The organism is Streptomyces sp. NPDC050759 (assembly GCF_044456945.1).
Classification (GTDB): domain Bacteria; phylum Actinomycetota; class Actinomycetes; order Streptomycetales; family Streptomycetaceae; genus Streptomyces.
Genome location: NZ_JBITGI010000016.1, coordinates 57672 through 170072, shown reverse-complemented (window position 1 = coordinate 170072; position 112401 = coordinate 57672). Strand labels below are relative to the sequence as shown.

Annotated in this window: 103 protein-coding genes, 2 tRNA genes and 1 riboswitch (1 of these 106 cut by a window edge); of the genes, 61 read left to right on the top strand and 44 right to left on the bottom strand. The window is 70.8% G+C overall.

Translation table 11 applies throughout. The features are described from left to right. On the bottom strand, window positions 1–383 hold the 5' portion of the coding sequence (locus tag ACIBJB_RS36785; protein ID WP_398937352.1) for a GNAT family N-acetyltransferase. The gene continues 76 nt to the left of window position 1, outside the view; the window shows 383 of its 459 coding nt (coding positions 1–383); the start codon lies at window positions 381–383; the stop codon falls past the left edge of the window. 272 nt (window positions 384–655) lie between these two features. Between ACIBJB_RS36785 and ACIBJB_RS36780 the strand changes: the two genes are divergently transcribed. Further along, window positions 656–1423, top strand: coding sequence for a LuxR C-terminal-related transcriptional regulator (locus tag ACIBJB_RS36780; protein WP_398937350.1), 768 nt, complete (start codon window positions 656–658; stop codon window positions 1421–1423). On the opposite strand, the gene tamR is transcribed toward ACIBJB_RS36780, so the two are convergent. After that, complete coding sequence (tamR, locus tag ACIBJB_RS36775) at window positions 1382–1879, bottom strand: MarR family transcriptional regulator TamR (protein WP_069763971.1); 498 nt, start codon at window positions 1877–1879, stop codon at window positions 1382–1384. The genes ACIBJB_RS36780 and tamR overlap by 42 nt on opposite strands. 89 nt (window positions 1880–1968) lie before the next feature. Here tamR and ACIBJB_RS36770 point away from each other — a divergent pair, with 89 nt between their 5' ends. The 3 genes from ACIBJB_RS36770 to ACIBJB_RS36760 all read left to right on the top strand — a co-directional run bounded on the left by ACIBJB_RS36770 (window position 1969) and on the right by ACIBJB_RS36760 (window position 3364). Continuing rightward, complete coding sequence (locus ACIBJB_RS36770; protein WP_398937349.1) at window positions 1969–2763, top strand: trans-aconitate 2-methyltransferase; 795 nt, start codon at window positions 1969–1971, stop codon at window positions 2761–2763. Beyond that, window positions 2763–3125 carry a VOC family protein gene (locus ACIBJB_RS36765; RefSeq protein ID WP_398937347.1) on the top strand — a complete coding sequence of 121 codons (363 nt, stop codon included), beginning with the start codon at window positions 2763–2765 and terminating at the stop codon, window positions 3123–3125. The genes ACIBJB_RS36770 and ACIBJB_RS36765 overlap by 1 nt, the downstream gene beginning before the upstream one ends. Before the next feature lie 65 nt (window positions 3126–3190). After that, complete coding sequence (locus tag ACIBJB_RS36760; protein ID WP_398937345.1) at window positions 3191–3364, top strand: CsbD family protein; 174 nt, start codon at window positions 3191–3193, stop codon at window positions 3362–3364. Window positions 3365–3472: 108 nt separating this feature from the next. Here the strand turns inward: ACIBJB_RS36760 and ACIBJB_RS36755 are convergent, their stop codons facing one another. Together ACIBJB_RS36755 and ACIBJB_RS36750 are read right to left on the bottom strand one after the other, a co-directional pair. Beyond that, the gene (locus tag ACIBJB_RS36755) at window positions 3473–4153 is read right to left on the bottom strand and encodes a TetR family transcriptional regulator (protein ID WP_387527699.1); all 681 of its coding nucleotides are present in this window, start codon (window positions 4151–4153) and stop codon (window positions 3473–3475) included. Continuing rightward, window positions 4150–5160: an acyl-CoA desaturase gene (locus ACIBJB_RS36750; protein WP_398937343.1), complete on the bottom strand. Its 1011-nt coding sequence runs from the start codon at window positions 5158–5160 to the stop codon at window positions 4150–4152. Before ACIBJB_RS36750 ends, ACIBJB_RS36755 begins: the two co-directional genes overlap by 4 nt. A gap of 309 nt (window positions 5161–5469) precedes the next feature. On the opposite strand from ACIBJB_RS36750, the gene ppc reads away from it, so the two are divergent. Further along, window positions 5470–8211: a phosphoenolpyruvate carboxylase gene (ppc, locus tag ACIBJB_RS36745; RefSeq protein WP_398937341.1), complete on the top strand. Its 2742-nt coding sequence runs from the start codon at window positions 5470–5472 to the stop codon at window positions 8209–8211. 61 nt (window positions 8212–8272) lie between these two features. Here ppc and ACIBJB_RS36740 read toward each other — a convergent pair whose 3' ends face one another. From ACIBJB_RS36740 to ACIBJB_RS36710, 7 genes are all read right to left on the bottom strand, one after another. Then, entirely contained in the window at window positions 8273–8974 is a 702-nt protein-coding gene (locus tag ACIBJB_RS36740) for an LPXTG cell wall anchor domain-containing protein (RefSeq protein ID WP_398937339.1), read from the bottom strand. Window positions 8975–9112: 138 nt separating this feature from the next. Further along, the gene (locus ACIBJB_RS36735) at window positions 9113–9628 is read right to left on the bottom strand and encodes a hypothetical protein (protein ID WP_398937337.1); all 516 of its coding nucleotides are present in this window, start codon (window positions 9626–9628) and stop codon (window positions 9113–9115) included. Window positions 9629–9680: 52 nt separating this feature from the next. Further along, window positions 9681–10283: an aminoacyl-tRNA hydrolase gene (pth, locus tag ACIBJB_RS36730; RefSeq protein ID WP_398937335.1), complete on the bottom strand. Its 603-nt coding sequence runs from the start codon at window positions 10281–10283 to the stop codon at window positions 9681–9683. A 227-nt stretch (window positions 10284–10510) separates the two neighbouring features. Beyond that, window positions 10511–11095, bottom strand: coding sequence for a 50S ribosomal protein L25/general stress protein Ctc (locus ACIBJB_RS36725; protein ID WP_398937333.1), 585 nt, complete (start codon window positions 11093–11095; stop codon window positions 10511–10513). A 183-nt stretch (window positions 11096–11278) separates the two neighbouring features. Then, window positions 11279–12259, bottom strand: coding sequence for a ribose-phosphate diphosphokinase (locus ACIBJB_RS36720; RefSeq protein ID WP_057610401.1), 981 nt, complete (start codon window positions 12257–12259; stop codon window positions 11279–11281). A 75-nt stretch (window positions 12260–12334) separates the two neighbouring features. Further along, entirely contained in the window at window positions 12335–13783 is a 1449-nt protein-coding gene (gene glmU, locus ACIBJB_RS36715) for a bifunctional UDP-N-acetylglucosamine diphosphorylase/glucosamine-1-phosphate N-acetyltransferase GlmU (protein WP_398937331.1), read from the bottom strand. A gap of 126 nt (window positions 13784–13909) precedes the next feature. Continuing rightward, window positions 13910–13981 (bottom strand) — tRNA-Gln (locus tag ACIBJB_RS36710). 220 nt (window positions 13982–14201) lie between these two features. Between ACIBJB_RS36710 and ACIBJB_RS36705 the strand changes: the two genes are divergently transcribed. Next, the gene (locus ACIBJB_RS36705; protein WP_398937329.1) at window positions 14202–15509 is read left to right on the top strand and encodes a sensor histidine kinase; all 1308 of its coding nucleotides are present in this window, start codon (window positions 14202–14204) and stop codon (window positions 15507–15509) included. A 73-nt stretch (window positions 15510–15582) separates the two neighbouring features. On the opposite strand, the gene ACIBJB_RS36700 is transcribed toward ACIBJB_RS36705, so the two are convergent. Both ACIBJB_RS36700 and ACIBJB_RS36695 read right to left on the bottom strand, forming a co-directional pair. After that, complete coding sequence (locus ACIBJB_RS36700) at window positions 15583–16077, bottom strand: SUKH-3 domain-containing protein (protein ID WP_398937328.1); 495 nt, start codon at window positions 16075–16077, stop codon at window positions 15583–15585. Between the two features lie 93 nt (window positions 16078–16170). Next, complete coding sequence (locus ACIBJB_RS36695) at window positions 16171–16743, bottom strand: YwqJ-related putative deaminase (RefSeq protein WP_392762208.1); 573 nt, start codon at window positions 16741–16743, stop codon at window positions 16171–16173. A 324-nt stretch (window positions 16744–17067) separates the two neighbouring features. Here ACIBJB_RS36695 and ACIBJB_RS36690 point away from each other — a divergent pair, with 324 nt between their 5' ends. From ACIBJB_RS36690 to ACIBJB_RS36680, 3 genes are all read left to right on the top strand, one after another. Further along, a complete protein-coding gene (locus ACIBJB_RS36690; protein WP_398937326.1) occupies window positions 17068–18063 on the top strand; it encodes an SMI1/KNR4 family protein in 996 nt (331 codons plus the stop codon). Window positions 18064–18072: 9 nt separating this feature from the next. Further along, window positions 18073–21174, top strand: a complete 3102-nt coding sequence (locus tag ACIBJB_RS36685; protein ID WP_398937324.1) for an SUKH-4 family immunity protein — start codon at window positions 18073–18075, stop codon at window positions 21172–21174. Window positions 21175–21400: 226 nt separating this feature from the next. Continuing rightward, the gene (locus ACIBJB_RS36680; RefSeq protein ID WP_398937322.1) at window positions 21401–22288 is read left to right on the top strand and encodes a cellulose-binding protein; all 888 of its coding nucleotides are present in this window, start codon (window positions 21401–21403) and stop codon (window positions 22286–22288) included. Window positions 22289–22690: 402 nt separating this feature from the next. Here ACIBJB_RS36680 and ACIBJB_RS36675 read toward each other — a convergent pair whose 3' ends face one another. Both ACIBJB_RS36675 and ACIBJB_RS36670 read right to left on the bottom strand, forming a co-directional pair. Beyond that, complete coding sequence (locus ACIBJB_RS36675) at window positions 22691–24298, bottom strand: cation acetate symporter (protein ID WP_398937320.1); 1608 nt, start codon at window positions 24296–24298, stop codon at window positions 22691–22693. Next, complete coding sequence (locus ACIBJB_RS36670) at window positions 24295–24702, bottom strand: DUF485 domain-containing protein (protein ID WP_398937318.1); 408 nt, start codon at window positions 24700–24702, stop codon at window positions 24295–24297. The genes ACIBJB_RS36675 and ACIBJB_RS36670 overlap by 4 nt, the downstream gene beginning before the upstream one ends. 445 nt (window positions 24703–25147) lie before the next feature. On the opposite strand from ACIBJB_RS36670, the gene ACIBJB_RS36665 reads away from it, so the two are divergent. Beyond that, window positions 25148–25375, top strand: coding sequence for a hypothetical protein (locus ACIBJB_RS36665; protein WP_398937316.1), 228 nt, complete (start codon window positions 25148–25150; stop codon window positions 25373–25375). Here the strand turns inward: ACIBJB_RS36665 and ACIBJB_RS36660 are convergent. Together ACIBJB_RS36660 and ACIBJB_RS36655 are read right to left on the bottom strand one after the other, a co-directional pair. Continuing rightward, window positions 25347–25568: a DUF397 domain-containing protein gene (locus ACIBJB_RS36660; protein WP_398937314.1), complete on the bottom strand. Its 222-nt coding sequence runs from the start codon at window positions 25566–25568 to the stop codon at window positions 25347–25349. The two genes, ACIBJB_RS36665 and ACIBJB_RS36660, sit on opposite strands and share 29 nt — an antisense overlap. Further along, on the bottom strand, window positions 25540–26379 hold the full coding sequence (locus ACIBJB_RS36655; protein WP_398937312.1) for a Scr1 family TA system antitoxin-like transcriptional regulator: 840 nt from the start codon (window positions 26377–26379) through the stop codon (window positions 25540–25542). The genes ACIBJB_RS36660 and ACIBJB_RS36655 overlap by 29 nt, the downstream gene beginning before the upstream one ends. Window positions 26380–26491: 112 nt before the next feature. On the opposite strand from ACIBJB_RS36655, the gene ACIBJB_RS36650 reads away from it, so the two are divergent. Then, window positions 26492–26674: a hypothetical protein gene (locus ACIBJB_RS36650; RefSeq protein ID WP_398937310.1), complete on the top strand. Its 183-nt coding sequence runs from the start codon at window positions 26492–26494 to the stop codon at window positions 26672–26674. Window positions 26675–26676: 2 nt separating this feature from the next. Here the strand turns inward: ACIBJB_RS36650 and ACIBJB_RS36645 are convergent, their stop codons facing one another. After that, entirely contained in the window at window positions 26677–28185 is a 1509-nt protein-coding gene (locus ACIBJB_RS36645; protein ID WP_398937309.1) for an MFS transporter, read from the bottom strand. 414 nt (window positions 28186–28599) lie between these two features. Between ACIBJB_RS36645 and ACIBJB_RS36640 the strand changes: the two genes are divergently transcribed. From ACIBJB_RS36640 to mfd, 3 genes are all read left to right on the top strand, one after another. Beyond that, the gene (locus tag ACIBJB_RS36640; protein ID WP_391181245.1) at window positions 28600–29388 is read left to right on the top strand and encodes an ATP-binding cassette domain-containing protein; all 789 of its coding nucleotides are present in this window, start codon (window positions 28600–28602) and stop codon (window positions 29386–29388) included. Beyond that, window positions 29385–31964, top strand: a complete 2580-nt coding sequence (locus ACIBJB_RS36635) for an ABC transporter permease (RefSeq protein ID WP_398937306.1) — start codon at window positions 29385–29387, stop codon at window positions 31962–31964. Before ACIBJB_RS36640 ends, ACIBJB_RS36635 begins: the two co-directional genes overlap by 4 nt. Before the next feature lie 321 nt (window positions 31965–32285). Further along, complete coding sequence (gene mfd / locus ACIBJB_RS36630; protein ID WP_398937304.1) at window positions 32286–35816, top strand: transcription-repair coupling factor; 3531 nt, start codon at window positions 32286–32288, stop codon at window positions 35814–35816. A gap of 66 nt (window positions 35817–35882) precedes the next feature. Here the strand turns inward: mfd and ACIBJB_RS36625 are convergent, their stop codons facing one another. After that, window positions 35883–36485 carry a TetR/AcrR family transcriptional regulator gene (locus ACIBJB_RS36625; protein WP_398937302.1) on the bottom strand — a complete coding sequence of 201 codons (603 nt, stop codon included), beginning with the start codon at window positions 36483–36485 and terminating at the stop codon, window positions 35883–35885. Between the two features lie 117 nt (window positions 36486–36602). On the opposite strand from ACIBJB_RS36625, the gene ACIBJB_RS36620 reads away from it, so the two are divergent. From ACIBJB_RS36620 to ACIBJB_RS36605, 4 genes are all read left to right on the top strand, one after another. Beyond that, the gene (locus tag ACIBJB_RS36620; RefSeq protein WP_398937300.1) at window positions 36603–37517 is read left to right on the top strand and encodes a hypothetical protein; all 915 of its coding nucleotides are present in this window, start codon (window positions 36603–36605) and stop codon (window positions 37515–37517) included. Window positions 37518–37535: 18 nt separating this feature from the next. Next, window positions 37536–38135, top strand: coding sequence for a nucleotidyltransferase family protein (locus ACIBJB_RS36615; protein ID WP_398937298.1), 600 nt, complete (start codon window positions 37536–37538; stop codon window positions 38133–38135). Between the two features lie 126 nt (window positions 38136–38261). Next, window positions 38262–38984, top strand: a complete 723-nt coding sequence (locus ACIBJB_RS36610) for an HNH endonuclease family protein (protein WP_398937484.1) — start codon at window positions 38262–38264, stop codon at window positions 38982–38984. Between the two features lie 130 nt (window positions 38985–39114). Next, window positions 39115–39858, top strand: coding sequence for a GNAT family N-acetyltransferase (locus tag ACIBJB_RS36605; protein ID WP_398937296.1), 744 nt, complete (start codon window positions 39115–39117; stop codon window positions 39856–39858). Window positions 39859–39906: 48 nt separating this feature from the next. On the opposite strand, the gene ACIBJB_RS36600 is transcribed toward ACIBJB_RS36605, so the two are convergent. Continuing rightward, complete coding sequence (locus tag ACIBJB_RS36600; RefSeq protein WP_398937294.1) at window positions 39907–40701, bottom strand: hypothetical protein; 795 nt, start codon at window positions 40699–40701, stop codon at window positions 39907–39909. Window positions 40702–40808: 107 nt separating this feature from the next. Next, window positions 40809–41528, bottom strand: a complete 720-nt coding sequence (locus ACIBJB_RS36595; protein WP_398937292.1) for a hypothetical protein — start codon at window positions 41526–41528, stop codon at window positions 40809–40811. A gap of 211 nt (window positions 41529–41739) precedes the next feature. On the opposite strand from ACIBJB_RS36595, the gene ACIBJB_RS36590 reads away from it, so the two are divergent. The 15 genes from ACIBJB_RS36590 (at window position 41740) to ACIBJB_RS36520 (ending at window position 59730) form a co-directional block, all read left to right on the top strand. Continuing rightward, window positions 41740–43914, top strand: coding sequence for an N-6 DNA methylase (locus ACIBJB_RS36590; protein WP_398937290.1), 2175 nt, complete (start codon window positions 41740–41742; stop codon window positions 43912–43914). A gap of 94 nt (window positions 43915–44008) precedes the next feature. Next, window positions 44009–44638, top strand: coding sequence for a hypothetical protein (locus tag ACIBJB_RS36585; protein ID WP_398937288.1), 630 nt, complete (start codon window positions 44009–44011; stop codon window positions 44636–44638). Between the two features lie 38 nt (window positions 44639–44676). Further along, window positions 44677–46170: a protein kinase gene (locus ACIBJB_RS36580; protein WP_398937482.1), complete on the top strand. Its 1494-nt coding sequence runs from the start codon at window positions 44677–44679 to the stop codon at window positions 46168–46170. Between the two features lie 98 nt (window positions 46171–46268). Further along, on the top strand, window positions 46269–47105 hold the full coding sequence (locus ACIBJB_RS36575) for a glycoside hydrolase domain-containing protein (protein ID WP_398937286.1): 837 nt from the start codon (window positions 46269–46271) through the stop codon (window positions 47103–47105). A 155-nt stretch (window positions 47106–47260) separates the two neighbouring features. Continuing rightward, window positions 47261–47908 (top strand): SurA N-terminal domain-containing protein, encoded by a 648-nt coding sequence (locus ACIBJB_RS36570; protein WP_398937283.1) that lies wholly within the window; start codon window positions 47261–47263, stop codon window positions 47906–47908. A gap of 102 nt (window positions 47909–48010) precedes the next feature. Next, on the top strand, window positions 48011–49036 hold the full coding sequence (locus ACIBJB_RS36565; RefSeq protein ID WP_398937281.1) for a nucleoside triphosphate pyrophosphohydrolase: 1026 nt from the start codon (window positions 48011–48013) through the stop codon (window positions 49034–49036). After that, entirely contained in the window at window positions 49033–50412 is a 1380-nt protein-coding gene (locus tag ACIBJB_RS36560) for a cytochrome P450 (protein ID WP_398937279.1), read from the top strand. Before ACIBJB_RS36565 ends, ACIBJB_RS36560 begins: the two co-directional genes overlap by 4 nt. A 192-nt stretch (window positions 50413–50604) precedes the next feature. Continuing rightward, on the top strand, window positions 50605–51585 hold the full coding sequence (locus tag ACIBJB_RS36555) for a transglycosylase family protein (protein ID WP_398937277.1): 981 nt from the start codon (window positions 50605–50607) through the stop codon (window positions 51583–51585). A gap of 205 nt (window positions 51586–51790) precedes the next feature. Beyond that, a riboswitch (cyclic di-AMP (ydaO/yuaA leader) is annotated at window positions 51791–51958 on the top strand. 3 nt (window positions 51959–51961) lie between these two features. Further along, window positions 51962–52642, top strand: a complete 681-nt coding sequence (locus ACIBJB_RS36550; RefSeq protein ID WP_398937275.1) for a transglycosylase family protein — start codon at window positions 51962–51964, stop codon at window positions 52640–52642. Window positions 52643–52934: 292 nt separating this feature from the next. After that, window positions 52935–54221, top strand: a complete 1287-nt coding sequence (gene eno, locus ACIBJB_RS36545) for a phosphopyruvate hydratase (protein WP_062044024.1) — start codon at window positions 52935–52937, stop codon at window positions 54219–54221. A gap of 118 nt (window positions 54222–54339) precedes the next feature. Further along, window positions 54340–54816 carry a septum formation initiator family protein gene (locus ACIBJB_RS36540; RefSeq protein WP_398937273.1) on the top strand — a complete coding sequence of 159 codons (477 nt, stop codon included), beginning with the start codon at window positions 54340–54342 and terminating at the stop codon, window positions 54814–54816. A gap of 30 nt (window positions 54817–54846) precedes the next feature. Continuing rightward, the gene (locus ACIBJB_RS36535) at window positions 54847–55452 is read left to right on the top strand and encodes a DUF501 domain-containing protein (RefSeq protein ID WP_398937271.1); all 606 of its coding nucleotides are present in this window, start codon (window positions 54847–54849) and stop codon (window positions 55450–55452) included. Continuing rightward, the gene (locus ACIBJB_RS36530; protein WP_398937269.1) at window positions 55449–56390 is read left to right on the top strand and encodes an exopolyphosphatase; all 942 of its coding nucleotides are present in this window, start codon (window positions 55449–55451) and stop codon (window positions 56388–56390) included. The genes ACIBJB_RS36535 and ACIBJB_RS36530 overlap by 4 nt, the downstream gene beginning before the upstream one ends. Window positions 56391–56833: 443 nt before the next feature. Further along, entirely contained in the window at window positions 56834–58210 is a 1377-nt protein-coding gene (locus ACIBJB_RS36525; RefSeq protein WP_398937267.1) for an NAD(P)/FAD-dependent oxidoreductase, read from the top strand. 221 nt (window positions 58211–58431) lie between these two features. Beyond that, a complete protein-coding gene (locus tag ACIBJB_RS36520; RefSeq protein ID WP_398937479.1) occupies window positions 58432–59730 on the top strand; it encodes a class I SAM-dependent methyltransferase in 1299 nt (432 codons plus the stop codon). Window positions 59731–60214: 484 nt separating this feature from the next. Here the strand turns inward: ACIBJB_RS36520 and ACIBJB_RS36515 are convergent, their stop codons facing one another. Both ACIBJB_RS36515 and ACIBJB_RS36510 read right to left on the bottom strand, forming a co-directional pair. Further along, the gene (locus ACIBJB_RS36515; RefSeq protein WP_398937265.1) at window positions 60215–62743 is read right to left on the bottom strand and encodes an ABC transporter permease; all 2529 of its coding nucleotides are present in this window, start codon (window positions 62741–62743) and stop codon (window positions 60215–60217) included. After that, window positions 62743–63513, bottom strand: a complete 771-nt coding sequence (locus ACIBJB_RS36510; protein ID WP_398937263.1) for an ABC transporter ATP-binding protein — start codon at window positions 63511–63513, stop codon at window positions 62743–62745. The genes ACIBJB_RS36515 and ACIBJB_RS36510 overlap by 1 nt, the downstream gene beginning before the upstream one ends. Window positions 63514–63903: 390 nt before the next feature. On the opposite strand from ACIBJB_RS36510, the gene ACIBJB_RS36505 reads away from it, so the two are divergent. Further along, window positions 63904–63987 (top strand) — tRNA-Leu (locus ACIBJB_RS36505). Window positions 63988–64036: 49 nt separating this feature from the next. Here the strand turns inward: ACIBJB_RS36505 and ACIBJB_RS36500 are convergent. Together ACIBJB_RS36500 and ACIBJB_RS36495 are read right to left on the bottom strand one after the other, a co-directional pair. Next, window positions 64037–64297: a hypothetical protein gene (locus ACIBJB_RS36500; protein WP_328782245.1), complete on the bottom strand. Its 261-nt coding sequence runs from the start codon at window positions 64295–64297 to the stop codon at window positions 64037–64039. A gap of 490 nt (window positions 64298–64787) precedes the next feature. Then, a complete protein-coding gene (locus ACIBJB_RS36495) occupies window positions 64788–65180 on the bottom strand; it encodes a helix-turn-helix domain-containing protein (RefSeq protein ID WP_398937260.1) in 393 nt (130 codons plus the stop codon). A gap of 232 nt (window positions 65181–65412) precedes the next feature. On the opposite strand from ACIBJB_RS36495, the gene ACIBJB_RS36490 reads away from it, so the two are divergent. The 6 genes from ACIBJB_RS36490 (at window position 65413) to ACIBJB_RS36465 (ending at window position 71074) form a co-directional block, all read left to right on the top strand. After that, window positions 65413–65628, top strand: coding sequence for a hypothetical protein (locus ACIBJB_RS36490; protein WP_225886303.1), 216 nt, complete (start codon window positions 65413–65415; stop codon window positions 65626–65628). 52 nt (window positions 65629–65680) lie between these two features. Continuing rightward, window positions 65681–65899 carry a hypothetical protein gene (locus ACIBJB_RS36485; protein WP_007382551.1) on the top strand — a complete coding sequence of 73 codons (219 nt, stop codon included), beginning with the start codon at window positions 65681–65683 and terminating at the stop codon, window positions 65897–65899. Window positions 65900–66006: 107 nt separating this feature from the next. Then, a complete protein-coding gene (locus tag ACIBJB_RS36480; RefSeq protein WP_398937258.1) occupies window positions 66007–67941 on the top strand; it encodes a hypothetical protein in 1935 nt (644 codons plus the stop codon). A gap of 68 nt (window positions 67942–68009) precedes the next feature. Next, complete coding sequence (locus tag ACIBJB_RS36475; protein ID WP_398937256.1) at window positions 68010–68699, top strand: hypothetical protein; 690 nt, start codon at window positions 68010–68012, stop codon at window positions 68697–68699. 157 nt (window positions 68700–68856) lie between these two features. Then, entirely contained in the window at window positions 68857–70032 is a 1176-nt protein-coding gene (locus ACIBJB_RS36470; protein WP_398937254.1) for a 4-hydroxybenzoate 3-monooxygenase, read from the top strand. A gap of 148 nt (window positions 70033–70180) precedes the next feature. Next, a complete protein-coding gene (locus tag ACIBJB_RS36465) occupies window positions 70181–71074 on the top strand; it encodes a Bax inhibitor-1/YccA family protein (RefSeq protein WP_398937253.1) in 894 nt (297 codons plus the stop codon). 65 nt (window positions 71075–71139) lie between these two features. Here ACIBJB_RS36465 and ACIBJB_RS36460 read toward each other — a convergent pair whose 3' ends face one another. Then, on the bottom strand, window positions 71140–71370 hold the full coding sequence (locus tag ACIBJB_RS36460) for a DUF4287 domain-containing protein (RefSeq protein ID WP_007382546.1): 231 nt from the start codon (window positions 71368–71370) through the stop codon (window positions 71140–71142). A 104-nt stretch (window positions 71371–71474) separates the two neighbouring features. On the opposite strand from ACIBJB_RS36460, the gene ACIBJB_RS36455 reads away from it, so the two are divergent. Further along, window positions 71475–71786 carry a hypothetical protein gene (locus ACIBJB_RS36455; RefSeq protein WP_365657612.1) on the top strand — a complete coding sequence of 104 codons (312 nt, stop codon included), beginning with the start codon at window positions 71475–71477 and terminating at the stop codon, window positions 71784–71786. Between the two features lie 3 nt (window positions 71787–71789). On the opposite strand, the gene ACIBJB_RS36450 is transcribed toward ACIBJB_RS36455, so the two are convergent. The 3 genes from ACIBJB_RS36450 to ACIBJB_RS36440 form a co-directional block, all read right to left on the bottom strand. After that, window positions 71790–72584 carry a hypothetical protein gene (locus tag ACIBJB_RS36450; RefSeq protein ID WP_398937251.1) on the bottom strand — a complete coding sequence of 265 codons (795 nt, stop codon included), beginning with the start codon at window positions 72582–72584 and terminating at the stop codon, window positions 71790–71792. A 307-nt stretch (window positions 72585–72891) separates the two neighbouring features. Then, window positions 72892–74112 carry an acetyl-CoA C-acetyltransferase gene (locus ACIBJB_RS36445; RefSeq protein WP_398937249.1) on the bottom strand — a complete coding sequence of 407 codons (1221 nt, stop codon included), beginning with the start codon at window positions 74110–74112 and terminating at the stop codon, window positions 72892–72894. Window positions 74113–74405: 293 nt separating this feature from the next. Next, on the bottom strand, window positions 74406–75437 hold the full coding sequence (locus tag ACIBJB_RS36440) for an SGNH/GDSL hydrolase family protein (protein ID WP_398937247.1): 1032 nt from the start codon (window positions 75435–75437) through the stop codon (window positions 74406–74408). 162 nt (window positions 75438–75599) lie between these two features. Here ACIBJB_RS36440 and ACIBJB_RS36435 point away from each other — a divergent pair, with 162 nt between their 5' ends. Further along, a complete protein-coding gene (locus ACIBJB_RS36435; protein ID WP_398937477.1) occupies window positions 75600–76988 on the top strand; it encodes a cystathionine beta-synthase in 1389 nt (462 codons plus the stop codon). 326 nt (window positions 76989–77314) lie between these two features. Here the strand turns inward: ACIBJB_RS36435 and ACIBJB_RS36430 are convergent, their stop codons facing one another. After that, the gene (locus tag ACIBJB_RS36430) at window positions 77315–78142 is read right to left on the bottom strand and encodes a helix-turn-helix transcriptional regulator (RefSeq protein ID WP_398937245.1); all 828 of its coding nucleotides are present in this window, start codon (window positions 78140–78142) and stop codon (window positions 77315–77317) included. A gap of 150 nt (window positions 78143–78292) precedes the next feature. Between ACIBJB_RS36430 and ACIBJB_RS36425 the strand changes: the two genes are divergently transcribed. Next, entirely contained in the window at window positions 78293–79057 is a 765-nt protein-coding gene (locus ACIBJB_RS36425; RefSeq protein ID WP_398937242.1) for an SDR family oxidoreductase, read from the top strand. A gap of 8 nt (window positions 79058–79065) precedes the next feature. On the opposite strand, the gene ACIBJB_RS36420 is transcribed toward ACIBJB_RS36425, so the two are convergent. The 5 genes from ACIBJB_RS36420 to ACIBJB_RS36400 all read right to left on the bottom strand — a co-directional run bounded on the left by ACIBJB_RS36420 (window position 79066) and on the right by ACIBJB_RS36400 (window position 82858). After that, window positions 79066–79497 carry a hypothetical protein gene (locus ACIBJB_RS36420; RefSeq protein WP_391056423.1) on the bottom strand — a complete coding sequence of 144 codons (432 nt, stop codon included), beginning with the start codon at window positions 79495–79497 and terminating at the stop codon, window positions 79066–79068. Window positions 79498–79577: 80 nt separating this feature from the next. Further along, the gene (locus tag ACIBJB_RS36415; RefSeq protein ID WP_398937240.1) at window positions 79578–80507 is read right to left on the bottom strand and encodes an ABC transporter substrate-binding protein; all 930 of its coding nucleotides are present in this window, start codon (window positions 80505–80507) and stop codon (window positions 79578–79580) included. An 11-nt stretch (window positions 80508–80518) separates the two neighbouring features. Next, window positions 80519–81181, bottom strand: coding sequence for an ABC transporter permease (locus ACIBJB_RS36410; RefSeq protein ID WP_398937239.1), 663 nt, complete (start codon window positions 81179–81181; stop codon window positions 80519–80521). A 1-nt stretch (window position 81182) separates the two neighbouring features. Next, window positions 81183–81824, bottom strand: a complete 642-nt coding sequence (locus ACIBJB_RS36405; RefSeq protein ID WP_398937237.1) for an ABC transporter permease — start codon at window positions 81822–81824, stop codon at window positions 81183–81185. Next, the gene (locus ACIBJB_RS36400; protein ID WP_398937235.1) at window positions 81821–82858 is read right to left on the bottom strand and encodes an ABC transporter ATP-binding protein; all 1038 of its coding nucleotides are present in this window, start codon (window positions 82856–82858) and stop codon (window positions 81821–81823) included. The genes ACIBJB_RS36405 and ACIBJB_RS36400 overlap by 4 nt, the downstream gene beginning before the upstream one ends. A 140-nt stretch (window positions 82859–82998) precedes the next feature. Here ACIBJB_RS36400 and ACIBJB_RS36395 point away from each other — a divergent pair, with 140 nt between their 5' ends. From ACIBJB_RS36395 to ACIBJB_RS36385, 3 genes are all read left to right on the top strand, one after another. Beyond that, window positions 82999–84516 (top strand): aromatic amino acid ammonia-lyase, encoded by a 1518-nt coding sequence (locus ACIBJB_RS36395; protein ID WP_398937233.1) that lies wholly within the window; start codon window positions 82999–83001, stop codon window positions 84514–84516. Next, window positions 84513–85364: a MurR/RpiR family transcriptional regulator gene (locus tag ACIBJB_RS36390; protein ID WP_398937231.1), complete on the top strand. Its 852-nt coding sequence runs from the start codon at window positions 84513–84515 to the stop codon at window positions 85362–85364. The genes ACIBJB_RS36395 and ACIBJB_RS36390 overlap by 4 nt, the downstream gene beginning before the upstream one ends. A gap of 83 nt (window positions 85365–85447) precedes the next feature. Continuing rightward, a complete protein-coding gene (locus tag ACIBJB_RS36385; RefSeq protein ID WP_398937229.1) occupies window positions 85448–86041 on the top strand; it encodes a hypothetical protein in 594 nt (197 codons plus the stop codon). Between the two features lie 16 nt (window positions 86042–86057). Here ACIBJB_RS36385 and ACIBJB_RS36380 read toward each other — a convergent pair whose 3' ends face one another. The 5 genes from ACIBJB_RS36380 to ACIBJB_RS36360 all read right to left on the bottom strand — a co-directional run bounded on the left by ACIBJB_RS36380 (window position 86058) and on the right by ACIBJB_RS36360 (window position 89909). Beyond that, on the bottom strand, window positions 86058–86432 hold the full coding sequence (locus tag ACIBJB_RS36380) for a hypothetical protein (protein WP_398937227.1): 375 nt from the start codon (window positions 86430–86432) through the stop codon (window positions 86058–86060). A 20-nt stretch (window positions 86433–86452) separates the two neighbouring features. Next, complete coding sequence (locus tag ACIBJB_RS36375) at window positions 86453–86977, bottom strand: roadblock/LC7 domain-containing protein (RefSeq protein ID WP_398937225.1); 525 nt, start codon at window positions 86975–86977, stop codon at window positions 86453–86455. A gap of 34 nt (window positions 86978–87011) precedes the next feature. Further along, on the bottom strand, window positions 87012–87959 hold the full coding sequence (locus ACIBJB_RS36370; protein WP_398937223.1) for a hypothetical protein: 948 nt from the start codon (window positions 87957–87959) through the stop codon (window positions 87012–87014). Next, window positions 87956–88369 carry a hypothetical protein gene (locus ACIBJB_RS36365; RefSeq protein ID WP_398937221.1) on the bottom strand — a complete coding sequence of 138 codons (414 nt, stop codon included), beginning with the start codon at window positions 88367–88369 and terminating at the stop codon, window positions 87956–87958. Before ACIBJB_RS36365 ends, ACIBJB_RS36370 begins: the two co-directional genes overlap by 4 nt. A 169-nt stretch (window positions 88370–88538) precedes the next feature. Then, window positions 88539–89909, bottom strand: coding sequence for a diaminopimelate decarboxylase (locus ACIBJB_RS36360; RefSeq protein ID WP_398937218.1), 1371 nt, complete (start codon window positions 89907–89909; stop codon window positions 88539–88541). 168 nt (window positions 89910–90077) lie between these two features. On the opposite strand from ACIBJB_RS36360, the gene hutU reads away from it, so the two are divergent. The 4 genes from hutU to hutI all read left to right on the top strand — a co-directional run bounded on the left by hutU (window position 90078) and on the right by hutI (window position 95702). Beyond that, entirely contained in the window at window positions 90078–91742 is a 1665-nt protein-coding gene (hutU, locus tag ACIBJB_RS36355; RefSeq protein WP_398937216.1) for a urocanate hydratase, read from the top strand. A gap of 137 nt (window positions 91743–91879) precedes the next feature. Then, a complete protein-coding gene (locus ACIBJB_RS36350; protein ID WP_398937475.1) occupies window positions 91880–93082 on the top strand; it encodes an allantoate amidohydrolase in 1203 nt (400 codons plus the stop codon). Further along, window positions 93079–94416 carry a formimidoylglutamate deiminase gene (locus tag ACIBJB_RS36345; RefSeq protein WP_398937214.1) on the top strand — a complete coding sequence of 446 codons (1338 nt, stop codon included), beginning with the start codon at window positions 93079–93081 and terminating at the stop codon, window positions 94414–94416. The genes ACIBJB_RS36350 and ACIBJB_RS36345 overlap by 4 nt, the downstream gene beginning before the upstream one ends. Continuing rightward, window positions 94413–95702, top strand: a complete 1290-nt coding sequence (gene hutI / locus ACIBJB_RS36340; RefSeq protein WP_398937212.1) for an imidazolonepropionase — start codon at window positions 94413–94415, stop codon at window positions 95700–95702. Before ACIBJB_RS36345 ends, hutI begins: the two co-directional genes overlap by 4 nt. Window positions 95703–95729: 27 nt before the next feature. On the opposite strand, the gene ACIBJB_RS36335 is transcribed toward hutI, so the two are convergent. Then, entirely contained in the window at window positions 95730–97283 is a 1554-nt protein-coding gene (locus ACIBJB_RS36335; protein WP_398937210.1) for a ricin-type beta-trefoil lectin domain protein, read from the bottom strand. A gap of 178 nt (window positions 97284–97461) precedes the next feature. Further along, a complete protein-coding gene (locus tag ACIBJB_RS36330; protein WP_398937208.1) occupies window positions 97462–98364 on the bottom strand; it encodes an RNA polymerase sigma factor SigF in 903 nt (300 codons plus the stop codon). Window positions 98365–98612: 248 nt separating this feature from the next. Here ACIBJB_RS36330 and ACIBJB_RS36325 point away from each other — a divergent pair, with 248 nt between their 5' ends. The 5 genes from ACIBJB_RS36325 to ACIBJB_RS36305 all read left to right on the top strand — a co-directional run bounded on the left by ACIBJB_RS36325 (window position 98613) and on the right by ACIBJB_RS36305 (window position 103182). Continuing rightward, on the top strand, window positions 98613–98993 hold the full coding sequence (locus tag ACIBJB_RS36325) for an STAS domain-containing protein (protein ID WP_069764043.1): 381 nt from the start codon (window positions 98613–98615) through the stop codon (window positions 98991–98993). Window positions 98994–99218: 225 nt separating this feature from the next. Further along, window positions 99219–99713, top strand: coding sequence for an ATP-binding protein (locus ACIBJB_RS36320; RefSeq protein WP_398937206.1), 495 nt, complete (start codon window positions 99219–99221; stop codon window positions 99711–99713). A gap of 132 nt (window positions 99714–99845) precedes the next feature. Next, window positions 99846–100541: an LPXTG cell wall anchor domain-containing protein gene (locus tag ACIBJB_RS36315; protein WP_398937204.1), complete on the top strand. Its 696-nt coding sequence runs from the start codon at window positions 99846–99848 to the stop codon at window positions 100539–100541. 227 nt (window positions 100542–100768) lie between these two features. Next, entirely contained in the window at window positions 100769–101860 is a 1092-nt protein-coding gene (locus ACIBJB_RS36310; RefSeq protein WP_398937202.1) for a hypothetical protein, read from the top strand. A gap of 65 nt (window positions 101861–101925) precedes the next feature. Beyond that, a complete protein-coding gene (locus ACIBJB_RS36305; RefSeq protein WP_398937473.1) occupies window positions 101926–103182 on the top strand; it encodes a hypothetical protein in 1257 nt (418 codons plus the stop codon). 100 nt (window positions 103183–103282) lie between these two features. On the opposite strand, the gene ACIBJB_RS36300 is transcribed toward ACIBJB_RS36305, so the two are convergent. Then, window positions 103283–104827, bottom strand: coding sequence for a peptide MFS transporter (locus tag ACIBJB_RS36300; protein WP_398937200.1), 1545 nt, complete (start codon window positions 104825–104827; stop codon window positions 103283–103285). A 296-nt stretch (window positions 104828–105123) separates the two neighbouring features. Between ACIBJB_RS36300 and ACIBJB_RS36295 the strand changes: the two genes are divergently transcribed. Both ACIBJB_RS36295 and ACIBJB_RS36290 read left to right on the top strand, forming a co-directional pair. Beyond that, window positions 105124–105801, top strand: a complete 678-nt coding sequence (locus ACIBJB_RS36295) for a response regulator transcription factor (protein WP_057611579.1) — start codon at window positions 105124–105126, stop codon at window positions 105799–105801. Window positions 105802–105847: 46 nt separating this feature from the next. Next, the gene (locus ACIBJB_RS36290; RefSeq protein ID WP_398937198.1) at window positions 105848–107122 is read left to right on the top strand and encodes an ATP-binding protein; all 1275 of its coding nucleotides are present in this window, start codon (window positions 105848–105850) and stop codon (window positions 107120–107122) included. 57 nt (window positions 107123–107179) lie between these two features. On the opposite strand, the gene ACIBJB_RS36285 is transcribed toward ACIBJB_RS36290, so the two are convergent. Further along, window positions 107180–107698 carry a GtrA family protein gene (locus ACIBJB_RS36285; RefSeq protein ID WP_398937196.1) on the bottom strand — a complete coding sequence of 173 codons (519 nt, stop codon included), beginning with the start codon at window positions 107696–107698 and terminating at the stop codon, window positions 107180–107182. A gap of 165 nt (window positions 107699–107863) precedes the next feature. Between ACIBJB_RS36285 and ACIBJB_RS36280 the strand changes: the two genes are divergently transcribed. From ACIBJB_RS36280 to ACIBJB_RS36265, 4 genes are all read left to right on the top strand, one after another. Further along, entirely contained in the window at window positions 107864–109057 is a 1194-nt protein-coding gene (locus ACIBJB_RS36280; protein WP_398937194.1) for a 5-(carboxyamino)imidazole ribonucleotide synthase, read from the top strand. A 20-nt stretch (window positions 109058–109077) separates the two neighbouring features. Further along, window positions 109078–109575, top strand: coding sequence for a 5-(carboxyamino)imidazole ribonucleotide mutase (purE, locus tag ACIBJB_RS36275; RefSeq protein WP_057611575.1), 498 nt, complete (start codon window positions 109078–109080; stop codon window positions 109573–109575). Further along, the gene (locus tag ACIBJB_RS36270; protein ID WP_398937191.1) at window positions 109572–110759 is read left to right on the top strand and encodes a dipeptidase; all 1188 of its coding nucleotides are present in this window, start codon (window positions 109572–109574) and stop codon (window positions 110757–110759) included. The genes purE and ACIBJB_RS36270 overlap by 4 nt, the downstream gene beginning before the upstream one ends. Before the next feature lie 381 nt (window positions 110760–111140). Then, window positions 111141–112253: a dipeptidase gene (locus tag ACIBJB_RS36265; protein WP_398937189.1), complete on the top strand. Its 1113-nt coding sequence runs from the start codon at window positions 111141–111143 to the stop codon at window positions 112251–112253. The last annotated feature ends 148 nt before the right edge of the window (window positions 112254–112401 follow it).

The following is a 112401-nucleotide window of genomic DNA, read 5'->3' as shown; positions in this document are numbered from 1 at the left end:
TACCCCTGCTTCTTGTAGAACTCCGGTGCCTGGAAGTCCCAGGTCTCCAGGCGTACGGCGGTACAGCCCCGGCCGCGACGGGCCATGCGCTCCGCCCGTGCGAGCAACTGCGAACCCAGGCCCGCGCCGCGGTGCCGTTCGTCGACCCACAGGTGGACCACGTGCAGCCAGCTCGTCCAGGTGTGGCCGACCAGTCCGCCCGCGAGAGCACCGGAGTCGTCCAACGCCCAGACGTGGAGCGGAAGTTCCCGTTCACCTGGGGTTCCGCGCAGCGCGCGCAGGACCGGGGAGGCCGCCGTGTTGGTGTCCCGCAGCCGCTTGCGGAGCAGATCTTGCCGGGCTTTGTCGACTTCTGTCTCCAGACGAAACATGCGGCTCACCATAAACGCAGCGGACAGCCAGTTCTGCAAATAACCTTCCGCTCCTGCCCCCCGGCCGTACCCTGATGAACAGCACCGGTGGGGGCCGGTGCTGATCAGGGGGCGAGACAGTCGGGTACGGCGCCCGAAGTGGGGGTAGCAGTGCTTGCACGGCGACGGCCGTGCGGCCATCGTGCTTCGTGAGTCGTATCCGTGGCGGTGTCGTCTCCCGAGTCGTCCTCAGACGATGACGATGGGTATCCCCTGCTCTTCGAGAGCTTGGGGAAGGGGGTTTCGTGGTTCGTATCCGAGTCCTGGTCGTCGACGACCATCGCATCTTCGCCGAGTCGCTCGCCGCCGCGCTGGCGGCCGAGCCCGACGTGGAGGTCTCCGCGGCCGGCAGCGGTCCCGCCGCGCTGCGCAGTCTGGAGCGCGCGGCCGCCGAGGGCCGCCGTTTCGACGTGCTGCTCGTCGACGCGGATCTGGGCGGAAACGTCCAGGGCATCAGGCCCGCCGTGTCCGTACCGGACGGCAACGAAGAGGGGCTGGTCGACGGCATATCGCTGGTCGCCGGGGTCCGTACGGGGCAGCCGGCGGTCCGCATCGTCGTGCTCGCGGAGAAGGACGATCCGCGGCGGGCCGCGCTCGCCCTGCAGGCCGGCGCCTCTGGCTGGGTCGCCAAGGACTGCTCGCTGTCCCGGCTGCTCACCGTCATCCGGGGGGTGCTGCGGGAGGAGACCCATCTGCCGCCCGCCCTGCTCACCGGCGTGCTCAGGGAGCTCACCGCCGCCCGCAAGCACCGCACCGAGAGCGAGCGGCTGGTGGAGTCCCTCACCCCGCGCGAGCGGGAGGTGCTGCGCTGCATGGTGGCCGGGCTCGGCCGCAAGGCGGTCGCGGAGCGGCTGTTCCTCTCGCCGCACACCGTGCGCACGCACATGCAGAACGTCCTCGGCAAGCTGGGCGTCCACTCCACCCTGGCCGCCGTCGCCCTGGCCCGCCGCGCGGGCGTGGGACCGGTCGACCTAGCCGGGGATGTTGTCGAACGGGGCGGTCAGCTGGCGTAGCAGCCCGGCCAGTTCCCCGCGCTGGGCACGGGAGAGCTCGGCGAGGATCGCGCGTTCCTGCTCCAGCAGACCGGCGAGGGCCTGGTCCGCGCGGTCCTTGCCGTCGTCTGTGAGTCTGACCAGCACCCCTCGCCGGTCGCTCGGGTCGGGCAACCGCTCCACCAGGCCCTTCTTGGCCAGGCGGTCGATGCGGTTGGTCATCGTGCCCGAGGTGACCAGCGTCTGTGTCAGCAGCTGTCCGGGGGAGAGCTGATACGGCGTCCCCGCGCGCCTGAGCGCGGTCAGCACGTCGAACTCCCAGGGCTCCAGGCTGTGCTCGGCGAAGGCCAGCCGGCGTGCCCGGTCCAGGTGCCGGGCCAGTCTGCTCACCCGGCTGAGCACCTCGAGCGGTTCCACGTCGAGGTCAGGGCGCTCCCGGCGCCACGCAGCGACCAGCCGATCGACCTCGTCCTCCATGACGATCAGTGTAGTGGTTGTGTCGATGTGAAGTCTCTTGATGTGAAGCATCTTGACATCAAGATAGAGGGCGGGGAACAGTGGATCCCATGACGACTTGGGACCCCACCCAGTACCTCCGCCACGCGGACCACCGCGCCCGCCCCTTCACCGACCTCCTCGCCCGCGTCCCGGACCTGCCGGGAGACCCGCCCCTGATCGCCGACCTGGGCTGCGGCCCCGGCAACATGACGGCGGTGCTCGCCGCACGCTGGCCCACGGCCCGGATCACCGGCTACGACAACTCGGCCGAGATGCTCGACAAGGCGCAGGTCGAGTACGCGGGCCCCACGTCCGGCGGCGGGCACCTCGACTTCGCCCACGCGGACGTGCGCACCTGGGCGCCCTCGCAGCCGTACGACCTCATCGTCAGCAATGCGACGCTGCAGTGGGTGCCGGGGCACGTGGAGCGTTTCGCCGACTGGATCGGCGGTCTCGCACCCGGCGGCACCTTCGCCTTCCAGGTGCCCGGCAACTTCGACTCCCCGAGCCACCGGCTGATGCGCGACCTCGCCGGATCCATGGGCCTCGCAGAGACCCTGCGCCACGACGACGCCGTCCTTACGCCCCAGGCCTATCTGGCGGCGCTGGCCGACCTGGGCTGCGAGGTGGACGCGTGGGAGACGACGTACGTGCACCTGCTGCAGGGCCGGGACCCGGTCCTGGACTGGGTCAAGGGGACCGGTCTGCGGCCCGTCCTGACCGCCCTCGCCGACGACCCGCAGGCCAGGGAGGAGTTCCTGGCCGCCTACCGGGCGGCCCTGCGCGAGGCGTACCCGGCAGGACCGCACGGCACGCCGTTCCCGTTCCGCCGCATCTTCGCGGTGGCCCGGAAGGCGGGTTGATGATCGCGGCCGTCGACCATGTGCAGCTCGCCGCGCCGCCGGGCTCCGAGGATCTGCTGCGCGGCTACTACATCGACGTCCTCGGCATGACGGAGATCCCCAAGCCGCCGCTGCTCGCGGCGCGGGGCGGGTGCTGGTTCCGGGCGGGGGCGGTGGAGCTGCACCTGGGGATCGAGAACGACTTCGAACCGGCGACGAAGGCGCACCCCGGGCTGCGGGTCACGGACCTCTCCGCGTACGCCGCCCGGCTGGAGGCGCGGGGAGCGGCTGTCGTCCGGGACGGCGACCGGCCGGGATACCGGCGATTCTTCTCCTACGACCCCGTCGGCAACCGCCTGGAGTTCCTCGAACCGGGCGTTTGAGCGGCCCGGTGCGGAGCACCCGGTGGGGGACAGCGGGGGCCGAACCTCGCCGGGGAGTGAGTGACGTGGCTAAGGATCAGAAGGGCAAGGCCAAGAAGGAACAGGCCAAGGGCAAGGCCAAGGAGGCCATGGGCCGTGCGGTCGGCAACGAGCGCGTGGAGGCCGAGGGCCGCATGGGGCAGTCCAAGGGTGACGCGCGCCAGGCCAAGGAGAAGACGAAGGACACCTTCAAGCACTGACCCTGCGGAAAAGGACCGGCCCGTGCACCATTGCGGTGCACGGGCCGGTGACGCGTCGCGTTCGGGAGCGTGGTGCGCTGACCGCCGTGGGGCGGGGGCCGCGACGGCTCAGTACTTTCTGCGTCCTATCAGGCGCGGCTTGGCCTCCAGCCCGTCCAGGCCGTGCCACGCCAGGTTCACCAGGTGCGCCGCCACCTCGGCCTTCTTCGGGCGGCGCACGTCCAGCCACCACTGGCCGGTCAGGGCGACCATGCCGACCAGGGCCTGGGCGTACAGCGGGGCCAGCTTGGGATCGAAGCCGCGCCTCTTGAACTCGCGGCCCAGGATGTCCTCGACCTGCGTCGCGATGTCCGAGATCAGCGAGGCGAAGGAGCCCGTGGACTGGGGGATCGGCGAGTCACGGACCAGGATGCGGAAACCGTCCGTGTACTCCTCGATGTAGTCGAGGAGAGCGAAGGCCGCCTGCTCGCACAGTTCGCGAGGGTGGCCGGCGGTCAGGGAACTCGTCACCATGTCCAGCAGGCGCCGCATCTCACGGTCCACCACCACCGCGTACAGGCCTTCCTTGCCGCCGAAGTGCTCGTACACCACCGGCTTCGAGACGCCCGCCTTCGCCGCGATCTCCTCCACCGAGGTGGCCTCGAAGCCCTTCGAGGCGAAGAGCGTGCGACCGATCTCCAGCAGCTGGGCGCGGCGCTCGGCCCCCGTCATCCGGGTGCGCCGGGCACGCCGCGGCTTCGCTTCGTTGCTCGGGGTACTGCTGGAGTCGGTCGCCACGGCGTCCATCATGCCGCCTCGGCGGCCTCCTTCTTGCGTCGGGAGCCGTCCCCGTCCGTGTTCCGGCGGGAATCGATACGCGAGCGTGACGGCCAGCGCACGTCGTACGCCCAGCCGAGCATCTCGAACCAGCGGATGATCCGCGCCGAGGAGTCCAGCTGGCCCCGCATCACCCCGTGCCGCGCCGAGGTCGGGTCGGCGTGGTGCAGGTTGTGCCAGGACTCACCGCAGGACAGCACGGCCAGCCACCACACGTTGCCCGAGCGGTCCCGCGACTTGAAGGGCCGCTTGCCCACCGCGTGGCAGATCGAGTTGATCGACCAGGTCACGTGGTGGAGGAGGCACACACGCACCAGGGAGCCCCAGAAGAATCCGGTGAACGCGCCCCACCAGGACATCGTCACCAGTCCGCCGATCACGGCGGGCAGGGCCAGCGACAGCATCGTCCAGAAGATGAACTGGCGCGAGATCGCCCGGATCACCGGGTCCTTGACCAGATCCGGCGCGTACTTCTCCTGCGGGGTCTGCTCTTCGTCGAACATCCAGGCGATGTGGGCCCACCACAGGCCCTTCATCAACGCCGGGACCGTCTCCCCGAACCGCCACGGCGAGTGGGGGTCGCCCTCGGCGTCGGAGAACTTGTGGTGCTTGCGGTGGTCGGCCACCCACCGCACCAGCGGCCCCTCGACCGCCAGCGATCCCATGATCGCCAGCGCGATCCTCAGGGGCCGTCTGGCCTTGAAGGAGCCGTGGGTGAAGTAACGGTGGAAGCCGATCGTGATGCCGTGGCAGCCGAGGTAGTAGAAGAAGACCAGAAGGCCCAGATCGAGCCAGCTCACACCCCAGCCCCACGCCAGCGGCACGGCCGCGAGCAGGGCGAGGAACGGGACGGTGATGAAGAGGAGCAGCGTGATCTGTTCGAGCGAGCGCTTCTGCTCACCGCCCAGCGTCGCGGAGGGCGGTGTCGAGCCGTCGGGCGCCTTCGGGGCGTCTGCGATCACATCTGAGCGCGTGGTCATGGGCGTCCCCTGTGGGGTTTCGAGGATTTGGAGACAGGTGCCGGGCTGCGGGAATCCTTTCCGGGTTCCGTTACGACGGTCCCTACGGTTCCGTAACCTACGGCGTCGTAAGTATGGCAGTGCGGCGCCCGGCGGCAAGAGCCCGAAAGTCTGCGCGTCCGCATGGACACCTATCCTTGGAGTCGGTCGGACAGCGCGGTCCGCTCTGATTTCTTCCCGGATGTCCGGCCCCCATGCGGCGGCTGCCGCAGGACCGCACTTTCGGGTTCCCCTCCCGGACGAGCTTCAACACTGCAAGGAGCCGCACCTGTGAGCAGTGCCGACGACCTGACTACGAGCGCCACGTCGACCAGTAGTGAGCTGCGCGCCGACATCCGCCGGCTGGGCGACCTCCTGGGCGAGACCCTCGTCCGCCAGGAGGGCCCCGAGCTGCTGGAACTCGTCGAGAAGGTGCGCCGCCTCACCCGTGAGGACGGCGAGGCCGCCGCCGAGCTGCTGCGCGGCATCGAACTGGAGACCGCCGCCAAGCTGGTGCGCGCCTTCTCCACCTACTTCCACCTGGCCAACGTCACCGAGCAGGTCCACCGCGGCCGCGAACTGCGGGCCAGGCGCGCCGCCGAGGGCGGACTTCTCGCCCGTACGGCCGACCGCCTCAAGGACGCCGATCCCGAGCACCTGCGCCAGACCGTCGCCAACCTCAACGTCCGCCCGGTCTTCACCGCCCACCCGACCGAGGCCGCGCGCCGCTCGGTGCTGAACAAGCTCCGCCGGATCGCCGCGCTTCTGGAGACGCCGGTCATCGAGGCGGACCGCCGCCGCTACGACACCCGGCTGGCCGAGAACATCGACCTCGTCTGGCAGACCGACGAACTGCGGGTCGTCCGTCCTGAGCCCGCCGACGAGGCCCGCAACGCCATCTACTACCTCGACGAGCTGCACGCCGGTGCCGTCGGCGACGTCCTGGAGGACCTGACGGCCGAGCTGGAGCGCGTCGGCGTCAGGATCCCCGACGCCACCCGCCCCCTGACCTTCGGCACCTGGATCGGCGGCGACCGCGACGGCAACCCCAACGTCACCCCCCAGGTCACCTGGGACGTCCTGATCCTCCAGCACGAGCACGGCATCAACGACGCCCTGGAGCTCATCGACGAGCTGCGCGGCTTCCTGTCGAACTCCATCCGCTACACCGGCGCCACCGAGGAGCTCCTGGAGTCCCTGAAGGCCGACCTGGAGCGCCTGCCGGAGATCAGCCCCCGCTACAAGCGCCTCAACGCCGAGGAGCCGTACCGCCTCAAGGCCACCTGCATCCGGCAGAAGCTGGAGAACACCAAGACCCGGCTGGCCAAGGGCATCCCGCACGAGGACGGCCGCGACTACCTCGGCACCAGCGAGCTCCTGAGCGACCTGACCCTGATCCAGACCTCGCTCAGGGAACACCGGGGCGGCCTGTTCGCCGACGGCCGGATGGACCGCACCATCCGCACCCTGTCCGCCTTCGGCCTCCAGCTCGCCACCATGGACGTCCGCGAGCACGCCGACGCCCACCACCACGCCCTCGGCCAGCTCTTCGACCGGCTCGGCGAGGAGTCCTGGCGGTATGTGGACATGCCCCGCGAGTACCGCACCAAGCTGCTCGCGAAGGAACTGCGCTCCCGCAGGCCCCTCGCGCCCACCCCGGCACCGGTCGACGCGGCCGGCGAGAAGACCCTCGGTGTCTTCCAGACCGTGAAGCGGGCCCTGGAGGTCTTCGGACCCGAGGTCATAGAGTCGTACATCATCTCGATGTGCCAGGGCGCCGACGACGTCTTCGCCGCCGCCGTCCTCGCCCGTGAGGCCGGCCTGCTCGATCTGCACGCCGGCTGGGCGAAGATCGGCATCGTGCCGCTCCTGGAGACCACCGACGAGCTCAAGGCCGCCGACACCATCCTGGAGGACATGCTCTCCGACCCGTCGTACCGCAGGCTCGTGGCCCTGCGCGGGGACGTCCAGGAGGTCATGCTCGGCTACTCCGACTCCTCGAAGTTCGGCGGCATCACCACCAGCCAGTGGGAAATCCACCGGGCGCAGCGGCGGCTGCGCGACGTGGCGCACCGCCACGGGGTGCGGCTGAGGCTGTTCCACGGCCGCGGCGGCACCGTAGGCCGCGGTGGCGGCCCCTCCCACGACGCCATCCTCGCCCAGCCCTGGGGCACCCTGGAGGGCGAGATCAAGGTCACCGAGCAGGGCGAGGTCATCTCCGACAAGTACCTCGTGCCCTCGCTGGCCCGCGAGAACCTGGAGCTCACGGTCGCGGCCACGCTCCAGGCGTCCGCCCTGCACACCGCCCCCCGCCAGTCCGACGAGGCGCTGGCCCGCTGGGACGCCGCGATGGACGTCGTCTCCGACGCCGCGCACGCCGCGTACCGCAGACTCGTCGAGGACCCGGACCTGCCGACGTACTTCCTCGCGTCGACGCCGGTGGACCAGCTCGCCGACCTGCACCTCGGCTCACGGCCCTCCCGCCGCCCCGGCTCGGGCGTCTCCCTCGACGGACTGCGCGCCATCCCGTGGGTGTTCGGCTGGACCCAGTCCCGGCAGATCGTCCCCGGCTGGTTCGGTGTCGGCTCTGGCCTGAAGGCGCTGCGCGAGGCGGGCCTGGACACGGTGCTGGACGAGATGCACGAGCAGTGGCACTTCTTCCGGAACTTCATCTCCAACGTCGAGATGACGCTCGCGAAGACCGACCTGCGCATCGCCCGCCACTACGTCGAGACCCTCGTCCCCGCCGAGCTCCAGCACGTCTTCGCCGACATCGAGGCCGAGCACGAACTGACCGTCCGCGAGGTCCTGAAGATCACGGGTGAGACCGAACTCCTCGACGCCACCCCGGTCCTCAAGCAGACCTTCACCATCCGCGACGCCTACCTGGACCCGATCTCGTATCTCCAGGTGACGCTGCTCAAGCGCCAGCGCGACGCGGCGGCCGCGGGTGAGCCCGCCGACCCGCTGCTCGCCCGCGCGCTCCTCCTGACCGTCAACGGCGTCGCGGCGGGCCTGCGCAACACCGGCTGACCTACGGGCAGAAAGAAGCGGTGCCCCCGAGACTCGGGGGCACCGCTTCTTCGTCTGTACGTCAGGCCCGGCGCCGCCTGACGACGAGGTAGGCGCCGGCCGCCAGCAGCGCCGCCGAGACACCCGAGAGCAGGCCGACGGGAGCGCTGTTCCCGGTCTCCGCGAGGTCACCGGTGGAGCCCTGCGCGGAAGCGGAAGCCGACGCGGAGGAAGAGGCCGACGACGAGACCCCGGCCTCAGCGGATTCGCTGGGGTCGGTGCCGGGCCCGGCGCCGGGGGAGGCGGACTCGCCCGACCCCGGAGTGCCGGAGGCCGACGCGGTGGGCGTGGCCGTCGTACCGCCGCCGCCTTCCTCGTCCGCGCAGTCCGTCCAGAACACCTTGTGCTTGGCGGCGCCGTTCTCGCCCTCGAAGTTCCAGAACAGCTTGTAGTGCCCGTCGGGCAGCGACAGGTCATCCGTGCGGCCGTGACCGTCGGTGTCCAGCGTGATCTCGCCGGACTTCACGGTCTCGCCCTTGACGTCGGCCGTCGGGGCCCAGGCCTCGATGTGCCAGTCGACCTCCTGGACGGCGTCGAAGCCGAAGGCGTCGAGGTAGAAGGTGCAGACGTGCGGCTCGTTCTTACGGAGCTCTTCGCCCGTGGTGGCGTCGTGGATCTTCACGGTTCCGTTGTCACCGGGAGCGGTGGCGTGGGCGACCGGGGCGACCAGAAAGGCCGCCGAGGCGACGGCGCACACGGCGCCGACGCGGGTGAGGATACGCATGGGGCAGTAATCCATCTTCGAGAGTCAAACGGGAAGATGTGGAGGGGGCGGCTCAGCATCCAGCCCTGACTGACCTCTGGTCAATCACGAACAGACAACACTCGCGTTCTCCACAGAAGGGGAGAACGGCGAAAGCTGTCAGATGGTCACGAAAGCCGCCGTGAGCAGCACGATGCCCGACCCCGCCAGCACCCACGCGAGCCGCGTCCTGCGCAGCCCGCCCGCCACGACCACCGACGCGAGCAGCAGCGCCCCGCCCATCGGCACCCACGCGTACAGCACCCCGGCCGGCCCGGACCGTACGACATCGGCACTGCCGGGCTTCACCACCACCGTGTAGGTCCGGCCCTTCCGCACGGCCACCGTCTTCTCGATGACGACCCGGCCCCGCGCCTGCGACCCGTGCGACAACGGCGTGTAGGGGCCGCTGCACACATCCTGCGCACACCGCGCCACCTCGATCGTGCCGCGCTCCCGCCCCTTGGTCAGCATCACGTACTGCGCGCTGCCCCAGGACGCCCACACCCCCGCGATCAGGATCAGCACCGCGACCACCCCCATCGACGCGAGCCGTCCGAACCGCAGCGCGGCGACCGAGGCCTGTCGGGAGGCTCGACGGGAGGGGGCGGCTGTGGCAGGCATGGCCGGGATCATTGGCCATGGTCCTGCGCGTGGTCAACTCCGCCCCGGCCACCGGGCGGACAAGTCAGGAGTTGTACGTGCTTTGCGCCCGCTCCAGACCCTCGATCACCAGGGCCTCCACCGCGTCGGCCGCCCGGTCCACGAAGTAGTCGAGCTCCTTGCGCTCACTCGACGAGAAGTCCTTCAGCACGAAGTCCGCGACCTGCATACGGCCCGGAGGACGTCCGATCCCGAACCGCACCCGGTGATACTCCGACCCGAACGCCTTCGTCATCGACTTCAGCCCGTTGTGACCGTTGTCCCCGCCGCCCAGCTTCAGCCGCAGGGTGCCGAAGTCGATGTCCAGCTCGTCATGGATGGCCACGATGTTGGCGACCGGCACCTTGTAGAAGTCCTTGAGCGCGTTCACCGGACCGCCGGACAGGTTCATGAACGACATCGGCTTCGCCAGGACCACCCGCCGGCTGCCCGGCCCCGGCGGCCCGATCCGTCCCTCCACGACCTGGGCCTGCGCCTTCCCGGCCCGCTTGAACCGGCCCCCGACCCGCTCGGCCAGCAGATCGGCCACCATGAAGCCGACGTTGTGCCGATTGGCCGCGTACTCGGGCCCCGGATTGCCGAGGCCGACGATCAGCCAGGGGCCGTTGGCGGGGGTAGTCACGTCCATCTCTCCTCTGCACATGCCGCAGCCGCCGCCCCTTGGACAGGGGCGACGGCTGGAGCGTATATCGCTACCGCGACGCCGGGCGCCGGGGAACCGGCGACCCGACAACTACGGCCGAACCGCCGGTCAGGCCTGCGCGGCCAGGCCCTGCAGGACGACGGTGCCGCCGTCGACGGCCGCCTTGGCGCCGCCGGGGAAGCGGCGACCGGCAGCTACGGCCGAACCGCCGGTCAGGCCTCCGTGGCCTCGGACTCGCCCTCCGCCGGGGCCTCCTCGGCCTGGGCGGCCAGGACCTGGAGGACGACCGCGTCCTCGTCCGTCAGCAGCGTGGTGCCCTCGGGCAGCGGGATGTCCTTGGCGAGGATGGAGTCGCCGGCCTCCAGGCCCGCGATGGAGACGGTGACCGACTCCGGGATGTGCGTGGCCTCGGCCTCGACGTTCAGCGTGCTGAGCACGTGCTCGAGCAGGTAGGCGCCCGGCGCCAGCTCGCCCTCGGTGTGGACGTAGACCTCGACGTTGACCTTCTCGCCGCGCGTCACCAGGAGCAGGTCGACGTGCTCGAGGAAGCCCTTGATGGCGTCGCGCTGCACGGCCTTCGGGATCGCCAGCTGGCTCTTGCCCTCGATGTCCAGCGTGAGCAGGACGTTCGGGGTACGCAGGGCGAGCTGGAGCTCGTGGCCCGGCAGCGTGATGTGCACCGGCTCGGCACCGTGACCGTAGACCACGGCGGGAACCTTGCTGTCACGGCGGATACGGCGGGCGGCACCCTTGCCGAACTCGGTGCGGGTCTCGGCGGTGAGCTTGACGTCGGCCATGGTCACTCCTCGTAGAACAGTCGGGGAAGAAGGTCACCCGGCCAAACATCGGCCTGCTACGAAGAGCGCGTCGATAACGGACCGCCGGCACCTGAACGAACAGGTACGGCCTCCCTCGCCGAGCAACTTCAGCAGCTTACTCGGAGGGGGAGGCCGTCACCAAAACGATCTTCTGCAGAACCCTTACTGCTCGTCGAACAGGCTGGTCACGGAGCCGTCCTCGAACACCTCACGCACCGCGCTCGCGATCGTCGGCGCGATCGACAGAACGGTCATCTTGTCCAGGTCCCGGCCCAGCTCACCCGGCGTCGGCAGGGTGTTCGTGAACACGAACTCGCTCACCCGGGAGTTCTTCAGCCGGTCCGCGGCCGGCCCGGACAGCACACCGTGGGTGGCGGTGACGATGACGTCCTCCGCGCCATGCGCGAACAGGGCGTCCGCGGCCGCGCAGATCGTGCCACCCGTGTCGATCATGTCGTCGACCAGGACACACACCCGGCCCTTGACCTCGCCCACGACCTCGTGGACGGTCACCTGGTTCGCCACGTCCTTGTCACGCCGCTTGTGCACGATCGCCAGCGGCGCACCCAGCCGGTCGCACCAGCGGTCCGCGACCCGCACCCGGCCCGCGTCCGGGGACACGACCGTCAGCTTGTCCCGGTCGACCTTCCGGCCCACGTAGTCCGCCAGCAGCGGAAGGGCGAAGAGGTGGTCGACCGGCCCGTCGAAGAAGCCCTGGATCTGGTCCGTGTGCAGATCGACGGTGAGCAGGCGGTCCGCACCCGCCGTCTTCATCAGGTCCGCGATCAGCCGCGCCGAGATCGGTTCACGGCCGCGGTGCTTCTTGTCCTGCCGCGCGTAACCGTAGAACGGCACGATGACCGTGATGGAGCGGGCCGACGCACGCTTCAGCGCGTCGATCATGATCAGCTGCTCCATGATCCACTGGTTGATCGGAGCCGTGTGGCTCTGGATCACGAAGCAGTCCGCGCCGCGTGCCGACTCCTGGTAGCGGACATAGATCTCGCCGTTCGCGAAGTCGAAAGCCTTCGTCGGGACGACCCCGACACCCAGCTGCTCGGCAACCTCCTTGGCAAGCTCGGGGTGGGCGCGGCCGGAGAAGAACATCATCTTCTTCTCGCCGGTCGTCTTGATCCCGGTCACAGCTGTCTCCTCAGAGGTGTTTCAACTGGGTGTGCAGTTATCACGGTACGACGACTTCGGCGCACCTGTTTCCGGTCAGTCCTCGCTCGCGCCCTCCCGGGAAGCCGCCTCGGCGGCCTTCGCCGCCGCGCTCCCCGGACGCTTGCGGGCCACCCAGCCCTCGATATTCCGCTGCTGGCCACGGGCCACGGCCAGCGAACCGGGCGGCACATCCTTCGTGATCACCGACCCCGCGGCGGTGTACGCGCCGTCCCCGACCGTGACAGGCGCCACAAACATGTTGTCCGAACCCGTGCGGCAGTGCGACCCGACCGTCGTGTGGTGCTTGTCCTTGCCGTCGTAGTTCACGAACACGCTCGCGGCACCGATGTTCGAGTACTCGCCGATCGTCGCGTCACCGACATAGGAGAGATGCGGGACCTTCGTCCCCTCCCCGATGTTCGCGTTCTTCGTCTCGACGTACGTCCCGATCTTGCCCTTCGTGCCCAGCCGGGTGCCGGGGCGGAGATAGGCGAACGGTCCCACGCTCGCGTGGTCGCCGATGTGGGAGCCGTAGGCGACGGTGTTGTCGACGCGTGCCCCCGCTCCGACCTGCGTGTCCGTGAGGCGGCTGTTGGGGCCCACCTCGGCGCGCTCACCCACATGCGTCGAGCCGTGCAGCTGCGTGCCCGGATGGACGACGGAGTCCTGGCCGAAGGTGACGGTGACGTCGACCCAGGTGGTGGCCGGGTCGACGACGGTGACGCCGGAGAGCATGGCGCCGGTCAGCAGCCGGTCGTTGAGGATCCGCCGTGCCTCGGCGAGCTGCACACGGTTGTTGATCCCGGCGATCTCACGGTGATCGACGGCGACGGAGGCGCCGACGCGGTGCCCGGCCTCCCGGAGGATCCCGAGAACGTCGGTGAGGTACTCCTCGCCCTGGGAGTTGTCGGTCCGCACTTTGCCCAGCGCGTCGGCGAGGAGCTGCCCGTCGAAGGCGAAGACGCCCGAGTTGATCTCGCGGATGGCCCGCTGCGCCTCGGAGGCGTCCTTGTGCTCGACGATCCCGGTCACCGCACCGGACACCGTGTCCCGCACGATCCGCCCGTACCCGGTCGCGTCCGGCACCTCGGCGGTCAGCACGGTGACCGCGTTCCCGTCCGTGGAGTGCGTGGCGGCAAGGGCGTCGAGCGTCTCGCCGGTCAGCAGCGGAGTGTCCCCGCACACGACGACGACGGTCCCCTCGACACGGCCACCGAGCTCCTCCAGCGCCATCCGTACGGCGTGCCCGGTGCCGTTCTGCTGCGCCTGCACGGCCGTCCGTACGTCGGCGTCGGTGTCGGCGAGGTGCGCGGTGACCTGCTCCCGGCCGTGCCCCACGACCACGACGAGGTTCTCGGGGTCCAACTCGCGGGCGGCGGCGAGCACATGCCCGACGAGGCTGCGGCCACAGATCTCGTGCAGGACCTTGGGTGTGGCCGACTTCATACGGGTGCCCTCACCCGCTGCGAGAACGACGACGGCTGCCGGGCGAATGGCGCTCACGGGATGCCCTTCGGCTGTGGAGGGGGTGGGGTGACATCCGCAGGATACCGGGGCGTTTCCTGGGGGACATGAGAGTGGGCCCTGACAGTGCTGTCAGGGCCCGAAGAGGGTGCGAACAAGGTGCGGCTCCCCCGCCAGGACTCGAACCCGGACAGATGGCACCAAAAGCCACAGTGCTGCCAATTACACCACGGGGGAATAAGTTCGACTAAACCGGACATTCAGTCAGGTCGCCGAGTGGCGGCTCCTACTATGCCGTACCGGGCGCCTTCGACGCGACGGTACAGATCGGCGGCCCTGCGGACTCCGATGCCGACGAAATCGGGCGGTTTCGTGGTCGATCGGTCACTCAAGGTGGTGTAGGCCAGTCGTCGAAATGCACCGGAAAACCTCGCACTGCCGAACGTAGGCTGGAGGCATGACCACGACGGGGGAAGAGACCACCGCGGCTCAGACGGGGCCGTGGTGGTGGGCACGGTGGCGTAGTGCGGTACTGGACGCGGGCCTGGCGTCCGCGTCCGCGGTGGAGTGTGCGTTCGAGGGGATCCGGTTCGCGGAGGACGCCGGGATCCCGATGGCCGCGGGGATCGTGTTCGGTGTGCTGGCGGGGTCGGTGCTGGTCGTCCGGCGCAAGTGGCCGATCGCCGTCGTGCTCGTCTCGATCGCCATCACGCCCGCCCAGATGGGCTACCTCATGGGCATCGTCGGCCTGTACACGCTCGCCGCGTCCGAGCTGCCGCGCCGGATCATCGGCTCGCTGGCGGGGATGTCGCTGGTCGGGATGCTGATCGTGATGTTCGTACGGGTACGCCAGGACATGGCGCACGGCGAACTGGACCTGGGGGACTGGTTCGTCCCCTTCGCGTCGATCACCACGGCCATCGGGATGACCGCGCCGCCGCTGCTGCTCGGGCTGTACGTGGGCGCCCGGCGCCGGCTCATGGAGAGCCTGCGGGAGCGGGCCGACGACCTGGAGCGGGAGCTTCAGCTGCTCGCCGAGCGGGCCGAGGAGCGGGCCGAGTGGGCGCGGGGCGAGGAGCGGACCCGTATCGCCCGCGAGATGCATGACGTCGTGGCCCATCGGGTGAGCCTGATGGTGGTGCACGCGGCCGCGCTGCAGGCCGTCGCCCGTAAGGATCCCGAGAAGGCCGTCAAGAACGCCGCGCTGGTGGGGGACATGGGGCGGCAGGCGCTCACCGAGCTGCGGGAGATGCTCGGTGTGCTGCGCAGCGGGGACGGTTTCGGGCGGCAGGAGCGGGCCGCGGTGCCCCTCGTCGCGGTGGGGGTGGCGGCGGCCGTGGCGGCCTCGCGGGCCGTGGACGAGGCCGACGGGCCCTGTCTGGACGATCTGGAGACGCTGATCGGGCAGTCGGCCGCGGCGGGGATGGCCGTGGACCTGTCGGTGGAGGGTGACGTGCGGTCGTACGCCGCGCAGATCGAGCAGACGGCGTTCCGGGTGGTGCAGGAGGCGTTGACGAACGTCCACAAGCACGCGGCGGGCGCGAAGACGCACGTACGGCTGGCGCACCGGGCGTCGGAGATCGCGATGCAGGTGGAGAACGAACCGCCGCCGGAGGTGTCGTCGCTCGCGTCGGCGCGGCTGCCGTCGGGGGGCAACGGCCTGGTGGGGATGAAGGAGCGGGTCTCCGCGCTGGGCGGGGTGTTCGTGTCGGGGCCGACGGAGGCGGGGGGTTTCCGGGTGTCGGCGGTGATTCCGGCGGCGTGACCGACGTGGGGATGTGGGGGGATGGAGGGGGATGCGGGGACGTGCGGGCGTGGGGCCTCGAGGACCCCGGGGCTCAGTCCGCGGTGAGCCGGGTCGGTTCGATGCCGGAGACGAGGCCGGCGAGGGCCTGGTCGATGTCGGGGCCGAGATACCAGTCGCCGGTGTGGTCGAGGACGTAGACGCGGCCCTCGGTGTCGATGCAGAGGACGGCCTGGGAGTCGGTCTCGGCGCCGAGCGGGCAGACCTCGGTGTCGAGGGCGCGGCCGAGGTCGGCGAGGGTGCGGGCCATGTGGAGACCGTGCAGCGGGTCGAGGTGGAGGCGGGCGGGGGCGACCTGCCGGCCGGGGCCGGTGGGCGTCAGGTGCAGTCCGCCGAACTCGGCCCAGGCCTCGACCGCGGCCGGGAACACGGCGTGCCGGTGTCCGGCCGGTGAGATGTGGTCGCGCAGGGCGTCGGCCCAGATCTCGGCCTGCTTTATGTCCCAGCGTCCGGGCTGCCAGCCGGCGGCGCGCAGAACGGCGTCGACGGGGCCGGGGAAGCGGGTGGTGCCGGTGCGGTCGGGGTGCATCTGCCCTTCGCGTTCGTCGAGGTCATGGGTGGACGCCGGGGTGCGTGAGGCGCCGTCGTACGGGTTGTACGGGTCGTACCGGTGGGGGGGGTGTCAGCCGCCGTTCGCCGTCGGGTCGACGATGCGTACGCCGAAGTGGGCGCTCAGAGCGGTGCAGGCGCGGCAGGGGGCGGCGAAGCTGCCGTGCAGCGGGTCGCCGTCCTCGCGGATGCGGCGGGCGGTGAGTTTGGCCTGCTTGAGGGCGCGGCGGGCCTCGCCGTTGGTCATCGGTTTGCGGCCTGCGCGCTTGCTGCGGGCGGCGTCGGCGGCGGCGATGTGCCGCGATATGAGCATGGTCTCCGCGCAGCGGCCGGTGAAGCGGTCGCGCCGGTCGCTGCCGAGGGTGTCGAGGAAGTCCTGGACGAGCGGGTGCAGCGGCGGGGCCTGGTCGCCGCGGGCCGCGGTGGAGGTGAGGGTGGCGCCGCGGACCGAGAGGGCGGCGGCGACCGTGGGCAGTATGCCGTCGCGGCGGTGGCGGAGAGCGGGCGCGTGGGGTCTCTCGGCGCTGCTCCAGCCGATGCGGGGATCGCCGTCGAGGCCGGCGTGCGGTCTGCCGTTCGCGCCGGTCGTCGTGCCCGTGTGCGGTCCTGTGTGCGGTCCCGTCTGCGTCGTGTTCATGATCGTCATCCCCTCCAGAGCATCCCCCCGGAGGTCACAGACTGCCAAACGGCGGGGCTGGTGCGGAAGCTGGGGCGGTGCGACACGCCCGGTTCGGGCGGGCTGTCACGACGGGGTGACGGCTGGTCACGGAAGCGGAGGGGGGCTGACCGGTGCCCGGTGACCGGTGTCGTCGTACCGCATAGGCTGTCGGCACCGCGATCCAAGTGGTCGCCGCGATGCGCGCGGTTGACGCGTGGAGACGGACGAGACAGTCGATACGGCACGTGGCGACCCTGCTTTGCCCAAGGGGTCGCCGCGGGTCGTACCAGAGCGCCGCAGGGGGCTTTCGCCATGACGACAGGTCGGCTCGGGCAACAAGCCGCGCCGCCGAACGCGGCCTATGCCGGGCAGGTCGTGCACTTTCCGGATCCGGTCCGGGCCGCGCGTCATCCCAGAGGGGTACGGGTGGACGAGCGTGGCTACCCCGACTTCTCGCCCTACGCGCGTGCCGCCGCGGAGATCGCCGAGCCGCCGGAGGGCTTCGGGGTCGACGAACTGAGGCTGACGGACTACGTCTCGGCGAACGCGGCGCTCGCGGCGACCGGTCACGAGCTGTGGGACACGGTGCCGGCGGTGGCGACGCCGCACGGCTGGACGTGGCACCACGTGGTGGGTTCGCGGCGGCTCGAGCTGATCCCGGTCGAGGTGAAGGCCCTGCTACGGCATCACGGCGGGATCGCGACGACACGTGTCGACCAGAACAAGCGGGGGACGCGGCCGCTGCAGGAGACGCGTCCGGCGCACTTCGGGTTGCCGAAGTCGTCGGTGGCGGTGACCGAGTCGCAGGTGCAGGGGGTCGAGGAGGATCTCGGATACCGGCTGCCGGGCGCGTACCGGTCGTTCCTGAAGGCGGCGGGCGGATCGGCCCCGGTGGGCGCTGCCCTCGACGCGGAGTTGGGACTCCTGGTCGACCAGCCGTTCTTCACGGTGCGCGACGAGGCGGCGGTCAACGACCTCGTGTACGTCAACAAGTGCCTGCGCGACCATCTGACGAAGGACTACCTCGGTGTCGGCTTCGTCCAGGGCGGTCTGCTGGCCGTGAAGGTGAAGGGCGAGGGGATCGGATCGGTCTGGTTCTGCGCCTACGACGACGCGCGCGACGTCGACCCTTCGATGCCGCCGGCCGAGCGCGTGGAACGTCTGCTGCTGCCCTGCGGTGCGGACTTCGATGTGTTCCTGTCCCGACTGGCCGGTAATCCGCCGGAGTTGGAGACGGTGGCGAACCTGATGGTGGACGGCGGGTTCGCCCGTTCCGTTCCCGTGTCTTCTTCCGTGTCGGGGGAGTGAGCTTCAGCGATGGTGACGTTCGCGCAGGCGCAGGAGCGCGCGGAAGAGTGGATCAACGGGGATGTGCCGTCGTACCAGCATCGTGAGGTGCGGGTGCGGGAGTTCGGCCTCGGGTTCGTGGTGTGGGCCGAGGACCGCGCGGAGGGACCGCGTTCGGACGGCGGTGCGCAGCGGCTGGTGATCGCCCGGGACAGCGGAGAGGCCACGCTGTGGCCCTCGTTGCCGGTGGGCGAGGTGATCCGCCGGTACGAGGAGACGTACGGCCGGGAGGACGGGGTCGAGGACGCGGGGGGAGCGTCGGCGGCGTCCCGGCTCGATCTGAACCAGACGTCGTTTCTCCTGACGCCGCCGGAGTGGTTGCAGGACGCGGCGGACAAGCTGGGGATCGGCGGCGACGGCGCGGGGGTTTCCTCCGGGGCTCGGGACGGCGGGTCCGGTGGGGCGGCGTCGACTGCTGGCTCGGGTGCGGCGGCGTCGACTGCTGGTTCGGGTGCGGATTCGGGTGCCGCTCCGGGGGTGCCTGCCGGGGCGAGGCCATGGACCGGTACCGACACCAACGGGGGTGAGGACCTCTCCGTGGCGTTGCCGGAGACGGTGTTCTCGGCGCCGGTGAGTGGTGGCGGTGGGGGCGGCGGTAGCGATGCGGACGAGGGGGCTTCGTCGGCCTTGGAGGGGTCGGAGGTCGCGGAGGTCTCGGAGGGGGCGGACGTCCAGGAGGTCTCGGAGGTCTCCGAGGTCACGGACTCCAGGACTGCGCGGATTTCGGGGGGTGGGCGGTCGTCGTCCGGGGTGACTCCGCCGTCTGCGCCGGGTGCGAGTTCGTACGGTTATCCGCAGGGGGCTGGTGCTTCGGGTGCGGCTGCTCCTCCGTCTGCGCCGGGGGCGTCTTCGTACGGTTATCCGCAGGGTGCTGGTGCTTCGGGTGCGGCTGCTGCGGGTGGCCCGGGGGCTGGTGTCACCCCTCCGCCTCCGTCTGCGCCTGGTGTGTCTTCGTACGGCTATCCGCACGGTGCTGGTGCTTCGGGTGTTTCGGGTGCGGCTGCTCCTCCGTCTGCGCCGGGTGCGTCCTCGTACGGGTATCCGCAGGCGCCCGGTGGTGGTGCCGGGGCGCCTCAGCCGCCGGGTGTGCCCGGTGCTCCCGGTGCTCCGGGACCTGCGCCGAGTGCCGGGGACATCGCCGATGTCGCCACCAGCAAGTTGGCGCCTCCCTCGCGCGGGGCGCAGGCCGGGGGACCGACCCCGCCGCCTCCGCCGGGTCCCCCCGGGGTGCCCGGTGCGCAGCCGGGGAGCGCGACTCCGCCGCCCGCTCCTGGTGCGCCGGAGGGCGGGTACGTGCCCACCCAGTTCGTGTCGGCGCCGGGTGTTGAGGGGCCTTCGGGGTCGGGAGCACCGCAGCCTCCGGGCGCACCGTCCGCTCCTGGTGGTGCGCCGACTCCGCCTCCACCTGGGGCTCCGGGTGTGCCGAATTGGCCCGGCGGCCCGGGGTTCCCGGGTGCTCCGGGCGTGCCGCAGGCTCCTGGTGGTCAGGGTTCGTCTCCGTTCCCGGGTGTGCCGGGTGGGTCTGGTGCTCCGCAGCCGCCGGGTGCGCCGCACGCTTCTGGGGCACCGGGTACGCCACAGGGTTCTGGCGGCCAGGGTTCGTCTCCGTTCGCGGGTGTGCAAGGTGGTGCTCCGCAGCCGTCCGGCGCCTCGGGCGCCCCGCAGGCTTCTGGTGCTCCGGGTGCTCCGGGTGCTCCCGGCGCGCCGCAGCCTCCTGGTGCCCCCGGTGTTCCACGGACCGCGCCCGGGGTCGTGCATCACGCGGAAACCGTGTTGTCCTCGCCCCCGGCGGGCGGCCCCGGCGTGCCTCCGCCGCCGCAAGCCCCCCGCTCTCCTGGCGCCCCTGGAACCCCCGGCGCCCCTGGGACGGCTCCGGGCGCTCCGCAGCCGACGCCGCCCGGCACGATGCCGCCCCCGCCTCCGGGTGCCGTACCGTCCCAGGGTCCGGTTCCTCCGCCCGGGCAGCCGGCGCCGGGGCAGTCTCTGTCCGGGCAGCCGATGCCGGGACAGCCCGCCCCGGGTCAGTCCTCGCATGGGCAGCCGGGGCAGCCCGGGGGGCCCGGCCGGCCCCCGGCCTACGGCTACCCCCAGCAGGTGCAGCCCACCGTCGGGCCCGGGTATCAGGCCGTCCTTCGGTACCGGGCGCAGGACGGGTCGGAGCAGCAGTTGATCCGGCGGTCGGCGCCGGGGACGCCGCACCCCGAGTGGCAGATCTTCCACGAGCTGCGCGGCATGAACGTGCCCCCGGACCAAGTGCTCGAGCTGCACACCGAGCTGGAGTCGTGCGAGCTGCCGGGGGCGTACTGCGCGCGGATGATCCGGGAGCAGTGGCCGCAGGCGCGGATCGCGAGCATCGCGCCGTACGGCACGGATCACGCGAGCCGGCAGCAGGGCATGCAGCAACTGCTGGCCCACCAGGGCGAGTTGCACCAGGTGGCGGACGGGCCTGCCCGCCCGGCGCCGGTGCGCGCGCCGTTGCCGCCCGTCCAGGCCGCGCCGCCGATCCCGCCGGAGGGCGTGGCGCAGGAGCTGGCGGGGGCTTTCGGCCCCGGCATCTTCCGGTTCGAGCAGGCCGCGGTGTCCCGCCAGGGCGTACCGCCGGTCGTCGCGCACTCGCTGGTCGTGGCGGGGTTGCCGTTGGACATGGGCCCGTTCTTCTGGGCGCAGGCCCAGCCGGGGCGTCCGGTGCCGACGCTGGCGGAGCTGGCGGCCGAGCGCGGGGTGCAACCGGCCTCCGACGCGGGCTCGTACCTCGTCATGGGCAGCGACTTCGGCAAGGCGATCTGCGTGCAGTACGGGACGGCGAACATCGTCGCCGTACCTGTCGAGGCGGGCCCCGGCGGTGCCCCCGTACCGCCGCAGTTCGTGAACACGGGCCTGCCCGAGTTCCAGCGCTGTCTGGCGCTGCTCGGCCGGATGTGGCGGCTTCGTTTCGGTCTGAACCAGGAGCAGGCGGGTCGTTGGACCGTCGACTTCCAGGCCCAGCTGGCCTCGCTCGATCCGGCGGCGCTGGGTTCGCCGGAGAGCTGGTGGTCGGTGCTGCTGGAGCAGATGTGGGACGGGCTGCTGTGAGGCCGCGCCGCCGCTGATCCGTACGTGTGCGTGGAGGGCCGGGCCGGTCGTGTGACAGGGCCCGGCCCTTTCGCATGTGTGCGATTGGCGACCGTCATGACCGGGGCCTACCGGGACGGGTACGCGGAGTGTCGCGTTATGAACATTTCCGTCCGATACATCAAGATGTGCGCGAAATCATCATTTCGTGTCCGTTCGTGTTGTTTCGGCGGAGAGGGGTTCCAGGATGAGCAGCGCACCGGTGTCGCCGCAGGGGTTCGTGGCCGTACGAGGGCGCGGCTACCGTCCCGAAGAGGTCGACGCGTACGCCGCCGCCCTGTCCCAGGACCGTGACGCCGCCTGGGAACGGGCCGCCCGGCTCACCGTGCTCGCCCGGGAGATGGAGGCGGAGCTGGTGCGCCTGCGCGAGGTCGTGGCAGGGCTGGCACCGCAGGCGTACGAGGCGCTCGGCGAGGGTGCGCGGCGGCTCTTCGAACTGGGGCAGGAGGAGGCCGCGGACGTCCGGGAGAGGGCGCGACAGGAGGCGCAGCGCCTCGCGGACGAGGCGCAGGCGTACGCCGACCGCGTACGGGATGCCGCGCAGGCGCACGCCGACACCGTGCTCGGGGAGGCCGACGAACGCGCCCGTCAGCGGCTGCTCGCCGCGCGCGCCGAGGCCGACGAGATCCGTGTCGCCGCCCGGCGTGAGGTGAAGGCGGGGCGCGGGGAGGCACTCGCGGCGTTGCGCGACGTACGCCAGCGCACCATCGGGATGCTCGCCGAGCAGGCCGAGGAGCATGCCGAGCGATGGGCCGAGGTGGAGCGGGCCGAGGAGAAGCGGGCGGCCGAGGCGGACGCGCGGAGCGCCGAACGGGTGGCGCGGGCGGAGGCGGCGCTGGCGGACGCGGAGCGGGAGTTCGCGGAGGCGGAGGCCTCGGTGGGACGGAGCGAGGAGGACGCACGCGCGCGTGCGGCGGAGATCCTTGCGGAGGCAAGGCTCCAGGAGGAGCGGATCGCCGGGGAGACGGACCGCGTGCTGCGAAAGCACGAGGAGCGCCGCGACGAGGTCCAGGCACAGATGGACCACGTACGCAGCAGCCTGACAGCACTCACGGGAACAGCGGCGACGGAGTAACAGCGGGGGCAGCAGGGCCCGCGGGTCGGCCGGGGCCGCGGAGGGCAGCCGGCCACTCAGGGCGGCCGGGGCAACGGGGCGGCAAGGGCAGCCGTACCCCCGCCGGGCCGCGGAGGGCAGCCGGCCAGTCAGGGCGGCAATGGCGGCCGTGGCAGCCGGGTCCGCCAGGGCAGCCGGGCCAGCAAGGGAGGCCGGAACCGCGGAGGCCAGCCAGGCCAGCCAGACCAGCGGGCCAGCCAGGGCCGTCAGGACAGCTGGGGCAACGGCGCAGACCTGGCGCCGGCCACCCACACCCACCCAGGGGCGCGGGGAACTGCGCGACCAGCCCCCACCCACCCGCACCCGACAGACGACCCCCCCGGCTCACCCCCACCCACCCGCACCCGACAGACGACCCCCCGGTCACCCCCTCCGCACCGCCCCCGCCAAGATCCACCCCTCCACCGCCTCATACTGCCGCCGCTGCTCCTCCGCCTTCCGCCGCCCGGAAATCACCGTCCCCAGCCACCCGAACAAGAACCCCGCCGGAATGGACACCAGCCCCGTCGTCGTGAACGGCAGCCAGTTGAAGTCGGCTTCGGGAAACGCGGACACAGGCGACCCCGACACGAGATTCGTGCCCGGCATCAGCAACAGCACCGTCAGCGTGCCGCCGATCAATGTGCACAGCAGCCCCGTCCGCGTATAGCGCCGCCAGAACAGGCTGTACACGAGCGCCGGCGCCAACGCGGACGCGCCGACGCAGAAGGACAGGATCACCAGCGGCTGCAGACTGCGGTGCTGGATCAGCGTCGCGAGGAAGATCGTGGGGACGCCGACCGCCAGCGCGGACACCCGGGCCAGCAGAATCTCGCGGTGCGCCGGCATCGACGGGGCCCGCGCCGCGAACACGTCATGTGCAAGGGAGTTGGCGCAGGCGAGGATCATGCCGGCGACGGAGGCGAGGAGGGTGAGGAAGAGCGCCGTGGTGACCGTGGTGAAGAGAAACGTCTCTCCGGTCGACACGTCGGGCCCGAACACCGCCCGGGAGCCCAGCAGATACGCCGTGTTGCCCTGCGGGTCCGCCTCCGCGATCACCGTCCGCCCGATCATCGCCGTCGCCCCGACCCCGACGACCGTGATGACCAGGACGAACACGGCCACCGACGACACCGCCCAGGACATCGAACGGCGTACCTGACGTGCGCTGGACGCGGTGTACATGCGCATCGTGACGTGCGGCAGACACGCCCCGCCGATGACGACCGCGAGCTGCGAGGTGATCATGTCGAGGCGCGGGTACGGCCCGCCCGCGAACTCCAGTCCGGAGCGCAGGTAGGCCGGCCCCACCCCGCTCTGCCGGGCCGCCGTGTCGAACAGCGCGGCCGGGTTCCAGTCGAACCGGTTCATGACCAGTACGGCGACCAGTGCGCCGGATCCGAGGAGCATGACGATCTTCAGGATCTGGATGAGGGCGGTGCCCTTCATCCCGCCGATGGCCGCGTAGCTGATCATCAGGATGCCCAGGCCGATGATGAAGCCCGTCTTCAGCGAGTCACCGGAGAACCCGAGGATGAACGCCAGCAGTTGGCCGGCCCCGGCGAGCTGCACCAGCATCAGCGGCAGCAGCGCGGCGAGGGTGACCAGGCACGCGGCGACGCGTACCGCACGGCCCGGCATCCGCCGTGCGAGCGCGTCGCCCATGGTGAACCGGCCCGCGTTGCGCAGGGGTTCGGCCAGCAGGAACATCAGCAGCATCAGCGACAGGACCGTGCTCAGCGCGAGAACGATGCCGTCGTAGCCGCACAGCGCGATGACCCCGCCGGTGCCGAGGACGGTCGCGGCGGAGATGTAGTCGCCCGCGATGGCGAGGCCGTTGCGCATGGCGGACAGGGAGCTGTAGCCGGTGTAGAACTCGTCGAGGTCGTCGCGGTCCGGGCCGGTCATCACGCACAGCAGGAGGGTGATGGTGGCGACGGCGGAGAACGCCACCAGGCTCATCGCCTGCGCGGAGTCGCTGAAGCCGGTCATCGCTCGCCCGCCCCTCGCCTGGCGTCCACCTCGGACTGCTTGCGGATGCGGTCCGCGAGCGGGTCGACGTAGCGGCGCGCGGTGTGCTCGTACACGGCGATCGCCAGCCAGGTGACGGGCAGTTGGAGCAGGGCGAGGAGCAGGCCGGCGGGCAGACCGTCGGTGACGCTGCTCGCCATGAAGGACGGCGCGTACGCGGACAGCACCAGGAAGAGCGTGAAGTACCCGAGCGCGGTGAGCGTGGCGGTGCGCCGCTGCCACCGGTAGGCGCTGCGCAGGATCCGCAGGTCGCTGTGGTGGCCGAGCGGGGAGCGGTGGCCCCGGTGCCGGGTGACCGGTTCGGGCGGCGCGGGGGGTGGCTGCCAGGGGTAGGTGGGATACGGCTGTGACGGGTCGTAGGACACCCGGTGCTCCTTGCGAGGCTCGGGCCCGACGTGGCGGACCGCAGGGAGTTGGGGGGTGGACGGGGGAGCGGAGCCCCGCACGTTACTCGGCGGTTCGGAGTTGTACAGCCCTTTCGGCAAACTGATCGGTCGGTATGCGCTTACTTCTCTGACCTGCGGTGTTACCCCCGTTAACTCAGACTTTTGGCCTCACCGCAGCGTGCTCGGGCCCTTACGCCGGGTGCGTGTCACCCACGTCAACCACACGCTGTGGAACAGATCCGCAACACGCTGGGCGTCTCTTCGTCCGCGGACTGGATGGAGATCAACCGCAGTTACGAGACCGGTACCAAGCGTCTGGCCCGCCAGAGCGTGGTGTCCGAGACCCACACGGGCACCGACGCGGACGTGTACTACAGGTACGACCCGGCCGACAACCCCGTCGAGATCGAGGATTCTCGTCTGGGTGTGCGCATTGCTGGCTCTGACCTACGACGGCAGGGCGCGGGGCGGGATCCGGGTCACGACCGTCGTGGTGATGGTGTTCGTCCTCGTCTCGTCCTTCAACCAGGCGCTCGGCGCGACGGCGCCCTCGGAGTTCGTGGACGCCGCCCTGCGGATCGTGCTCGGACTGCCCGTGGTCGTCCTGCTGTTCCTGCCGGCGACTACGGCGTGGTTCGATCGAGCGAAGTGACGAAGCTCTGCCAGGCCGGGATCGAGACGAAGATCGCCGGCCCGGTCGGGTTCTTGCTGTCGCGGACGGGGACGAACGGGCGGGCGGCGTCGGCCACTTCGAGGCAGTCGCCGCTGCTTCCGCCGCTGTAGCTGGACTTTCGCCACGAGGTCAGGGCAGAGGCGTCAGGGATGCTGTGCTTGTTGCGCTTCATGCTCGTAATCCTCTGCGACCGACCCGATCAACGCCAGGGACTTGCGGTGCGACAAGGCGTCGCCCAGCGCATGGTCGTAGGACACCTGGCACTCCCGGACCACGGACGGGAGTTCCAGGATTCGGCCCGACCTGAGGCCTTCGGCATAGGCGATGGGAGGCAGGTCCTCGAACCACATCAGCGAAACGAAGCCCTCCATGAGGGCGTGGTAGCCGACGGAGAAGGGCAGCACATGGGCTCGGATACGGTTGCTCTCTCCGAGGGTCGCGATGTGCCGGAGTTGCTCGCACATCACTTCTGGACCGCCGATCGGTCGTCGTAGCACCGCCTCGTCGAGCAGGACCCACACCTTCGGTGAGTGGAAGTCGTCGAGAATGCGAGCGCGTTCCAGGCGGGTGACGAGGAGCTCGTCACGTTCGTCGTCGCTCTTGGGCACCGCACCCGAGCTGAGCACCTCGCGCGCGTAGGCCGGAGTCTGAAGGATGCCGGGCACCAACTTGGGGGCGTACTCCCGGATTTCCGTCGCCTTCCCCTCGAACTCCAGTGCCTCCGCGAAGTGTTCCGCCACCTTGCGGCCGTCCAGAGCCGGAAGGAAGTTCTCGAAGAAGCCGCCCGTCTCCAGCATCTGATCCAGCCGCCGCGCGTCCTCCACGTCCGGCCTTCGCCGACCCGCCTCGATGTGCGCGATGTGCGTGCGCGACATCACGGCACGCACGCTCAGCTCCTCCTGCGTGAGTCCGGCCGCCTCCCGGCGTCGTTTCAGCTCGGCGCCGTACTGCTGCCTCGTCAGCGGATTGTCCTCGATCGCCACCGATCAACTCCCCCTCGTGCGGACCCCGTTGTCACGCTCAGCTACCTTCCGAGCGTACCCAGCGTCACGTCACTCTGTGCATGCATCAGCACAGAAAGTGAAAGGTGATGGCGTGGACCTCACGGAAGAGCAGGAAGAGGGCATGGCCGGGGCGCAGATCACCCTCCAGGTCTCGCGGGACGGGGGTCGAACCTGGGGACCCACGGTGACGTACCGCCCGACGCGGAAGGACGCGCCCATCGACCTGGCGGGCCGCTTCCCGCCGTGCCGGTGTCCGAGGTGCACGCGCGCGTAGCGTCACTGCTCCTCGAGCACCGGAAACCGCCGCGGCGCCAGCACCAGCAGCACCGCGAACGCCAGAGCCGCCGCGCACCCCGCCCCCACGTACACCGTGTGCACCGCGTCCGCGATGGCCGCGCGGGTCTCCTCCGGGGCCGTGCCGGCGTCCAACGCGCGCGTGACGGAGTCGAGGTCGCTCGCGCCGCCCAGGCGTGCGGCCAGGACGCCGTTGGCCACCGCGCCGAAGACCGCCGCGCCCACCGTCTGGCCGGTCTGGCGGCAGAAGAGGACGGACGCCGTGGTCGTGCCGCGTTCCGCCCAGCCGACCGTCGACTGGACCCCGACGATCAGGGGGAGTTGAAACAGTCCCAGCGCGGCGCCCAGGAACAGCATCAGCAGGGTCGGCTGCCAGGCCGCGCCCGGGTAGGGGAGGAAGGGGAAGGCGAACAGGATCAGGGCCGCCATGCCGATGCCCAGCATCGCCGTGTTGCGGAAGCCGATGCGCCGGTACACGTGCTGGCTCAGGGCCGCCGACACCGGCCAGCTCAACGTCCATACGGACAGCACGAATCCGGCGGCGACCGGGGTGAGACCGAGCACCGACTGGGCGTACGTCGGCAGGAAGACCGTGGGGGCGACCATGAGGAGTCCCAGGGCGCCCAGTGCCAGGTTCACCGCGGCGATCGTGCGGCGGCGCCACACCCAGCCGGGGATGATCGGCTCCGCCGCCCGGCGTTCGATCAGGACCACGGCGGCCACCAGGGCAACTCCCGCGCCGAACAGGCCCAGTGACGGCCACGACAGCCACGCCCAGGCCACCCCGCCCTGCACCAGCGCCGTCAGCAGCACGCCCCCGCACGCGAACACCGCGAGCGCGCCCGCCCAGTCGACACGCGCGCGCGTGGCCGTCGTATCGCGAGAGGCGCGTTGCGGCTCGTGCAGGTGACGGGCGATCAGCCACAGCGCCACCGCGCCGATCGGCAGGTTGACCAGGAAGATCCACCGCCAGTCCGCGTACGCCGCGAGGACCCCGCCGATGCCCGGTCCCGCGACCGCCGCCACCGCCCACACCGTGGACAGCTTGGCCTGGATCTTCGGGCGTTCCTCGAGCGGATACAGGTCGGCGGCAAGCGTCTGGACCGTGCCCTGCAGCGCGCCGCCGCCCAGGCCCTGGATGATCCGGAACGCGATCAGCGCCCCCATGTTCCATGCCACCGCGCACAGCAGCGAGCCGAGCAGGAACACCGCCGAGCCCGCGATCAGCACCGGCTTGCGCCCGAAGGTGTCGGAGAGCTTGCCGTAGACCGGCAGTGTCACCGTCACGGCCAGCAGATAGCCGGAGAACAGCCAGGAGAAGACCGAGAAGCCACCCAGGTCACCGACGATCTGCGGGACCGCCGTGGAGACGATGGTGGCGTCCAGGGCCGCAAGGGCCATCGCCAGCATCAGGGCCGCTACGACAGCCCCGCGCCGATTCGTGGAGACATGCCGCGCGGGCTCCCGTATCGCCGGCTTCGTCTCGTCCACGCGGATTCCTTCCCCCTGCATCTATCTGCCGGCGACCACTCTCCCACTTGCCCCTCACGCGGCGGCAGGGTGCAGTCTCGGTGCGGCGGAGGGTGGAGCCGACCCCTAGATCGTCTCCACCCGGTGGTGGACTGCCCCTAGGGGTAGCTCCGCACTACGGCTGGGGGAGGGTTCGTACCGCCGGAGGAGGAGAAGGGCCATGGTCCGTCCTTAACCTGGCTTTACGCCGCTGGGGAGCGGTGGGGGAGGGGACGACCGGATCGGCGGGGGTGGGGTTTTCCCCCGTAGAAGAGGGTGCTGAGCACCAGCGCGCCGGACCGTCTCCCAGCACCAGACTGAACGCCGTACCCAAGCAACGAACCGATCGCCCTACAGATCGGCTGTTGACTCGCTGACCGACATAGGAGATATACCGTGACATCGGCTGTAACCATCACCAGGCACGGGGGCACTGGAGGGCGTACGGCCGTTGCCGCGCGGGCGCGGCAGGTCGTCAAGGCGTACGGGTCCGGTGAGACCCGTGTCGTCGCCCTCGACCATGTGGACGTGGACATCGCTCGCGGGCAGTTCACCGCGATCATGGGCCCCTCGGGGTCCGGCAAGTCCACCCTCATGCACTGCCTCGCCGGTCTCGACACCGTGACGAGCGGTCAGATCTACCTCGACGACACCGAGATCACCGGTCTGAAGGACAAGAAGCTCACTCAGCTGCGCCGGGACCGGATCGGTTTCATCTTCCAGGCGTTCAACCTGCTGCCGACGCTCAACGCGCTCGAGAACATCACGCTGCCCATGGACATCGCCGGGCGCAAGCCCGACAAGCAGTGGCTCGCACGCGTGGTGGACACAGTGGGACTTTCCGACCGACTCAGGCACCGGCCCACCCAGCTCTCCGGCGGACAGCAGCAGCGTGTCGCCGTGGCCCGCGCCCTGGCGGCGCGTCCCGAGATCATCTTCGGTGACGAGCCGACCGGAAACCTCGACTCGCGCGCGGGCGCCGAGGTACTGGGCTTCCTGCGCCGCTCCGTCGACGAGCTCGGGCAGACCATCGTCATGGTCACGCACGACCCGGTGGCCGCCTCGTACGCGGACCGCGTGCTGTACCTCGCCGACGGCCGGATCGTCGACGAGATGTACAAGCCCACCGCGGAGGCCGTCCTGGACCGCATGAAGGACTTCGACGCCCGGGGGCGTACGTCATGACCGTCATGAAGACCTCCATGCGCAACTTCTTCGCGCACAAGGGACGCATGGCCCTGTCGGCCGTGGCGGTCCTGCTGTCGGTCGCCTTCGTCTGCGGGACGCTGGTGTTCACCGACACGATGAACACCACCTTCGACAAGCTCTTCGCCGCCACGTCCTCGGATGTGACGGTGAGCGCCAAGGGCGCCTCCGACAGCGGTGAGACGACCTCGGACAACGGCAAGCCGCCGGTCATGCCGGCCTCCGTGCTCGGCAAGGTGCGCGAGGCGCAGGGCGTGAAGATGGCGGAGGGGACCGTCTTCTCGACCTCGGTGACCGTCGTGGACGCCGACAAGGACAGCCTCTCGCCGTCCGGCGGCGGCCCGACCATCGTCGGCAACTGGAACCGCAACGACGCCCGCACCATGAAGATCACCTCCGGTGCGGCGCCGAAGAACTCCGGCCAGATCATGGTCGACAAGGACACCGTCGACAAGCACCACCTGAAGCTCGGTGACGAGATCGGCGTCATCAGCGCGGTCGGCACGCACACCGCGAAGATCTCCGGCGTCGCCGAGTTCGAGGTCACCAACCCCGGTGCCGCGATCTTCTACCTGGACACGAAGACCGCCCAGGAGAGCCTGGTCGGCGAGACGGGCGTGTACACCAACGTCAACGTCACGGCCGCCTCCGGTGTCACCGACGCCCGGTTGAAGCAGAACGTCGCGGCCGAACTCGGCGGCGCCTACAAGGTGCAGACGGCCAAGGAGACCGCCGACGCCAACCAGAAGGACGTCGAGGGCTTCATGAACGTCATGAAGTACGCGATGCTCGGCTTCGCCGGGATCGCCTTCCTCGTCGGCATCTTCCTGATCATCAACACCTTCTCGATGCTCGTCGCGCAGCGGACCCGTGAGATCGGCCTGATGCGGGCGATCGGGTCCAGCCGCAAGCAGGTCAACCGTTCCGTGCTGGTCGAGGCGCTGCTGCTGGGCGTGACCGGTTCGGTGCTCGGGGTCGGCGCCGGCGTCGGCCTCGCGGTCGGCCTGATGAAACTCATGAGCTCCCTGGGCATCAACCTGTCGACCAGCGACCTGACGATCGCATGGACGACCCCTGTGGTCGGACTGCTCCTCGGTGTGGTCGTCACCGTGCTGGCCGCCTGGCTTCCGGCCCGCCGCGCGGGCAAGGTCTCGCCCATGGCCGCCCTCCGGGACGCGGGCGCCCCCGCCGACGCCAAGGCGGGCCGCATACGGGCCCTGCTGGGCCTGCTCCTGACCGGTGGCGGCGGTTACGCGCTGTACCTGGTCACCCAGGCGGACAAGGCCAAGGAGGGCTCCCTGTGGCTCGGCCTCGGCGTGGTGCTCTCCCTGATCGGCTTCGTCGTGATCGGCCCGCTCCTCGCGGGCGGTGTGGTGCGCGTCCTGGGCGCGGTCGTCCTCAGGGTGTTCGGCCCGGTCGGCCGCATGGCCGAGCGCAACGCCCTGCGCAACCCGCGTCGTACGGGAGCCACGGCCGCCGCTCTGATGATCGGCCTCGCGCTGGTCGCCTGTCTGTCGGTCGTCGGTTCCTCCATGGTCGCCTCGGCCACGGACGAGCTCGACAAGACGGTCGGTACGGACTTCATCATCCAGTCCGACAGCGGGCAGCTGGTCACGCCGGCCGCGGTCAAGGCCGTGAAGGACACCCCGGGCCTGGCACACGTCACCGAGTACCGGACCACGGAGGCCGACTACACGACCCCCGACGGCAAGACGCTCAAGGACACCGACATCACGGCGGCCGACCCGTCCTACGCGACCGACCTGCAGACCAAGACGGTGGCGGGCGAGCTCGCCGACGCCTACAAGCCCGACTCGATGTCCGTGCACGAGAAGTTCGCCAAGGCGCACGGCATCCACCTGGGCTCGAAGATCAAGGTCGCCTTCAAGGACGGTGCCACCGCCGAGTTGACGGTCCGGGCGATCACCAGCAGTGACGTCGTCATCGACGCGGGTTCGAAGTACATCTCGATCGCCACGCTCGCCAAGTACGTGCCGGCCGACAAGATGCCGCTCGACCAGTTGGTCTTCGCCAACGCCAAGGACGGGCAGCAGGACGCCGCGTACAAGTCGCTGAAGTCGGCGCTGCACGACTATCCGCAGTACACCGTGCGCGACCAGACCGACTACAAGGAAGCCTTCAAGGACCAGATCGGGCAGCTCCTGAACATGATCTACGGCCTGCTGGCCCTCGCGATCATCGTCGCGATCCTCGGTGTCGTGAACACCCTGGCGCTCTCGGTGGTCGAGCGGACCCGGGAGATCGGCCTCATGCGCGCGATCGGCCTCTCGCGGCGCCAGCTGCGACGGATGATCCGCATGGAGTCGGTGGTCATCGCGCTCTTCGGCGCACTGCTCGGCCTGGGCCTCGGCATGGGCTGGGGCGCGACCGCCCAGAAGCTCCTCGCCCTGGAGGGCCTGAAGGTCCTGGAGATCCCCTGGCCGACGATCATCGGCGTCTTCGTCGGATCGGCCTTCGTGGGCCTGTTCGCCGCCCTGATCCCGGCGTTCCGGGCGGGCCGGATGAACGTCCTGAAGGCGATCGCGACCGAATAGCCACCCTGGGACGGGGGAACGCCCGGCGCCGAGAAGTCACGGGGGACTTCTCGGCGCCGGGTTCTTCGTTGTCCACGGAGAGCAGGTTGGCGGGCTCTTCGTTGTCCACGGGGAGCAGCTTTGCGGGTTCTTCGCTGTCCACGGGGAGCGGCTTGCGCGCTCTTCGCTGTCCACAGGGCGCCCGCGGGCGAGGCGGGGTTGTCCACAGGCTCCGACGGCCGGGCCGCGGCCGTCGTAGGCTGGAGACCCCCCGGCCCTTCGTTGTGTCGGGCCCTTCGCGTTGCCCACCCCCAGAAAGCCCCCGGACGAAAGCCGCCCAGAATGAGCCTGCACGGTCTGCTCGACGCCGTCGTCAAGGACCCCGCCCTCGCGGAAGCGATCACGGCGGCCCAGGACGGCAACCGCATGCACGTCGACCTGGTCGGCCCACCGGCGGCCCGTCCCTTCGCGATCGCAGCCCTCGCGCGGGAGGCCGGCCGCCCCGTGCTCGCGGTGACGGCGACGGGCCGCGAGGCGGAGGACCTGGCCGCGGCCCTGCGCTCCCTGCTCCCGTCGGAGGGGGTCGTGGAGTACCCGTCCTGGGAGACCCTCCCGCACGAGCGCCTCAGCCCCCGCAGCGACACCGTCGGCCGCCGCCTGGCCGTCCTGCGGCGTCTGGCCCACCCCCGTCCCGACGACCCCGAGACCGGTCCGGTCTCCGTGGTCGTCGCACCCGTACGGTCCGTGCTCCAGCCGCAGGTCAAGGGCCTCGGCGACCTGGAACCGGTCGCCCTGCGCACCGGGCAGACCGCCGACCTGAACACCATCGTGGAGGCTCTCGCCGCCGCCGCGTACGCGCGCGTGGAGCTCGTCGAGAAGCGCGGCGAGTTCGCCGTACGGGGTGGCATCCTCGACGTCTTCCCGCCCACCGAGGAACACCCCCTGCGCGTCGAGTTCTGGGGCGACGACGTCGAGGAGATCCGCTACTTCAAGGTCGCCGACCAGCGTTCCCTGGAGGTCGCCGAACACGGCCTGTGGGCCCCGCCCTGCCGCGAACTGCTCCTGACGGACGACGTACGTGCACGCGCGCGTGCCCTCGCCGAGGAGCATCCCGAGCTCGGCGACCTGCTCGGCAGGATCGGCGAGGGGATCGCCGTGGAGGGCATGGAGTCCCTGGCTCCCGTCCTCGTCGACGACATGGAGCTCCTGATCGACGTCCTGCCCAAGGGCGCCATGGCCGTCGTCTGCGATCCGGAGCGGGTCCGCACGCGTGCGTCCGACCTCGTGGCCACCTCGCAGGAGTTCCTCCAGGCGTCCTGGGCGGCCACCGCGGGCGGCGGCGAGGCACCCATCGACGTCGGCGCGGCCTCCCTGTGGGCCATCGCCGACGTCCGTGACCGCGCGCGCGAGCTGGACATGATGTGGTGGTCGGTGTCGCCGTTCGCGGCGGATCTCGAACTGGAGGCGGACACCCTCCAGCTGGGCATGCACGCCCCCGAGACCTACCGCGGCGACACCGCCAAGGCCCTCGCCGACACCAAGGGCTGGCTCGCCGACGGCTGGCGCGCGGTCTACGTGACCGAGGCGCACGGCCCCGCGGCCCGTACCGTCGAGGTGCTCGGCGGCGAGGGCATCGCGGCCCGCCTGGACGCGGAGCTCGGATCCTTGAGTCCGTCCGTCGTGCACGTGGCGTGCGGCTCGATCGAGTACGGCTTCGTCGACCCGGCGCTGAGACTCGCCGTGCTGACCGAGACCGACCTGACCGGCCAGAAGGCGGCCGGCAAGGACGGCGCCCGGATGCCCGCCCGGCGCCGCAAGACGATCGACCCGCTCACCCTCGAGGCGGGCGACTACATCGTCCACGAACAGCACGGCGTCGGACGCTACATCGAGATGGTCCAGCGGACCGTGCAGGGCGCCACGCGCGAGTACCTCGTCGTCGAGTACGCCCCCGCCAAGCGCGGCCAGCCCGGAGACCGGCTCTACATCCCCACCGACCAGCTGGAGCAGATCACCAAGTACGTCGGCGGCGAGGCGCCCACCCTGCACCGCCTCGGCGGCGCCGACTGGACCAAGACCAAGGCGCGCGCCAAGAAGGCGGTCAAGGAGATCGCCGCGGATCTCATCAAGCTGTACAGCGCGCGGATGGCGGCCCCGGGGTACGCCTTCGGCGCGGACACCCCCTGGCAGCGAGAGCTGGAGGACGCCTTCCCGTACGCGGAGACGCCGGACCAGCTCACCACCATCGCCGAGGTCAAGGAGGACATGGAGAAGTCGATCCCCATGGACCGCCTGGTCTGCGGCGACGTCGGTTACGGCAAGACCGAGATCGCGGTCAGGGCCGCCTTCAAGGCCGTACAGGACGGCAAGCAGGTCGCCGTCCTGGTGCCGACGACCCTGCTGGTGCAGCAGCACTTCGGGACGTTCTCCGAGCGGTACTCGCAGTTCCCGGTGGTCGTGAAGGCGCTCAGCCGCTTCCAGACCGACACCGAGGCGAAGGCCGTCCTGGAGGGGCTGCGCGACGGCTCGGTGGACATCGTCATCGGCACCCACCGCCTGTTCTCCTCCGAGACCAGGTTCAAGGACCTCGGCCTGGTCATCGTCGACGAGGAGCAGCGCTTCGGCGTCGAGCACAAGGAGCAGCTGAAGAAGCTCCGCGCGAACGTCGACGTCCTGACCATGTCGGCGACTCCGATCCCGCGCACTCTGGAGATGGCGGTCACCGGCATCCGCGAGATGTCGACCATCACCACGCCCCCGGAGGAGCGCCACCCGGTGCTCACCTTCGTCGGGCCGTACGAGGAGCGGCAGATCGGCGCGGCCATCCGCCGTGAACTGCTGCGCGAGGGCCAGGTCTTCTACATCCACAACCGCGTCGAGTCGATCGACCGGGCGGCCGCGCGGCTGCGCGAGATCGTCCCCGAGGCGCGCATCGCGACCGCCCACGGCCAGATGTCGGAACAGGCCCTCGAACAGGTCGTCGTCGACTTCTGGGAGAAGAAGTTCGACGTGCTCGTGTCGACCACGATCGTCGAGTCGGGCATCGACATCTCCAACGCGAACACACTGATCGTGGAGCGCGGCGACAACTTCGGCCTGTCCCAGCTGCACCAGCTGCGCGGCCGGGTGGGCCGTGGCCGCGAGCGCGGTTACGCGTACTTCCTGTACCCGCCGGAGAAGCCGCTGACGGAGACGGCGCACGAGCGCCTGGCAACGATCGCCCAGCACACCGAGATGGGCGCGGGCATGTACGTCGCCATGAAGGACCTCGAGATCCGCGGCGCGGGCAACCTCCTCGGCGGCGAACAGTCCGGGCACATCGCGGGCGTCGGCTTCGACCTGTACGTCCGCATGGTCGGCGAGGCGGTCGCGGACTACCGCGCTTCCCTGGAGGGCGGCGTGGAGGAGGAACCGCCGTTGGAGGTCAAGATCGAGCTCCCGGTCGACGCCCACGTCCCGCACGACTACGCGCCGGGCGAGCGGCTGCGTCTGCAGGCCTACCGCTCGATCGCCTCGGTGAACACCGAGGAGGACGTCAAGGCCGTACGGGAGGAACTCGTCGACCGCTACGGCAAGTTGCCCGAGCCGGTGGAGAACCTGCTGCTGGTGGCGGGGCTTCGGATGCTCGCACGCGCGTGTGGCGTCGGCGAGATCGTCCTCCAGGGCACCAACATCCGCTTCGCACCGGTGGAGTTGCGGGAATCGCAGGAGTTGCGCGTCAAGCGGCTCTACCCGGGCACCGTCATCAAGCCGGCCGCGCACCAGGTGCTGGTGCCGCGCCCGAAGACGGCGAAGGTGGGCGGAAAGCCGCTGGTCGGGCGGGAGTTGCTCGGCTGGGTGGGGGAGTTCCTCACGTCGATCCTGGGGTCGTGACGGCGGGGGACCGTGACTGGGTGGCCTCGGTGGTGTGAGCCGCGGTCACTCGGTCACCGGGTGAGTTCAGGACGTACGGAACAACGTGGTCGCGAGGGTACGGAACAGCTCCTCGGGGTCACGGTCGCCGACCGGGCCGTCCAGGTTGTGGCTGAGGAGCAGCGTGGCGAAGCCGTGGGCGAGGGACCAGGCGGCGACTCCCGCGAGGCGGCTGTCGATGCCGAAGTCCTCGGCGTGCACGGCTGAGACCGAGGTGCGCAGCGCGTCGGTGGCCAAGGCGCGGGCCGTGGTGAGTTCGAGGTCGTCGGCGCGCAGCAGTTCGGGCGCGAACATCACCTGGAAGTGGGCCGGGTTTTCGCGCGCGAAGCGTACATAGCGCCCGCCCGCGTCCCTGAGGTCCGAGGCGTCGTTGAGGGCGGCCGCGAGCAGCGCGAAACCTTCGGCGGCGAGCGCCGTCAGGAGCCCGGTGCGGTCCCTGAAGTGGTGGGCCGGGGCCGCGTGCGAGACACCGGCGCGGCGGGCCAGGTCGCGCAGGCTCAGCCCGGTGGGGCCGTCGGCGGTGATGACGTCGAGGGCGGCGGTGAGGATCGCGTGGCGGAGGTCGCCGTGGTGGTAGGGGCGGTTCGGCTTGTCGGGGCGGTTCGGCTTGTCGGTTTCCGCGGATGCCATGGAAAGAGGGTACGCCCGATCTAGGCATTGACAAGTTCGGGCTGCCCAGGCAATCTAGTCAGTGTCAAGTTCTCTGGTGGGTTCGAGGGAACTTCACTGACGACGGGGAGGCATGTCATGTCGATGCACGACGGCAGGACCGAGGTGGAGACCGGCGGGGTGGTGCACGCTGTGGAGCCGGCCCGTGTGCGCCAGCTCTGGCACCTGCTGGAACCCGTGCACGCGGTGGTCTACTACGCGCCGGAGGTCTTCGAGGAGGCGGCGGCGCTAGGGTACGACACGAAGGAGCGCTGGCCGAGCTACTTCCCCCTGCGTGCCGCGCCGTTGGGGCCGGTGAGCGCCGAGCAGGTGGCGTCCGCCTTCTACAGCTTCAGCCCCCGCATGGTCGCCGAGCACATCGACTCCGCGTGGGCGACCGCCGAGCCCGGCGCGATGCTGGCGGCGAGGCTGAGGGGGATCGACCGGGCCTACCGCGGGATATTCGGTGACCGCGTCGACAGCCCCGAGCTGGCGGAGGCCGCCGCCCTCGCCCGGCGCGCTGCCGAGGCGGTGAACACCGCGGGCCGTCCGCTCGCCGCGGCCAACGCCGCGTTGGAGTGGCCCGAGGCTCCTCACCTCCAGCTGTGGCAGGCGGCGACGATCCTGCGCGAGCACCGCGGCGACGGCCACATAGCGGCCCTGCTCGTGGCCGGCCTCGACCCGGTCGAGTCGCTGGTCTCCTTCGCCGCGATCGGCGCCGCGTCCGTGGAACGCTTCGGGAGCCGAGGCTGGAGCGCGACAGAATGGGAGGCCGCGCGCGAGCGTCTGACGGCCCGTGGTCTGCTCGACGGGAACGGCGAGGCCACGGACACCGGCCGCGACCTGCGCCACCGCGTGGAACACCACACCGACCAACTCGCCGCCACCCCCTGGCAGTTGCTCGGCACGGCCGACACGGCCCGGCTCGCGGACCTGCTCGGCGACTTCTGGGTCGCGGTGCTGTCCTCCGGGCTGCTTCCGTCGGAGACGACCCTGGGCATCGGCAAGGTCTGACCGTGATAGTCAGGACGGATGCTCGGACGACTTCCGCTTGAGGAACAACTGGACGCGTTCCGTTCCGCGCTCGGCCAGAACGAGACGCTGACCGAGGTGATGGCCAGGACGGCGACGCTTGACCTGCCGGGCTGGTACGTGACGGCGGGCTGCCTGTTCCAGACCGTGTGGAACGTGGTCACCGGCAGGCCCCCGGCCCGGGGCATCAGGGACTACGACATCTTCTACTTCGACGACACCGATCTCTCCTGGGAGGCCGAGGACGCCGTCATCAAGGCGGGCCATGACGTGTTCGAAGGCCTGCAGGCCGAGGTGGAGATCCGCAACGAGGCCCGGGTGCACCTCTGGTACGAGCAGAAGTTCGGAGTGCCCTGCCCGCCGTACGACTCCACCGAGTCCGCCATCGACCGCTTCGCCGCGACGACCTGCTGTCTGGGCGTGCGGCTGGAACCCGGCGGGATGTGGCGCGTCTACGCACCCCACGGACTGTCCGACGTGTTCAACCTCGTGGTCCGTCCCAATCCCGTGCTCGCTCCGAGAAAGGTCTACGAGGCCAAGGCCGCGCGCTGGAAGGAGGAATGGCCGGAGCTCAGGGTGCTGCCGTGGCCTGCGAACTGAAGCCGCCCGCGGTCTGGACCTCCTGAATGCCACGGTGCGCCCGCTCGCTACGGTGTGCGCGACGCCGTAGGGGGAAAGCGCTCCCTGCGGGGGCCGGACCGGGTTGCAAGGGGAGGGGCGCACGTGATGCGTCTGAGGGGCGGGGCCGCGGCCGCCGTCGTGCTGGTGTTCGCCGTGGCCGGGTGCAAGGCGGAGACGACCACAGGGTCCGGCGGGCCGGAGGAGACCGGGGGTGCGGGCGGTTCGGGTGCGGCCCTCACCGCAGCCGAGTCGCTCACCGTGAAGGGGCGGGCGCCCAAAAAGGGTTACGAGCGCGACAGGTTCGGCACCGCGTGGGCGGACACCGACTCGAACGACTGCGACACCCGCGACGACATACTCAAACGCGATCTGGAGGACGTGAAGTTCACCCGCGGGGACTGCAAGGTGTCCTACGGCGTGCTCGAGTCGGACCCGTACTCGGGCAAGGAGGTGACCTACCGGCGTGGTCGCAGCCAGGTCGACATCGACCACGTGGTCGCGCTCTCCGACGCCTGGCAGAAGGGGGCCAAGTACTGGGAGCCCAGCAAGCGGATAGCTCTCGCCAACGACCCGCTCAACCTCCTCGCCGTCGACGCGAGCACCAACCGTTCCAAGGGGGACGGCGATACGGCGACCTGGCTGCCGCCGAACAAGGGGTACCGGTGCACGTATGTGGCCGCCCAGGTCGCCGTGAAGAAGAAGTACGACCTGTGGGTCACGGCCGCCGAGAAGTCCGCGATGGAGAAGGTCCTCTCGGGCTGTCCGGGCCAGAAGCTCCCGGCCGGCGGCAATCCGACGGCGGCGCCGCCGCGGTTCCACGCGGACTGAGGACTCGCGCCGACCGCAGGCCTCAGGGGCTCGCGAGCCGTGGCCCCCAGGGCCTGCGCCGAGCGGTCGTGGGCCGGGGCGGGCGGGAAATGCGCTTTCCGGTGGGCGGGCCCGCGCCTACGGTGATCGCATGGAGCTGAAGGTGTCGAGTCTCGCCGAGCGTCCCGAGATGCGGGAGCGCGTTCTCGGCATGGCCAACAGCTGGCCGGAGTTCGTGACCGAGGACCCTGTGGGCAACGCCCACTACGGACGGATCTCCGGCGAGCTGCCCGAGCATGTGCTGTTCGCCGAGGACGAGCGGGGCGAGATCGTCGCGCACGCCCACAGCGTCCCCTTCGCCCTCCACACCGAGGACCGCGGTGAACTGCCCGCGCGGGGCTGGGACGAAGTGCTGGTGTGGGCGTTCGACGATCTGCGGCATGGCGTACGGCCCGACACGGTCAGCGCCATCTCGGTCGTCGTCGACCCGCGCCTCCAGGGTCATGGCCTGTCCGCCCGGATGCTCTCGGCTATGCGCGACAACGCCCGCGCCCACGGCTTCGGCGAGGTCGTCGCGCCGGTCCGCCCCAGCGCCAAGCACCTGGAGCCGCACACGCCGATCCAGGAGTACGCCTACCGGGTACGCCCCGACGGTCTGCCGTCCGACCCCTGGCTGCGCGTCCACGCCCGGGCCGGCGGCGTCGTCCACGCGGTGGCACCGGCCTCCATGACGGTGTCCGGCTCGCTGGAGCAGTGGCGCCGCTGGACCGGACTGCCCTTCGACACCCAGGGCGACATCGAGGTGCCCGGGGCGCTGGTGCCGGTGCGGTGCGAGCCGGAGCGCGGATACGCGGTGTACGTCGAGCCCAACGTGTGGATGCGGCACGCCCTTTGAGCGTGCCGCGTCCTCGGTGTGTGCTGGTGCGCTGAGCCCCGGCGTGGCTCAGCCGCCCAGGGCGTCGAGGTCCAGGATCTCGCCGGCCGGCTTCTTCGCCGGGACCGGTTCGTCGAAGTCGCTGAAGGTGACGGACCCCTGGTCCGCTCCGGCCGTGCTGTCGATCCGCAGCAGATACGGCTTGCCCTCGGTGGCGACATACAGCGTGTAGCGGTCCTTGCCGTCCTTCTCGTGCAGGGTGATCGCCGGCGCCCCGTCGACGGTGGCCGTGCTGCCGCGGCTCGCGTCGGAGTTGCTGTCCTCGGCGCCCTCGAGCACCGCGCCCAGGTCGCAGAAGTCCTCGAACTCCTTGGCGTCCTCACCCGTCGCCTTCGTCTTGGTCCACTTGCCGGCCAGCATGGCCACGGCCGCTTCGGTGTCCGCCTTCGACTCGCCCTCGCTCTGCTCACGCAGAAGCGCCTCGTCGAACTTCATGTACACGATGTCGCCGGTCTTGATCAGGTCGGCCTTGCCGTGGCCGCCCATGCCGATGGTGCCGGCGCACTCGCCCTTCTTGTTCACGAGGACGTCGAGGCTGATGGTGCCGCCGCTCTCGTCGTCGGGGATGGCACCCTTCACTCGCAGCGACGAGGCGCCGGTCGTGGCCTTTGTGGCCCGGTCGGCTATCTGGCCGCCGGTCAGCCCGGCGAACGGTTCCTTCTTCGCGGCCGACCTGCCCGGCTCGGCGGATGCGCTGGACGCGCTCGTCCTGCTGTCCGCCTTGTCCTGGCCCGGCTGGCAGCCGGTGAGTCCTGCGGTGGCCGCGGCGGCGATGCAGAGAGCGGCAAGTGCGGTACGACGCATGGTGATTCCTTGATGGGGATGCGGTGAGGTGATGAGGTGCGGTGCGCGCTGTGCGTGAGGCGCGCCGCCGGTGGTGAGGGAAAGGAGACGGAAGCGGGCCGGCCGGCTCAGCCGGTCTTCTTCCAGTCCTTGCAGCCGTTGGTCTTGAAGTAGGCGTCCGAGGCGCTGATCCTGACGACGGCCGTGCCGTTGACGTTGTCGTTCGCGAGGATCGACTCGACGCTGTGTCCGGCGTCCTTGGTGCGCTCCCAGTAGCAGGAGTCGTCGGTGTTGCCGGTGGACTTGTAGGTGCCCGGGGTGATGTCGGCGCCGACGGCGAACATTCCGCCGTCACCGGAGACCCGGGCGGCGGGGGAGCCCTTCGCCTTCTCGTCGACGGCCTCCCAGTCGTTGCAGTCGCTCGACTTGAAGAGCTTGTCGGTGGCCTTGACGGTGACGTAATCGGTGCCGGTGACATTGTCGTTGGCCAGCAGCGAGTCCATCTCCCCCGAGGCGTCCTTGGCCCGCTCCCAGTAGCACATGCCGTCGCTGTTGCCGGTGGTGCGATACGTGCCGGGCTTGATGTCCGAGCCGACCTGGAAATCGCCGTCCCCCGCGAACGCGACCTTCTTCTCGGCGACCTGGGCCTTGCCGGTGTCCTTGGGGCCCTTCTTCCCACCCCCGGCCTCACGCTCCGCGGACGCCGAAGAGCTCTTGCCGGTGCCGCCGGTGCCGCCGGTGCCGCCGGAGGTGCCGCCGTTCCCGTTGTCCCCGGCGTTCGCCGACACGACCCCGATGACGACGACGCCCACGACGGCGCCCAGCGCGACCTTGCCCTTCATGCCCATGGCTGTCTCCCCCTCCCGACGCGGCGACCACCGCTGCTCGGCGGTCGCTCGTTCGCTGGGTCAATGAGAGCAGAGCTTGTGAACCGAGTCAACACGATTCACAGCATCCGTGATGTACACGGCCGTGAAGCGGTAGATCTTGCGTACATCGGTATGCTCGGCGTCACACGCGTGGCGCAGGACTGCTGCGGTACGACGAGGGGAGCGGCGGATGCAGGACAACGCGACTGAGGTGACCGCTGCCGGTATCGCACGGCTGGCCGGCGTGGGCCGCGCGGCCGTCAGCAACTGGCGCCGTCGGCACGCCGACTTCCCGAGACCTGTCGGCGGTACCGAGACCAGCCCGTCCTTCGCGCTCGCCGAGGTCGAGTCCTGGCTGCGCAAGCAGGGAAAACTCGCCGAGGTCCCGTTGCGGGAACGTGTCTGGCAGCAGCTTTCCGGCCATCCTGAGGGGCCGGTCACCGCACTCACCCACGCGGGCTGCCTCCTTCTGCTGATCCACGACCGCCCGACGGTCTGGCTGGAGGTGAGTGCCGGTTCCGACGAGCGGCTCTCGGAGATGCTGCCGGGGGCGTTGCGGGAGGTGTTCACGCCGCGATTCGGACCCGAGTCGGCCATGACCACCGAGCCCGCTGTGAACACCGTGGATGCTGCTGTGAACACCGTGGACGCTGCCGTGAACGCTGTGAACACCGTGAACCCCCCACCCCCCGCACCCCCCGCCTCCGGTGTTCACACCCCCTCCGCTGTGAACACCCACCCCGCCCTTCACCTCCCCACCGGCCCCGAACTCCTCCCCTCCGCCCCCCTCCTGCGGGGCGTCGCCGAGCTGGCCGCCGAGCTGGGCGCCCGGCAGACCTTCGAGTTCCTGCTCGGCCGGCACCTCGACGCCAACCCGCGCCAGTACACGCTCACCCCCGCCGACCTGGCCGCTCTCATGGCCGACCTCGCCGGTCCCGCCCGCACCGTCCTGGACCCGGCCTGTGGCACCGGCGCCCTTCTGCGGGCCGCCGCCACCCGTCCCGACCAGGAGCTCTACGCCCAGGACAGCGCCCCCGAACTCGCCGCGCTCACCACGCTCCGGCTTGCCCTGCAGACCTGGTCCACCGTGCGCGGTGCGGTCGGCGACAGCCTGCGCGCCGACGCCCACCCGCGGCTGCGCGCCGACGCCGTCCTGTGCCACCCGCCGTTCAACGAGCGCAACTGGGGCCACGACGAACTCGCCTACGACCCCCGCTGGGAGTACGGCTTCCCGGCCCGTACCGAGTCCGAGCTCGCCTGGGTCCAGCACGCACTCGCCCGCCTCAAGGACGGCGGCGCCGGCGTCCTGCTCATGCCGCCCGCCGCCGCCTCCCGCCGCTCCGGCCGCCGTATCCGCGCCGACCTGCTGCGCCGCGGTGCCCTGCGCGCCGTGATCGCCCTGCCGGTCGGGGCGGCACCGCCGTACAACATCCCGCTGCATCTGTGGGTCCTGCGCCGCCCGGAGAAGGCGCCCGCGCAGCCGGAGGTGCTCCTCGTCGACGTGGGGCAGTTCGCGGGGGAGGGGCGCGGCGGGCCCGACTGGCGGGCCGTGCGCGAGGCCGTTCTCGACGCCTGGCAGGCCTTCGGGCGGCCCGGCCGCTTCGCCGAACGGCCCGGACTGGCCCGCGCGCTGCCCGTCATCGCACTCCTCGACGACGACGTGGACCTCGCTCCCGCCCGACACCTGCCACCTCCCGCGGCGGCCGACGGCGCCGAACAGCTCACGGCCGTGCGCGAGCACCTGGGCGAGACCCTGCGCCTGACCGCCGACCTCACCCCGCCGCGAGCCGACGCCGCGCACCCCGCGCGGTGGCCGCTCACCACCATCGGCGAACTCGCGCGCGGGGGAGCCCTGATGCTGCGCACGGGCGGAAACGGCGGCCACGCACGCGTGCCCGTGCTCACCGACCACGACGTCCTCTTCGGGGCCGACCCCTCCGGGACGCTTCCGGAGAGCGAGGAGGAGGCCGTACTGACCGAACCGGGCGATGTCGTCGTCCCGGTGCTGGGCGGGGGCTCGGTGGCGCGCGTGATCGACGCGACGACCGGGGGCGCCGCCCTGGGGCGCAACCTCGTGCTGCTGCGCCCCGATCCGGCGGCGCTCGACCCCTGGTTCCTGGCCGGCTTCCTGCGCGGCACCGCCAACAACCGCCAGGCCAGCAGTTATGCCTCCACCGCGACCCGCCTGGACGTGCGCAGGCTCCAGTTGCCCAGGCTCCCGCTCGACGAGCAACGGCGCTACAGCGAACGCTTCCGCGCCCTCGACGAGTTCGAGCGGGCGCTCCGGCACGCGGGCCGCCTCGGAGAGCAGCTCGTGCGCGGAATGTATGACGGACTCACCGATGGAACGATCGCGCCCGACTGATCAGGACGACAACGGTTCGGTACAACCCGTGACCGGTTGTCGGTATCGGCCTATACGCTCGAACCCCACATCGAATCCCGGTTCAGGAGCGTTCATGTACGGCCACGGCGCGGCGCCGCCCGCCCGCAGCTCGGGCACCGTCATCACCTTGCGCGTGCTGTTCGCCGCCGCCGGTTTCCTCTCGTGCGGCCTCCTCGCCTGCGCTCCGCTGTTCCGGATCGCCTTCCTGCGCGGGCGGTCGATCGACTGGGTGCTGTCCTGGGCGAGCCTTCCGATGTCCATCGCGTGTTTCGCGGTGGTCGGCTCACTGCCCGAGAGCGATGGCAGGACCGACGTCGCCATGTCGCTGGTCCTGCTCCTCGGTCTCTTCAGCAGCGTGTACTTCCTCGTGATGGACATCCGGGTGCACCAGCAGAGGCGGTTCGCCGGCCACCCGCCGCCCCAGGGCCCGACCGTCCACACCGGCTACGGCTATCCGCAGCCGACGCCGCCGTACACGTCCACGCTCCTGCCGCAGCCGCAGCCGCAGCCGCAGCCGCAGCCGCAGCCGCAGCCGCAGCCGCCGGCTCCTCCGGTCTCCGCCCCCGGTGTCGTCCCGCCCCCGCCGCCGCAGCGCCCCGCGCCCGCCCGGATCGACCAGGTGCGCGCCGAACTCGACGAGCTCAGCGACTATCTGCGCAAGCACGAAGGCAGCACCGAAGGCAACACCGAGGGCGGCAGGTGACCGTGACGACAGGACGTGTCGTCGCCGGCCGCTATGAACTGTCCACGCTCATCGGACAGGGCGGCATGGGCCAGGTGTGGACGGCGTACGACCAGCGGCTCGACCGGCGCGTGGCGGTGAAGCTGCTGCGCCCCGACAAGGTGGCCGGGCAGGAGGCGGACGAACTGCGCCGCCGGTTCGTGCGGGAATGCCGGGTGACCGCGCAGGTCGACCACCCCGGGCTCGTCACCGTGCACGACGCGGGCAGCGAGGGCGAGGAGCTGTTCCTGGTCATGCAGTACGTCGACGGCGCGGACCTCTCCGACCATCTCGCCGAGCACGACCCGTACCCCTGGCAGTGGGCGGTCGCGGTCGCCGCACAGCTGTGTGCCGTACTGAGCGCTGTGCACGCCGTTCCGATCGTCCACCGCGACCTCAAGCCGCGCAACGTGATGGTGAAGCAGGACGGCACGGTCACCGTCCTCGACCTGGGTGTCGCCTCCGTCATGGACACCGACACCACCCGCCTCACCCACACCGGTTCGCCGATCGGCTCGCCCGCCTACATGGCGCCCGAGCAGGCCATGGGCGGCGCGGTCGGCCCGTACACCGACCTGTACGCACTCGGCGTACTGCTGCACGAACTGCTCAGCGGCGACGTCCCGTTCGCGGGCTCCACCGCGCTCGGCGTGCTGCACCGGCACCTGTACGAGCCCCCGCTGCCCGTGCGCCGCACCCGCCCCGAAGTCCCCGAGGCCCTCGAGGCGCTCGTCCTGCGGCTGCTCGCCAAGGACCCGCAGCACCGCCCGGCCTCCGCGCAGGACGTGTACGAGGACCTGGCGCTGCTGCTGCCCGCGCGCGGGACGCCCACAGGAGCGCCCCTCGACCCCACCCGCCCCTTCCTCCGTCCGCACGCCCCCTGGCCGGACCGCGCGCGCACGCCGGCACCCCAGCCCGCCCCGGTCACGCCGGTCCCCGAGGCGACCGGGAAACCGGACGTCGCGCGCGCGGTCGACGAGGTCAAGCGGCTCCTCGGCGAGGGCCGCATCACCCAGGCCGTCGACATCCTCGGTGCGATCCTGCCCGCGGCCGCCGAACAGCACGGCGTGAACTCCCCGGTCGTCCGCACCCTGCGCAAGCAGTACGCCGCCACCCTCATGGACGACGGCCAGTACCGCCGCGCACTGCCCGAACTGCGCCGCCTCGCCGACGAACGCGCCGCCGAGGCGGGCCACGCCGACCCGCAGTCCCTGCGCTTCCGCTACGACGCCGCCCAGTGTCTGGAACAACTGGGCGAACCCGCGGCCGCACTGGCCGAATACCGCGCCCTGCTGCCGTACTACGAGAACCAGTACGTGGCAGGCGACCCCCAGCTCGCCCACGATGTCCGCCGCCGCATCGGCCACCTCCTGCTCGCCCTCGGCGACCGCGCCGCCGCCCACGACACACTCGCGCGGCTGCTGCACGACGTGGAGCGCCTGCACGGACCCGCGCACCCGCTCGCGGTGGAGGTCCGCCGGACCCTCCAGTGGCTGGGCCAGGTACGGGGTTAGGGCGGGTCAGAAAGCGCCGTCGCTTGGCCTTACGCTTCGTTTCAACCAAGTAGGCCATGTACAGAGCAAGCAACGCACATCCAGGGGTGGGGTCGTCCATGTCGTCCAGGTCCAGCCATCGGCAGTCGAAGAAGCGCAGATACGTCACGTGGGGCGTCGCCGGAGCCGCCGTGGTCGCCGGCGCGGGCCTCGCCGCGCAGACCTCGATGGCCGCGACCACCTGGCCCGCGCAGAAGACCTACACCGGCCGCGCCTTCGACACCTGCGCCGCCCCCTCCCTGGCCGCCATGAAGGCATGGAAGGGCGGCCTCTACGGCGCCGCCGCCGTCTACGTGGGCGGCAAGAACCGCGGCTGCTCCCAGCCCAACCTCACCGCCTCCTGGGTCAAGTCGGTCAGCACGGTCGGCTGGAAGCTCATCCCGCTCTACGTCGGAGCCCAGCCGCCCTGCCAGAGCGGCTCCAGCCCCGAGAAGATCACCGCCTCCACCGCCGCCTCCCTGGGCGCGAAGGACGGCGCGGACGCGGTCACCAAGGCCTCCGCGCTCGGCATGAAGGCCGGCAGCCCGATCTACCTGGACATGGAGGCGTACGACATCACCAACAAGGCGTGCAACACCGCCGTGCTCACCTACGTGCGCGCCTTCGACAAGACCCTGCGCGGGAAGACGTACCGCGCGGGCTTCTACGGCTTCACCAGTTCCAGCGCCAAGGCGATCGCCAACGCGACCGACAAGACCGACCTGCCGGGCAACCTCTGGTACGCGCTGTGGGACAAGCAGAACACCACGACGGCGGACTGGCCGTTCGGCAAGACCCAGTACACCGATCACAGCCGCGGCCACCAGTACATGGTCAACAGCAAGGAGACGCGGAACGGCTACACGATCACCGTGGACCGTGACGCCTGGGACGGCCCGGTGGCCATCACCGGCTGACCCCGGCACGCGCGTGTGCGTGCGGTGAGAGCGCGGCGGTGCCCGAAGTCCTGGTGAATCGTTGGTCGAATGGGTTGGCCAGAGCCCGTCCCCTGCCTACCATCGATCACCGCAAGACTTTGTGCACCGTCGCACAATCTCCTCGGGAGGCCCCCTTGCACCGCCGTCGTCGCACCGCGCTCCTCCTCTCCGCCGCGCTCGCCGCCGCGGCACCCCTGCTCACCGCCTGCGGAAGCGACGCGCATCCCGGCGCGGCGGCCGTCGTCGGCGGGCAGCGGATCACCGTCTCCCAGCTGGAGAACCGGGTGACCGAGGTGCGTGACGCGCAGCGGGCGGCCGTCACCGACGAGACGCAGTACACGCAGGCCATCGCCAAGACCGGCACCCTCACCCGGGACGTCCTGCACGGCATGGTCCTCGACCGGGTGCTGCACCGGGCGGCCGAGAACGCGGGCGTGTCCGTCACCCGCAAGGAGGTCCAGGAGCTGCGCTCCGGTCTGGAGGAGCAGGCGGGCGGCGCCAAGGGCCTCGAGAAGGCATGGCTCCAGCAGTACGGCATCGCACCCGAACGCCTCGACGACAACCTCCGCCTCCAACTGGAGGCCCAGAAACTCGCCGGAAAACTCGGCACCGACACCAGCGACCCCGCCTTCTGGAACGCCCTGAGCAAGGCGTCCAGGCAACTCGACGTCGACCTCAACCCGCGCTACGGCACCTGGGACGTCAAGAAGAGCACCCGCGTCGACGCGAACACCCCGTGGGTACGGGAGGTCACCACGGCGGGGAGCGAGCAGAGCGCGTGACGGCACCGAGGCAGCCAGGTGGATGATCGTACGATCACCCCGCCACCCCCTGCCTGTGGACAACCTGATCGCCCCGTCGACGCCGTGCGTTAGCTTCGAACTGTGAACGCAACCGGCTTCGAGCCCGCCCCTGACCAGGACCCCGACACGGCGTCCGCCCCCGGCCGCATCGTCCTGCTCACCACCAGCCACCGCGTCGCCCCCGGCCTGCTGTCCTGGCCCGCCTGGCAGGCGCTGCACGCCGCCGACCGTGTTCTGTGCGCGGACGGTGCCCACCCCCAGCTGCCGTATCTGCGGGAGGCGGGGACAGTGGTCGACGAGACGTCCCCGACCGCCGAGGAACTGGTCGGAGCGTGCGCGGGCGGACACACGGTGGTCGTCGTGGCCACGGGCGAGGGGGAGCCGGCCCTCACGGACGGGCTGGCACGCCTCGCCGGATCCGGACGCATACAGATGCCCGAGCTGGAGCTGCTCCCCGCCTCCTACGACCTGCCCGGTGCCCGGCTCCTCGACCTCGTCCAGGTCATGGACCGGATCCGCAGCGAGTGCCCGTGGTCCTCCCAACAGACCCACGAGGGACTCGCCAAGTACGGCATCGAGGAGGCGTACGAACTCGTCGAGGCCATCGAGGAGGGCGACCGCGACGAGCTGCGCGAGGAGCTCGGGGACGTCCTGCTGCAGGTCGTCTTCCACTCCCGTATCGCCGAGGAGGACCCGGACGCTCCCTTCTCCGTCGACGACGTCGCCGGCGGCATCGTCGCCAAGCTCATCCACCGCCATCCGCACGTCTTCGGCGACGAGACGGCCAGCACCCCCGAGGAGGTCAAGCAGCACTGGCTGCGCACCAAGGCGATAGAGAAGCAGCGCAGTTCGGTGACCGACGGCATCCCCCTCGGCCAGCCCGGCCTCGCCCTCGCGGCGAAGCTGGCGTCGCGGGTGCGGGCGGCGGGCCTGGACGTCCCGCTCCCGAAGACCGAGGGCATCGGTTACGAACTCCTCGCCCTGGCCGCCCGCGCCGAGGCGGAGGGCGTCGACCCGGAGACGGCACTGCGGGCAGCGGCACGGGCGTACCGGGACGCGATCCGGGAGGTCGAGGCACCCCACCCGCCGGATAACGTCAAGGAGTGACCGACCAGCCCTCAGCCAACCCCGGCACCCCTGCGCCCCCCGGCACCCCTGCGCCCCCCGGCACCCCTGCGCCCCCCGGCACCCCCGCGTCCCCTGCCGTCCCCGTCGCCGCGACTCCCGTCCCCGAGTTGTTCTCCTGGGAGTTCGCCACCAACCCCTATCCCGCCTACGCCTGGCTCCGCGAGCACGCCCCCGTGCACAGGACCCGGCTGCCCAGCGGGGTGGAGGCCTGGCTGGTCACCCGGTACGCGGATGCCAAGCAGGCCCTCGCCGACCAACGGCTCAGCAAGAACCCGGCCCACCACGACGAGCCCGCGCACGCCAAGGGCAGGACCGGTATCCCGGGGGAGCGCAAGGCGGAGCTGATGACGCATCTGCTGAACATCGATCCGCCGGACCACACCAGGCTCCGACGGCTCGTCAGCAAGGCGTTCACGCCCAGGCGGGTCGCCGAGTTCGCGCCGCGGGTACAGGAGTTGACCGACCGTCTCATCGACGGGTTCGCGGCCACCGGCACCGCCGACCTCATCCACGACTTCGCCTTCCCGCTCCCCATCTACGCGATCTGCGACCTGCTCGGCGTCCCCCGCGAGGACCAGGACGACTTCCGGGACTGGGCGGGCATGATGCTGCGACATACAAAAGCAGGTCACGGAGGCGGACCGCGCGGCGGGGTCGCGCGGTCCGTGAAGAAGATGCGCGGTTATCTCGCCGAGCTCATCCACCGGAAGCGGGAAGCGCTGCCCGACGAGCCGGCTCCGGGCGAGGACCTCATCTCCGGGCTGATCCGGGCCTCCGACCACGGCGAGCACCTCACCGAGAACGAGGCCGCGGCCATGGCCTTCATCCTTTTGTTCGCCGGTTTCGAGACCACGGTCAACCTCATCGGGAACGGCGTGTACGCCCTCCTCACCCACCCCGACCAGCGGAACCGGCTGCAGCAGTCCCTGGCCGACGGGGAAAGAGGCCTTCTGGAGACCGGTGTGGAGGAGCTCCTGCGGTACGACGGCCCGGTCGAGCTGGCCACCTGGCGGTTCGCCACCGAGCCTCTGCGGATCGGCGGTCAGGACATCGCGGTCGGCGACCCGGTGCTCGTCGTGCTCGCGGCGGCGGACCGGGATCCCGAGCGGTTCGCCGACCCCGATGCGCTCGATCTGTCCCGCCGTGACAATCAGCACCTCGGTTACGGTCACGGCATCCACTACTGCCTCGGTGCCCCGCTCGCCCGCCTGGAGGGGCAGGCCGCGCTCGCCACCCTCCTCACCCGTCTCCCGGACCTGCAACTCGCGGTGGATTCAGCCGATTTGCGCTGGCGTGGGGGGCTCATCATGCGTGGACTGCGTACTTTGCCCGTGGAGTTCACGCCCGTCCGGTAATCGACCGAGGGGTCCGGCCTATCCCCGCTCGGGGCCGCGTAAACATGACGAGCCCTCAAGTCTGTGATCTTCACGTGATCTACGCGGCATTAACTTGTGACAAGTGATCGAATCCCTATACGTTCACGGACCAGCGCGGTGCCCTGCACCACCCGCCGCGCAGGTCCCTGCTCTCTCGGGAAAGGTCCCCCCATGCTCTCCGGGAACGGTCGTCACCGTCGCCCCCGTCAGGCTCCGGCTCTCCTCATTGCGGCCGGTGTGACGGGATCCGCCATCGCGATCCCACTGCTCGGAGCGACCGGAGCGAGCGCCGCCACCGGCACCACCTGGGACCGGGTCGCTGAGTGCGAGAGCGGCGGCTCCTGGAGCGCGAACGACGGCAACGGCTACTACGGCGGCCTCCAGATGTCCCAGGAGAACTGGGAGAAGTACGGCGGCCTCGAATACGCCAGGACCGCGGATCTGGCCAGCCGCAACCAGCAGATAGCCGTGGCCGAGAAGCTCCTCGCGGACCAGGGCATCACCGCGTGGCCGACCTGCGGCCTGCTCAACGGTCTCAGCAAGGACTCGAGCTCGGCCGATGTCGACACGGGTGTGGAGAGCGGGACGCCCTCGGCCTCGGCCTCCGGTTCGTCTGATTCATCCGGTTCGTCCGGTTCCTCCAACTCGTCGGGCTCCGAGGAGTCTTCCGGTCTGCTCGGCGCGCTGGACGGTTCGTCCGCGACCCCCTCGCCGTCGGCCACCCCCTCCAGCGGTGACGACGGTTCCGGCACGTCGGACAAGAAGGACTCCTCGGGTTCCGAGGGCTCCGCCAAGGGAGAAGCTCAGCCTTCCGACAGCTCGCCCGTAGTGAGCCCAGAAGAGGGCGAAGCGGACAAGTCGTGGCAGGAGGGTAGTTCTTCGGCCCTCGTGGACGTCGGCGCTCTCGGCTCCGGCAAGCACCGGGGTGGCAGTGCCGAGGAGAATGCGACGAAGAGCACGGCCTCCTCCGCGGCCGGCCGCCACGCCGCCCTCACCTACACCGTCCGGGAGGGCGACTCCCTCGCCTCCATCGCCGACTCCCTTGGCCTCGACGGCGGATGGCGCGCCCTCTACGCCGAGAACAAGGACCGCATCGGGGCCGACCCGAGCAACATCGTCGCCGGTCAGACGCTCGACACAGGGGCTGAATAGGGCTGAAAAGCCCAGAAAAACAACGGGAGTTCACGTCACACTTCGCACCGAATGTCCCCTTTGGTGAAAGTGTGGGATGAGTCTCAGAAGCCTTGATCGTCTTTGAAATTCCGCCGAACGCGTGTCTACGGTCGTGACCGCTCGGCAACCCGAGCCCCGTCTGTCGCAACGCCGAATCCTGCCAGCGGCCGTACGGGAACAGTCGTCGCGTCAAGCGCCGTAGGCAGGAGCGGGGGACCCAAGGTAAGTGCCGGGCCCAGCAGTTCACGCTGGACCGGCTTGGGGTGAAGCCGCGCATCGCGAGATGTGCGGCCGGGCAACTCAACCGGCCCGAACCCGACAGCTCACCTCGCAGGCGTCGGTGAGGGGATCCACCATGCTGTTTTCCGGTAAGGGCAAGCACCGTCGTCCGTCCAAGGCCACCCGTGCCGCCGCGCTTGCCGGTGTCACCGGTGTCGCCATCGCCGCCCCGCTGATGGCGGCCGGCAACGCCTCCGCCGCCACCGCCTCCGAGTGGGACACCGTCGCCCAGTGCGAGTCCGGCGGCAACTGGTCCATCAACACCGGCAACGGCTACTACGGCGGCCTGCAGTTCTCGGCCTCCACCTGGGCCGCGTACGGCGGCACGCAGTACGCCGCGCAGGCCAACCAGGCCAGCAAGTCCCAGCAGATCGCCGTCGCCGAGAAGGTCCTCGCCTCGCAGGGCAAGGGTGCCTGGCCGGTCTGCGGCAAGGGCCTGTCCAGCGCCGGCTACAGCGGCGGCAGCAGCTCGTCCTCCTCCGGCAGCTCCTCGAACACGAGCAGCCGTTCGACCGAGGAGCAGAGCGCCTCCCGTTCGACCGACCGTCCGGCGGCCAAGAAGACCGTCACCACCCCGACCGGCAAGAAGGTCAAGAAGGGTGACGGCGAGTACAAGGTCGTCAAGGGTGACACCCTCAGCTCGATCGCCGAGAAGCACAAGGTCAAGGGCGGCTGGCAGAAGCTGTTCAAGCTGAACAAGGACATCATCACCGACGCCGACTTCATCTACCCCGGCCAGCAGCTGCACCTGAAGTAAGACCCAGCTGAACCACAGCGCTCTCACATCCGTGTCCTTCACGATGAAGGCCTCGTGAGGGTCCCCCCGTCCCCACGGGCTCCCCGCTCCGGTGCGTGTTCCCCCGTACGCACCGGGGCGGGGTCTTTTCATGTGCCGCCACCGGGACGTCTTTGTTCAGTTCAGAAACAATTTACTCTCGGTTCTGTCCACGGGGCGGTCCACACGGTGGCCGATCCTCCGGAGGCGGTTAGGCTCGGTCTCGCAGAACCCACCGCGGTCCCGGCGGACCGTGTCACACCCCAAGAAGGAGATGCTCGTGCCGTCCATCGACGTCGTCGTAGCCCGGGAAATCCTGGACTCCCGAGGCAACCCCACGGTCGAGGTCGAGGTCGGCCTCGACGACGGCAGCACGGGTCGTGCCGCCGTCCCGTCCGGCGCCTCCACGGGCGCCTTCGAGGCCATCGAGCTCCGCGACGGTGACCCGAACCGCTACCACGGCAAGGGTGTCGAGAAGGCCGTCCTCGCCGTCATCGAGCAGATCGGCCCGGAGCTGGTCGGCTACGACGCCACCGAGCAGCGCCTGATCGACCAGGCGATGTTCGACCTGGACGCCACCGACAACAAGGGCTCGCTCGGCGCCAACGCCATCCTCGGCGTCTCCCTCGCCGTCGCGCACGCCGCCTCCGAGGCCAGCGACCTCCCGCTCTTCCGCTACCTGGGCGGCCCGAACGCGCACCTGCTGCCGGTGCCGATGATGAACATCCTGAACGGCGGCTCGCACGCCGACTCCAACGTGGACATCCAGGAGTTCATGATCGCCCCGATCGGCGCGGAGTCCTTCTCCGAGGCGCTGCGCTGGGGCACCGAGGTCTACCACACCCTCAAGAAGGTCCTGAAGAGCAAGGGCCTGTCCACCGGCCTCGGCGACGAGGGCGGCTTCGCGCCGAACCTGGAGTCCAACCGCGCCGCCCTGGACCTCATCCTCGAGGCCATCAAGGAAGCCGGTTACATCCCCGGCGAGCAGGTCGCCCTGGCGCTCGACGTCGCCGCCTCCGAGTTCTACAAGGACGGCAAGTACCAGTTCGAGGGCAAGGACCGCTCCGCCGCCGAGATGACGGAGTACTACGAGGAGCTCGTGGCGGCCTACCCGCTCGTCTCCATCGAGGACCCGCTGTTCGAGGACGACTGGGCCGGCTGGAAGGTCCTCACCGACAAGCTCGGTGACAAGGTCCAGATCGTCGGCGACGACCTGTTCGTCACCAACCCCGAGCGCCTGGCCCGCGGCATCGACGACGGCGCCGCCAACGCCCTGCTCGTCAAGGTGAACCAGATCGGCTCGCTCACCGAGACCCTGGACGCCGTCGAGCTCGCCCAGCGCAGCGGCTTCAAGTGCATGATGTCGCACCGCTCCGGCGAGACCGAGGACGTCACCATCGCCGACCTCGCCGTCGCCACCAACTGCGGCCAGATCAAGACCGGTGCGCCGGCCCGCTCCGAGCGCGTCGCCAAGTACAACCAGCTCCTGCGCATCGAGGAGATCCTCGACGACGCGGCGGTGTACGCCGGCCGCTCCGCGTTCCCGCGCTTCAAGGGCTGAGCAGCTTCAAGGGCTGACCCCGGCAGGGCTAAGCCTTCGCCAGTCGTACGTACGTCCCCGTACCGGTCCCGTACCGTGTGCGGGGACGTACGCACGTAGAAGGGGAGGCGGAAAGCCGATGGCCGTGAAGGACCGGGACCGTTTCTCCACCGCGACCAGGATCAGACTGCTCGGCGAGCAGACCGCGGCCCGTGTCTACCGCTCCCAGACCAAGCGACAGGCCCGCCGCTCCCGGCTGACCGGCCGGGCCGCGCTGCTCGCGCTCGTGCTGTGCACGCTGGTGGTGGCGCTGGCGTACCCGATAAGGCAGTACGTCTCCCAGCGCGCCGAGATCGCCGACCTGCAGCGGGAGAAGGCGCGGGCCGCCGAGCGGGTGGAGAAGCTGCGCGACCTCAAGGCACGCTGGCAGGACGACACGTACGCCGAGCAGCAGATCCGGCAGCGGCTGCACTATGTGATGCCGGGCGAGACGGGCTTCATCGTGGTCGACCCGGACGCGGCCAAACAGTCGCACACCGACCTCGGGGCCGCCGACCGCCCCTGGTACGCGAACCTCTGGGACGGGGTCGACAAGTCCGACGCCTCCGACCAGTGAACCGACCGATGGACCGATAGAAAGACAGGCATGGAAACGCCTCCGCCCTCCACTCCGCGAACCGAGCCGACCGACGCGGACGTCGAGGCCTTCAAGCAGCAGCTCGGGCGGCCGCCGCGCGGGCTGCGGGCGATCGCGCACCGGTGTCCGTGCGGGCAGCCGGACGTCGTGGAGACCGCGCCTCGGCTGCCCGACGGCACGCCCTTCCCGACGACGTACTACCTGACGTGCCCGCGCGCCGCCTCGGCGATCGGCACCCTCGAGGCGAACGGTGTCATGAAGGAGATGACGGAGCGGCTCCAGACCGACCCGGAGCTCGCGGCGGCGTACCGGGCCGCGCACGAGGACTACATCGCCCGCCGTGACGCCATCGAGGTGCTGGAGGGCTTCCCGAGCGCGGGCGGCATGCCGGACCGGGTGAAGTGCCTGCACGTCCTGGTGGGCCACTCGCTCGCCGCGGGCCCGGGCGTCAACCCGCTGGGCGACGAGGCGATCGCGATGCTGCCGGAGTGGTGGCGCAAGGGCGCGTGCGTGAAGCCCTTCGGGCCGCCGACCGGTGCGGGGTGGCAGGTGCACGCCTCCGAGGACGGCACGGGCCACTTCGCCTTCAAGCCGGTCGAGGGAGACGACCGATGACCCGCGTCGCCGCCGTCGACTGCGGTACGAACTCCATCCGCCTCCTCGTCGCCGACTGCGACCCCGAGACCGGCGAACTGGTCGACCTGGACCGTCGTATGACCATCGTGCGGCTCGGACAGGGCGTCGACCGGACCGGGCGGCTCGCGCCCGAGGCGCTGGAGCGGACCTTCGCCGCGTGCCGGGAGTACGCGGCGGTCATCAAGGAGCACGGGGCCGAGCGGCTGCGGTTCGTCGCCACCTCCGCCTCCCGGGACGCGGAGAACCGGGACGCGTTCGTACGCGGGGTCCTCGACATCCTCGGGGTCGAGCCCGAGGTCATCTCCGGGGACCAGGAGGCGGAGTTCTCCTTCACCGGGGCGACCAAGGAACTCAAGGGCAGCGACCACCTGGCCAGGCCCTACCTCGTGGTGGACATCGGCGGTGGTTCGACGGAGTTCGTGGTGGGCGACGGCCATGTGCGCGCCGCACGCTCCGTCGACGTGGGCTGTGTGCGGATGACCGAGCGGCACCTCGTGCGGGACGGGGTCGTCAGCGACCCGCCCACCGACGCGCAGATCGCGGCCATGAGGGCCGACATCGAGGCCGCTCTCGACCTGGCCGAGGAGACCGTCCCGCTGCGCGAGGCGCGCACGCTGGTGGGGCTCGCCGGGTCCGTCACCACCGTGTCGGCGATCGCGCAGGAGCTGCCCGAGTACGACTCGCAGGCCATCCACCACTCCCGGATCTCCCACGAGCGCGTCCGGGAGATCACCGACTGGCTGCTGCACTCCACCCACGCCGAGCGCGCGGCCGTCCCCTCCATGCATCCCGGGCGCGTGGACGTCATCGCCGCCGGGGCTCTCGTACTCCTGTCGATCATGGAGCGGATCGGCGCCGAGGAGGTCGTCGTGAGCGAGCACGACATCCTCGACGGCATCGCGTGGTCGGTCGCGTAGGACTCCGCAGGACCCTGTCGAGCACCTCTGCTGAGCAGGGAGAACAACGTATGAGCGCGTCCGGGGGGCCCTTCGGGGGCCCTCCTTGACGTGTCGCCGGGAAAGTTCGTGAAGTTCTTCACAAGGAATTGGGCCCTGTCGGACGACGAATCTGGTCCGGTTGGCCCTTCCGGGGTCCCAACACCCCTGTGAACACGTTCAAAACGGTGGGATGCGGACCTCGGGCGAGGGTCGCGCGAGGGGGTCGCGCGGGTCTCTCACAGGAGGGCTTTCGGCGCAGAGAGGCAGCTCACGCGGCATTGACAACGGGTCGCCCTACACGGTGGTTCCCGTCTCGCGCCATGACGTGGATCACGCGAGTCGCGGAGGATAACACACCCTCTGCAAGAGCTTGTGAAGGGGCGCACGAGCGACCCCCCTGGGGCGGGTGGATACTCGATGCCATGAGCACCACGGAGCGTCCCAGGATCCTCGTAGTAGGCGGTGGGTACGTAGGCCTGTACGCAGCTCGGCGCATTCTCAAGAAGATGCGCTACGGCGAGGCGACCGTCACGGTCGTCGACCCCCGGTCGTACATGACCTACCAGCCCTTCCTCCCCGAAACCGCCGCCGGCAACATCTCCCCGCGCCACGTCGTCGTCCCGCTGCGACGCGTGCTGCCCAAGGCGGAGGTTCTCACCGGCCGGGTCACCACCATCGACCAGGACCGCAAGGTCGCCACGATCGCCCCGCTGGTCGGCGAGGCGTACGAGCTGCCCTTCGACTACCTGGTGATCGCGCTCGGCGCGGTCTCCCGCACCTTCCCGATCCCCGGCCTCGCCGAGCAGGGCATTGGTATGAAGGGCATCGAGGAGGCCATCGGCCTGCGCAACCACGTCCTTGAGCAGCTCGACAAGGCCGACTCCACGACCGACGAGGAGATCCGCCGCAAGGCGCTCACCTTCGTCTTCATCGGCGGTGGCTTCGCGGGTGCGGAGACCATCGGCGAGGTCGAGGACATGGCCCGCGACGCGGCCAAGTACTACAGCAACGTCTCGCGCGAGGACATGCGGTTCATCCTCGTCGACGCCGCCGACAAGATCCTCCCCGAGGTCGGCCCCAAGCTCGGCCAGTACGGCAAGGAGCACCTGGAGAGCCGGGGCGTGGAGATCTACCTCTCCACCTCGATGGACTCCTGCGTCGACGGCCACGTGGTCCTCAAGAACGGCCTCGAGGTCGACTCCAGCACCATCGTGTGGACCGCCGGCGTCAAGCCGAACCCGGTCCTGGCCCGCTACGGCCTCCCGCTGGGCCCGCGCGGTCACGTGGACACCGCCCCGACCCTCCAGGTCCAGGGCACCGACTACATCTGGGCCGCCGGCGACAACGCCCAGGTCCCGGACGTCGCCGCCCGCAAGGCCGGCGTCGAGAACGCCTGGTGCCCGCCGAACGCCCAGCACGCGCTGCGGCAGGCGCGGGTCCTCGGCGACAACGTGATCTCCGGGATGCGGGGCTTCCCGCAGAAGGACTACAGCCACTCCAACAAGGGTGCTGTCGCGGGTCTCGGCCTGCACAAGGGCGTCGCGATGATCGTCATGGGCAAGATGAAGATCAAGCTCAAGGGTCGTCTCGCCTGGTACATGCACCGCGGCTACCACGGTCTGGCCATGCCGACCTGGAACCGCAAGGTCCGCGTCTTCGCCGACTGGACGCTCGGGATGTTCCTCAAGCGCGAGGTCGTCTCCCTCGGCGCGATGGAGCACCCGCGCGAGGAGTTCTACGAGGCCGCGAGGCCCGTGCCGGCCGCCGAGCCGAAGAAGACCGAGGCGAAGGCCTCCTGACCGGCTCCGGTCTCCTGACCGGCCCCGGTCGCTGATCCACCCCGAAGGACCTCCCGCCATCCGTGGTGCGGGAGGTCCTTCGGCGTTCCCGCACCCACCGGATGTACGTGGTTGTTGCATGTGTTTTGCCCAGACGTAACCCGCCGAAGGGACTGCGCCCCGGCATGCCGCTGTTTACCCAGGTGGACAATTCCGGGATCCTCGTCACGGAGGTGTACGCCATGGCAGATGCCGCGCTGCGGCTCAGGGACCTCGTCGGACAGTTGCTGGGAGTGCCGCTCCCGGTGCGGATCCGCGCCTGGGACGGTTCGGAGGCCGGGCCGCCCGACGCGCCCGCGCTGGTCGTGCGCAACCGGCGTGCCGTGCGCCGGCTGCTGTTCAAGCCGGGTGAGCTGGGGCTGGCCCGCGCCTGGGTCACGGGAGACCTGGACATCGACGGCGATCTCTACACCGCCCTCGACCTGATCTCGGGGCTCGTGTGGGAGCGCGGGGAGGACGCGAGGACCCTCTTCCAGGCCCTGCGCGACCCCGAGGTGCGTTCCGCCGTCCGCGGGCTCGTCGCCCTCGCCGGACCGCCGCTGCCCCCCGCCCCGCCGCCCGAGGAGATCCGCCGGGCCCGCGGCCATCTGCACACCAAGCGCAGCGACAAGCGGGCCATCAGCCACCACTACGACGTCGGCAACGGCTTCTACGAGATCGTCCTCGGACCGTCGATGGTGTACTCGTGCGCCTACTGGGAGGCTCCCGAACCCGAGGGAACCCTGGAGGGCGCCCAGCGCGACAAGCTCGACCTCGTCTGCCGCAAGCTCGAACTGCGGGCCGGGCTAAGGCTCCTCGACGTGGGCTGCGGGTGGGGCTCCATGGCCATCCACGCCGCCCGCGAGTACGGCGTGAGCGTCGTCGGCATCACCCTCTCCCAGGAGCAGGCGGCCTACGCCCGCAAGCGCGTCGCCGACGAGGGACTCACCGACCGGGTCGAGATCCGGGTGCAGGACTACCGGGACGTCACCGACGGGCCGTACGACGCCGTCTCGTCCATCGGCATGGCCGAACATGTCGGCGCGGAACGGTACTTGGAGTACGCCGAAGTCCTGCTGAAGCTCCTCAGGCCCGGCGGACGGCTCCTCAACCACCAGATCGCCCGGCGCCCGCAGCGCGACGAATCGACGTACGACCTCGACGAGTTCATCGACGCCTACGTCTTCCCCGACGGCGAACTCGCCCCTCTCGGCACCACCGTCACCATGCTGGAGCGGGCCGGGTTCGAGGTGCGGGACGTGGAGTCGATCCGCGAGCACTACGCCCACACCCTGCGCCGCTGGGTCGCCAACCTGGAGTCCCAGTGGCAGCGCGCGGTCCGGCTCGCCGGGCCCGGGCGGGCCCGTGTGTGGCGGCTGTACATGGCCGCGTGCGCCCTCGCCTTCGAACGCAACCGCATCGGCGTCAACCAGGTACTCGCCGTCAGAGCCACCGAATCCGGCGCGTCCGGGCTGCCGCTGAGGTCCCGCACCTGGAACTGACTCCCATGGGAGCCTCCGGATGTCGCCGTCCGTCATGCGTACGGCCCGCGGCCGTGAGGTAGCGCGGGCGGCGGCCCCGCCGACCGGCGAAGCGGCTGGCGCGACCGCCCGGATCCTGCGGGGCGCCGGGCAGGAACAGGGGCCCGCTGCCGGGCAGCGGGCCCCAAGTGCGGTGCGGCTGGCTGTCTTTGCGCGGTGCGCAGGTCGGCCGGAGGGGTCGGTGCGGTCGGCTGCGGTGCGCGGATCCCGCGGGGGTCGGCGCGGTGCCGGGCGGGAACAGGGGGCCGTCGCCGAGTGGCGGGCTCCAAGTGCGGTGCGGCTGCCTGTCTTTGCGCGGTGCGCAGGCTGTCCGGAGCGGTTGGTGCCGCTGCCTGGGGGACTGGTCGCGGTGCGTGGATCCCGTGCCGGTCGGTGGGGCGCCGGGCAGGGAGAGGGGGCCCGTTGTCGGGCAGCGGGCCCCCAAGTGCCTTATGGCCGCTCGTACTTACTCCGCCTTGATGGCCGCCAGCATGTTCATGCGGGCCGCACGGCGGGCCGGCCACAGGGCGGCGAGGATGCCCACCGTGGCCGCCAGCAGGAGGAACACCGCCATCCTGGCCCAGGGCAGGACGAGTTCGTACGTCGCCATCTTCGTGCCGAGGAGCTCACCGGCCGCCCAGCCGAAGAAGACGCCCAGGCCGATGCCCAGGACCCCGCCGAACAGGGAGATGACCAGTGACTCCAGGCGGACCATCCGCTTGATGCCCTTGCGGTCCAGGCCGATCGCGCGGAGCATGCCGATCTCCTGGGAGCGCTCGAACACCGACATGGCCAGGGTGTTGATGACCCCGAGGACCGCGACGATCACCGCCATGGCGAGCAGGCCGTAGAGCATGTTCAGCATCAGCGTGAACATCTGCGCGATGGAGTCCGACAGATCCTTCTTGTCCTGGACCTTGATGGCCGGGTTGGAGCCGAGGGCCTTCTCCAGCCTGTCCTTGGTCGTGGCGGAGGCGCCGTCGGACGTCTTCAGCATGACCTGCATGTCGGACAGATCGCTCAGATGCGGATTGAGCGTCGCGGTGTCGAGCAGGATGCCGCTGATCAGCTCGTTGCCCTCGTAGACCCCGGCGACCGTGAGCTTCTGCGCCTTGCCGTCCTCGTAGTGGACGGTGAAGGTCGAACCCGCCTTCCAGCCGAAGGACTTGGCCCGGTCCTGGTCCACGACCACCTGGCTGCCGCCGACCTTGAACGCGCCGTCTGCCACCTTGAGGTCGGTCAGCTCGCCGATCGCGGAGCCGTTGACGCCGGTCAGGTACTCGGTCTCGCCGTCGATGCGGGAGGCCGCGTTGCGCAGCGGGCTGACGGCGGTGACGTCGTCGACCTTCGCCAGCTTCTTCTCGACGTCCGCCGAGAGTTCGTTGCCGTTGGCCATCGAGACGACGTAGTCCGCCTTGACGGCCGCCGACGCCATCTTGTCGATCGACTTCTGCAGGCTGCCCGCCATCACCGTCATACCGGTGATCAGGGTGAGCCCGATCATCAGCGCGGAGGCGGTGGCGGCCGTACGGCGCGGGTTGCGCACCGAGTTCTGGCGGGCCAGCTTCCCGGAGACGCCGAAGACGCGCAGGAGCGGTGCCGCGGCCGCGATCAGCGGGCGGGACAGCAGGGGGGTGAGGATGAAAACACCGATGATCAGCAGGACCGCGCCCATGCCCATCGGAGCCTGGCCGTCCGAGCCGTCCATGGTGGTGGCCGCCAGGATGACGGCGACACCCGCCCCGCTGAACAGCGCGCCCAGCGTGTTGCGCAGCACCAGCGACTTGGTCGTCGCCCTCGCGTGCACACTGCTCATCGCCGCGACCGGCGGGATCTTCGCCGCCCTGCGGCCCGGCAGCCAGGCCGCCAGCATGGTGATCAGGACACCGACCGCGAGGGCCACGCCGACCGTGCCCGGCGTGATGACGAGCGGCCCGTCCGGGACGGTCGCCCCGAGCGTGCCCATGAGGGACCTGAGCCCGGCGCCGATGCCGATACCGGCCACGAGACCGGTCACGGCGGCGACCAGGCCCACCACGAACGCCTCGACCAGAACCGACCGCGTGACCTGCCTGCGGGACGCGCCGACGGCCCTGAGCAGCGCCAGCTCCTTGGTGCGCTGGGCGACCAGCATGGTGAAGGTGTTGGCGATGATGAAGGTGCCGACGAAGAGCGCGATGCCCGCGAAGACCAGCAGTCCCTGCTTGAGGCCGCTCATCGAGGAGGCGATCATCTCGGCCTGCTCGTCGGCGAGTTCCTTTCCGGTCTCGGTCTCGACCAGGTCGGCGGGAAGCGCCTTGTCCAGCGCGGCCTTCAGCGCGGTCTGGGAGGTGCCTGAGGCCGCCTTCACGTCGATCTCGTCGTACGTCCCCGGCTTGCCGAACAGCTTCTGGGCGGTGGCCGTGTCGAAGAGGGCGAGGCTGCCGCCGGCGGCGACATTGCCGTCGTCGGTGGTGAAGATGCCGGTGACGACCGGCTTCAGGACCGGGCCGTCGACCGAGATGCGCACGGTGTCACCGACCTTGTAGCCGGCCCGTTTCGCCGTCTCGGAGTCGATCGCGACCTGGTTCGCGCCGTGCGGTGCGGCGCCCTCGGCGAGCGGGTACCGGGGGTCCTTGTCCCCGTAGTAGTTGCCGCCCTGCGACTGGAAGCCGCCGCCGATGAGCTTGCCGTCCTTGTCGGCGATGGCGGTGAATCCGCTGACGACGCCGATGGCGTTCGAGGCCCCCGGAACCCCGGCGCTCTTCTCGAGCAGCGCCTGGGTCAGGTCGGGGTTCTTCCCGATCGTGTTGCCCTTGTCCTCCCGGGACTCGGCGGTGACGGCCACGTCGACCTGGTCGAAGCCCTTGGCCGAACTCTTCTGGTAGGCCTCGGAGATGGTGTTGGTGAAGACGAGGGTGCCGGACACGAACGCAACGCCGAGCATGACGGCGAGCACGGTCATGAGCAGTCTGGCCTTGTGCGCGAGTACGTTGCGCAGGGCGGTGCGGAACATCAGGAGGTGCGGCCCTTCGCGTCGAACTGCTTCAGGAAATCAAGGACGTTCTCGGCGGTGGGCTGGTACATCTCGTCGACGATCCGGCCGTCCGCGAGGAACACCACCCGGTCCGCGTACGCCGCGGCCACCGGGTCGTGGGTCACCATGACGACCGTCTGCTCCAGCTCCCGAACGGAGTTGCGCAGGAAGCCCAGCACCTCGGCGCCGGAGCGTGAGTCGAGGTTTCCGGTCGGCTCGTCGCCGAAGATGATGTCGGGCCTCGACGCGAGGGCCCGGGCGACGGCGACGCGCTGCTGCTGGCCGCCGGAGAGCTGGGCGGGCCGGTGACTGAGGCGGTCCCGCAGCCCGACCATCTGGATGACCGATTCCAGCCACTGCTTGTCCGGTTTGCGGCCGGCGATGTCCATCGGGAGGGTGATGTTCTCCAGGGCCGTCAGGGTCGGCAGCAGGTTGAACGCCTGGAAGATGAAGCCGATCTTGTCCCGCCGCAGCTTGGTCAGTTGCTTGTCCTTCAGCGAGCCGAGCTCGGTCTCGCCGATGCGGACCGAACCGGAGGAGAAGGTGTCGAGGCCGGCGACGCAGTGCATCAGCGTGGACTTGCCGGAGCCGGAGGGGCCCATGATCGCGGTGAACTCGGCCTGGCGGAACTCGACGGTGACCCGGTCCAGGGCGACCACCTGGGTCTCGCCCTGTCCGTAGATCTTCGACAGATCCGTGGCGCGCGCGGCCACGGTGGTGGTCCGGCCGGCGACGGGAGTGGTGGTCACGGGATGGAACTCCTAGCGGGACGACATCGTTGAAGGACGTCTTCCATCGTGGTGGCCGCAGCGCGCCGTGTAGTCAGCCGCAGTTCTGGTTCCGAAGGCAGACTTTGGAGGGACCGCGCCGCCGGCTGTCATACCTGGGGATGACGGAGGCCCCTCATCGGGGCACGTGCAGAGAACAGGTGGAGCGTCCTTGTTCGGACGGTGAAATTCCGTCATTCCGCATGCGCGGCCGGGTGTCCCACGTAACGCTATTGGCAAGTGCGGATGGCGTGTTCCGTGGTCTGATGCACCCTCAGACGTCAATAAAATAAGACAACATCGGTCCGCCCGTCCGCTGTTCGGGGGATGCCTCCCGATAGGCTCGGAACCTCGACGCGGAGCCCATGGCCTGCCCGGATGGTGGAATGCAGACACGGCGAGCTTAAACCTCGCTGCCCCTTCGCGGGCGTGCCGGTTCAAGTCCGGCTCCGGGCACTTTCCCGCCCACGCAGTGAGTTCTCACGCGTGGGCCGGTACGCCGCCGTCAACCTTCGTAGACGGTCAGTACGGCGCCGTCGATCTCGATCCGGCGGCCGGCGCGCAGGCCGTCGCGGCGCAGTGTTCTCAGACAGGTGTGGAACAGGGGCAGCTCGTCCGCGTCCAGGACGGCGGCGGCCAGTTCCACGAGTTCGGTAACTGACTGATCGGTCAGTACCTCGGGCAGCTCGCCGGAGAGCAGAACGACCGATTCACCGGCGGGCCCGCGGACCACGGCTGTGGCCGGCCCGCCATGCACGAACAACACATTCCCCCCTGGGAGCCCGGGGTCGTGCGGCTCTCGCTCCTCGGGCAGGACGAGAGACTAGCGGGGGAGTGCGGTGCTTTCGGCCACAGTCGACATTCTTTTCCGACTCCACGGAAGAGTGAACATCCGCGGTCGCGGACCGCCGGGACCTGCTTCCGGACGGTCACTTCCTTGGCCACGGGTGGGCTCGTTCGCGTCGGACTCGGGGGTCGGGGGTCCGTGGGGTGGGCGCGGGGGGCACCGGGCGGTTGCGCGTACGGTCCGGGACGCGTCCGTGGGGTGGGCCGGCGTCCGGATGGACGCTTGCCTGGGGCGATGTCCTCGCCGGCCGGGACGGTGACCGTGCGGGAGACGCGGACGTCGCCGAACGCGGCGGAGACGGTGGCCTCTTGGTCGTGGCGTTGCGCACCGGGACGGTCAGGGTGAGCTCGGCGACCGACAGTTCGTTCTCCGGAGCGACGCTCGGGCCCGGACGGGTGTGGCCGGGTGGTTACTTCTTCGGGGTGCGGTCCAGGAGGGACTCCACGAGCGCGGTCACGTGGCGGCGGTCGTCGGCCGAGAGTTTCTGGAGGCTGGCGATGAGCAGGTCCACCTCGGGGTCGGCCGGGCGGGCCGCGCCGTCCGGGTCCTGGCCGGCCGGTGAACCGTACACATGGATGCCGCAGGCCTCGGCGGCGGAGCGGCGCACGGTGTCCAACGGCAGTTCCAGCCCCTTGGACAGGCCCTCCAGGGTGGTCGACTGAGGCATGCGGACGACGCGGTCGGTGGTCGCCAGGTGGTGGACGGTGGAGCGCGGGATGCCGCCGCGGCGCGCCACGTCGCCGTAGGACCAGCCCTTGCGGTCCAGGCGCTCACGGATCAACTGCTGCAGTGCGTTGGCCACGGGTGGGTCACTTCCTGCTCGCCGCTCGGCGGAACCGTCCATGTCGCAGCCGATTCTACGGGCGGCCCCTCCCGCCGCCGAAAGGGTGATTCCCCGAACGGGTTGCGCAAGGGTCCCGCCAGGCCCTAGTGTCCAATCTCGTTGGACAGTACGTCCGACCAAGTTGGACAGAGTGTGGGGGGAACCTGACTCGGTCCGACCGGAAACGCCCATCCCTGAGGGGGAATTGATCATGATGGACGCTCACGAGCTCGAGGCCGAGTCCGCGGAACTGCTGCCGGGCCGGGAGGCGCTCGGTCGTCTGAAGTTCAGTTTCAACAAGACGACCAACGTGACCAAGCACATCGCCAACGTCGAGGCCCACAACTCGTCCCTGGCCGTCAACGACCACTCCTTCGCGTCGGCCGCCGCCTCCAGTGCGGGCCAGAGCATCACGGTCACCCAGTAACACCCGCGCACCACCTCGCACCCGATCCACATCACCTGAAAGGACGTCCGTCATGAGCATGGACATGCACGAGCTGGAGACCGAGTCCGCCGAGCTGCTGCCGGGCCGCGAGGCCCTGGGCCGTCTGAAGTTCAGCTTCAACAAGACGACCAACGTCACCAAGCACATCGCCAACATCCAGGCGGACAACCAGTCCGCGGCGCTCAACGACCACTCCTCCTACTCGGTCGCCGAGTCGCAGGCCTCGCAGTCGATCGTCGTCAAGCAGTAGCGCCGGCGTGATCCGGCCGTCGGGGTGGACCGCCCGTACCAGCGGTGCGGTCCACCCCGACGGTCATGCAAGGGGGGAAGCGGGGAGGACGTGGGGGGAGACCACATATGACAGTGCTCGGAGACGGGCTCCCGACGCTGTACGACCCCGGGCCGGTGCCCGGACCCGGCGGCTGGCCGGTGACGTACGAGCAGGTGGCCACCGGCAGCCTGCCGGTCGTCGAACAGCGGCTCGTGCCGCGGCTGAGCGCGGGACTGCGACTGCACGGCGAGTACCAGGGGTCGGGCTTCACCGAGCCCAAGTACATCGCCCGTCGGGGGGACGGGCAGGTCGTACAGCTGTCGCGGCTGCTGCATCTCGTGGCGTCGTCCGTGGACGGCGTGCGCGACACCGAGTCGATCGCCCACCGGGTGAGCGCGAGATTCGGCCGCGAGGTCAGCGGCGAGAACATCCGCTTCCTGGTGGAGAAGAAGCTCGAACCGCTCGGGGTGACGGTCCCCGAGGGCCAGGAGAGCGACGAGGTCGACGCCCCGCGCTCCGACCTGCTGCTCGCCCTCAAGGGCCACCGGATCATCTTCGACGAGCGGCGCACGGCCCGGATCGCGCGGATGTTCGCGTGGCTGCACCGGCCGGTCGTGGTCGCGGCCGTGCTGCTCACGACCGTGGCCATGGACGTGTGGCTGTTCGGTTTCTTCGGGGCGATCGAGCCGGTCCTGGAGGTCCTCGACCAGCCGGTGCTGATCCTGATCGTCTTCGGTCTGACCGTGGCCTCGCTCGTCTTCCACGAGTTCGGCCACGCCTCCGCGTGCACCTACGGCGGCGCCCGGCCCGGGTGCATCGGCTGCGGGATCTTCCTCATCTGGCCGTCGATGTACACGGACGTGACGGACGTGTACCGGATCGGACGCGGCGGGCGGATCAGGACCGACCTGGGCGGCGTCTACTTCAACGTCGTCTTCATGCTCGGCATGGCCGGGCTGTACTTCGCCACGGGGGAGCCGTTCTTCCTGGCCGCGGTGTATCTCGGGCACTTCGAGATCCTCGAACAGCTGATGCCGGCGGTGCGCCTCGACGGCTACTACATCCTGGGCGACCTCGCCGGGGTTCCGGACCTCTACGGCAAGATCAAGCCGATCCTGCTCGGACTCGTGCCCGGCAGGAAGGGACGGGCTGCGCGCCAGGAGGTCGCCGGGCTGAAGAAGTCGGCGCGGACCATCGTGGCCGCGTGGGTGCTCACCATGGTGCCGCTGATCATCGGCGAGATGGGCTACGCGCTGTGGAACCTGCCCCGGATCATCGCCACGATGACCCGGTCCATGGTCGAGCAGTTCTCCGGCACGGGGTCGGCCTTCGCGGACGGCAAGGTCGTCGAGGGGCTCGTCGGGGTGCTGGGCTGTCTGATGCTGCTGATCCCGATGGGCGGTGTCGTCTATCTCTCCGTGAAGATCGGAGGGCGGCTCCTGCGGGCCGCGAAGCGGTCCACGGCGGGGCGGCCCCGGTTGCGGGTGGCACTGTGCGCGGTGGTCCTCGCCGGACTGACGGGCCTCAGCTACGCATGGACGTCCGGACTGACGCCTCAGCCGCTCCCGAAGAAGCCCCCGATCGCGCCGATCCTGCAGCCCGGGGTGTCGACGGAGGAACCGCAGCCCCGCCAGGCCACGACGCCTGACGGCAACGCCTCGCCCTCGGACCAGGACGCCTCGGGCGACCCGGCGGGCACGGGCCCCGGTGCGGTTCCGCCCTCGGCCGCAGGGCGCTCCACGGGCTCCGCCGCCCCCACCCCCGGGACATCCACCGACACGTCGACGTCCGCCTCACCGGCGTCGTCCGCGACGGCACCGGGCTCGGCGACCGGGGGCTCCTCCCGCGGACCGGCGTCCCCGACGCAGGGCACATCGGCGGCCCCGGAACCGTCGTCACCGGGTACGGGAGCGGGACCCTCCACGCCCGCCCCGTCCCCGACCCCGTCGGAGAGCATCCCGCCCTCACCCACCGAGACCACGTCCCCACCGCCGGCCGGCGGTTCACCGGGGGCGTCCTGAGCACCCCGGCCGGTCCGGCCGTCACCCCCCCCCGCATCCGTACTCATCCATCCCTTCAGGGAGATCCCTTGAACAGCCACCGAAAACCCCGCACCTCCACCCCGTTCACCCGGCGTGCCGTCCGCGTGGGCCTGTTCGCCGCCGGGGTCGCCGGAGTGGCGACCGCCGTGCCGGCGCAGGCCGCGACCGGCGGGGCCGCCACCAGCGGGGCCGCCAAGGTCGCCGTCGCGTCGGACCACGTCTTCAGCCACGCCGACCGCCTCGACCACACGGAGGAGAAGGACTCGTTCACCATCCGGCAGTTCGGCAAGGTGAACGCGGCCTCCGTGCGCAACCAGGCCAACGCGGTCTCGTCGGGCTGCACCGCCGACGACGCCTGCCGTTCGGTCGCGCTGTCCTTCCAGATCGTCACCATGGCGGGTGAGCACACCCGCCTGAACGCCGTGAACCTCAGCGACGCCACCAACAAGAGCTGCACCGGCTGCCAGACCCTGGCCGGCGCCTACCAGTTCGTGGTCTCCACGCCCACCCCGCTCAGCCTCGACTCCGCCCACCGCCGGCAACTCGCCGACATCCACCGCCGACTGGACGCCCTGACCCGCTCCGACGTCCCCGCGACCGATCTGCGCACGCGTGCCGACGCCCTCGCCGCCGAGGTCAACGCGGTCCTCCAGGACGCCGTGGCCGACGCCCCGAAGGGGGACGCGCAGGACGACGTCACCATGCACCGCCACCTGGACGGCTGGCCCGGCCGCTGACCCGCCCGGCCGTCCGGCCCGCAGCAGCCACCCGCGGGCCGGACGGCCGCGCAGAGCGTTGACATCGCCAGACCCTGGGCGCAAACTCAGCAGATCCAAGTGAAGTAAATTTCACTCTGCGAACACGGTCGAACAAGGTCTCGGAAGGGAACGCCCGATGCGTACCACCGTCGGCATCATCGGAGCCGGCCCCGCCGGCCTCCTCCTCGCCCGGCTCCTCCACAACGCCGGCATCGACTCGGTCGTCCTGGAGAGCCGCGACCGCGCCTACGTCGAGCACCGCCAGCGCGCCGGGATCCTGGAGCAGGGCACGGTCGACGTGCTGCGCGCGGCCGGCGCCGGGGAACGCATGGACCGCGAGGGACTCCCGCACGACGGCATAGAGCTGCGCTACGACAGGAAGCGCCACCGCGTCGACTTCCCCGCCCTCACCGGCGGCCGGTCCGTGATGGTCTACGCCCAGACCGAGGTCTGCAAGGACCTCATCGCCCTCCAGCTCAAGGACGGCGGCCCCCTGCTCTTCGAGGCGGAGGCCCTGGCCGTCGAGGGCGCCGACACCGACACCCCGCGCGTCCGCTTCCGGCACGAGGGCCGCGAGGACGTCCTGGAGTGCGCGTACGTCGTCGGCTGCGACGGCTTCTGGGGCGTCGCGAGGAAGGCGATCCCCGCCGAACTGACCCAGGTCTTCGAACGGGCGTACCCCTTCGCGTGGCTCGGCATCCTCGCCGACGTCCCGCCCTCCCACGACGAACTCGTCTACGCCCGCCACGACCGCGGCTTCGCCCTGCTGTCCATGCGCTCCCCGTCCGTCTCCCGCCTGTACCTCCAGGTCCCCGAGGGCGCGGACGCCGGCAGCTGGGAGGACGAGGAGATCTGGGACGAGCTGGAGCGCCGCTTCGAGACGGACGACGACTGGACGCTCGACCGGGGGCCCATCACCCAGAAGTCCGTCACCCCCATGCGCTCCTTCGTCCACGAGCCCATGCGCCACGGCCGCCTCTTCCTCGCCGGCGACGCGGCGCACATCGTCCCGCCCACCGGCGCCAAGGGCCTGAACCTCGCCGTGGGGGACGTCGTGACCTTCGCGAGGGCGCTGACGTACCAGAAGGAGACCGGTTCGGCCGAACGCCTCGACGCCTACTCGGAGACCTGTCTGCGCCGGGTGTGGCAGGCCGAACGGTTCTCGTACGACATGACGAGCCTCCTGCACCGGGCGCCCGACGCCACTCCCTTCGAGGACCGGATGCAGCTGGCCCGGCTGGAGCGGATCGCCGGTTCGCGGGCCGCCGAGACCGACCTCGCCGAGGGGTACACCGGCTTCCCCTTCGGGTGAGGCCCCTCCGGTGCCGGGAATCACGCGTACGCGTAGCGTGTTGGCCAGCACATCGAGGGAAGATCCTCCTCAAGCACTAGGGTCATTCCTTTGCCTACCCATTACTCTTGAGGGCAAGGTCCACAGACGGTGGCCATGGAGGAGTGAAATGAGGAGCAGCAACCCGGTCTTCTCGCGACGGGGGTTCAGCCGCGACAACGGCTACGCGGGCTTCAACACCGCGCCGCAGGCCGGGGGCGCAGCCGTGGGCACGCAGGGCAGCCCCTACGCGCAGCCGCAGGGCAACCCGTACGCGACCAACCCGTACGCCCAGCAGGGCCTGCAGCAGGGCGCACCGCCGCAGACCCCGGTGACCACCGGCCGGATGACGATGGACGACGTCGTCCTGCGCACCGGCACCACGCTCGGCATCCTGATCGTCACGGCCGCGCTCGCCTGGGCGCTGCTGCCCGTCGACGACGCCAACATCGGCCGCTCGTACGGCATCGGTATCGGTGCCGCCGTGATCGGCATGGTCCTGGCGCTCGTGCAGTCCTTCAAGCGCACGGCCACGCCCGCCCTGATCGTGTCGTACGCCGCGTTCGAGGGCGTGTTCCTCGGCGTCATCTCCAGCATCGTCGACAACCGCATCGCGAGCGGCGCGGCCATGCAGGCCGTGATCGGCACCCTGGCGGTCTTCGCCGCAGTACTGGTGGCGTACAAGGCCGGCTGGATCCGCGTGAACCGGCGGTTCTACGGCTTCGTGATGGCGGCCGCGCTCGGCTTCATGCTGCTGATGGTGGTCAACCTGCTGTTCGCCGCCTTCGGTGGCGGTGACGGCCTCGGCTTCCGCAGCGGCGGCCTCGGCATCCTGTTCGGCATCATCGGCGTCCTGCTCGGCGCCTGCTTCCTCGCCCTCGACTTCAAGCAGGTCGAGGACGGCATCGCCTACGGCGCCCCGCGCGAGGAGGCGTGGCTGGCCGCGTTCGGTCTCACGCTGACGCTGGTGTGGATCTACATGGAGTTCCTGCGACTCATCGCGATCCTCAACAGCAACGACTAGTCCTCGACGGTCGTACGGCGAAGGGCCTCCGGTTCCGACCGGGGGCCCTTCGGCATGTGCGCAGCTCAGAAGTACCTGCGCGCGGCCCTCCTCAGGTCGTACTCGTGGATGATCGCCTTGGCGTGGCCGTACGCGAGGTTGTGTTCGTGGCGGAGCCAGCTGACCTTTTCCTCGAAGCGGAAGAGGGCCGGGCCTTCGTCGACGGTGCGGAGCCAGTCGGAGACTTCACGACCGGTGCAGTGGGGGATGCGGGCGAGCAGGTTGCGGTGGGTCTCCTCGGAGAGGACGTGGGACATCGGCGCCTCCGGACGCAAAGGGGATGTAAGCCGGTCCTTCAGGTCACCGTGCCTGAGCGTTCGCCTGTTGGCAACAGTCCCGGTGGGACGCGTACGGTTGCCGGGTGGCTGATACCTCGCGTCTGACCCGGGCTGTGGACCATTTCGCCGACCGTCTGCGGGCCGCGCCGCAGAGCCGGTTGCAGCGGGGCGCCGCCGCCGAGGCGCTGGGCCTGGCCCGGGAGTTCGCCCGTCGGACGCAGGTTCTCGAGGAGCCCGGGACCGAGCTTCGCGAGATGCCGGACGCGGGGATGTTCGCCGCCGCCGACCAGATCACCGTGGCCGTACACGACTTGGCTCTCGTCCTGACGGACGAGAGCCAAGTGGAAGAAGCGATGGAACTGGTGGCACAGGCCCAGCAGCGTGCCGGAGTGTGACTCCTACAGGGAGGCTATGACCCGGTCCGCCAGGATGTAGACGTTCTCCTCACCGCACGCGAACGTCAGTGTGTACGCGCCCGAGACGCCCGAGCCGCCCAGCAGTACCGGTGTCTCACCCGCGCGCAGGGCCGCGGACAGGCGCTCGGCCGTCTCGCGGTGGCCCGGCGTCATGCAGAGGGTCGTGCCGTCGGCGAAGACGTAGACGTCCAGCGTGCCGAGGGGGCCCGGACGGACGTCGGCCAGTTCGGTGCCGGAGGCCGCCAGGTCCTCCAGGGTCGCCACCGTGCGTTCGTGGTCGCCCACCACCGGTGAGCCCACCGGAACGAAGTCCGGGTGGGAGGGGTGACGGCGGCGGGCCGCGGCCAGTTCCGGACTGTCCCCGGGGGTACCGCCGGCGAACTCGTCCGCGTCGGCCGAGGACTCCGACACCGGCTCCAGGCCCACGAAATCGGCCTGCCGGGGCAGGAACAGGTCAACGTCGGGCAGTCCGAGCAGCGAGGGCGCGTCGGAGGCGTCACGCGCCTCCTGGGCGGCCCAGAAGGCACGCGCCTCGGCGAGTTCACGCTCGCGTTCCTCGGCGAGGGCCTCGGCCACGGCGGCACGTATCTCGCCGACGTCAGCGGCGGGACGGGCGGCCGGTACAAGACCCCGCACGGGCGCGGTGTTGTTCCTGGCGAGCTCGGCGTGCAGGGCGGCGACCTGTCGGCGCAACACCATGAGGGTGCGCAGGACGGCGACGCCCACGGCGCCCGTGGCGGCCGTGGTGACCAACAAGGCGATCGGCATGGCGCTCACTGACGTACTCCCGGTTCAAAGTCGACCCCCGACTTCCTACATCAGCTTGAAGGGCGGACTATCCAGCTGTCAGTGCGTAACATCACGAATCGGACAGGACTTTGGGTCGGGGGTTTGCTGGTGAAACGGCTCTGACCTGCGTAAATCCCTTCCCGAAGGGAGATAGGTCACATCCTGGGGGAGATTGGATCACAAATCGGCCCAGAACCTTGGACTTTCCTCGGTTCTGGGCCAAAGAGTGGCACTAAGTGCCCATACGGGTACGCAGCGTTGACGTTCTGGTCGCCTTTTAGCTCATGGTCGCCTTTTAGCTCAGACGCTCGATGACCATCGCCATGCCCTGGCCGCCGCCCACGCACATGGTCTCCAGACCGAACTGCTTGTCGTGGAACTGGAGGGAGTTGATGAGCGTGCCGGTGATGCGGGCGCCGGTCATGCCGAAGGGGTGGCCGACGGCGATTGCGCCGCCGTTGACGTTCAGCTTCTCCAGCGGGATGCCGAGGTCGCGGTAGGAGGGGATCACCTGGGCGGCGAACGCCTCGTTGATCTCGACCAGGTCGATGTCGTCGATCGTCAGCCCGGCGCGGCGCAGGGCCTGGTTGCTGGCGTCGACCGGGCCGAGGCCCATGATCTCGGGGGAGAGGCCGGAGACGCCGGTGGAGACGATGCGGGCGAGCGGGGTGAGGCCGAGCTCGCGGGCCTTGGTGTCGCTCATGATGACGACCGCGGCGGCGCCGTCGTTCAGGGGGCAGCAGTTGCCGGCGGTGACCAGGCCGTCGGGGCGGAAGACCGGCTTGAGGCCCTGGACGCCCTCCATGGTGACGCCGGCGCGGGGGCCGTCGTCCTTGGAGACGACCGTGCCGTCGGGGAGCGTGACCGGGGTGATCTCGCGCTCCCAGAAGCCGTTCTTGATGGCTTCCTCGGCGAGGTTCTGCGAGCGGACGCCGAACTCGTCCATGTCCTGTCGGGTGATGCCCTTCACCCGGGCGAGGTTCTCGGCGGTCTGGCCCATCGCGATGTACGGGTCGGGGACGAGGCCGTCCTCGCGCGGGTCGTGCCAGGTGGTGCCCTCCTGCTGGGCGACCTCGGCGGTGCGGGCCTCGGCCTCGGCGAAGAGGGGGTTGTGCGTGTCCGGGAGGCTGTCGGAGTTGCCCTTGGTGAAGCGGGACACCATCTCCACGCCCGCCGAGATGAAGACGTCGCCCTCGCCGGCCTTGATGGCGTGCAGGGCCATCCGGCTGGTCTGGAGGGACGAGGAGCAGTACCGGGTGATCGTGCAGCCGGGGAGGTGGTCCATGCCCATCTGCACGGCGACGATGCGACCGAGGTTGTTGCCCTGCTCGCCGCCGGGCAGACCACACCCGAGCATCAGGTCGTCGATGTCGCGCGGGTCCAGCTCCGGGACCTTGGCGAGCGCGGCCTGGATGATCGTGGCGGTGAGGTCGTCCGGGCGCAGGTCCTTGAGGGAGCCCTTGAAGGCGCGGCCGATGGGGGAGCGGGCGGTCGAGACGATCACGGCTTCGGGCATCACGGCTCCATTGGCGTACGAGGGTTCAGGCGGACTGCTTGGGAAGTTACCCGGACGTATGGCCTGGGTCACGGGTGCGGCGGTGTGACCTATGTCTAAGCGCTTGCTTGGGCCTCCGGCGGTTGAGCGGGAAGGTGCGGCCGGGACGGGGCGGGCGTCCCTGGGGGCTGCGCCCCCAGACCCCGCATCGGCCCGAAGGGCCTCGTCCTCAAACGCCGGACGGGCTGGAAGTGCCCGAACCGGTGCTTGTCACTGCCCGCCCGTCGCGCTGGAGGTGCCCGAACCGGTGCTTGTCACTGCACGCCCGTCGCGCTGGTGGGGGACGGCTCCGCCTCCTTGACCCGCCGCCTGCGCCGCCGCTTCAGCAGGGCCCAGGGCCCCTTCGGACCCGTCGGCATCGCGGCCGCGACCTCCGTGCCCGCCTCCGACGCCGCCTCCGCCGCAGCCCTCGCCACCGGCAGGAAGCCCTCACGGCGGGAGGCGTCCGGACGGTCCTCGTCGGCCGGCCAGAGGCTCAGGGCCGCGCACACCGTCGGCAGCACCGCCATCGCCGCCGTCGCATAGCCCTCCGCCGAGGGGTGGTAGTTGTCGGGGCCGAACAACTCCCGCGGGTTCGCCTCGAACTCCGGGCCCAGCAGGTCGCCCAGGGACACCGTGCGGCCGCCCTGCTCCACCGCGCCGATCGTCTGCGCGGCCGCCAGCTGGCGCGAGGCCCGGCGGGCCAGCCACCGCAACGGCTGCTGGACCGGCTCGATCGTGCCCAGGTCGGGACAGGTGCCGACCACGACCTCGGCACCGGCCGTGCGCAGCCGCCGTACCGCGGAGGACAGATGGCGCACGGAACGCGTGGCCGGCATCCGGTGCGTGACGTCGTTCGCGCCGATCATGATCACGCAGACGTCCGGGATCCGCTCGGGGTCAGCCAGCGTCAGCCCCACCTGACGGTCCAGGTCGTCCGAGGTGGCCCCGGGGTGGGCGACGTTACGCAGTTCCACCGGGCGCTCCGCCACCGCCGCAAGCCCGGACGCCAGCAGCGCGCCCGGGGTCTGGCCCGCCCGGTGCACCCCCTGGCCCGCGGCCGTGGAGTCGCCCAGCATCACCAGCCGCAGCGGCGGCTCGCCGACGGTGGCGTAGACATGGCCGTACCGGCCCTCGGCCTGCGGGACGTGCGGCGTCGTGCCGTTGCCCACCTGGCGCCTGGCCAGCCGCACCTCCGCCAGCAACAGCCCCATGGCCGCCGCGCCGACCAGACCGATACCGCCGCCGCCGTACGCCGCGCCGGCCGCGATCCGCCTGGCCGTCCTCGCCCTCGACATGCTCGTCATACGTCGCCGCCACCTCCGTCGAACCCGCTACACCCACTCCTTGCCCCGCACGGACCGTGGCCCAATCCCAACGGGGAGTGAACGGCCGTCATGGCGCCCGATCAGGCCATAGGCTGGCTGGACCACCAGGCCCACTTCTTTTGCAAGCATCCGGAGACAACGGTGCAATTCCACGACTCGATGATCAGCCTCGTCGGCAACACCCCGCTGGTGAGGCTCAACAGCGTGACCAAGGGCATCAAGGCGACCGTCCTGGCCAAGGTCGAGTACTTCAACCCCGGCGGCTCAGTGAAGGACCGCATCGCCCTGCGCATGATCGAGGCGGCGGAGGAGAGCGGGGCGCTGAAGCCCGGGGGCACCATCGTCGAGCCGACCAGCGGCAACACCGGGGTCGGGCTCGCCATCGTGGCGCAGCAGAAGGGGTACAAGTGCGTCTTCGTGTGCCCCGACAAGGTGTCGACGGACAAGATCAACGTCCTGCGGGCCTACGGCGCCGAGGTCGTCGTCTGCCCCACCGCCGTGGACCCCGAGCACCCGGACTCCTACTACAACGTCTCCGACCGGCTGGTGCGCGAGACGCCCGGCGCGTGGAAGCCCGACCAGTACTCCAACCCCAACAACCCGCTCTCCCACTACCACTCCACCGGCCCCGAGCTGTGGGAGCAGACGGAGGGGAGGATCACCCACTTCGTGGCGGGCGTCGGCACCGGCGGCACCATCTCCGGCACCGGCCGGTATCTGAAGGACGCCAGTGACGGCAAGGTCCAGGTGATCGGCGCCGACCCCGAGGGGTCGGTGTACTCCGGCGGGTCCGGGCGGCCGTATCTCGTCGAGGGCGTCGGCGAGGACTTCTGGCCCACCGCCTACGACCGGACCGTCGCCGACGAGATCGTCGCCGTCTCCGACAAGGACTCCTTCCAGATGACCCGCCGCCTCGCCAAGGAGGAGGGCCTGCTGGTGGGCGGCTCCTGCGGCATGGCCGTCGTCGCGGCCCTGCGGGTCGCCGAACGTCTGGACGAGAACGGCGTCGTGGTGGTCCTGCTCCCGGACAGCGGCCGCGGGTACCTCTCGAAGATCTTCAACGACGAGTGGATGGCCGACTACGGCTTCCTGGAGGACGAGGGCCCGAGCGCCCGCGTCGCCGACGTCCTGAACGACAAGGTGCACGGCGCCATCCCCTCCCTCGTCCACATGCACCCGGACGAGACCGTCGGCCAGGCCATCGAGGTCCTGCGCGAGTACGGCGTCTCGCAGATGCCGATCGTCAAGCCGGGCGCCGGCCACCCGGACGTGATGGCCGCGGAGGTCGTCGGCTCGGTCGTCGAACGCGAGCTGCTCGACGCCCTGTTCGCCCAGCGGGCCTCACTGGAGGACCCGCTGGAGAAGCACATGTCGGCCCCCCTGCCCCAGGTCGGCTCCGGCGAGCCGGTCGGCGACCTGATGTCGGTCCTCGGGCGGGCGGACGCGGCCATCGTTCTCGTGGAGGGCAAGCCCACCGGCGTCATCAGCCGCCAGGATCTGCTGGCCTTCCTCGCCAAGGGCGGGAAGTAGCGGGAAACGTCCGGTGAACCCCTGGTGACGGCGGCGAACTTGCGGTTTCCCACCGAAAGGGTGGACTTCGCGGAACTGGTACGAGCGTGTCACGTCCGCGCAGCACACGCTTAACACGGGTCCGGCACATTGGTGGATGTCGGCAGGGCGGGAGCGGCTCCCCGCCCCGGCCGACGCCGAACGTCCAAGGACCTCCGGAGCGGCTCCCGGACCTCCATGGACGCCGGACGTGAGACCTGGCCTGACCCGGTCGACGTCCTTCGCGGGGACCGCCGTCGTCCCGCCCCCCGGTAACGGGGGTGCGGCGGTCCCCGCGCACACTTTCCCTACGCGCTTGTACTGGCCCAACTGCCCAGCAGCGTGAGCCTCTCCGCCGTCTCCGACCCCGATTCCGGGGTGTACGCCACGAGTGTGTGGTCCGGGGTCTCCGGGAGGACCAGGGACTCGTACGGCAGGGTCAGCAGGCCCGCCACCGGGTGCCGGACGCGTTTGACGCCGTACATGCATGCCCTGACCTGGTGGTCGGCCCACAGTCGGCGGAAGTCCTCGCTCTTGAGGGACAGTTCGCCGACGACCTCGCGCAGTCGGCGGTCCTCGGGGTGGGAGCCCGCGCCCAGCCGAAGGTGGGCGACGGTCTGCGCGGCGACCGCGGCCCAGTCCGGGTACATGTCGTGGACCTCGGGGTCGAGGAAGAGCTGAAGTGCGGTGTTGCGGTGGGCGGGGGTGATGCGGCTGAAGCCGAGCAGGGCGTCGGCGAGGGTGTTCCAGGCCAGGACGTCCATGGCGGGGCCGAGGACGAAGGCCGGGGTGCGCTCCATGCTGTCGAGCAGCAGCTGGATTCCGGGGCGGACGCGGGGCGCGGTGCGCCGGCGCTCACCCTTCTTCGGCGGCCGGGCCACCGCGTACAGATAGGCGTGCTCGGTCTCGTCGAGGCGCAGCACACGGGCGATGGCGTCCAGGACCGCGTCCGAAACGCTCGGACCCCGGCCCTGCTCGAGCCGTATGTAGTAGTCGACGCTCACGCCGGCCAGTTGTGCCACCTCCTCGCGGCGCAGACCGGGTACCCGGCGTCGGCCGTGTGAGGGCAGCCCCACCTCCTCGGGCTGGATGCGGGCGCGGCGCGAGCGCAGAAAATTTCCGAGGTCCCCGTCCATGCGTTCGAGCATAGGGGAGCCGCGGCCGCGGAACCTGGTACTGGCAGACCCAGGAAAAGCGCATCCCTGGGTACGGCGGCCCGGGCGCCGCAGGGTGGTGGACGAGGCCGGGGAGTCACCCCGGCGGACATCCCACCGAGGAGCACTTCGATGTCGTACGAGAATCTGGCCGGACGTACCGCGGTCGTCACCGGGGCCGCGAGCGGGATCGGTGAGGCGGTCGCCGTGCTACTGGCCGCGCAGGGGGCGCGGGTCGCGCTGCTCGCACGGCGCGGTGAGCGGCTGGAGGCGATCGCAGGGAAGATCCGGGCCGACGGCGGACAGGCGCTGGCGGTGGTGGCCGACGTGACCGACGGCGGGTCCGTGGCGGCCGCCGTGGAAAGCGTCCACGCGGCGTACGGGAGCGTCGACCTGGTGGTGAACAACGCCGGTGTGATGCTGCCGAACCCGATCGTGGACGCCCGTGTCGACGAGTGGCAGCGGATGATCGACACCAATGTCACCGGTGTCCTGCGGGTCGTCGGTGCCTTCGCCGAGGACCTGTACGAGGCTGCGGCGCAGGGGCGCAGCGCGGACCTGGTGAACGTCTCGTCGGTCGGCGCGCACGTCACCGGCTTCACCAACTACGCCGTGTACGGGGCGACGAAGGCCGCGGTCACGCATCTCTCGGCGCTGCTGCGCAACGAGTTCGGACCGCGGGGCGTGCGGGTCACCAACATCGAGCCGGGGCTGACGGAGACCGAACTGGCCACGCACATCGAAAACGACGGGCTGCGGGAGCAGGTCGGCGGGATGGCCGAGGCGATGGGCGCCCTGTCTTCCACGGAGCTCGCCGATCTCGTCACCTACGTCACCAGCCGGCCCCGGCACGTCAACCTGCGCCAGGTCGTGGTGCTGCCGACCGCGCAGGTGTGAGCGCCGGGTCAGCCCTCCCAGTCGCTGTCCTGGGACGGCCCGCGGTGACGGCGCCCCCGGAACAGGTCCGGGTGGGTGCGCGCGGCCTGGAAGGCGTTGACGCCGACGATGCCGGCCCAGGCGACCAGCAGGCCGGGCAGGTGGGCGATGCCGCCGCCGATCGCGGAGAGCGGGATCGCCAGGACCATGGAGACGATGCCGAAGCCGTAGCGTTCGCCGAAGGAGTCGGTGGGTTTGGGGGAGCGGGCGCCCCGGGCCGTCACCATCTGCTGTTCGGCGAGCTGCCGGCGCAGGCGGCGGTCCACGGCGCCGTCGATCCGCTGGTCGACCTTCTCCAGGAACGAGTCGACCAGCGCGGACTCGTACTCCTCGCCCAGTTCCCTGCGGGCCTGCAGGGTGGCGTTGAGTTCCTTCTTGAGTTCGGGGTCCCGCTCATCCATTGGGGTCATGGAACCCACGGTAGGCAGCCGGAACGCCCGCTGCACTGGGGTTATCCCCCCTGTTGCGGCGGGGGTCCGTCCTACGCCAGCCCGTGCTGCTTCGCGTAGGCGTTCGCCACGTCCTGGGGGTCCTTCTTGTCGTTGTCGACCTGGCTGTTGAGCTGGGTGAGCTGCTCGGTGGTGAGGACGTTCCCGAGGCGGGCGAGCGCCTTGCGGACCGTGTCGTCGGCCTTGCGGTCGGCGATGAGGGGGACGATGTGCTGGCTGGGGATGAGGTTCTTGGGATCGGTCAGCACCACCCAGCCGTGGGACGCGATGTCGGTGTCGGTGGTGAAGAGGTTCGCCACGTCCACGTCCCCCTTCTTCAGAGCACCCTTGACCAGCGGGCCGTCCGAGTCGAGCGACTTGAACTCCTTGAACTCGACGCCGTACACGTCCTTCAGGCCGACCGCGCCCACCCGGCGCTTCTTCACCTCGGGCGCGGCGCCGATGACGAGCTCGCCGTTCTGCTTGGCGAGGTCGGCGAGGGAGGTCAGGCCGTACTTCCGTGCGGTCGCCCGGGTGACGACGAAGCAGTCGGAGTCGGCCGCCTGGCCGTACGGCAGTACCTGGAGGCCGCCGGGCAGCGCCAGGGTGAGCGCGTTCTGCATGGTGCCCGGTTCGGCGGAGGCGTCCTTGGGGGCGAGGTAGTTGAGCAGGGCGCCCTGGTACTCGGGCAGCAGGTCGATGTCGCCCGCCTTGAGCGCGGGGATCACGATCTCGCGGGTGCCGAGGTTGGGGCGGACCTTCACCTTCACGCCGGCCTGCTGGAGCACCGCCGCGTAGAGGTAGCCCAGCACCTGGTTCTCGGTGAAGTTGGCGGTGCCGATGGTGAGTCCGCCCTTGCTGGAGCCGCCGCCACCGGACGAGCTCCCCTGGCCGTCGAGGGAGGTGACGCCGCTGGAGCAGGCGGCGAGGGCGGGGACGGAGGCCGCCGCGAAGAGGCCGCCGAGGAGGGTGCGTCGGTTCATCGGAGAGGTCCTTATGCGGTGCGGTGGCGGAAGAGGAAGCGCTGGAGGCCGGACAGCAGCAGGTCGAGGGCTACGGCGATCACGGCGACCAGCACCGCCCCCCCGAGCACCTGTACGAGGTCGCGCTGGGCGAGGCCGTCGAAGACGTAGCGGCCCAGGCCGCCGAAGGAGACGTAGGCCGCGATGGTCGCGGTGGCGACGACCTGGATGAGTGCAAGGCGCAGGCCGGTCATGATCAGGGGGAGGGCGAGCGGCAGCTCGACCTGGAGGAGGACCTGGTGGCCGCGCATGCCCTGGCCGCGGGCGGCGTCCTTGACGTCCGGATCGACGGCCGTCATGCCGGCGTAGGTGTTGGTGACGATCGCCGGGACCGCGAGGGCGACCAGAGCGACGTAGACCGGGAGCATGGACAGGCCGCCGGCCAGGAAGACCAGCACGACCAGGCCGACGGTCGGCAGGGCGCGGCCGAAGGAGGCGAGGTTGATCGCGAGGAAGGCGCCCTTGCCGGTGTGGCCGATCAGCAGGCCGAGGGGGAGGCCGATCGCGGCCGCGACGAGGGTCGCGAGGAGCGAGTACTGGAGGTGCTCGGCGAGGCGGTGGGCGATGCCGTCCGTACCCGTCCACTGGGAGCCGCTGGTCAGCCAGGAGCCGAGGTTCTTGAAGAGTTCGTACATGTCAGGCTCGCCTCCGCCGCCATGGGGTCAGGACGTACTGGAGGGCCACCAGCAGGGCGTCCGCGACCACGGCGAGCAGGAGCGTGAGGACCACGCCCACGATCACCGGGGTCGGGAAGTCGCGCTGGAAGCCGTCGGTGAAGAGCTGGCCGAGGCCGCCGTCGCCGATGTAGGTGGCGACCGACACCAGGGAGATCGACATGACGGTCGCGATCCGCACGCCCGCCATGATCACCGGGAGTGCGAGGGGGAGTTCGACGGTGAGGAGCGTGCGCAGGGGGCGCGTGCCCATCGCCTTCGCGGCCTCCTTGGTCTTCGCGGGGACCGAGTCGAGGCCCTCGACCGTGTTCCGCAGCAGGACGACCAGGGTGTAGACGGTCAGGCCGATCACGGTCGTGGTGCGGGTCAGGCCGCTGATGGGCAGCAGGAGGACGAAGATCGCGATGGACGGGATCGTGAACAGGACGTTCGAGAGCCCGAGCAGGAAGCCGCGCAGGGGGCGGACCCGGTGGGTGACCACCGCGAGCGGCAGCGAGATCAGCAGGCCGAAGAAGACGGCGCTCAGGGCTGCCTGGAGGTGCGAGACCGTCAGGGTGGTCAGGTCGTCGGTGTGGCCGGATATCCACGACCAGTCGATGGTCATGCGGCCACCCGGGCTTCCGAGTGGGCGCGGCCCGCGTGCCGGTGGATGTCGTCGCGGGAGGTGACACCGGTCAGGACGCCGTCGGCGTCGACGCGGGCGACCAGGCCGGTGGGGGAGGCGAGGGACTCGTCGAGGGCGGCGAGCAGGGAGTCGCCGTCCTTGAGGGGCCGTACGGGCAGTTCGAGGGCGTCTGCCGAACGCCAGTGCGTCGGCTGCCCGGCTTCGTCGCGTACGAGGGTCCAGGCGCCGCCGTCCGGGGCCGGGCCCTGCGGGACCTCGGCCAGGGTCTTCAGCGAGAGCAGCTTCAGGCCGCGCTCGGCGCCGAGGAAGTCGGCCACGAAGTCGTCGGCCGGACGGGCGAGGAGCTCGGTGGGCGGGGCGCACTGGACGAGGTGACCGCCGGTGCGGAAGATCGCGATGCGGTCGCCGAGGCGTACGGCCTCGTCGACGTCGTGGGTGACGAAGACGATGGTCTTGTTCAACTCCTTCTGGAGCCGGAGCAGTTCGTCCTGGAGCTGGGTGCGCACCACGGGGTCGACCGCGCCGAAGGGCTCGTCCATGAGGAGCACCGGCGGGTCGGCGGCGAGGGCGCGGGCGACGCCGACGCGCTGTTGCTGGCCGCCGGAGAGCTGGTGGGGGTACCGCTTGCCGGACTCGGCGGTCAGGCCGACCGTCTCCAGCAGTTCCGCCGCCCGGGCCCGGGCCTTCTTGCGGCCGTGGCCGAGCAGGAGCGGGACGGTGGCGATGTTGTCCAGCACCGTGCGGTGCGGGAAGAGGCCCGACTGCTGGATGACGTAGCCGATGGAGCGGCGCAGTTCGGCCGCGTCCTGGTCGGTGACGTCCTTGCCGGCGACCTTGATGGTGCCGGAGGTCGGTTCGACCATCCGGTTGATCATTCTGAGGGTGGTCGTCTTGCCGCAACCGGAGGATCCGACGAGGACGGTCACGCCGCCTTCCGGCATGTCGAGGGTGAGATCGTGCACTGCGGTTGTGCCGTTGGGGAAGCGCTTGTGGACCGTGTCGAACTGGATCATGAGTTGTCCCTTGCCCGGCTGTATAACGTCATGCAGAGTTCTCGGTAGCTGAATAGGTTGTCAACGGTTCGGTGTTAATCCGAGGTAACGGATGACCGCCAGGCAAGATCAGTTGTCCGCTTGAGGGGAGTTTGAGCTAGATGTCGTCTCGGATCGTGGACACTCCTGATCCCGTCAAGGTCGGGCACACGGGCTTGGTCGTCCTCGACGGGATCGGTCTCGGCGTCGCGGACGTCGTCCGCCTCGCCGACGGGAGCGCGCGACCGGTGCCCGGGACCGACGCGATGAAGCGCGTCACGGAGTCCTGGGACGCCGCCCGCCAGATCGCCGCGACCGGACGCGTCTACGGCCGCTCGACCGGTGTCGGCGCCAACCGGAACGAGGACGTGCCCACCGAGGCGGCCGCCGAACACGGCCTGCGGCTGCTGCGCAGCCACGCCGGCGCGATCGGCGAGGAACTCCCGGCCCGGCAGGTCCGGGCGACGCTCGCCGTGCGGGCCAACCAACTGCTCGCCGGCGGCGCGGGGCTGCGGCCCACCGTCGTGACGGCCCTGTGCGAGGCGCTGGAGAGCGGGGCGTACCCGGTCGTCAACGAGTTCGGCTCGGTGGGCACGGGGGACATCGCGGCCCTGGCCCAGGTGGGGCTGGCGCTGGCGGGGGAGCACCCCTGGAGGGAGGCCGGCGCCCCGGAGCCCCAGCTCCTCGACAACAACGACGCCCTCGCCTTCATCAGCAGCAACGCCCTCACCCTCGGCCAGGCCGCCCTCGCGCTGCACGAGCTGCGCGGGCTCATCGAGGCCACGCAGGTCGTCGGGGCGCTGTCCCTGCTGGCCGTGGACGGCTCGCACGAGGCGTACGCCGCCCCCGTGCACGCCGCCCGGCCGCACCGCGGGTCCGTCGAAGTGGCCCGGCGGATGCGGAAGTTGATCGGAGCCGAGGACCGGCCCACCCCACCGCTGGGCCGCATCCAGGACCCGTACGGCTTCCGGTGCCTCCCCCAGATCCACGGGCCCGCCCAGGACGCCGCCGACACCCTGGAGGAGGTCCTCGCGATCGAGATCAACGCGGCCGCCGAGAACCCGCTCATCTCCCCCCAGGACATGGCCGCCTACCACCACGGCGGCTTCTACCAGGCCCAACTCGCCCTAGCCCTGGACCACTTCAGGCTGGCCCTCACCCAGGTCGCCCGCCTGTCCACGTCCCGGCTCTCCACGCTCAACGAGCCCGCCTTCACCCGCCTCAGGCCCTTCCTCGCCGATCCGGAGCCCGCCTCTTCCGGCGTGATGATCCTGGAGTACGCCGCCGGGGCCGCCCTCGGCGATCTGCGGGCCTTCTCCGCGCCCGCCTCGCTCGGCCACGCTGTACTCTCCCGAGGCGTCGAGGAACAGGCCAGCTTCGCCTCGCTCGCCGCCCGTCAGACACTGCGGGCGTGCGGCGCGTACCGTCTCGTCGTCGGCTGCGAACTCGTGGCCGCCGTACGGGCGCTGCGCCAGCGCGACCTCAGGCCCGACCCGGACCTCCCGGTGGGCCGCGCGCTGGAGCTCGCCGAGGCGGTCCTCGAAGAGGACCCGGCCGACCGGCCGCTCACGGGCGACGTGACGGCGGCGGCCGCACTGCTCGACCGGTTCACGGACATCTGGAGGGGGAGCGAGGCATGAGCGACACGGGCGGGGTGGACACTCCCGCGGGACGGCTGCAGGCACTGTTCGAGGGGCACCGGCTCACGCCGACCCAGCGGCGCATCGCGCACAGCATGGTGCGACGGGCCGGGGACGTGCCGTTCCTGTCCAGCGTGGAGCTGGCCGAACTGGCCGGGGTCAGCCAGCCCTCCGTCACCCGTTTCGCCGTCGCCCTCGGCTTCGACGGCTACCCCGCCCTGCGCAGGCACCTGCGCGAGGTGGCGCCCACCGAACAGACGGCGGGCTCGGCGTCGTACAACGAGTACCAGCAGGCCGTCGAGGCCGAGATCGAGAACCTGAGGCACCTGGCGGAGATCCTCGCCGACCCGCGGCCGGTGCAGAGGGCCGGCCGGCTGCTCGCCGCCTCCCGCCCCCTGCCGGTGCTCGGTCTGCGGGCCGCCGCCTCCCAGGCGTACGGCTTCGCGTACTTCGCCGCCAAGGTCCATCCGGACGTACGGCTGCTCAACGAGGGCGGCACGATGATCCACGACCGCATCGACGCCGCCGTCCGCGCGGGCGCCTCGACCCTGCTGTGCTTCGCGCTGCCCCGGCACCCGCGTGAGGTCGTCGACACCCTCGCCTACGCCAAGGAGGCGGGCCTGAGCGTCGTCACGGTCGCCGACTCCGCCTTCGCGCCGGTCGCCAAATTCTCCGACCTGCTGCTGCCCGCCGCCGTCGGCACCGGCCTCGCCTTCGACACCGCCTGCGCGCCGATGCTCCTCGGCCGGGTGCTGCTGGAGGCGATGTGCGACGACCTGCCGGACGCGCAGGCCCGCCTTGAGGAGTTCGACGCGCGGGCGGCGGCACGCGGACTCTTCGTCGAGTAGGGCGTTTTTTCACACTCGTCTCACGTTCGCTCGCTACCCTCCCCGACCGACAGGACTGTGCCAGGACGACGAGGAGGCGGGACGTGGCACGCGGAGATCGCAGGGCTCAGGGGCTGGCTCGAGTGGCCGTCGTCGTGCGCGCCGGGGCGGCGCCGCTGTGGTGGCTGGGAGTGTTCGCGGCGGGCGTCGGGCTGCTGATCCCGGGCCTGACCGGGCGCCGGATCGGGGTGATGGCGGGCGCGGCGCTGTTCATCGTCGCCGTGGCCGTGGTGTCGTACAGCCGCCGCAAGCGGTACACGACGCTGGGCCGGGCGGCCGCTCGCGCCGGAAAGCACGACGTGCTCCAGGACCGGGCGGTCAGTGTGCGCAACTGGCGCCGCGGGCACCGCTGGTGGCTGCTGCTGGCCTGGCTGGTCGCGCTGGCGAGTTCGTTCGCCGTGCCCGTCGCGGGCGGCATGCTGCTGGCCGGGTGCGGTACCGGACTGAGGCTCAAGGCCGCCTGGCTGGGGCGGCTCGAGCGGGCCGAGGACGCGCTGCTGTGGGTGCGGGTCGACTGGCTCGCCGCGAACGGCGGACGTCCGGCCGGCAAGGCGGTCAAGGCGTACCGCAGCACGGGTATCGCGGCGGGCGACGCGGCCCCGGGAGGATCGCGCCGCCGCACCGCGGCACTGGTCTAGTTCCGGTGCTCCCGGGTCACACCTCCAGGTCGCTTTCGATCTGCCTGAGCTGGTGGCGGGCCATCGCGAGGTTGGACCGCTTGGCGTCCAGGACCAGGTAGAGGAAGAGGCCGTTGCCACCGCGTCCGCTGATCAGACGGATCAGGTGGTACTGGTCGGACAGGGTGATCAGGATGTCCTCGATCTGGGCCTTGAGGCCGAGGTGCTCCATCGTGCGCATCTTCGCGCGGACCACGTCGGTGTTGCCCGCGGCGGCCACGTTCAGGTCGAAGGTCTTGCTGCCGCCCAGGGTGCCGAGCGCCATGCCGCTGGTGTAGTCGACGAGGGCGACGCCGGTCGCGCCCTCGATGGAGGCGAGAGCCTCTTTCAGCGCGGTTTCGGTGTTGGCCATGACTGTGTCTCCTCGGTTCTCTAACTTTCGGTGGTGGTGGTGCGGGCCGCCGTCGGTGCGGTGGCCGCGGCGCGCGGGTCCGTGGGCTTGGCCCGGGACGTGCGAGCCGCTCTGGCACGTGCCGGAGCGGGCTTCGCGGGCGCCTTCGTGAGGGCTTGTGTGTGCTCGGCGGCCGCGTTGTCGACGAGCTCCCCGATCCGGGCACCCGCCCGGCGGCCCTCGAGATGCAGGCGGCCGACGTTGACCCGGTCCTGCGCGAGGAGCGTGACGACGGCCCCGGCGCCCGCCGCGTACGTGGCGACGTAGCCGTACACGCCCCGTACGAGCAGTTCGCGCAGGTCGCCCTGGCCGGTCCCGTCGGCCAGCTGGGCGGCGAGCGCCCGGGTATCCCCGGTGAGGGCGGCCACGGCCTCCGGATCGACACCCGGGGTGTCCTGGGCCAGGACGAGACCGTCGGCGTCCGCCGCGAGGGCGCCCGTGAGCTGCGGCACCCGGGCTCTGAGCCGGCGCAGCTCCTCCAGGATCCCGTCCTGAGCTGCTGCCATCAGGTCTCTCCTCTCGGCGCGGATCCGATGCCGCTCAAAGGGCCTCCAGCGCATCCCTGAGCCTCTTCAGCAAGGTGATGTGGGGATCGACGGACTCGAAGGGTTCGACGGGGGGACCGTGGCCCGGCGGCCCCGGCAGAGGCTCGGTGAGGGACACCGGTGGGCGGGGCGCGACCATTCCGGCCGCCACCAGCCGCCGTATGTCCACCAGGGTGTGGAAGGCCGGGCGGCCCAGCTCGCGCGCGATCTCCGACGCCGTGCGGACGCCGTCCACGCGGGCCAGTACCGCCTGCCGCCGGGCCGGGAGCGGTGGGGGCGCGGGGCGGTGCTCCCGGGTCAGCGGCATCTCGTCCGGCAGGGCGTCCGGCCAGATGTGGTGCAGCAGGTCGCGGCGGCGCAGGGTCTCGCGCTCCAGGTCGGCGACCGGGACCGGGCGCGGGCCGCCCGGGGTGTCGTCGGGTTCCCGGGGGTCGACGGCGGGCTCGTCCGGTCCGTCCTCGCTGCCGTAGCGGAAGCGGCCCGGGGTGCTGCTCGGGGCGAGCGCGAAGTACGCCGCGTCGTACAGCGCGGTCAGCCGGCACATCTCCAGGGCGCCCGCGGTGAGCAGCCCGCCCGCGACCAGCCGGCGGCCCGCCCGGTGCACGGCCTCGGCGCCGGTGAGGCGGCGGGCCCCGGTGCCGGCGCCCCCCGTGCTCGCGACGCTCTCGGCCAGGGCCTGCCGCCAGACGTCGGCGTCCAGCGTGCCGTGGGCGGCGAGCAGGACGTCGGCGCCGGGGGCGGCCGGGCTCTCGGCGTGCACCACCTTGCCGTCGGCGAGGTGCAGGGTGCCGCGCTCGCGCACCAGGATGCCGGTGGCGCGCTCGGCGGCCAGCCGGGTCAGCATCGGCGAGACACCGCCCCAGCCGCGGTCCAGGGCGGCCGCCTTGTCGCGCACCGGCAGCCGGGGCGGCGGGGTGGCGGGCGTGGTTCTGACGGCCGTCATCCGAGCTCCAGCCGTCCCGCCATCTCGCCGAGCCGGATCCGGGCCAGTGCGAGGTTGCCCTCCGCGCGGGCCAGCCACAGGTGCAGGAAGACACTGCTGTCGAAGGACGTCGGCACGAACCGCAGCACGTGGTAGCTGTCCCCGTTGCTGAGGATGAGGTCCTCGACCGGTGGGTCCGGCTCCTGCGCGCCCCCCGCCTCAGCGGCCCGGGAGCTCTCGGAGGCGAAGGCGCGCTGCTCGGCGGCGAGCCGGGCGAGCTCGGCGGCCTCCGCGGCGGCCGCCTCCTGGTCGCCGCCGGGGGCTTCTCCGACGGCGCCCAGGGCCAGCCCGCTCGTCCAGTCGACCAGCGCGGCCCCCCGCGCACCCGGCAGCCGCATGGCTTCCAGCAGGCACTCGTCGATTCCCTGCACCGTGGCTCCCCTCCCACCTGGGGTTCGGCTGAGTGACGCCGAAACTACGCAACGTGTGCGCGAGGAGTGAGGGATCTGGCATTTTCCGGTGGAACATGCTCGGGGTGGCTAGAGTGGGTCAACTTGCCTTGTTTACCGGCCAATTGATCAGTCGACCCGCCGCTGCGCGTCAACGGCTCCCGGGAGCATGGAGGGTGGTGAGCGCACCGGCGTGCGCCCCGCCGGATTCGGCCACGATCGACGCGAGCGTCTGCGGATCCCGTACGGTCGCGAAGCGCACGCCTTGCGTCCGGTCGGGGACGAAGCCGTAAATGCCGGGCCGGGCCAGCGAGTTGTACGCGTAGTGGTGCGCGAAGTAGTACGCGCCCGTGTCCAGCGCCGCCGCGTAGTCCCCCTGGTCGAGCAGCGGCAGCGCGCGCCCCTCGGCCAGCAGGTCGCCCGCGAAACAGGCGGGACCGGCGACGTCCTGCACCACCTCGGGCCCGCTCTTGGGTCGTCCCTTGCCGTCGTACGCGGTGATCCTGAGCGGCCACGACCCCGGCACGTACACCGTCCGCGTCGCCACCTGCACGCCCGCGTGCGTCACCGCGACCGCCCGCCCGCCCGCGCTTTTGGCGTACTCCACCCGCGCCACGATCGTGCCGTGCTTGGCCAGCAGCGACCGCCCGAACTCGGTGACCAGCCCGTACCGCCCGTCGAACAGCCCCGGTACGGCCTCCCTGAGCGCCCGCGCGTACTCCGCGTACGTCGGTGCCGTCACGTCCGAGGCGAAGTTCACCGGCAGCCCGCCGCCGATGTCGATCGTGTCGATCTGCCGCCGCCCGATGCGCCGGTTGATCTCCTCGGCGAGCGCGTACGTCTCCGCCACCCCCTGGGCCATCAGAGCGAGCGGGATGCCCTGCGAACCGGTGTGCGCGTGCAGCCGGGTCAGCCAGGGCCGGTCGAGGTAGGCGCGCACGACCCACTCGCGCGCCCCCTCGTCCCGCAGTGCCACCCCGAACTTCGAGGTCGCCGTGGCTGTGGAGGTCGCCCCGATGGAGCCGCCGCCGACCTGCGGGTTGACCCGGATCCCGAGCGCGGAACGGCTGACCGCGGACCGCACGAGACCGTCGATGCGGTCCAGCTCCTGCGGGTTGTCCGCGTTGACGGCGATCCCCAGCGCCAGCGCCTCCCTGAGCTCGGCCGGCGTCTTGGCGGGCGAGTCCAGGACGGTTTCGGCCGGCGACAGCCCCGCCGCCCGCGCCAGCGCGAGTTCGCCCGGGCTCGCCACCTCCGCGCCGATGCCCTCCTCGCGCAGCAGCCGCAGCACCGGCACCAGCGGGGTCGCCTTCACCGCGAACGCGTGCAGCACCGGCGTGCCCGGCGCGGTGACCTCGGCGAAGGCCGCGCGGAGCTCCGCCGCCGACTCCCGGATCCCGGTGACGTCGAGAAGCCCCACGATGGGGGAGTCCGGCCCCAGCAGGCCCTGCTCCACGGCCGCGCGCACCGCCTCGTCCCGGCGCGCGGCCCGCCCTTCACCGGTGTTGCCGTACTCGTCCACCACGACTCCTCATCGTCGTCCCTGCCCTCGCGCCGCGTTCGGATGTCCGAACGAAACATCCCTGCCCTACCGATGCTGACGCCAGAACGTCTTGACTAGTTCTATTCAGAAAGTCAGGATGTGAATATCGACAGCAACAAGCCGGAGCAGAGCCCCAGGAGGCAGACCATGTCAGGACCCCGCCCCGTACGAGCGCCGCGCGGTACGGAACTGAGCGCCCTGGGATGGCAGCAGGAAGCCGCCCTGCGGATGCTCCAGAACAACCTCGACCCCGAGGTCGCCGAGCACCCCGACAAGCTCGTCGTCTACGGCGGCACCGGCAAGGCCGCCCGCGACTGGCGCTCCTTCGACGCCATGGTCCGCACGCTGCGCACCCTCAAGCAGGACGAGACCATGCTGGTCCAGTCCGGCCGCCCGGTCGGCGTCATGCAGACCCACGAGTGGGCCCCGCGCGTCCTGATCGCCAACTCCAACCTGGTGGGTGACTGGGCGAACTGGGAGGAGTTCCGGCGCCTGGAGGCCCTCGGCCTGACCATGTACGGGCAGATGACCGCCGGCTCCTGGATCTACATCGGCACCCAGGGCATCCTCCAGGGCACCTACGAGACCTTCGCCGCCGTCGCCGCGAAGAAGTTCGGCGGCACCCTCGCCGGCACGATCACCCTCACCGCCGGCCTCGGCGGCATGGGCGGCGCCCAGCCCCTCGCGGTCACCATGAACGACGGCGTCGCGATCTGCATCGACGTCGACCCGCGCGCCATCGAGCGCCGCATCGAGCACCGGTACCTCGACGTCAGGGCCGACAGCCTCGAGCACGCCCTCCAGCTCGCCGTCGAGGCCCGGGACGCCCGCCGCCCGCTCTCCATCGGCCTCCTGGGCAACGCGGCCGAACTGCTGCCGCGCATGCTTGCCGAGGGCGCGCCCATCGACATCGTCACCGACCAGACCTCCGCGCACGACCCGCTGGCGTATCTGCCGGTGGGCGTGGACTTCGAGGACATGGCCGACGCGGCCGCCAAGGACCCGGCCGGGTTCACCGTGCGCGCCCGTGAGTCGATGGCCCGGCACGTCGAGGCCATGGTCGGCTTCATGGACGCCGGCGCCGAGGTCTTCGACTACGGCAACTCGATCCGCGGCGAGGCCCAACTCGCCGGGTACGACCGGGCGTTCGCCTTCCCCGGGTTCGTCCCCGCCTACATCCGGCCGCTGTTCTGCGAGGGCAAGGGACCCTTCCGCTGGGCCGCGCTGTCCGGGGAGGCGTCCGACATCGCCAAGACCGACAAGGCCATCCTGGAACTGTTCCCCGAGAACGAGTCCCTCGCCCGCTGGATCAAGATGGCCGGCGAGCGGGTCCACTTCCAGGGCCTTCCCGCGCGTATCTGCTGGCTCGGCTATGGCGAGCGCGACAAGGCCGGGGACCGGTTCAACGACATGGTGGCGAGCGGAGAGCTGGCGGCACCGCTGGCGATCGGGCGGGACCACCTGGACGCCGGGTCCGTCGCCTCCCCGTACCGCGAGACCGAGGCCATGCTGGACGGATCCGACGCGATCGCCGACTGGCCGCTGCTGAACGCGATGGTCAACGTGGCCTCGGGCGCGTCCTGGGTCTCCCTCCACCACGGCGGTGGCGTGGGCATGGGGCGGTCCATCCACGCCGGGCAGGTCACGGTGGCCGACGGCACGAAGCTGGGCGGGGAGAAGGTCCGGCGGGTGCTGACGAACGACCCGGGCATGGGTGTCATCCGGCACGTGGACGCGGGGTACGACATCGCCGAGTCCGTCGCCGACGAGCGGGGTGTGCGGGTGCCGATGCGCGAAGGTGATTCGGCGTGACGGAGCGCGTCACCTCCGGAACGGGCCAGAGCCACGCCACTTCCGGGACAGTCCAGGGCCACGGCACCTCCGGAACGGTCCAGAGCGACGGCACCTCCGGAACGGTCCAGAGCGACGGCACCGCCTCCTTTCAGGAGATGTGGCGCGAGCTGCTCCCCATCGGACGGCACCCCGACTCCCACGGCTACCGGCGCTTCGCCTGGACCGGGGCCGACACCGAGTGCCGGGCCTGGTTCAGGGAGCAGGCCGAAGCCCGCGGACTGACCTACGAGGTCGACCGGAACGGCAACCAGTGGGCCTGGCTGGGCGACCCCGCCCACGGGGACGCCGTCGTCACCGGATCGCACCTCGACTCCGTGCCCGACGGGGGCGCCTTCGACGGGCCCCTCGGAGTCGTGTCCTCCTTCGCCGCGCTCGACGAACTGCGGGCACGTCAGGTCGAGTTCGCCAAACCCCTCGCCATCGTCAACTTCGGGGACGAGGAGGGCGCCCGGTTCGGGCTCGCCTGTGTCGGGTCCCGGCTCACCGCCGGGCAGCTCACCGTTGAGCAGGCGCACCGGCTGACCGACGGGGAGGGGGTCACGCTCCCGCGGGCCATGGAGGCCGCCGGCTACGACCCCGACGGCATCGGAGCCGACCCCGAGCGGCTCGCCCGTATCGGCGCCTTCGTCGAGCTGCACGTCGAGCAGGGACGGTCGCTGGACCTGTCCGGCGACCGGGTCGGCATCGCCAGCGCCATCTGGCCGCACGGCCGCTGGCGGTTCGACTTCAGGGGCGAGGCCAACCACGCCGGCACCACCCGCCTCGTGGACCGGCGCGACCCCATGCTGTCGTACGCCGAGACCGTGCTCGCCGCCCGCCGGGAGGCCGAACTCGCCGGTGCCGTCGCCACCTTCGGCAAGATCGCCGTCGAGCCGAACGGCGTCAATGCCATCCCCTCCCTGGTGCGCGGCTGGCTCGACTCCCGCGCCGCCGACCAGGAGAGCCTCGACCAGGTGGTCGGCGGGATCGAGAAGGCCGCCGGGGAGTACGCGCGGGCGCACGGCGTCGACCTCGACGTCGTCCGGGAGTCCTTCACCCCCGTCGTCGAGTTCGACCACGCCCTGCGCGACGAGCTCGCCCGCATCCTGGGCACCGACACCGGTCTCAAGGTGCCCGTGCTGGGTACCGGTGCCGGACACGACGCCGGGATCCTCTCCGGGAGCATCCCGACCGCCATGCTGTTCGTGCGCAATCCCACGGGCGTCTCGCACTCCCCGGCGGAATCCGCCGCCGAGGACGACTGCGTGGCCGGGGTCCTCGCGCTCGCCGACGTACTGGAAGGGCTGGCCCGCAGGTGACACCGAAGACCTACTGGCTGGAGCACGCCTGGCTCGACACCCACGTCGAGCCCGGCGTGGCCGTGGACGTGGCGGACGGTCGCGTCGTCGCCGTCCGCACGGACACCGGCACCCCGCCCCCCGGCGCCGAGATCCTGCGCGGGCTGACCCTCCCGGGCCTGGCGAACACCCACTCGCACGCCTTCCACCGGGCCCTGCGCGGCACCGTCCAGGTCGGCTCCGGAACCTTCTGGACCTGGCGCGAGGTCATGTACTCGGTCGCCGACAGGCTGACCCCGCAGACGTACCACGCGCTCGCCCGCGCCGTGTACGCGGAGATGGCGCTGGCCGGTGTGACGGCGGTCGGCGAGTTCCACTACCTGCACCACGCCCCGGGCGGCACCCCTTACGCCGACCCCAACGCCATGGGCGAGGCCCTGATCGAGGCCGCCGCCGAAGCCGGTATCCGTATCACCCTCCTCGACACCGCCTATCTCTCCTCCGGCTTCGGACAGCCGCCCACCACCCACCAGCTCCGCTTCTCCGACGGCAGCGCGGACGCCTGGGCCGAACGCTGTTCAGTTCTCAAGGACCGGGATCACGCGAGGATCGGTGCGGCGGTCCACTCCGTACGGGCCGTGCCCGCGCGCCAGTTGGCGACCGTGGCCCGCTGGGCCGAGGAACGCCGGGCCCCGCTCCACGTGCACCTGTCCGAGCAGACCGCCGAGAACGACGCGTGCCGTGAGGCCCACGGGTGCACGCCCACCGAACTGCTCGCCGAGCACGGTGTCCTCGGGCCGCGCACCACAGGCGTCCACAACACCCACCTCACCGACCAGGACATCGCCCTGATCGGCGACAGCGGCACCGGCACCTGCATGTGCCCGACGACGGAACGGGACCTGGCCGACGGCATCGGACCCGCGGTCGCCCTGCAACGCAAGGGCTCACCGCTCTCCCTCGGCTCCGACAGCCACGCCGTCATCGACCTGCTCGAAGAGGCCCGCGCGATGGAGCTCAACGAGCGCCTGCGCACCCGCAGGCGAGGTCACTGGACGGCGGCGGCCCTCCTGCGGGCGGCCTCCGCCGACGGCCACGCGGCCCTCGGCTGGGACGGCGCCGGCACCCTGGAGACCGGCGCGCTCGCCGACTTCACCACCATCGCCCTCGACTCGGTCAGGACGGCAGGGCCGCTTCCGCGGCTCGGGGCCGAGACGGCCGTATTCGCCGCGTCGGCAGCAGACGTGTCGCACACGGTCGTGGGAGGTCGGCACGTCGTACGGGACGGGGTCCACGCGCTCGTGCCGGATGTGCCGGGAGCCCTCGCGGACGCCGTCGCAGCGCTGCACGGATGACCCCGGGCCGCCCGCCCCCACGGGCGGCCCCCGACCCCGCCCCCACCGCCGACCAGGCCACCGAGGACGCCATGAGCAACGCGACGACCGTCAGCCCCGCCCACTCCGCGAGCACCGCAAGCACGCTCATCACCAACATCGCCGCCCTGGTCACCAACGACCCCTCCTCCGGTGACGGATCCCCCCTTGGACTGATCCAGGACGCGGCCGTCGTCATCGAGGGCGACCGCGTCGTGTGGACCGGTGATCAAAGCAAAGCACCCGCCACTGACAATCGGGTCGACGCGGGCGGCAGGGCGGTCCTCCCCGGCTTCGTCGACTCCCACAGCCACCTCGTCTTCGCGGGCGACCGCACCCAGGAGTTCAACGCCCGCATGTCGGGGCGGGCCTACAGCGCGGGCGGCATCCGTACGACGGTCGCCGCGACCCGCGCCGCCACGGACGCCGACCTGGAGGCGAACCTCACCCGCTACCTCACCGAGGCCCTCCGCCAGGGCACGACCACCTTCGAGACCAAGTCCGGCTACGGCCTGACCGTCGAGGACGAGGCGAGGGCCCTGCGCATCGCCGCCGCGCACACCGACGAGGTCACCTACCTCGGTGCCCACATCGTGTCGCCGGACTACGCGGACGACCCGGCGGGCTACGTCTCCCTCGTCACCGGCGAGATGCTCGACGCCTGCGCCCCGTACGCCCGTTGGATCGACGTCTTCTGCGAGAAGGGCGCCTTCGACGGCGACCAGGCCCGCGCGATCCTCACGGCCGGCAAGGCGAAGGGCCTGCACCCCCGCGTCCACGCCAACCAGCTCTCCTACGGCCCCGGCGTACAGCTGGCCGTCGAGCTGGACGCGGCCAGCGCCGACCACTGCACCCACCTCACCGCCGAGGACGTGGACGCCCTGGCGAACAGCCGTACGGTCGCCACACTGCTGCCGGGCGCGGAGTTCTCCACGCGCGCCGAGTGGCCGAACGCCCGCCGCCTCCTGGACGCCGGCGTCACCGTCGCCCTGTCCACGGACTGCAATCCGGGCTCCTCCTTCACCTCCTCGGTGCCCTTCTGCATCGCCCTCGCGGTGCGCGACATGCGGATGACCCCGGACGAGGCCGTCTGGTCGGCCACGGCGGGCGGAGCGGCCGCCCTCCGCCGCGAGGACATCGGCCGTCTCACTCCGGGCGCCCAAGCCGACCTGGTCCTCCTGGACGCCCCGAGCCACGTGCACCTGGCGTACCGGCCGGGGGTGCCGCTGGTCAGCGGGGTGTGGCGGCGCGGCACACGCGTGGCCTGAGCCACCCGCACGGGCCGGCCGCGACGATCACGTCGCCCCCGCCCGCCACCGCTGCCCCGCGCCCCCGGTCAGCGGCTCCAGTGAGACACCGTTCCCGTCCCCGGGTGTCATCCCCGTCGCGATGGCGATCGCCGGGCGGATCACCCCGTCGGGGTCGACCGTGAAGCGGAGGTTGTCGCCGTTGTCGCCCTCGGCCGAGTCGCAGGACCAGATGCCGAGGCCCTTGTCGACGTCGCCGCGGCTGTCGAGGCAGAAGTCGGGGTCGGCGGCGGACTGGAGGACCCCTCGGTCGGAGTCGACGCGCCAGCGTTGGGAGCGGGCCGAGGAGCAGGGGGCGGTGACGACGTCCGTGCCGTTGCCGAAGTCGCCGGCGACGTCCAGGCAGCGGGCCGTGGAGACGTTGACCACCTGGGCGTAGGAGCCGCCCGGCGGGCGGAACGGGGGCGGGCTCGTCCTCCGGGGCGGTGCCGAGGTCCTGGTCGGAGAAGGGGACGCGGAGGGGGACGGTGGCCCGCTGGTCGCGGAGGGCGAGGGCGAGACCGTCGTCGTCACCGTCACCTGCGGTGGGCCGGGCAGCACCCCGCCCGCTGAAGCCGAGGCCGAAACCGAGGCCGAGGCGTCCGTCGGAGAGTCACCTCCCTGTGTCACCAGGAACAGCAGCAGCGGCGCGAGAGCCACCCCCAGCGCCGCCGAGGCCAGGACGAGCCGACGCGGGCGCGGCCAAGTGCCGGACGGCGTACGGGACCCCGCCCGCGCGGTACGGGACCCCGCCCGCGCGGTACGGGACCCCGCCCGCGGTCGCGCCTCCGGCTCGGCCGTGCTCCGCCCCACGTACGCCGTCCCGCCCCACGGCAGCAGCCCCTCCGCCAGGGCCGGCCGCGGAGTGTCCCGCAGCGCGCACAGTTCCTCGTGGGCCGCCGCGCAGTGCGGGCAGCGGACCATGTGGGCGTGCAGGTCGGTGCTGGCGCGGGGACTGTCCGGACGTACGGACTCCTCGATGAGGCGGCGGAAGTCCGCGCAGCGGGAGTCGTCCGAGGCGGCGAGGCGCAGCCGCAGGCACGTCCGGGCCAGGGACTGCAGGGCCCCCTCCGTGCCGTAGACCACGTCCTCGCGGGTCAGGCCCAGGTGGTCGGCGGTGCGGGCTTCCGGCTCGGCCTCCACCAGGCCGTACCAGACGAGGCCCTGGGTGCGGGCCGGCAGGGACTCGAAGGCGGTGAGCATGGGCGGCACCGGGCCACCGGGCCCCGCCGTGTTCAGGAGCAGCAGGACGCTCGGGTCCAGGCCCGCCGCCCGCTCGTCCCCGGCCCACTCCGCCGCCGACCGGGCCGTCAGCAGCAGGAGCCGGTGGCGCCACGGGACGCCCGGGTCGACCCCGCGGGCCGTCTCCCGGGCCGCGAGGGTGAAGGTCTGCGCGGCCAGCTGCCGTGCGGCGCTCTCACCGGCCGTGCAGAGGCGGGCGTAGGCCAGGACCGAGGGCTGGTGGCGGGCGCGGAGCTCCAGCAGGGCCGCGTACGCGGTGACCGTGTCGGCGCGCAGCAGCTCCGTGAGCCGGGCGTCGGACGCCCCGTCGGGGCGAGTCATGCGCACCCTCCTCCTGACGTACCGGCCAGTCTGTGAGGGACCATAGTGGGGGAAGTGAACCGCTGGGGAAAGGGTTTCTCCGAGTAACCAGGAGCCGGTAACCACGAGCCCCCGAACGCACGGCGCCCGGTGTCCGACCGGACACCGGGCACACGCGCAGGTCAGTAGTGCCGACGCGTCACTCCTCGACGGTCAGCCCCTTGCGCAGCCGTACCAGAGTCCGCGACAGCAGCCGCGAGACATGCATCTGCGAGATCCCGAGTTCGTCGCCGATCTCCGACTGGGTCATGCCCGCGACGAAGCGCAGCGAGAGGATCGTGCGGTCCCGGGAGGGGAGTTCGGCGATCAGCGGCTTCAGGGACTCGACGTACTCGATGCCCTCGATGCCGTGGTCCTCGTAACCGATCCGGTCGGCCAGCGCGCCCTCGGAGTCGTCCTCCTCGGGCTGGGCGTCCAGCGAGGAGGCGGTGTACGCGTTGGACGCGGCCATGCCTTCTACGACCTCGTCCTTCGACAGCCCCAGACGCTCGGCGAGCTCGCCCACCGTCGGGGCGCGGTCGAGCCTCTGGGCCAGTTCGTCGCCGGCCTTGGCCAGGTCGAGCCGGAGCTCCTGGAGGCGGCGCGGCACCCGCACCGACCAGGACGTGTCCCGGAAGAACCGCTTGATCTCGCCCACGATGGTTGGCATCGCGAAGGTGGGGAACTCCACACCGCGGCTGAGTTCGAAGCGGTCGATCGCCTTGATCAGGCCAATGGTGCCGACCTGGATGATGTCCTCCATCGGCTCACTGCGGGAGCGGAAGCGGGAGGCGGCGAACTTGACCAGGGCGAGGTTCAGTTCGACGAGCGTGTTGCGGACGTACGAATACTCGTGCGTGCCCTCCTCCAGCGACTCCAGCCGCGCGAAGAGCGTCTTGGAGAGGGCGCGCGCGTCGACGGCCCCCACCTCTTCGAAGGGTGGGATGTCCGGGAGCCCGGCGAGCACATCGTCTTCGCTGTCCTGCTCGATGGGATTCAGATGTTCCGGGGGGGATGTCGACGTCGCCTGATGGGTATGCGAGGCGTCGAGCCGGGGTGACATGATGTCCTCCATCGTTCTCGGCATAAGGCTGCCGAAGCCAGTTCGTGCACTGCGGTGTGCGGCGCCTCCAAAGCCGGCCGTGTCGAGTACGTGTCTCTACTAGCCCTACCCGGTTTCCCGACACGACCGCAAGTGTGTTCTGTGCGGTTATGTCCGTTTGTGAGTGATTGTTCGGGTGTCGGAGGGTGTGGAGAAGGCGTAGTGTTCGAGGGCGTCATCAGCAGCCACGATGTCGGGAGAGAGACGGCATGGACCGCGGGACGGTCGGCAGCGCACAGTCTGGCCGGCTTCTGGTTGAGGTGCGGCAAGAGGGCTCCAGCGCCGTCGTGACTCCAGCAGGTGAGTTGGATCACCACACGGCCGATTTGTTGCGTGAGCCACTCGAGGACTGCCTCGCCAAGGGGAAGAGCCGGCTTGTCGTCGACTGCACACGGCTGGAGTTCTGTGACTCCACCGGACTGAACGTGCTGCTCGGGGCGCGGCTGAAAGCCGAGGCGGCGGGAGGTGGCGTGCACCTCGCGGGCATGCTGCCGGTCGTGGCACGGGTCTTCGAGATCACGGGGGCCGATGCGGTCTTCACCGTGCACGACACCCTGGACGAGGCCCTGGCCGAGGAATCCGGCGGCTGAGGCGGCGAGGCGAGTGGCGGTCCCGGTGTCCTGGCTCGCGCCCCGCTCGTCTCCTCCGGCCGGTCCCCGTCGGGTGTCGCACCCCTTGTGCCGGACATACGTCCGCAAGGGAGGGGTGTTCTACCGGTCCGCTCGGGCAGGAGACATCCGTACTGACTGTTCGGTGAGCGACCATGCAGTGACGTTTTGAATCGTGAACCGGTGAATCGGTGAGGTGAAGCGCTGATGAGCACCACCCGGCCCTACTCGCCGGGCGACCGTGACCCGGAGCCCAGCGCGGAGCCTGGCGGCGATGCCGAGGTGCCGACGGGACGGCAGGTCCGGCGGCTGAGCTTCGAGGGGGAGAGCGGGGTCGTCCCGCTCGCGCGCGACTTCACCCGGCAGGCGTTGTACGCGTGGGGGTGGCTTCCGGCGGCGTCCGCCGACCGGCGGGCCGTGGCGGAGGACGTGCTCCTCGTCGTCTCCGAGCTGGTGACGAACGCGTGTCTGCATGCGGAGGGCCCCGACCAGTTGTGGATCTCCTGTGACAACAAGGTGATCCGCCTCGAGGTCTCGGACAAGGGCACCGGACAGCCGGCGCCGCGGACTCCGCACCGGGCCGGACGGCCGGGCGGGCACGGGATGTTCATCGTGCAGCGGCTCTGCCTGGACTGGGGAGTCGTACGGGCCCCCGGGGTGGCCGGCAAGACCGTGTGGGCGGAGCTCGGGGCACCCGCCTAGCCCCGTCCCGGCGCTCTCCTGGTGGTGTCCCCACAGTTCCGACACTTACTTTCTCTTCCTTCCTCTGGTGCCCCGGCGTACCTTGACGGCCGATCTGATGTGCCGTCAGGAACGAGTAAGGGGAGCGGAACCGTGTCGTACCCGAAACGAACCGCCGCGCTCGCGTCCGTCGCGGCCCTGGCCGGCTCGGCGGTGCTGATGGCCGCCCCCGCTGCCCGCGCCGAGGTCGTGAACGTCAACTACCAGTGCAAGACACCGATCGGTGACAAGAGCGCCGTCTCGCCCATCGACATCAAGGGCGTCAAGAGCGGCGGCGGCTACAAACTCACCATGTCCTGGCAGAAGGGCGTCTCGTCCAGCCCGGTCGATCTCGGCAAGGGCGCGATGAACCCGAGCGCCACCATCAAGCTGGGCGGCGCCGACAGCGGGACCATGAGCGTGACGGGCCCGGCCAACCAGGCGACCGTCCCCGCCAACACCCCCATCAAGATCAACGACCTGACCGGGACGTACACCCCGAAGAAGTCCGGCAAGGTCACCTTCACGGCGGGCGTGCTCACCATCAAGGCGCTCGGAACGACGACCACCTGCACGCCGACCAACAGCCCCGGCGCCTCGCTGACCCTGGACGTCACCGCCGCCTCGGGCTCCTCGGGCGGCACGCAGAGCGACAGCAGCACGTCCGACAGCGGCTCCGCCCTCCCGCAGACCGGTCCGGAGGACTCGGCGATCGCCCTCGGCACGCTCGGCGGCACGGTACTGCTCGCGGGCGCGGCCGGCGCACTGTGGCTGACCCGGCGCAACCAGGCGGCCCGCGCGCGCCGCTGAGCGGCCCGGACCGCTTTCGTACGACAGCTGGAGCCGCCCATGCCGTCCACCGCCCGTGCCCTGCCTCCGCCGACCCCGCCGGCACGCGACGCCGACGGGTGGCCCGGCACGCCCGACGGCGTGGTGGCGGGGGGCGGCAGGTCTCGCGTACGGCGTCCAAGGCGTCGTACGGCCGCAGCAGGGCCCGAATCCCCGTGTACGGAGGCCGAGTTGACGGGAGTGACGACGTGAGCCCGAGCGGCAGGACGCGGTGGGCGGTACTGGTGGCAGTGCTCGCGCTGCTGCTGGCGCCCGTGGCGGGAACGGCGGCCGCGGCGGACAAGCCGAGTGTGAAGCTGTCCAAGTCGCAGGCCGGGACCGGGAGTTCGATCACCGTGAGCGGCGACGGATGGCGTGCGCGGGCGCTGCTGATGATCCTGATCTGCGGGCAGGCCGTCCCGTCGCGCGGGGTGCCCGGCGGCACCAACTCCTGTGCCAACGCGGACGGCCGGGCCGTCACCACGGACGCGAAAGGGCGCTTCAGCAGGAAGCTGCCCGTCGCGGAGCCGCCGGTGCCCTGTCCCTGCGTGGTGCACGTGGCCACGGTGACCGGGGCGAAGGCCGAGGCCGACGCGATCTTCCAGGTGGCCGGGCACGCCGTGGAACCGCTGCCCACCGAGACGGACGGCGGGCGGCTGTCCGTCCTCACTGACACCCGGCTCGACGGCTCGGGCTCCCTGCTGACCTGGTTCGGGGCGCCCCCCGCCCGCACCCTCGTCTTCACCGTCGGCAACGTCGGCACCTCCGCCGTCAAGAACCCCGTCTTCCAAGTCGGCACCGCGCACGGCGTGTTCGCCCCGCAGTGGGAGGAACAGCAGTGGCGCGGCACGATCCAGCCGGGTAAAAAGGCGCGGCTCGAACTGCCCGTCGAACTGACGGGCGGCGCGCACGGCGAGTACACGGTGTCCCTGAAGTACGGCGGCAAGGTGCTGGCCGAGCAGCCCTGGGACGTGGGCCGGCCCTGGGGCGTGACCCTGTTCTGGATCCTGGTCTGCCTGGTGGTGCCCGCCGCGCTGTTCCGCATCGGCATGGCGGTGGTGGACCGGGTACGGCCACGGCCCGCCGGAGGCCTCCGGCACCGCGGCCTGCGGCTGCCCGAACTCGCCCTGCGCCTGCCGGGCCTCAAGCCCTCCACGGCCGCGCACGCGGCCCCCCCGACGTCCACCCTGCCGTGGTTCACCCCGGACGCGGATCCGGGCGCGGCCGGTGGCCGGCTCTCCGCACCGCACGACGACAGCCCGACGAGTCCCACGACTCCCACCAGAGAGGGTTCCACGTGAGCAAGCGAAGGAGAGTCACACCGGCCGGCGGGCCGAGACGAGCGAGCGCGGCCGGTGCGGCGCTGGTGCTGGCCGGGGCGGGCGTGGTGCTCGGCCTGGCCGCCGGGCCCGCCCAGGCCGCCGAGGTGTCGTTCGCGACCCGGTGCGTGCCGCCCGCGGGCGTCGGACTAGACCCCGTCAACGGCACCACCAAGGTCGAGATCACCGCGCCGGCCGGCGCGAAGGTCGGCGACGAGATCGACGTGGTGTGGAAGTTCACCCAGGCCGCGTCGAAGAACCCGAACATCATCGATCTGCCCGCCAACTCCGTCCAGCCGACCGGCACGTTGAAGGCCGCGGGCGCGCAGACCGCCGACATCGCGATGACCGGACCGCGCGAGAACCCGGCGATCCCCAAGGGCGGCGACATGGTGCTGTCCGACATGAAGGGCACGCTGAAGCTGACGGCGGCCGGGGAACTCACCCTGACGCCGGGCCCGTACACGGTGAACGCGATGGGGACGAACACGGTGTGCACGCCGACGGAGACGGTGCCGAAGGGGGCGACGGTCACCGTGGCGGCGGGCGACGGGACTTCGACGCCCACTCCCACGCCGACCGACACGGAGTCCCCCGACCCGACCGACAGTGCCACGCCGACCGACAGCGCGACCCCCACGGACACCGCGAGCCCGACCGCCACCGCGTCGGACGACGGCCAGACCGACTTCACCGGCAAGGCGGTCGACATCCCCTACACCTGCCAGTCGCCCCTCGGCGAGAAGAAGGCCACCTCCACGATCCAGATCAACGCCAAGAAGAGCGGCGGCAGTTACGGCATCACCGTGCAGTTCAAGAACTCCCCGATGGACAGCCCCGCCGACATCCCCGCGGACTCGGTCAAGCCCTCCATGGACGTGGTTCTGGGCGGTGACGACAAGGGTTCGGTCCATGTCGAGGGCCCCACCAACTCCGAGGCCATCAAGTCGGGCGACCCGATAGAGATCCCGGACATGACGGGCACGTACAAGCCGGGTGCTACGGGTGAGTCGACGCTGTCGCCGGGTGTCCTGACGATCGAGGCGCTGGGCACGACCACGACCTGCAAGCCGGACAAGACGCAGGTCTCCCTGACCCTGACCACGCAGGAGCAGGAGGGCGGGGCGTCGGGCGGTTCGTCGTCCTCCGGCGGTTCCTCGTCCGGTACGTCGACGAGCGGCGGCCTGGCGGCGACGGGCGCGGACGACCACGCGGCGCTGAAGGCACTGGGCCTGGTGGCGGGAACGGCGGTGCTGCTGGGGGCGGCCGTGTTCACGTTCATGCCCGGAAGGCGGACCAGGTAACACGCTCAGGGGCGCGGGGAACCGCGCACAGCACGTGAACCGACGGGGCCGCCGGAACCCACCTGGATCCAACGGCCCCGTCGCGCTTCACGTGCCGGCCCTAACGAACGTCCCCCATAAGAGACTTCACCTTGCGCCGGTACATCCACACCGCGAACCCGGCGAGAGCCGCCAGCGCCGCCTCCCCGAACACCGCGGGCGTCCCGCTGAGATCGACCCCGGCGATCGCCGGGTTGGACAGCAGGCCGGTGATCGAGTCGCCCGCGGTGACCGCGAGGAACCAGACACCCATCATCTGCGAGGCGTACTTCGCGGGAGCCATCTTCGTCGTCACCGACAGGCCGACCGGGGAGAGGCACAGCTCACCCACGGTCTGGATGAAGTAGATGCCCACGAGCCACATCGGGCCGACCACGGTGCCGTTCGCCGCCATGGCGATCGGGACCAGGAAGAAGAAGAACGAGACACCGACCAGGACCAGGCCCATCGCGAACTTCACGATGGTGCCGGGCTCCTGGCCCTTGCGGTTCAGCCACACCCACAGCCAGGCGAAGACCGGGGCCAGAGCCATGATGAACAGCGGGTTCAGCGACTGGTACCAGGAGGTCGGGAAGTCGAAGCCGAGCAGGGAGCCGGCCGTCTTCTGGTCGTTGGAGCCGAACGCCTGGACCGTGGACGCGCCCTGGTCGTAGATCATCCAGAACACGGCGGCCGCGACGAAGAACCAGATGTAGCCGGACATCTTCGACTGCTCGGTCGCCGTCAGCTCCTTGTCCCGCTTGATGCGCAGCAGCACACCCGCCGGGACGACCAGACCGATGACGGTGAGCGGGATCATCGCCCAGTTCAGCGTGAAGTGGCCGGTGTAGCCGACGACGCCGTAGAAGACGGTCGCGGCGATCACCCAGTACAGGCCCTTGCGCAGCCAGGCGGCGCGCTCCTCGGCCGCCAGCGGCTTGGGGACGACGTTGCTGACCGGGCTCAGGTTGCGGGTGCCGAGCAGGAACGCGGCCAGACCGATCGCCATGCCGACCGCGGCCATGCCGAAGCCGAGGTGCCAGCTGACCTCCTGGCCGACGGTGCCGATGGCCAGCGGGGCGAAGAAGGCGCCCGCGTTGATGCCCATGTAGAAGATCGTGAAGCCGCCGTCGCGGCGCGGGTCGTCCGGGCCGTCGTACAGGTGGCCCACCATCGTGGAGATGTTGGCCTTGAGCAGCCCGGAACCGGCCGCGACGAGCGCGAGACCGGCGAAGAACGGCGCCTGGCCGCCGGGCAGCGCCAGCACCAGGTGGCCGCACATGATCGTGACGGCCCCGATGGCCACCGTCTTGCGCGGGCCCCAGACGCGGTCGCCGAGCCAGCCGCCGGGCATGGTGAGCAGATAGACCATCGCCGAGTAGACCGAGACGATCACGGTGGTGGTCGCCAGGTCCATCGCGAGGCCGCCGCCCATGCTGCCCTTGCCGGCGTCGGGGCCGCCGGAGAGCAGATAGACGGTGAGCAGGGCCTTCATGCCGTAGTAGGAGAACCTCTCCCACATCTCGGTCATGAAGAGTGTGGCCAGTCCGCGGGGGTGGCCGAAGAAGGCTTTGTCGGAACCGGGGGTGCCCGGAGTCACCGAGTCCTTCGTCAGGCTGGACGCCATGGTCGTTCCTTGCTGGTGGGGGTCACCGCACACAAAAGAGACCTTCAGCGACAGATGCGCGCCAAAGGCCCCCACGATGCGACAGGCAGTGATTCACCATACGGCAGGATACAGCCGGAAATGAAAGGACTTGAGACCTGAATCACAGGTGACCGAGGAACCGTACACCCTGTTTCTAAGGCCCTTACGGGATTGGCACCCCACAGTCACAGGTTCACCCCACATCCTCAAAAGGTAAGAACCGCTGGGTCGCGATCACACCCCAGCATCTTTCAAGAGCGGTCTACCATCAGCTCATGACCCGTGTACTGCTCGCCGAGGACGATGCGTCCATTTCGGAGCCGCTGGCCCGCGCCCTGCGCCGGGAAGGGTACGAGGTCGAGGTGCGTGAGGACGGCCCCACCGCACTCGACGCCGGAATGCAGGGCGGCATCGACCTGGTCGTCCTCGACCTGGGTCTGCCCGGCATGGACGGCCTCGAGGTGGCCCGCCGACTGCGCGCCGAAGGCCACGCCGTACCGATCCTCATCCTGACCGCACGTGCCGACGAGGTGGACACCGTCGTCGGACTCGACGCGGGCGCCGACGACTACGTGACCAAGCCCTTCCGGCTCGCCGAGCTGCTCGCCCGGGTCCGGGCCCTGCTGCGACGCGGGGCGTCCGAGCCGGCCCAGCCGCCGGCCACCCACGGGGTCCGCATCGACGTCGAGTCGCACCGGGCGTGGATGGGCGACGAGGAACTCCAGCTCACCGCGAAGGAGTTCGACCTGCTGCGGGTGCTGGTCCGGGACGCGGGGCGGGTGGTGACCCGGGACCAGCTGATGCGCGAGGTCTGGGACACCACGTGGTGGTCGTCGACCAAGACGCTCGACATGCACATCTCGTGGCTCCGCAAGAAGCTCGGCGACGACGCGGCCAACCCGCGGTACATCGCGACGGTACGAGGAGTGGGCTTCCGCTTCGAGAAGAGCTGAATCCCCGGGGTATCCGTCGGGGTATCCGTCTGGCAGGTAAGAGGACATGCGCCGTCGACTGATCCAGTCCACGCTCGCCGTGGTGCTCGTGGTGATCGCCGTCTTCGGCGTCTCCCTCGTCATCGTCGAGACCCGCACCATCAGCAACAGCGCCCAGGAGCGGGTCGACTCCGAGGCGATCCGGCTGGCCGGGATCGTGGACAGCCGGCTCTTCGCCGCGGAGGACGTGACCGCGGAGATCCTGCGCGACCAGGTCGCGCAGGAACGGTACGCCGTGATCCGGATCCCCGGAAGGCCGCCGATCGAGGTCGGTTCCCGGCCGGTCGGCCAGGTCATCAGCTCCACGGAGAAGGGCGAGGAGGGCGAGACGGTCACCGTGGAGGAGCCGCGCTCCTCGGTGACCCGGGAGGTCGGCCGCACGCTGCTGATCATCGGCCTGGTGGCGCTGCTCGCGGTGATCGCCGCGGTGCTGCTCGCCATCCGCCAGGCCAACAAACTGGCCTCGCCGCTGACCGACCTCGCCGAGACCGCCGAACGGCTCGGCTCGGGTGACCCACGGCCCCGGCACAAGAGGTACGGCGTCCCCGAGCTGGACCGGGTCGCCGATGTGCTGGACTCCTCCGCCGAGCGCATCGCGCGCATGCTGACGGCGGAGCGGCGCCTGGCCGCCGACGCCTCCCACCAGCTCCGTACGCCGCTGACCGCGCTCTCGATGCGCCTCGAGGAGATCACCCTCACCGACGACCCGGACACGGTGAAGGAGGAGGCGAACGTCGCGCTGACCCAGGTGGAGCGGCTGACGGACGTGGTCGAGCGGCTGCTGACGAACTCCCGCGACCCCCGGGCCGGCAACGCCGTCACCTTCGACCTCGACGAGGTCATCCAGCAGCAGCTCGCGGAGTGGCGGCCGGCGTACCGCAGCGCGGGCCGGGCGATCGTCAGCTCGGGCAAACGGCACCTCACCGCCGTCGGCACGCCAGGCGCCGTGGCCCAGGTCCTGGCCGCGCTGATCGAGAACTCTCTCATGCACGGCGGCGGCACGGTGGCGCTGCGCACCCGCGTCACCGGCAACCAGGCCGTCATCGAGGTCACCGACGAGGGCCCCGGCGTCCCCGCCGACCTCGGTGCGCGGATCTTCGAGCGCACCATCAGCGGCCGCAACTCCACGGGCATCGGCCTCGCGGTCGCCCGGGACCTGGCGGAGGCCGACGGCGGCCGCCTGGAAATGCTCCAGACCCAGCCCCCGGTCTTCGGCCTGTTCCTCTCCCGCACCCCGCTCAAGTCGACGGTGCTGGACGACGACGAGCCGATGGTGCGGTGAGCTGCGCGCGCTGAACCGGGGACGGTGGGTCAGGGGCCGGCGGCTACCGGTCCTGCGTCAGAGCACCCGCTGCCGGGGCCGGGACCGCTTCCTGACCACCGCCTGCTCCGCCTCCTCCAGGAAGGACTCCGCGCTCGCCACCGCCTCGCGGGCGGGGAGGGTCTTGAAGACCCAGCTGCGGTAGGACCAGAAGCGGAAGAGGGTGGCGATGCCGATGCCGACGAACTTGAAGATGTTGCTCTGGAGCGGGCTGTCCCAGCCGAAGGTGTAGGTCGCGGCGTACAGGATGCCGTTCTCGATGACCAGGCCGACCACGCTGAACAGCAGGAACAGCGTCAGTTCCTTCGTGCGGCCGCTCTTGTCGCGGTCGCGGTACGTGAAGTACCGGAACCCTATGTAGTTGAAGACGATCGCCACCACCGTGGCGACAACGCTCGCCCGGACCACCGGAAGCTCGGTGACATGCCGTACGAGGTTGAACACGACGAGGTTGACGAGGAGACCCGCTCCGCCGACCGCACCGAATTTGGCGACCTCGCGAACGATCCTTCGCAACCCTGAGGAACCATGTCCCATGGTCGTACAGGCCCCCAGTCGATTGGTTTCGTCAACTCAGCCATGCTAACCACCCCTCTGGCCCATTGCCTGTGGACGAACTCACACACAGGGAAACAAGCTGGTAAGAGGACCGGTAAGAGGCGCTGAATCCGGCCGCCGTGGCGTGACCGATACCCTGGGGTCGTGACGTTCCCCGTAGTCGGCATGGTCGGCGGAGGCCAGCTCGCTCGTATGACACACGAGGCAGGCATCCCGCTCGGCATCAGGTTCAAGCTCCTCAGTGACACCCCTCAGGATTCCGCGGCGCAGGTGGTGAGCGACGTCGTCATCGGCGACTATCGCGACCTCGACACGCTGCGCGACTTCGCGCGCGGGTGCGATGTGATCACCTTCGATCACGAACACGTACCCACCGAGCACCTCAGGGCCCTGGAGGCGGACGGCATCCCCGTGCGTCCCGGCCCCGACGCGCTCGTGCACGCCCAGGACAAGGGCGTGATGCGCGCGCGGCTCGACGCGATCGGCGTGCCCTGCCCACGGCACCGCATCGTCAGCGACCCGCAGGACGTGGCGGCCTTCGCGGCGGAGCTCGAAAGGGGCGGGCACGAAGTGCCCTCCGGCAAGGGCGGTGGTGGGCGACGGGCGGGCGGCTTCCCCGTCGTCCTCAAGACCGTCCGCGGCGGCTACGACGGCAAGGGCGTGTGGGTCGTCGACTCCGTCGAGGAGGCCGAGGACCCCTTCCGGGCCGGCGTCCCCGTCCTCGCGGAGGAGAAGGTCGACTACGTCCGCGAGCTCGCCGCCAACGTCGTACGGTCGCCGCACGGCCAGGCCGTCGCCTACCCGGTCGTCGAGTCCCAGCAGGTGAACGGCGTCTGCGACACCGTGATCGCCCCCGCGCCCGACCTCGACGAGGTCCTCGCCCTCAAGGCCGAGCAGATGGCCCTGTTCATCGCCAAGGAACTCGACGTCGTCGGCCACCTCGCCGTCGAGCTCTTCCAGACCCGCGACGGCCGCATCCTCGTCAACGAACTCGCGATGCGCCCGCACAACTCGGGCCACTGGTCGATGGACGGCGCGATCACCTCGCAGTTCGCCAACCATGTCCGGGCCGTCCTGGACCTCCCGCTCGGCGATCCGCGCCCCCGCGCGAAGTGGACCGTCATGGTCAACGTCCTCGGCGGCGACTTCCCCGACATGTACTCGGCGTACCTGCACTGCATGGCCCGCGACCCCAAGCTGAAGATCCACATGTACGGCAAGGACGTGAAACCCGGCCGCAAGGTCGGCCACGTCAACACCTACGGCGACGACCTGGACGACGTTCTCGAACGCGCACGTCACGCTGCCGGCTACCTGAGAGGCACGATCACCGAATGAGCCCCGTTGTTGGCATCGTCATGGGGTCGGACTCCGACTGGCCCGTCATGGAGGCCGCCGCCCAGGCCCTCGACGAGTTCGAGATCGCGTACGAGGTCGACGTCGTCTCCGCGCACCGCATGCCGCGCGAGATGATCGCGTACGGCGAGCAGGCGGCCGAGCGGGGTCTGAAGGTGATCATCGCCGGGGCCGGGGGAGCAGCCCACCTGCCGGGCATGCTCGCCTCCGTCACCCCGCTCCCGGTGATCGGCGTCCCGGTCCCGCTGAAGTACCTCGACGGCATGGACTCGCTGCTGTCCATCGTGCAGATGCCGGCCGGTGTCCCGGTCGCGACCGTCTCCGTCGGCGGCGCCCGCAACGCCGGGCTGCTCGCGGCCCGGATCCTCGCCGCGCACGACGAGGAACTCCTCGGCCGGATGCGGGAGTTCCAGCAGGAGCTCAACGACCAGGCCACCGAGAAGGGCAAGCGCCTGCGGTCCAAGGTCGAGGGTTCCAACGGCTTCGGTTTCGGCAAGTGACGGCCGTGGGACCGCTGGAGAGCGCCCGGGAACTCCTTCGCGAGTTCCCCGTCGTCGACGGCCACAACGACCTCCCCTGGGCGCTGCGCGAACAGGTCCGCTACGACCTCGACGCGCGGGACATCGCCACGGACCAGTCGGCCCACCTGCACACCGACCTGGCGCGGCTGCGGGCCGGCGGGGTCGGTGCGCAGTACTGGTCGGTGTACGTCCGCTCGGACCTGCCGGACGCGGTGCCGGCGACGCTCGAACAGATCGACTGCGTACGGCAGTTGATCGCGCGGTACCCGCAGGCGCTGGCGTCCGCGCTGACGGCCGCCGACATGGAGGCGGCGCGCTCCCAGGGCCGTATCGCCTCCCTCATGGGCGCCGAAGGCGGCCACTCCATCGCCAACTCCCTCGCCACGCTACGCGCGTTGTACGCGCTCGGCGTGCGCTACATGACCCTCACCCACAACGACAACGTGGACTGGGCGGACTCGGCGACCGACGAGCCCGGCGTCGGGGGTCTGTCGGCCTTCGGCCGTGCGGTGGTCCGGGAGATGAACCGCGAGGGCATGCTCGTGGACCTCTCGCATGTGGCGGCGACGACCATGCGCGACGCGCTCGACGCCTCGCTCGCGCCGGTGATCTTCTCCCACTCGTCCTCGCGGGCGGTGTGCGACCACCCGCGCAACATCCCGGACGACGTCCTGGAGCGCCTCCCGTCCAACGGGGGCATGGCGATGGTGACCTTCGTCCCGAAGTTCGTCCTCCAGGCCGCCGTCGACTGGACGGCCGCGGCCGACGAGAACATGCGCGAGCACGGCTTCCACCACCTCGCGACCACCCCGGAGGCGATGAAGGTGCACAGCGCCTTCGAGGAGCGCAACCCGCGCCCGGTCGCCACGGTCTCGACGGTGGCCGACCACCTGGACCACATGCGCGAGGTGGCCGGCGTGGACCACCTCGGCATCGGCGGTGACTACGACGGCACGGCCTTCACCCCTGACGGCCTCAGCGACGTCTCCGGCTACCCGAACCTGATCGCGGAACTCCTGGACCGCGGCTGGTCGAAGCCCGACCTGGCCAAGCTGACCTGGCAGAACGCGGTCCGGGTGCTGGGCGCGGCGGAGGACGTGGCACGGGAGCTCCAGGCGACGCGCGGGCCGTCCAACGCGACCCTCTCCGAGCTCGACGGCTGAGTGTCCGGGGCGGGGGGGGCGGCGTGGCCGCCCCCCCGCCCTCGTACCTCGGACACCGGTCCCCGCCGGAGCGCTCATGCGCTACTGGGAGACCCAGGGCTGCTGCGGGCCGACCGCCCGCGCGGTGGCACCAGGACTGCCCCGAGGCGGTCGACCCGGTCGTACGGATCCAGGAGCTGTTCCCGGCCGGAGCGCGCCCGTATCGACCGGACGATCGCCGATCCGGAGCGGTCCCGGGACACCCTCGACGGCGTCATCGAGGCGGCACGCGGCACTGACGCCGCCGTACCCCCGAACGCCCCGCCCACCAGGAAGCCCCCCGCGCTCCGTGCGACGGTGGCCGTACGGCGATGAGGAAGATCACGACGTACGGAGCCCGTCATGGCAGACCTCCAGGACGAACTGCCCCCCACGGCCGAGATGGGAGAGCTGCCCCGGCTCTTCGAGGCCGTGCCGGAGCTGTACACGCCCGTCTCCGACCCGGACAGCGAGCCCCTGGACCGTGCCCGCGCGATCCTCGCCGCGCACCCCGTCGCCGACGGCTACAGCGGACTGCCCTGGGCCCTGAGACATCTGCCCTGGTTCGACCTGGAGGTCGGCGAGAGTGCCGTGGACACGGATGTGCCCAGGCTCAGGGAGGGCCACGTCGGCGCCCTGATGTGGTCGCTGCACCTGCCCGAGGGGCTCGACGGGGACCGTGCCGTCGGCGCCACCCTGGAACAGCTCGACCTGGTGAAGACGGTCGTACGGAATCACCCGGAGGGCCTGCGTCTGGCCTGCAGCGCCGGACAGACCACCGACGCCCGCAACTGCGGCCGCGTCGCCGTCCTGCTCGGCCCCGCCGGAGCCGCCGCGCTCGGCGGCTCGCTCGGCATCCTGCGCTCCCTGCACACCCTGGGCCTGCGCGTCCTCACCCTGTCCGGGGTGTCCTGGGCGAGCGAGGCGGGGCTCACCCGGTTCGGTGAGGAGGTGCTGCGCGAGATGAACCGGCTCGGAGTCCTCGCCGACCTCTCCGGCGCCTCCGAGGCCACCATTCGGCGGACCCTGGCGGTGGCCAAGGCGCCCGTGCTCTTCACCCGCTCCGCCGCCCGCTCCCTGCGCCCCCACCCGGCCAACCTTCCCGACGACCTGCTCGCCGAGCTGGGCGCCGCCCGGGGACTGTGCATGGTGCCGCTGACCGCCGAGCAGACCGGCCCGACGGTCCGGGACGTCGCCGACCACCTCGACCACCTGCGGGCGGTCGCGGGCGCCGAGAGCGTGGGCCTGTCCGGCACCTACGACGCCGGCATCGCCCACCCACAGGAGCTCGACGACGCCGCCTGCTACCCCCACCTCGTAGCCGAGCTGCTGCGCCGCGGCTGGGAGGAGGCCGACCTCGCGCTGCTGACCTGGGGAAACGTCCAGCGGGTGCTACGCGAGTCCGACTTCACCGCGCGTGCGACGCAGCTACGGCGCGAGCCGTCGACGGCGAAGATCGCCGAGCTCGACGGATAGCGGGCGGCGCTGCCGCGCGGGTTCCGTCGGGCAGTGGCGGCGTCGCCGAGCTCGACGGATGGCCGGCGGTGCGGCACGGGGTCGGTCCAGCACAGGTGGCATCGCCGGACTCGGCGGGCGGCGGCGCACGGGATCGGCCCGGCACAGG

Bases quoted from the DNA above. Each gene is read 5' to 3' on its own strand.
- tamR (WP_069763971.1), bottom strand. From the start codon at position 1,879: ATGGAGGACGAGGTCGATCGGCTGGTCGCTGCGTGGCGCCGGGAGCGC.
- ACIBJB_RS36770 (WP_398937349.1), top strand. From the start codon at position 1,969: ATGACGACTTGGGACCCCACCCAGTACCTCCGCCACGCGGACCACCGC.
- ACIBJB_RS36765 (WP_398937347.1), top strand. From the start codon at position 2,763: ATGATCGCGGCCGTCGACCATGTGCAGCTCGCCGCGCCGCCGGGCTCC.
- ACIBJB_RS36755 (WP_387527699.1), bottom strand. From the start codon at position 4,153: ATGATGGACGCCGTGGCGACCGACTCCAGCAGTACCCCGAGCAACGAA.
- ACIBJB_RS36750 (WP_398937343.1), bottom strand. From the start codon at position 5,160: ATGACCACGCGCTCAGATGTGATCGCAGACGCCCCGAAGGCGCCCGAC.
- ACIBJB_RS36740 (WP_398937339.1), bottom strand. From the start codon at position 8,974: ATGCGTATCCTCACCCGCGTCGGCGCCGTGTGCGCCGTCGCCTCGGCG.
- ACIBJB_RS36735 (WP_398937337.1), bottom strand. From the start codon at position 9,628: ATGATCCCGGCCATGCCTGCCACAGCCGCCCCCTCCCGTCGAGCCTCC.
- pth (WP_398937335.1), bottom strand. From the start codon at position 10,283: ATGGACGTGACTACCCCCGCCAACGGCCCCTGGCTGATCGTCGGCCTC.
- ACIBJB_RS36725 (WP_398937333.1), bottom strand. From the start codon at position 11,095: ATGGCCGACGTCAAGCTCACCGCCGAGACCCGCACCGAGTTCGGCAAG.
- ACIBJB_RS36705 (WP_398937329.1), top strand. From the start codon at position 14,202: ATGACCACGACGGGGGAAGAGACCACCGCGGCTCAGACGGGGCCGTGG.
- ACIBJB_RS36700 (WP_398937328.1), bottom strand. From the start codon at position 16,077: ATGCACCCCGACCGCACCGGCACCACCCGCTTCCCCGGCCCCGTCGAC.
- ACIBJB_RS36695 (WP_392762208.1), bottom strand. From the start codon at position 16,743: ATGACGATCATGAACACGACGCAGACGGGACCGCACACAGGACCGCAC.
- ACIBJB_RS36690 (WP_398937326.1), top strand. From the start codon at position 17,068: ATGACGACAGGTCGGCTCGGGCAACAAGCCGCGCCGCCGAACGCGGCC.
- ACIBJB_RS36685 (WP_398937324.1), top strand. From the start codon at position 18,073: ATGGTGACGTTCGCGCAGGCGCAGGAGCGCGCGGAAGAGTGGATCAAC.
- ACIBJB_RS36680 (WP_398937322.1), top strand. From the start codon at position 21,401: ATGAGCAGCGCACCGGTGTCGCCGCAGGGGTTCGTGGCCGTACGAGGG.
- ACIBJB_RS36675 (WP_398937320.1), bottom strand. From the start codon at position 24,298: ATGACCGGCTTCAGCGACTCCGCGCAGGCGATGAGCCTGGTGGCGTTC.
- ACIBJB_RS36660 (WP_398937314.1), bottom strand. From the start codon at position 25,568: ATGAAGCGCAACAAGCACAGCATCCCTGACGCCTCTGCCCTGACCTCG.
- ACIBJB_RS36635 (WP_398937306.1), top strand. From the start codon at position 29,385: ATGACCGTCATGAAGACCTCCATGCGCAACTTCTTCGCGCACAAGGGA.
- mfd (WP_398937304.1), top strand. From the start codon at position 32,286: ATGAGCCTGCACGGTCTGCTCGACGCCGTCGTCAAGGACCCCGCCCTC.
- ACIBJB_RS36625 (WP_398937302.1), bottom strand. From the start codon at position 36,485: ATGGCATCCGCGGAAACCGACAAGCCGAACCGCCCCGACAAGCCGAAC.
- ACIBJB_RS36620 (WP_398937300.1), top strand. From the start codon at position 36,603: ATGTCGATGCACGACGGCAGGACCGAGGTGGAGACCGGCGGGGTGGTG.
- ACIBJB_RS36615 (WP_398937298.1), top strand. From the start codon at position 37,536: ATGCTCGGACGACTTCCGCTTGAGGAACAACTGGACGCGTTCCGTTCC.
- ACIBJB_RS36610 (WP_398937484.1), top strand. From the start codon at position 38,262: ATGCGTCTGAGGGGCGGGGCCGCGGCCGCCGTCGTGCTGGTGTTCGCC.
- ACIBJB_RS36605 (WP_398937296.1), top strand. From the start codon at position 39,115: ATGGAGCTGAAGGTGTCGAGTCTCGCCGAGCGTCCCGAGATGCGGGAG.
- ACIBJB_RS36600 (WP_398937294.1), bottom strand. From the start codon at position 40,701: ATGCGTCGTACCGCACTTGCCGCTCTCTGCATCGCCGCCGCGGCCACC.
- ACIBJB_RS36595 (WP_398937292.1), bottom strand. From the start codon at position 41,528: ATGGGCATGAAGGGCAAGGTCGCGCTGGGCGCCGTCGTGGGCGTCGTC.
- ACIBJB_RS36590 (WP_398937290.1), top strand. From the start codon at position 41,740: ATGCAGGACAACGCGACTGAGGTGACCGCTGCCGGTATCGCACGGCTG.
- ACIBJB_RS36585 (WP_398937288.1), top strand. From the start codon at position 44,009: ATGTACGGCCACGGCGCGGCGCCGCCCGCCCGCAGCTCGGGCACCGTC.
- ACIBJB_RS36575 (WP_398937286.1), top strand. From the start codon at position 46,269: ATGTCGTCCAGGTCCAGCCATCGGCAGTCGAAGAAGCGCAGATACGTC.
- ACIBJB_RS36555 (WP_398937277.1), top strand. From the start codon at position 50,605: ATGCTCTCCGGGAACGGTCGTCACCGTCGCCCCCGTCAGGCTCCGGCT.
- ACIBJB_RS36550 (WP_398937275.1), top strand. From the start codon at position 51,962: ATGCTGTTTTCCGGTAAGGGCAAGCACCGTCGTCCGTCCAAGGCCACC.
- eno (WP_062044024.1), top strand. From the start codon at position 52,935: ATGCTCGTGCCGTCCATCGACGTCGTCGTAGCCCGGGAAATCCTGGAC.
- ACIBJB_RS36540 (WP_398937273.1), top strand. From the start codon at position 54,340: ATGGCCGTGAAGGACCGGGACCGTTTCTCCACCGCGACCAGGATCAGA.
- ACIBJB_RS36535 (WP_398937271.1), top strand. From the start codon at position 54,847: ATGGAAACGCCTCCGCCCTCCACTCCGCGAACCGAGCCGACCGACGCG.
- ACIBJB_RS36530 (WP_398937269.1), top strand. From the start codon at position 55,449: ATGACCCGCGTCGCCGCCGTCGACTGCGGTACGAACTCCATCCGCCTC.
- ACIBJB_RS36525 (WP_398937267.1), top strand. From the start codon at position 56,834: ATGAGCACCACGGAGCGTCCCAGGATCCTCGTAGTAGGCGGTGGGTAC.
- ACIBJB_RS36520 (WP_398937479.1), top strand. From the start codon at position 58,432: ATGGCAGATGCCGCGCTGCGGCTCAGGGACCTCGTCGGACAGTTGCTG.
- ACIBJB_RS36515 (WP_398937265.1), bottom strand. From the start codon at position 62,743: ATGTTCCGCACCGCCCTGCGCAACGTACTCGCGCACAAGGCCAGACTG.
- ACIBJB_RS36490 (WP_225886303.1), top strand. From the start codon at position 65,413: ATGATGGACGCTCACGAGCTCGAGGCCGAGTCCGCGGAACTGCTGCCG.
- ACIBJB_RS36485 (WP_007382551.1), top strand. From the start codon at position 65,681: ATGAGCATGGACATGCACGAGCTGGAGACCGAGTCCGCCGAGCTGCTG.
- ACIBJB_RS36480 (WP_398937258.1), top strand. From the start codon at position 66,007: ATGACAGTGCTCGGAGACGGGCTCCCGACGCTGTACGACCCCGGGCCG.
- ACIBJB_RS36470 (WP_398937254.1), top strand. From the start codon at position 68,857: ATGCGTACCACCGTCGGCATCATCGGAGCCGGCCCCGCCGGCCTCCTC.
- ACIBJB_RS36465 (WP_398937253.1), top strand. From the start codon at position 70,181: ATGAGGAGCAGCAACCCGGTCTTCTCGCGACGGGGGTTCAGCCGCGAC.
- ACIBJB_RS36460 (WP_007382546.1), bottom strand. From the start codon at position 71,370: ATGTCCCACGTCCTCTCCGAGGAGACCCACCGCAACCTGCTCGCCCGC.
- ACIBJB_RS36445 (WP_398937249.1), bottom strand. From the start codon at position 74,112: ATGCCCGAAGCCGTGATCGTCTCGACCGCCCGCTCCCCCATCGGCCGC.
- ACIBJB_RS36440 (WP_398937247.1), bottom strand. From the start codon at position 75,437: ATGACGAGCATGTCGAGGGCGAGGACGGCCAGGCGGATCGCGGCCGGC.
- ACIBJB_RS36430 (WP_398937245.1), bottom strand. From the start codon at position 78,142: ATGGACGGGGACCTCGGAAATTTTCTGCGCTCGCGCCGCGCCCGCATC.
- ACIBJB_RS36425 (WP_398937242.1), top strand. From the start codon at position 78,293: ATGTCGTACGAGAATCTGGCCGGACGTACCGCGGTCGTCACCGGGGCC.
- ACIBJB_RS36420 (WP_391056423.1), bottom strand. From the start codon at position 79,497: ATGGATGAGCGGGACCCCGAACTCAAGAAGGAACTCAACGCCACCCTG.
- ACIBJB_RS36415 (WP_398937240.1), bottom strand. From the start codon at position 80,507: ATGAACCGACGCACCCTCCTCGGCGGCCTCTTCGCGGCGGCCTCCGTC.
- ACIBJB_RS36410 (WP_398937239.1), bottom strand. From the start codon at position 81,181: ATGTACGAACTCTTCAAGAACCTCGGCTCCTGGCTGACCAGCGGCTCC.
- ACIBJB_RS36405 (WP_398937237.1), bottom strand. From the start codon at position 81,824: ATGACCATCGACTGGTCGTGGATATCCGGCCACACCGACGACCTGACC.
- ACIBJB_RS36400 (WP_398937235.1), bottom strand. From the start codon at position 82,858: ATGATCCAGTTCGACACGGTCCACAAGCGCTTCCCCAACGGCACAACC.
- ACIBJB_RS36395 (WP_398937233.1), top strand. From the start codon at position 82,999: ATGTCGTCTCGGATCGTGGACACTCCTGATCCCGTCAAGGTCGGGCAC.
- ACIBJB_RS36390 (WP_398937231.1), top strand. From the start codon at position 84,513: ATGAGCGACACGGGCGGGGTGGACACTCCCGCGGGACGGCTGCAGGCA.
- ACIBJB_RS36380 (WP_398937227.1), bottom strand. From the start codon at position 86,432: ATGGCCAACACCGAAACCGCGCTGAAAGAGGCTCTCGCCTCCATCGAG.
- ACIBJB_RS36375 (WP_398937225.1), bottom strand. From the start codon at position 86,977: ATGGCAGCAGCTCAGGACGGGATCCTGGAGGAGCTGCGCCGGCTCAGA.
- ACIBJB_RS36370 (WP_398937223.1), bottom strand. From the start codon at position 87,959: ATGACGGCCGTCAGAACCACGCCCGCCACCCCGCCGCCCCGGCTGCCG.
- hutU (WP_398937216.1), top strand. From the start codon at position 90,078: ATGTCAGGACCCCGCCCCGTACGAGCGCCGCGCGGTACGGAACTGAGC.
- ACIBJB_RS36350 (WP_398937475.1), top strand. From the start codon at position 91,880: ATGTGGCGCGAGCTGCTCCCCATCGGACGGCACCCCGACTCCCACGGC.
- hutI (WP_398937212.1), top strand. From the start codon at position 94,413: ATGACCCCGGGCCGCCCGCCCCCACGGGCGGCCCCCGACCCCGCCCCC.
- ACIBJB_RS36335 (WP_398937210.1), bottom strand. From the start codon at position 97,283: ATGACTCGCCCCGACGGGGCGTCCGACGCCCGGCTCACGGAGCTGCTG.
- ACIBJB_RS36330 (WP_398937208.1), bottom strand. From the start codon at position 98,364: ATGTCACCCCGGCTCGACGCCTCGCATACCCATCAGGCGACGTCGACA.
- ACIBJB_RS36325 (WP_069764043.1), top strand. From the start codon at position 98,613: ATGGACCGCGGGACGGTCGGCAGCGCACAGTCTGGCCGGCTTCTGGTT.
- ACIBJB_RS36320 (WP_398937206.1), top strand. From the start codon at position 99,219: ATGAGCACCACCCGGCCCTACTCGCCGGGCGACCGTGACCCGGAGCCC.
- ACIBJB_RS36300 (WP_398937200.1), bottom strand. From the start codon at position 104,827: ATGGCGTCCAGCCTGACGAAGGACTCGGTGACTCCGGGCACCCCCGGT.
- ACIBJB_RS36295 (WP_057611579.1), top strand. From the start codon at position 105,124: ATGACCCGTGTACTGCTCGCCGAGGACGATGCGTCCATTTCGGAGCCG.
- ACIBJB_RS36290 (WP_398937198.1), top strand. From the start codon at position 105,848: ATGCGCCGTCGACTGATCCAGTCCACGCTCGCCGTGGTGCTCGTGGTG.
- ACIBJB_RS36285 (WP_398937196.1), bottom strand. From the start codon at position 107,698: ATGGGACATGGTTCCTCAGGGTTGCGAAGGATCGTTCGCGAGGTCGCC.
- purE (WP_057611575.1), top strand. From the start codon at position 109,078: ATGGGGTCGGACTCCGACTGGCCCGTCATGGAGGCCGCCGCCCAGGCC.
- ACIBJB_RS36265 (WP_398937189.1), top strand. From the start codon at position 111,141: ATGGCAGACCTCCAGGACGAACTGCCCCCCACGGCCGAGATGGGAGAG.